This is a genomic window from Ligilactobacillus hayakitensis DSM 18933 = JCM 14209 (genome assembly GCF_000615845.1).
Lineage (GTDB): Bacteria > Bacillota > Bacilli > Lactobacillales > Lactobacillaceae > Ligilactobacillus > Ligilactobacillus hayakitensis.
Genome location: NZ_BAML01000002.1, coordinates 1 through 107,828, shown reverse-complemented (window position 1 = coordinate 107,828; position 107,828 = coordinate 1). Strand labels below are relative to the sequence as shown.

Genomic DNA, 107,828 nt, shown 5'->3' with positions numbered 1-107,828 from the left:
ACTTGCCGACACCACTAGTTAAAGTTGGAACTTTAGCATTCAATTGACCTAAACCGCCTGCTAATTGGGCTGCCCCACTATTTAAAGCTCCTGAGTTAGCAACAATTTGGCTACTTCCACTTGCTAACTGTCCGACACCACTAGTTAAAGTTGGAACTTTAGAATTCATGATATTTAATCCATTGGCTAATTGATTTGAACCAGCTAATAAAGTATTGTTATTAGCTGCTAATTGGTTAGCACCGCTTGTTAATTGACCAACACCATTCATCATGCCTGGAAGTTGATTTTGTAATTCTCGACTTCCATTAGCAAGGCTATTAGCCCCTTGATTTAAGGCAGCATTATTAGCAGTTAATTTTTGAATCCCATCACTAGCTTGCTTAACGCCATCAGTATACTTAACTACTGAACTATTTAATGTTTTTGAAGCTGTTGCTAATTGGCTTGAGACTGCTTGTAATTGTTCTAAATCTGCTACAACCTTTGTTAATTGGCTAGTTGCAGCATTAACATTATTTGAATTAACATTAATGCTGTTAAGAGTATTCATTGCTCCTTGAATTTGACTCATCGCTGCTTGAATTTTTCCAACACCATTAGCAACATTATCTAGACTAGCTAATTGACTATTCAAGTTTGTAATTGCTCCTTTAGCGGCAGTCGCTTCACTAGCTGCGGCTTTGCTATCATTAATCGCATTTTGCAATGCAGCTTTTTGATCAGCAGTCAATTTATCTGATCCCATTACGCTTTGAATTGCACCAGCAGCTGCACTCGCTTTTGAACTTGCAGCATCTAAGTGTCCTGAAACGCCAGCACCAGCATTTTTAACAGCTGAAACTTGGCTATTGATTCCACCTAAACTAGCTTGTAATCCACTAATACTTGGACCAACAGCTTGTAAGCTTTGTTTCAATGCTGCGGCTTGTTGCATTCCAGTAACTAGCGCTTGTGCATTTCCTTGAGCAGCTTTTAATTGGTTAATATTAATTTGGTTAGCAGCCGCTGAGAGTTGTTGATTATACTGAGCTAATTGACCTGCTCCATTTTTCAAAGCTTCTGAATTAGAGTCTAACTGAACTAGTCCAGCTTGTAGTTTATCTACACCACTAGTATAACGGTTTACACCTTGGTTCAAACTAGCAGTTCCATCAACTAATTTTTTCGTCCCACTTGGCATTTGTTGTAAAAGACTACTATTTAATTGGTTTAATCCTGAAGATAATTGACTAACCCCATTGGTATAAGTGGTTAAGCCGTTGTTTAATTTATTACCTCCAGTTGCTAACTGATTCATTCCAGATCCTAATTGACCCACACTACCATTTAGCGTTTGAATTCCACCATTTAACTTCGCAATAGCTCCAGTATATTGGCCAATGCCACCGGCTAAAGTATTAGCTCCAGTTGATAACTGATTCATTCCAGATCCTAATTGACCCACACTACCATTTAGCGTTTGAATTCCACCATTTAACTTCGCAATGGCTCCAGTATATTGTCCAATTCCTCCAGCTAATGTATTAGCTCCAGTTGATAATTGTGATACTCCTGAACTTAAGGGGCCCACCCCTGCTTGAAGTTGCATCACTCCATCATTAACTTTAGAAACGCCTGCTGTATATGTTTGAAGTCCATCTGATAAAGTATAGGCACCATCTGAAAGTTTAACAGCACCATCAGCTGCTTTATTAAAGCCTTTGCCTACTTTTTTTACTAAAGCAAACATTGTTTGGGCATATGATTTTGAAACCGTATCACGTACTGAATTTTCAAGTGTTTTAGCCCCTTGTTCAGAAATAACTTTCCCAATATAATTCAAGGAATCATTGGTATTATAAGTTAATTCCATCTTTTTAGGATTTTTATCTAAAACTGTCGTGGCATTTTTAGAAAAATTCTTGGGAATTGTAATGACCATATAATACTTTTTATGACCCAATCCATATTTTGCTTCTTTAGCATTGACAAAATGCCAATCTAAACTATCATTTTTTCGTAATTTTTCTTCAAGTTGTTCACCAACTTTTAGCGTTTTTCCATGAAATTTTACCGCTTTGTCATTGTTAACAACTGCCACTGGAAGGTACTTCGTATTCCCATAAGGATCCCAGACTGACTTTAAGAAAAATAAAGAGTATAAAAATGGAATCAAAAGCACCGCACAAATTGTTGCAAATAAAATTTTACGGTCTTTAATATGCTTAAATTCCGCTTTAATCATATTCATCTTATCTCTTCCTTTCACAATTATTTGTCTCCCTTTAATTGTGACACATCTTTTTTTAAAAAAAAGAGATAAAATTGGCAATTTGTTTCATTTTATCGAAATATGTATATAAAAAAAGAACTGGAAAAAAATTTCCAATTCTTTTTAATCTTTTACAAACTCATCATGTTTCAATGGTAATTGCATGATAAAGCTTGTTAAATCTTGATTTGACTCAACTTTAATTGTTCCATGATGCAATTCGATAATGCTTTGCGCAATCGCTAAGCCTAAACCAGTTCCTCCAGTTTCTTTTGATCTTGAACTTTCAACGCGGTAAAAACGATTGAATACCTGATTAAGAGATTTTTCTGGAATTGGTTCCCCATCATTTGCAATCACGATTTTGACACTTTGATTATTTTGATTTTCAACAGAAAGGTAGATATTTTTTCCGCCTTTTCCGTATTTCAAGGCATTCGTCACTAAGTTATTGAAAACCCGGGCCAATTTTTCTGGATCAGCTTCAATCATCAACGATTCATCGGGAATCTTGACGCTAATTTCCATTTGCTTTTTTTGTCCTTCCAATTCAAAGGAGGCACCGATTTGTTCAAGCATTGCTCCAATATTTAATTGCTGCAATTTAAGTGGCGTATCGGTTTGACGTACTTTGGTATATTCAAATAAATCATCAACTAACGATTTCATTTGTTTAGATTTTAAATATGCTATGTGAGTATACTTTAAAACATCTTCTTTATTTTGATATTGATGGTCTTCAATTAACCCCAAATAACCAATAATTGAAGTTAAAGGTGTGCGAATATCATGACTAACATTAGTAATCAATTCGTCCTTTGACTTTTCAATTCGGCGTTCATCTTCCATCGCTTTGATTGTACTATCAACCAAAGAATTAATTGACAAGATAACTCGTTGCATTTCTCCTTTAACCGAAAAAGGAATCCGATGACTAAAGTGTCCATCAGCAATATAATGCAATTCAGTAATAATATGTCTTAACTGCATTTGACGATAACGTCTTGTTAGCCGCCATTGAATGACAATAATATCTATGATTGCCATTATCGCAATGAAAATCCAGCCCCAACGCCACATGCGAATATAGCGTTGGCCCAAATACATCGACATCTTAATCTGTAAAAATCCCGTTGCGATGCCTGGATTTAAACGTATCAATTGATTCACAATCACATATAATGACATGTTTAACAGGACTAATAAAACAAAGGTTAGGATCCCTTCCCCTAGGAGTTCACTTTTCTCGCGTCCTGTAAGACGAAACTTCATGGTTTATCCCCCTTGAATTTGGCGAAATCACACCTTAACTTTAAGGTGCTTTTTTCCCACAGCTTGGTTATCTTGATTCAATCTTGTAGCCCACACCCCAAACTGTTTGGATGACTTGTTCACCATTAGTTGCTTCTTCAATTTTATCACGTAAATGACTAACGTGAACCATAACTGTTTTAGCTGAAACAACAGATTCTTGTTGCCATACACGTTCAAAAACTTCATCGGCTGAAAAAACACGATTTGGATGACTTGCTAACAAGTGTAAAATTCCAAATTCTAGTGCGGTTAACTTAATATCTTTACCATCAATGGTCTTAACTTCATGTGAGTCTTTTTTAATAATTAATGGTCCGATTTCGATTTTATCGGGTTCTGTTTTTTGAACAGTTTGTTCGGAACGACGTAATAATGATTTTACACGAGCCATAACTTCAAGTGGATTAAATGGCTTGGTTACATAATCATCCGCTCCTTGAACTAAACCTTGAATTTTATCTAAGTCATCTGTTTTAGCTGAAAGCATCAAAACGGGAATTTGAGAATCGCGTCTGATTTCACGGACAACTTCCATTCCGTCCATATTTGGCATCATGATATCTAAGATCATTAATGCAATATCTGGATTCGTATTAAGTTTTGAAATTGCTTCTTTACCGTTATAGGCTTTTTCAACTTCATAACCTTCATTTTTGATATAAATACTTAATAATTCAACAATATCCTTGTCATCATCTACTACTAAAATTTTCATATTTTTCTCCTTAACGTATATCTAGTTGTTTATTCAATCTCTCATCTCTTTAATTATAACTTGTAATGTTAATTACAACAAAAATATTACTGAATATACTTAAAGAAATTCATAAATTCAATCCGGTCATTTCTAAATTTTTTATTAATTATTTCTTAAGGCTGAGAATTTTAGGTAACTTGGCCCAAATTAAAAGGCAAGAGCCCCATGTCTTGCCTTTTAATTTATGCAGCGATTCTTTCAAATAATCTAATAAATAAATTATCTGATTCAACTTTTTGGGCCGCTTGAACTTTCACATCTAAATGAGTATTGCCATTCAAGTATCCTTGATGATCGGTTGTTCGCATGTGTGCTGTCCCTAATTTTTCATTAACCTTAATCAGTGGTTTAACTGGTTTACCATCTTTGGTAATAAGTTCCGTTTCAACCTTATCATTTTTACCTACATATAATGTCATTGGTTCACTGGCTTTAATTTTAACGTTTTTCTTCGTTCCATTTTGAACCTTGACTTGTTTCATCACCGGAATTATTTGTCCTTTTTTAATGTCATAGATGTTATGATTTTGGTATGTTTCTTCCATTAGTTGTTGCGTAATTGCAAACCGACTTGCATCCGTTTGAGCTCCAATAACAACTGTGATAATGCGGTGACCATCCTTGTTGGCCGTTCCCACAAAGCATTTACCCGCAGCATCTGAAGTTCCAGTCTTTAAACCGTCGACCTTTAAATCTTGGTTTTGTAATAAAGTGTCAGTATTATTCACCATTGTTTTTTTACCTTGATCATTAAAATTTAAACTCTTTAAACTGGTTGTTTTTAATACTTCTGGGTGTTGTTTAATCAAAGCTTTGGCAATTATAGCCATATCTCTGGCAGAAAATTTATTTTCGGCATCTTTATCAGCATTTTTATCTCTTTCATTTTCTAACATTCCATTAGGTAAGCCATTTGCATTATGAATTTCTTCATCATAAATTCCTAATTTTTCTGATTTTTGTTTCATTAATTTAATGAAGTCTTCTTGATTTCCGGCCACTGCTTTAGCAATTACCATCGCACTGGCGTTAGCAGATCCAACTAGTAAAGCTTGGTATAGCTGATAGATTGTATATTGATGATTTTCTTCAAGTGGAACATTCGTCAAGCCACTTTCATGACTCAATTTAACTTGAGTTGACGTTGGAACTACTTTTGTATCCCAACTAATTTTTTTAGCTTTAATTTGATCCAGCAAAACCAATGCTGTCAATAATTTTGTCATTGAAGCAACTGGATATTTTTGTTCGCTATTTTTTTGATACAAGATTTGCCCCTCATTAGCATCAACTACAATCGCTGCTTTTATATTCTGATTAATTTCATCTGCTTGAATTGAATACGTTACTGCCACTAAATTCATCGCAATTGTCCCAACCATCATTATAAAAATCTGGATTTTTCTTAGCATTTATATAGCTCCTTTAAATAGTTTATACAGTACATTATTTTAATCAAATATTTAAGAAGTTCAACTTCATTGACAGCATTTCACTATAAGAATATACTAAATTTAGATAGAGTGACAACTCGTCACCGAGTAAAAGAGGTGAGTTATATGCCCAAAGATACATTTTTTAATATTCCATCAAAAAAGCAAACTTTAATCCTAGATGCTTTACTTGAAGAATTTTCAAAAGTTAAGCTTAGTGAAGCTAAAGTTTCAAATATCATTAAGAAAACAGGAATTGCGCGTGGAACATTTTATAAATATTTTGAGGATATCAACGATGCATATCGTTATCTTTTCAAAAAAGCGATGATTGACATTCATCAAAATATTGTCCGCCAACCACAAGAAAAACAAGATGCTAACTTTTTTGTTAAAGAAACTGCAGATTTTTTAAACGAAGTCTTGAATCATCGTTATTATAATTTCATTAAAATGGATATGCTTTATAATCATATTACTGATAATCAGGCTCATCCCCCTAATTTCGATCCAATTACATGGAGTGTTGCCGAATTATGTCATAGTACGATTAAAAATAGTTTGAAAAATCCTACAAATCAAAAACAATATTTAGATAATCTCAAAGTTGTCTTAGAAAAGTTACTCAATTAGAAAGGATCTGATTTTATGTTTCTCGCTCTTAAAGAAATTAAGCATGAAAAACTCAGATATAGCATGATTATTGCGATGATCGTACTTATTAGTTATTTAATTTTCATTTTAACCAGTTTAGCTCTTGGTTTAGCCCATGAAAATACCGCCGCCATCGAATCTTGGAACGCTAAAAGTGCGCTTTTAAATAAATCATCTGACTTAAACTTACGACAATCACTTTTAACACAAGCTCAAGTTGATAAATTTACTAATAACAAAAACAATGCGGTTATTGCGGAAACAACAGTTGTGACGACCGCTAAAAATGCGAAAAAAACTTCCGCAACTTTAGTTGGAATTAATAAAAATGAGTTTATCGCTCAAAATATGAAGTTAAGTGCCGGTAAAAAAGCAACTAATAATGATGAAATTGTTTTAGACGATTCCTTTAAAAATAACGGTTATAAACTTAACCAAAAAATTCGCCTCAATGATTCTGATAAGAAATATCGCATTGTTGGCTTTACTAAAAATGCTAAATTAAATATCTCTCCGATTGTTTATACATCAGTTGATAATTGGAGAACTTTTAGAGGGATGGCTCAAAGTTTTGGTGGCAGTGCAATTGTTTCAAAAGCTTCTAGCATTAAAAATAACGATAAAACCCTTAAATCCTATCCAATAAGTCAAATTATTGAAAAACTTCCCGGTTACTCCGCTCAAAACTCAACTTTTGTTTTTATGATTGGATTTTTAATGATTATTTCTTTAATCATCATTGGCGTTTTCCTTTATATCATCACAATCCAAAAACTTGGTAATTATGCCGTTTTACGGGCCCAAGGAATTTCTGCCAATGTCTTAGTTAAAGCAACTATTAGTGAATCATTTATCCTTACAGTTAGCGGTTTACTTATCGGAATTATTTTAACTGCTCTTACTGCTTTAGCGCTCCCTGCTGCCGTTCCGATGACCTTTGATATTCCATTAATGAGTGCTGTTTCCGTTGGATTACTTGTTATGTCAATGTTAGGTTCTCTTATTCCAACCCGAGTTGTTTTAAAGGTTGACCCCGTTTCAGTAATTGGAGGTTAGGTGTTATGGAAACAATTAAACTTACTAATATTAATAAATTTTTTGGTGAAGATATTGCACGTGTTCATGTTCTTCGTGATTTGAATTTCACTGCTAACCCTGGTGAACTCATCTTAATTTTAGGGCCTTCAGGTTCCGGTAAAAGTACTTTTCTTACAATTGCTGGTGGACTTCAAACACCTTCTTCTGGTTCAGTAATGATCAACAATCAAGAAATCATGAATTTATCGCAAAAACAAAAAGATAAGTTTCGTTTGAATGAAATCGGCTTTGTGCTTCAAGCTTATAATCTTGTGCCATATTTGACGGTCAAAGAACAATTTCAATTAGTTGATCGCGTTAAAAAAACTGGCAACCTCAGTGAAGAAAAGCTAAATGAAATGTTACAAACGCTTGAAATCTCTAATTTAAAAGATAAATATCCTGACCAACTATCAGGTGGACAAAAACAACGGGTCGCAATCGCCCGTGCTCTATATACCAATCCAAGTATTGTCTTGGCCGATGAACCAACGGCAGCTTTAGACAGTGCTAGAGTTAAAGAAGTTGGGAACTTATTATCCAATCTTTCCCATCAACAAAATAAGACAATTATTGTTGTTACACACGATATTCGCCTTGAAGAATTCGCTGATCATATCTATCACTTAGATGATGGATTCCTCAAAAAAACAAAATAAAATATAGGACCAATCAAAATATTTCTGCAAAATGGAAAAATTAATTGATTGGTCCTTTCTTTATTTCATTGAATTTACTGATATTCTTCGTTATTATAATAATATAATTTAAATGGAGGAAAATATATATGCGTACTTGTCTTAAAGGCCATCCGATGCAAGAAAATCAACAATTCTGTGCCGAATGTGGATCACCAATGCTTCAAGAAAATAATTATACCCTTCCCCAAAAAAAGAGAAGTTACACTCTTCCCATTGTTTTAACAATTCTTGGGCTTGCGGTTATCTTAACGGGAGGGTTCTTTGCTTTTCGTCAGTACTTTACAAGCTCAAATGATGTTGTGATCGAAGAAAAATCAGCATCATCATCTAATCAGGCAGCTACACAAAGCTCCGATACTGATAAAGATAAGACTGATGAAAGTGAAGCTTCAACTGCTTCAAGTTCTAAAAAAGTCAGCGGTCCACAGTTGGATGCTGCTAACCTAACACCTAAACAAAATGCTGCTTCGATTTTGGTTTATGGTGCTGAAAAATTACAAGACTCCCTTTGGAAAGGTAATCTTGATTCCTCTAAAAAAAATAGCGCTCTTGATGTATCATTGTCAGATATTTCAGAGGATTCCAATAGTATTAGTAAGCCAGGGATGGGCACTTACTACAGTTTAGCCCCAGGTGAAGTTGACTCTTCAATTGGTTATACTTTAGAAACGAATCAAACAGTTAATTTCTATAAACAAGGTCCAAGTATGTCATCACCATATATCCTATTAGGATCTGTTCCAATTGAAGACATTGTTGACTGGGTTAATAATAACAACCAAGTTACAACTGTTAACAATATTGCTTCCGCAACTAAAATCTACGGATAATTAAAAAAGCTTGATAAACCAGAGTTTTAACTCTGATTATCAAGCTTTTTTCTATAGCATTTCATATAATGTTGGATCAATGCGACTCATTAATGGGGTTAATTCTTTGGCTGCGAAAATGTTCAAGCGGTGCATTGCCCGTGAACAAATCGTATAAACTAATTGACGTTCATTTTCATCGTGATAATTATCTCGATTAGCGTTCCACATAATCACTGCATCAAATTCTAACCCTTTAGCTAAATAAGCTGGAACCACAATTGTTCCTGGAACCAAACGTTGATTTTCAGTCTTAATTAATGTGACTTGCATCCCGTTTTGCTTCAAAGCTTCTGTTAATGCTTCACATTCTTTGAGTGATTTTCCAATAATCGCCGTAGTTAATTTTTCTGCATCGTTGCGATGTAGCTGCATCATCACATCTTTTAATAACCGGCTTTCATCGGCATCAACCGTAATTGTTGGAAGTTCGCCATTTCTTTGGAATGAAGTAACAGCTTCACCACCAATTAAAACTTCTTTGGTAAAGTCAGTAATTTGTTTCGTTGAACGATATGATTTGGTTAGTTGGACAACATTCGTTTTCTCGCTATCAAACATCGTTGAAAGTTCATCTAATAATGTCCGACTATTTTCTTTGGTAAAGATTGCTTGGTTCAAATCACCTAGCATCGTGAATTTAGCTCTTGGAAAACCAAACTTCAAATAAGCCAATTGATATGGGGAATAGTCTTGAATTTCATCAATAAAGACATGACGAATTTCAGTTTCCCCTCTTTTACCTGTAATTAAATCATAGAGATATAAGTAAATCGTCACATCAGCCATTGATAATTTATGATTTTTCAAACGATTAATGGTATCTTGAGCGGCGTTTGACCAATTTTCATCAGTTAAATCATATTTTTTAAGATCAACTAAGGCAGGTACATTCTTGATGAAATGTACAAATTGCTTATTGATACTTAAAAATTGGTTCTTCATAATTTTTCTTTGAATTGGACGCAATTGATTCATTACATATCTACGCGCTAAGAATTTCATTTCTTTATCCGCATTGCCAAATTCACGTGGTTGGCCATCATATAATGCCATTAATTCTTCGCGACTAAGATTTTGAATGGCTTCTTGCACTTCATCAGTTTTAGCGATGACATCAATCTTTGAATTTAACATCTTAATCAAGCGTTCTTTAGTTGCATCAAGGCGGTTACGCAAATTATAGTTCGCATTAAAACTATAATAAATTGCTTTAATTTTCTTTTTACTAAAGAAAACTTCACCATTAAACTTAATATCTCTAAAGCGCATATGAGATTGATTTAAAATATCACCATATTGTTGCGTCGCCTTAAAGAGCGCTAAACTACTTTTTAAAGCATTTAGCTTGCGTTGAAGGGGATGATTATCTTCTTCAAAGCGTTCTTGTAGCGTTTCAACATGAATTTTAGGAACACGGCGTTGAGCATATTGATAGTATGTCATTTGGACCATGTTTTGTTCCCCTAATTCAGGCAACACTTGATCGATATAATCATTAAATAATTGGTTCGGTGAAAATAGCACAACTTGACTTGAGCTTAAATTTCCTCGATAGCGGTATAATAGGTAAGCTACCCGTTGAAGTACTGCTGAAGTTTTACCAGAACCCGCAGCTCCTTGAACAAATAATAATTCTGAATCAGTATCACGAATAATCTTATTTTGTTCTCTTTGAATTGTTGTGACAATACTCTTCATTTTCGTATCTGAAGATTCATCTAGGACTTCTAACAACATTTGATCGCCCACAGTTTCATCAGTATCAAATAAAGTTACGATAACCCCATCTTCAACCATAAATTGGCGCTTCAACGTCAAATCAACCGTTTGCTCACCTTCAGGAGTTTGATAATTTACTTCCCCTAAATTGCCATCATAATAAATACTTGAAATTGGAGCCCGCCAATCATACACCAAAAAATGATCTGGTGAGTCCGCAAATGAACCTAGTCCAATATAAACTGATTCTTTTTCACCGTTTCCTTTTTCAGTAAAATCAATCCGCGCAAAATATGGTTTCTTTTCTAATTTTTCTAAAACTTCTAAACGTTGCGTTGCATTCTTCCAACTATTTTCACGTTCTTGAAGTAATTGTTGTTGCTGACGCACAGTTAGTCCAGTTTCCATCATCCCCGCATATGTATCAGTTTTGATGCGGACGTTGTTTTTAAAATCGTCCATAATTTCTTCACGATCAGCTTCAACTTTTTTAATTTCTGCTTTATTCTTTTTTTGTGCAAGACGAATCTGTTCAACCACAGAATTCATGCGTTCTTGTTCAATTTGTTTTTGTGATAAGGTCACTTACAAAGCGCCCCCTTATAATTTTTTTGTCATTCTATTGTACCATTTTTTTACTAATTCTAAAAATCAAACTCCTCTCTAGTATTCATCTTTACTAAAGACTACAATGAAAGTATCAAAGAATAAAAGAAGGTGATTTATGTGATATCTCAAATCGTTTTTTTCATCACGCATCTTAATGAATTTTTACAAGCCATAATTAATACCATGGGCCCTTGGTCATATGTCATTTTATTTCTAATCGTTTTTGCAGAAACGGGATTAGTCATTTTTCCATTTTTACCTGGTGAATCACTCATCTTCTTTACTAGCGCCATTGCAGGAGCAACAAAATCCAATCTGAATGTTTTTATTTTGTTTTTGGTTTATTTTTTTGCAGCTCTTTTTGGTGATACGGTCAATTATGCGATTGGAAAAAATCTTCACCGGTGGTCATTTTTCAAACGACACGTCCCGCAAGAAAAATTCAAAATCGCCCATCAATTTTTTGTTAAGCACGGAGGAAAAACCGTTATTTTTGGACGCTTTGTCCCATTGATTAGAACCTTTGTGCCCCTTATTTCTGGAAGTGCCCTGATGGATTATCAACGCTTTACTATTTATAATTTTTTGGGCGTACTTCTTTGGGTAGGCTTGGGTACATTTTTGGGTTATTTCTTTGGACAAATTTCATTTGTTCAAAATCACTTTGGAGAAATATTTATCACAATTGCTTGTTGCGCCCTTATTCCAAGCATTTCCGTTAGCATTGGCCGCTATTTACGCCGCAAATAGCAAAAAATATCACGCTAAATATATTTACTATATTTTTTTATATCTTCATGTTATTATTTAACAGTACAAATTAATATTTATATGAATCGAGGTAATTACAATGAATCTGTCGCTATCAATTGTAGCATTAGCAGCTTTCATTACCCCAATGATTTTGGCGCGTTTTAAGATTTCATTTCTTCCGACTTCTGTCGCCGAAATTATCATTGGTGTTATTATTGGTAAAAGTTGTTTTGACTTAGTTACACCAAGTTCAATCCTTAGTTCACTGTCAACATTTGGGGTTTTACTTTTAATGTTTTTAAGTGGGATGGAAATTGACTTTAGTCTTTTCCAACGTAATTCTCAAACCCTTTCTCCGCTTGAAGAAAAAATAAAAGCTAACCAACCAAAGTATTCACCTGTGATTGTTGCTTCTATAGCTTATGGTTTATCAATCTTAGCTTCATTTATCCTTGCTTTGATTTTTAAATTCACTGGTCTTTTCAGTGATATTAGTTTAGCAACAATTTTATTTGCAACGGTTTCATTGGGGATTATGACTTCATTATTAAAAGAAAATCAACTGCTTTCTCGTCCTTACGGGCAAACAGTCCTTTTATTTTCTGTTTTAGCCGAAGTTATCCCAATGTTAGCTCTAACAGCTTATGCTTCAGTCGTTGCAAGTAAAGGTGGCAGTATTTGGTTAATTGGAATTCTATTTATTGCCGCTGCAGTCTTATTCAATCGCTTCCGCTACTTCTTTTCATTTTTCGATCGTATTAACAAAGCCACAACTCAAATCGACATGCGCCTTGCATTCTTTGTGATTGTTGTTTTAGTTTTCATCGCCGAAAAAGTAGGAGCAGAAAATATCCTGGGAGCCTTTGTTGCTGGGATTGTTTTAAAATTACTTGAACCAGCTGAAGAAACAGAGCAAAAACTCGATGCTATTGGATATGGTTTCTTTATCCCCTTTTTCTTTATTATGACAGGGGTGAAACTTGATATTCCATCGCTTTTACATTCACCAAAAACGTTGATTTTAATTCCATTATTTTTCGTAGCTTTTATACTTGCAAAACTACCAGGATATTTCGGATTTAGATTACGTTTTTCAAAGAAAAATTCTTTAGCCGCTTCTGTTGTCACAAGTACAACTATTACACTTGTTGTTGCAACTTTAGAAGTTGCTGAAAGTCTCCATGCAATCAGCGAACAGCAAGCAGGCGCCTTTCTTTTGGCTGGAATTTTAACATGTATTGCTGGTCCAATAATTTTTAACAGATTATATCAAAATGATCCTCAAGAAAATAAAAATACCCAAGTATCAATCATTGGGGTTAACTTAATTTCGGTATCAGCTGCCAATGAGCTCGATAGTGATCTTTTCAATGTTACTTTATATACTAATATTAAAAAGAATTATGAAACTTATAAATCAAGAGCGAACGCTAAATTTGTAGATTCTCTTGATGCTGATTACTTAATTGAAAATCATATTTTTGATACTGATATTTTAATTCTTAGTTATTCTGACCCTAATATTAACCATAAATTAGCGTTAGCTGCTAAGAAATATGGCGTTCAACGAGTTATTGCTCGTTTCGAAGATATGAATCCGTTAAGTAATAAAGTTAACGAACTTGAAGAAGCCGGAATTGAATACTTCAGTTTATTTGAATTAAATGTCGGCGTCATGCGTTCAATGGTTGAAAGTCCTTCATTATTAGAAGCCTTCACCAACTCAGATGCACGTCTTTATGAAGCAGTCGTTAATAACGCTTCTTTTGTCGGCGTTGAAATTAAAGATATTCCATATATTAAATCAATTACAATTAGTCGAATTTATCGCGCCCATCGCCCAATTTCACCGCACGGATCAACCCAATTACAACTTGGAGATCATGTCGTATTTTCCGGAAATCCTGACGAAAGTGCCTATCTAAGAAGAATGTTACAATTGAAGAATTATTAAAAAAGCTGGGAATTTCCCCAGCTTTTTTAATCGATTTGAAACTGCTTTAATTTTGCAGCAAGAATTGGATTAACTTCGACTTCTAATTTTGTTCCTTCTGCTAGATATTCTGTCCTTAAAATATTAGCTTCTTGATTAAGTACTTCAAGATATCTACCTTCACTAAATGGTAACAGATAAGTATGAGTTTGATAATCATCGAATAATTTTTCTTTAATCACATTGATCAATAATTCTAACGATTTTTGATCTCTAGCGCTATATGTTAATTGATCACCTTCCATAATTGGATATGGAATTTGTGCCAAATCTGCTTTATTATAAGCATAAATCATTGGAATATCAGTTACCCCTATTTCTTTTAACGTTGAAGTTGTTGTTTCAATCATTTCTTTAGCGTGTTCATCTGCGCCATCAATTACTTGAATTAATAAATCTGCTTTTGAAGCCTCATATAAAGTAGTTCTAAATGCCTTAACTAATTGATGCGGTAATTTAGATACAAATCCAACTGTATCTGATAAAAGAATTTCCTTGTTATCATTGAACTTTAACTTTCTAACTGAAGTATCTAGAGTTGCAAATAACATGTCTTTTTCAAAAACTTCTTTTTCTGGATCTTGTCCTAACATTTTTAACAAACCATTCATCGTTGTTGATTTACCGGCATTCGTATATCCAACCAACGCCACTGTCTTAATCCCTGATTTATCTCTTAACTTACTTTGAGTTTCTTGATTGGCTTCAATTTCTTTAAGTTCTTTTGAAAGATTATTAATCCGCTTTTCAATCACACGACGGTTTAATTCCATCTTTGTTTCCCCAGAACCACGGTTAGTATATCCTCCTCCAGCGTTGCCCGCTGTTTGTTGGTCCATCTTATTGATACTTGAAGTTCTTAATCGTGGTAATTGATATTGGAGTTTAGCTATTTGAACTTGCAACTTAGCTTCTTTAGTATGTGCTCTAGATGCAAAAATTTCTAAAATTAAAGCAGTTCGATCAACGACGCGCATTTCTGTTATATCTTCTAAATTTCGAAGTTGAGTTGGAGTCAATTCATCATTAACAATTAAAGTCTCAACTTCATGTAATTCTCCTTCATGGAAAATTTCCTCTGCTTTCCCTTTACCAAAATACGTTGCTGCTACAGGATGTTCAAGCTTTTGGCTAATTTGTTGAACAACTTCCATGTCATTTGCCTCACATAAAGCAGATAATTCAGACATTGTATATTCAAAATTTTCATTTTCAGTTTCTAAACCTGAAATAATTACTGGAACCGTCATTTCTTATTCCCCTTAATTTTATATTCAATTTATTTTACCACGAATCAAAAGCGGAGATGAGTACTTTGTCTTCTCATCTCCGCTTTTATGATTATTTTGAATCAGCTTCAAATAGCATAATTCCATTTTCAGACATATCATGAAAACCCGCATTTTTAACAATTAAAACTTCATCGTTCACTCCTATATTTTGAGTGAGAATAATTTTAGGAACCGCTTGATAATATTCTTTCAATCGTTTAAGTAAATACGTTGCGATTTCAGCTTTATCATAATGTGCGTCAATTGTTAATTCCTTAACGTATACAATCGTTGTATTATCACTAATCGCACTGATAAATCCAATTAGTTTATCATCAATATATGCTCCCAAAACATAGGCCTTTTTGAGTCCCTTTTTAAAAAGGCTATAGTCGTAATCAAATTTTCCAATCGAAGCATAGATTCTGCGAAGCTCCGTTTTATTTATTTTAGGATTTTCTTTTAATTCCATTACTACACCTCATATTATTAAAATAAAATTAGAAAATTATGATAATTCTTTTTTATTGTAACTAAAATTTTAATTTTTATCAATATTTTTTAAATTTTTCCAATAAAAAGCCTACTTAATTCAAAAACAAAAAATTTTGTTTTTGAATTAAGTAGGCTTTTATAAGTATTTAGTATATAATACTTATAAAATAGTTCTAAATTTTGATAACTACTTAAAAATTTAAGAAAGAAGGTATCTATATGCCGGAGAAAAAAAGGGGCATTGGTTTACAGCGCTCATTAGGTCTTTACTCAGCACTTTCACTTGTCGTTGGTACAATTATTGGATCTGGAATCTTCTTTAAGCAAGCTTCCATTTTGAGTAATGCCCACTCCACAACCAACGCGATTTGGGCTTGGATTATTGGTGGAATTATCACTTTAACTGGTGGTTTGACAATCGCTGAAGTTGGATCAATGTATCCTGAAACTGGTGGACTTTATGTCTATATTGAAAAAATGTACGGCAAATTTTGGGGATTCCTTGCCGGATGGGTGCAAATTGCGGTTTATGGACCGGCTTTAATTGCATCCCTCGGAGCCTACTTGGCAATTTTACTAGTTGCATTCTTTGGTCTTCCTCAAACGTGGACAGTGCCAATTGCGATTCTGTCATTATTTTTAATCTCAGTCTTTAACCTTCTATCTAACCGCTTTGGTGCTAGTTTACAAATTTTCACAACCATATGTAAGATGGTTCCAATCTTTTTAATCATCATCTTTGGTTTGTTATTTGGAAATGAACATGCTTTTGGACAAGTTATTAGTGGAGCAACGACAAGTTCAATCGGCGGTTTTGGGATGGCAGTTTTAGCAACATTATTTGCCTACGATGGCTGGATTTTAATCGCTAATCTTGGGGGAGAAATTAAAAATCCGCAAAAAATATTGCCAACTGCAATTATCTTAGGAACATCGCTTGTTTTAATTATCTACGTATTATTAACCATGGGAATTTTTAGCGCAATGTCTGCTAACCAAATTACCAAGTTAGGCGAACAAGCTGCTCCTCATTTTGCGATTATGATGTTTGGACCCATCGGTGGGAAGATTTTGAATCTTGGAATTATCATTTCAATCATCGGAACAATTAATGGGAAAATTATGAGTTTCCCCCGCATTATGTTTGCAATGGCGCAAGCAAATGAATTACCATTTTCTAAACAACTTTCATGGCTTCATCCAAAGATGCATTCACCGATGGTTGCGACTTTTACAATGTTTGTTTTTTCATCAATCTTAATATTATTTGCTGATGCAGATCGCTTATCAGAAATTTGTATTTTTTCAATTTATTGTTTTTACTTAATCGCTTTTATTGGGGTATTCAAGCTTCGTCGCTTATACCCTGATATCAACCGTCCATTTAAGACCCCACTTTATCCCTTAACTCCAATTATTGCTGTTTTGGGCGCGGTCTTTGTGATGGCTAGTGAAATCCAAGCTGATTTAATCGGAGTTATTATTTCATTAGTATTCGTTTTAATTGGCGCTCCCATTTATTTTTATAAAGTTAATAAATAATAAAAAAAGATGCTGAAAAATTCAGCATCTTTTTTGTTACCATCGATTTTTAGTTCGTCGACTCATCCGACTTGTTGTCTGCCCATCATTTTGGTCATCATTTATTTGAATTTCATTTTTTTCACGGCGGCTTGCTAAACTATTTACGCTTCGACTAGCAGCTTGAAGAGATGTTTTATTTGATTCACCACGATTACGATATGCAATTTTGGCATCAATTCCAAATAAGCCTCTTCTTCAATTAACGTTGAACGCCCTGCCGTACTAAATGGTCCGCCTGTAAGCACAACTGTCGCTAAGTAAACATGATACTTATTAATTGCTTCTTTGGCTGGAAGTAAACCGATTGTTTTAATATTAGCTAAACTCTTTCGCTGCATTTGGTTGACGCCACCAAAAATTTCAAGGTTATCCTCAGTTTTTACCATTTCAAAATATGGCAATGATTGTGGAGTTTCTCCTAAAGCATAGCGCGCCTTGCCATCTTCTTTAATTTCCAAGAGAAGTGCATTTTTACTTTTACCGTCATAATCTAGATGAAGATAATCAATCTGTTTTAAATTTTCCGCTACTACCTGGATATTTTCTTCTTGTTGCTTTGTAATTTCTAATTCAACTGGTAAAAAATCTTGATTTTCATCAAAAATCCCATTAGTTTGAACAAAGCCACTTTGACGCAATTTGGCTACTTTTTTGCGGGCTTCTTCTTCTGGATCTTTTGGGGTAATCCCAAGAGCTTTTTCGATTTGGGGTGAGATATCATACTTGGCTTTTTTATCGGTGAACCAATACATCACATTAATGTACGTGAAATACAATAGAGCAATAAAGGCTAAGATAAATAAAAATCCACGAACAAAAAATCCATTAATAAAAAAGCGAGTCGCTACATAAAGAAGATAAAAATTCCCAACGCCTCCTACAATCGTATAGACTCGGTTTTTTATTTTTACATTCATATTAATGTAACCAATCCAAGTATTGATAAGACCTAACATACTGAACATTTTTTGTCACCTCCTATTGATTGTTTGTCCCAGTTCCTTGGGTATTTGTTGTGGTTTGTCCCGTTGTGGCCTGCGTATCAGTATTTTCTTTAGTTGATTGGGCCGGTTGCGTACTTTCTGTTTTTTGCGTCGTATTTGCTGATGTTTGTTGACGATATCCTTCATTAGATTGAGTCGTAGTATCAGTTGTTGTTTTCCCAGTTGTTGGTGAAGTTGTTACTTGTTGATCAGTATTATCATCATCACTTTGACTTTCACTTGATTCTTTTTTGTGATCATCATCTTTTTTACTAGATGAATCACTGCTTGATTCTTCAAATAATGAACTACTTGATGAAGTAGTAACACTTGAAACACTTTCAACTTTTGGCTTTCCTTCAGTCGTTCCCGTTGCTTTATTAACAGCCACGTTAGTAGCGCCTAAAGCTAAAACGGCTGATAAAATCGCAAACGGGGTAATGATTGGCGGAGTACGATATGCCATATTTTTCACTTTCCTTTCAATTTACCTTTTCTTAATTTTAACACAGGTATTCTATTTAGATTTTTTAATTTTAGTTAATTTTTTCTTTGGCTAAACATTCACTACATGTCCCATATACCTCAAAACGGTGCCCATCGACTTGATATCCAGGTAAATTTTGCATAATTTCATTTTCAAACGAGCAATCGGGAATTTCAGTTACGTTGCCACATTTTTTGCAGATAAAATGATGATGATGGATATGACCAAAATCACATTGGTACTTCACACAAGCCCCCGTTGCTCTTTGTTGCATTTCAATAATTCCCACTCGTTTGAAGTCACGAATATTGCGATAAATCGTATTATGACTCAAGCCTGGGAAAATTTCACGCATGTAATCATCAACTTGGGTAATATCGACATAGCTATGTTGAAAATTACTCAAATATTTTAATAATTCAGTTCTTTGCTTAGTTATTTTTAATTTATTTTCTTTTAAAATCTGGATTGCCTCATCTATCATATTATCACCCTTAAATAGTAATTGTTACATTTTTATTCTAACAGTTTATCGTAATAATTTCATAAAAAATAAATCTTCGTGCTCCTTTTTTCATTAATTGACCTCTATATAATTCCTTGTTATTATTAAAATAATATTTTTTACAATTAAATAAGGAGGATTTTCTCTCATGGGAATCAAAGATCGTATTTTCAAAAAAGAAAGTCTATCTCGTTATATTGATTCTGATCAGAATCTTGAGCGTGTCATCGGATTTAAAGACTTGATTGCGATGGGAATTGGGGTTGTAATCGGGACTGGAATCTTTATCTTACCCGGAACTGTCGCTGCAACTCACAGTGGACCGGCAATTACCCTTTCATTTGTGTTAGCCGCTATTGTATGTTCGCTTTCTGCCCTTTGCTACGCTGAATTTGCTTCGGCCATGCCAGTTGCTGGAAGTGCGTATTCATTTGGGAATGTTATTTTCGGTGAATTAATTGGATGGATATTAGGATGGGCATTGGTGCTTGAATATATGCTTGCAGTTGCCGCAGTCGCAACTGGCTGGTCCGCTTACTTCAATTCGTTTATTTCCGGATTCGGATTACATATCCCTAAAGTTATTAGCGGTCCTTTTGATCCAGCTCACGGCACTTACTTTAATCTTGTGGCGATTTTAATTGTGTTATTCATCGCATTTTTATTATCACGCGGCGTTAAAGATTCCGTTAAGTTAAACAATATTATGGTTTACGTTAAAATTGCAATTATTATAACTTTTATTGTTGTTGGCGCATTTTTTGTTAAACCTGCTAACTGGAATCCATACTTACCATTTGGTTGGACAGGTGTTTATACTGGTGCGGCCACCGTATTTTTTGCTTATTTAGGCTTTGACGTCATTGCATCATCTGCCGCTGAAGTAAAAAATCCTAAGCGTACCATGCCAGCAGGTATTTTAGGGACTTTATTAATCACCACGGTGTTATATACTGGTGTTTCAGCTGTTCTAACTGGAATGGTTAAATATACGAAGTTAGACGTTGCTAATCCTGTTTCATATGCAATGCAAGTTGCAAATCAAAACTGGTTTGCAGGCTTAATTGCTGTGGGGGCTTTGGTGGGGATGTTTACCATGATTTTATCAACAACCTTTTCATCTTCTCGTCTGATTTATTCAATTGGACGTGATGGACTTTTACCAAGTGCTTTAGGCAAACTCGATGAAAAAACACATACTCCACTTAACGCTTTATATGTTGTTACTTTTGTCATTGTTTTAGCCAGTGGCTTTTTATCTCTTGATCAATTAGCTAACTTGGTTAATATCGGAACACTAATTGCCTTTTTCTTCGTTTCACTTGGAGTTATCCCATTGAGAAAACGTCAAGATATTAAAAATGAAGGTGGTTTCAAAGTTCCATTTTACCCGGTTCTTCCAATAATTTCCGCTGCTTTATGTTTCTTCATGTTAACCCAACTTTCTATTGAAACATGGGAAGCTTCAGCAGTTTGGTTTATTGTCGGTCTTGTAATTTATTTTTCTTACGGAATGAAGCACAGTAAACTTGCAGAAAAGAATGACTAACGTATTTTAAGGAGGCCTGAAATAATTTCAGGTCTCTTTTTGTGTAAAAAATTGCTACTTATTAACAATTTTTACACACTTTTTCCACAAAAATTGTTAATAAGTATAGATTTTCCGTTGCCATCCCCATTTGATACACATTAATTCACAGTTTTCCACATAGTTATCCACTATTTTTGTGAATAACTGTAAAAAAGAGACAGGATTTAAAATTATCCTGTCTCTTTTATTTTATGCTTCTTTTGGTAATGCTTCTAAAGTTTTCTTGAGCATTAATGGGGCTAAAATTGTTGTTAAGATAATAACAATAATTACGCCTGAATAGTATCTTGAAGTTAATAAATGTGCTTGGTACCCTACTTGAGCGATAATCAAAGCCATTTCCCCACGAGAAACCATTCCTGATCCAATGACACTTCCTGATTTCCAAGACATTCCTAGTAATCTTGCACCTAAGCCACCACCAAGCCACTTAGTAAGTAACGCTAATACTAATAATCCAACAATAAACGCCCAATCAGTCAACAAGCCTTTAAATGTCATACTCAAACCGATTGAAACGAAAAACATTGGGATAAATACCGCATAACCAATTGGTTCAACGTGCGAATCAACAATTTCTTTATATGGTGTTTGGGCAACTGCAACCCCTGCAAAAAATGCCCCAACTACTGCTGATAATCCAACAAAGTCTGCCATGTATGCCATTGCTAAACAAATCACAAATGACATTAACATTTCACTTGAGGCAATTGGCAATTTGCTTCCTAACCGCATCAAAATTGGCGCAATCCAATTATAAACAATGAAGATTCCGACAAAATAAATAACTTGAATCAAGAATCCTAACCATAAATTAGATTGAGTTGATGCTCCTTCAGCTTTAGCAACATCGCTAAACACACTGACAAGAATACTTAAAATTAAGACTGCTAAAATATCATCAATTACTGCCGCCCCTAAAATTGTCGTTCCTTCTTTTGAATCTAATTTCTTAAGTTCCTTTAAAACTTCAACTGAAATTGAGACTGAGGTTGCTGCAAACGTAACCCCTAAAAAGATTGCTTGTTCATTTGTAAAACCAAAAACTTTTCCGAATAAATATACCAATACAATCGGAAAAATAACTCCCATAAAAGCAACTGAAGTCGCTGGTTTTAAATACTTTTTAAGTAAATCTAAATCACTTTCTAATCCAGCCATGAACATTAAAATGATTACTCCGATTTCAGAAAAATAATGCATGAAATGATCATTTGTTACCCAGCCTAACATCGCAGGTCCTAAAACTACCCCCACCAGTAATTGACCAATTACTGCAGGCATTCCTGCTTTGCGACTTAAACTTCCAGCAAGTGCTGTTGAAATAAGAACTAAACAAAGAGTCCCTAGAAACTCCATCAAATCTTCCTTTCTTTTTGGAAAAAACTAAAAAATATATACACATTTATTTTATCGAATTCTTCCAATTTTTTCAAAACCTACATTCCATGGAAATCCGCCTTAAAACAAACTATAATAAGAATAAATATCTTATGAAAGGTTGATTACTATGAAATTTAACCAATTTGCTTTCGTTGATGTTCCTTACGAACAAAAAGTAACCGAACTCAAACGGATTTCATTTTTACATATGTCTGATGAGTCTTTATTTATCAATAATTTATATGAATTATTTTTACGTCGTGCTTTATGTGATGCAATTAGTCATGATGCTCAAACTAACAAGTTAAAAGGGCTTTTAGCTAGCAAAAACGCTAATGCTTACACATACATCCACTCAAGTAAAATCAACGCCAAAACATTTTATGTCATTGGGCTTCAACTTCTTGGATTTGAAGTTGATCTTGATTTTACAGTCGATGACCCTTTTAAAGCTATGGATGAATATCAACTTCCTTATATACATTCAATTCAAACAGTTGAAGATTTAATTTCTGCTTGGTATGACCTTTTATGTACACCTTCTAAAAACGGACGTACGCTTTTAGATCACCTTGCTAATAAGGGTTATTTCACAGATTTTTACGGTAACGTCAATGAACCCGTATTTTTTAACGGTAAAGCTCAACCCGTTTTTGATACTCGAAAATTGATTACTGAAGTTATCTATGTTGAATCGGATTTAGATACTGATAATGATGGCCAACGTGATGTCTTAAAAGTGATTATTACACGTCCAAGCGAAACCAATCACGGCCTTAAAGTTCCAACACTTTTCACTGCTAGTCCTTATTATTTAGGTACCAATGACGAAACTGCCGCCAAAATGATGCATGAGGTTAAAGTTCCGTTAACTCATAAAGAGCCTAACGAACTAACTTACCAAGATATTGAATATCACCAACCAAAAACACCCCTTCCACCTAAGCGGACTTACACAGTAGAAACTAAAAAAGCCGAAGAAACTGCTGAACATTTGTTTACAGTTACTTTAAATGACTACATGCTTGCACGTGGATTTGCCGTTGCTTATTCAGGGGGTGTGGGTTCTCTTGGATCAGATGGTTTTAAAACTACTGGTGATTATGCCGAAACAATTTCGGCCAAAAATGTCGTTGAATGGTTAACTAATCAACGCCCTGGTTTTACAACTAAAGATGGCAACAAGGCCATTAATGCTTGGTGGTCTAATAACAAAGTGGCTATGACGGGTAAATCATATCTTGGGACCCTTGCAACTGCCACTGCAACAACTGGGGTTGAAGGCTTAGAAACGATTATCTCTGAAGCCGCAATTTCGAATTGGTACGATTATTATCGTGAAGGTGGTTTAGTGATTGCTCCTGGTGGTTTTCCCGGTGAAGATTGCGACATTTTAGCAGCTGAATGCTTTAGTCGCCAAAAAGAAGCTGGAGATTACCTTAATGTAAAAGATGAATTCGCAGCTTACTTAAAACAAATGGCAAAAGACCAAGATCGAACAAGCGGTAATTACAATACCTTCTTTGATGCTCGTAATTATCTCAAAGATGTGGAAAATATTAAATGCGATATTGTTATGGTGCACGGCTTAAACGACTGGAACGTTAAAATCAAAAACGTCTTTAACTTATTTAATCGTCTTAAAGATACTGATGTAACGAAAAAATTGTTCTTACACCAAGGACAACACATCTATATGAATAATTTCCAATCAATTGACTTTACCGACATGATGAATCTTTGGTTAAGTCATAAATTGTATGACGTTGATAATCATGCTAAAGAACAAATTCCTGATATTGTTGTTCAAGATAATGCTAGTGAAAGTACTTGGCACACTTATAAAGATTGGCAAGTTGATGAATTAACCCCTGCATATCTTTCAGATGGAGCAATTACAAACGAACCTGAAAATATCGCCCTTAAATTTAAAGATGATCTCCCTCAAGAGGATTTCCTTGCTTATACAGCTAATGTAGCAACTTGGAAACAAGATCTCTTAAAAAATGATATCAACAACAAATTACATTCTAATCGTCTCGTATTCAAATCTAAACCACTTACAAAAGACCAACTTTTAAAAGGTCAAGCTAAACTTCATCTTCGTCTTAAGAGTGGTTTAGATCATGGTTTGATTTCCGTTAAACTTGTGGATTATGGTTTAGATAAGCGTTTAGGTGAAGTTCCAACTATCCTTGAACGTCGGGGCTTAGATCATGGTTTTCATTTCAAAGAAGATGATTTAGTTGAATTTAAACTCCAAACTAATACTGAATTTAAGATGATTACTCAATCACACTTAAATCTTCAAAATCGAACTAATGATTATAAAAATGATGACCTCAAAGCTGATACCTTTTATGATATTACTTTAGTTACCCAACCAATGTTTTATCATCTAAAAGCCGGTCACCAACTTGGATTAGTAGTTTATGCTTCTGATTACGAAATGACGGTACATGCAAACGAAGAAAATACTTATACTCTTGATTTAAGTCAATCTAAAATTGAATTACCCCTAACAGCATTTAACGATTAGCAAAAAAGTGCTATAATCAAAAGTATATTTTCATAGAAAAGGATTGATTCTAATGAAACAAGGAACAACTATTATTACGTTAGACAACGGATACCATCTATGGACTAATACACAAGGAACAGGAACTATTCACTTGTTAGCCCTTCACGGTGGCCCCGGTGGCAACCATGAATATTGGGAAGATACAGCTGACCAATTAAAGAAACAAGGACTTGATGTCCAAGTTCATATGTATGATCAACTTGGTTCACTTTATTCAGATCAACCGGACTATGACGATCCTAAAATCGCCGAAAAATATTTAACTTATGATTACTTCTTAGATGAAGTTGAAGAAGTACGTCAAAAATTAGGAATTGATAACTTTTACCTCATTGGTCAAAGTTGGGGTGGCGCATTAGTTCAAATGTACGCTCACAAATATGGCCAACACTTAAAAGGTGCAATCATTTCTTCAATGGTTGATGAAATCGATGAATATGTTGATAATATCAATCGTCTTCGCGAAGAAACTCTTCCAAAAGAAGCCGTTGATTTCATGAAAGAATGCGAAACAAACAATGATTATTCAAATCCTAAATATCAAGAATACGTTCAAATTATGAACGAAAACTTCATTGATCGTAAGCAACCTTCTAAGCTTTACCATGTTAAAAATCTTGGTGGCACAAAAGTTTATAATACTTTCCAAGGTGATAACGAATTTGTAATTACTGGTAAGTTAGATCAATGGCACTTTAGAGATAAACTTAAAGATATTACAACACCAACTTTACTAACTTTTGGTGAACACGAATCAATGCCAATTCCTACCGCTAAAACAATGAACAAGTTACTTCCTAACTCACGTTTAGTAACCACTCCAAATGGCGGTCACCATCACATGATTGATAATGCTGATGTTTATTACAAGCATCTTGCTGATTTTATTAAAGATGTGGAAAATGGCACTTTTAAAAACGAAGACTAATCAAAAAAGCTGGACTAACATCCAGCTTTTTTAGTTACTGCTAAAATATTGTGGTAACGGCGCTTCAATGACTAAGTGCTCGTTAGTAAAAGGTATCACTAGCCTTTGTTTAGCTCCATGCAATAACATTTGTTCATTATCATCATGGTTATATAACGGGTCTCCAATAATCGGCGTCCCCATTCCTTGAAGGTGTACGCGCAATTGATGGGTCCGACCTGTTCTTAATTGTAAAGCTACCAAACTTGTTTTGTCATCAAACTCAAGGACTTCATAATATGTTAAGGCACTTTTAGCCTGTGGTCCATCAATTTTTCTCTTGCGTTTATCAGTTGGATCTTTGCCAATTGCAAAATCAATTTTGCCTTTTGACTTGGGTAAATGACCACTTACTTTAGCTAAATATTCGCGTTTAATAATTCCCTGACTAATTAACAAGTCCAAGATAGGGACAACCACAGGATTTTTAGCGATAATCATCGCTCCACTTGTTTGCATATCCAACCGGTGAACCATGTATGGTTGCGCATCTTTATCTTTAAGGTATGCAGCAACATAATTCATTAAGGTCCCTTTTTCTAAAGGTTGGTTGGGATGGCTCTTAATTCCAGCCGGTTTATTTACTACTAACAAATCATCATTTTCATACAAAACATCAATCTTATATCCATCATCAATCAAATAATTTGAAGTTTGAGTCCGAAATTCTTGGCCTTCAAACTTCATTACAACCACTTCACCCGCATGAACTTTTTCATTCATATTCCGATATTTTCCATTGAATGTAATATTTTTATTTATCCGTAAAAAATGGATAAATTTTCGTGGCAACAACCACCCTTTAGCGAGTAATTCTCGTACTGTCATGCCAGAAAATTCAGCATTTACCTGCTTTTTTAACACCCACTGCATATCAATAATCCTTTCAATTTATTTCATTACAAGAATAACAAAAAAGAGAGTCTAATAAAACCTAGACTCTCTTATATTTAACACTAATTATTTAGCAGCTGCTTCTTGAGCTAATAAGAAGCAACCTGTAATTCCGGCATCATCACCTAAATCTACATGAACGATGTAATCATCCAAATCAGGTGTTGGAACGTAGCCTTTCATTTGTTCTTTAAATGATTCACGAATCATTGGGAATAATTGTTCTTGTTTTGAAACTCCACCACCAAAAACAATCTTTTCTGGTGATAAAATTAATGTAAGATCCATGCAAGCTTGAGCTAAGTAGTAAGCTAAAATTTCCCATGCTTTGTCATCTTTAGGAATATCATAAGCTTTAACTCCACCTTGACGCGCTTCAACAGCTGGTCCACAAGCTAAACCTTCCAAACAATCTTTATGGAATGGGCAATGACCTTCATAATGATCTTCTGGGTGACGACGCATTGTAATGTGTCCTACTTCTGGGTGACCAAATCCTTCAATAACTTTGCCACCAACAACAACGCCAGCACCAACACCAGTTCCAACAGTTAAGTAAACACAACTGTCTTTTCCTTTAGCGGCACCACGTTTTAATTCACCATAGGCAGCCCCATTAACGTCTGTTGTCCATGCATAAGGAACATCAAAACGCTTTTTCATTTCACCAAGGAAGTTGTAATCCTTCCAGCCTGGCTTAGGTGTGTTTGTAATGTAGCCATATGTATCTGATTTGCGGTTTACATCAATTGGTCCAAATGAAGCAATCCCGATTGATTCTACTTCATATTTTTCAAAAAATGCAAAAACATCTGTCATTGTTTCTTCAGGAACAGTTGTTGGAATTGAAACTCTTTCAACTACGTTTAAGTCTTCATCTGCAACTGCGCAAACAAACTTTGTTCCGCCGGCTTCGATCGCACCATATAATTTAGTCATTTCATTACCTCCATCAAAAAAATAAAACGTTTTCTTAATTATTAATTATTATTTTATAATATCAGATTTGAATAGTAAAGCAAAAATATGTTAATCGTTTAACATATTTTTAATTCCCTTATTTCATCGTATTTTACGGCTTCAATCATATTTTGTGTTATCATAGAAGACGAAAATAATTTTTGGAGGATAACCAATGAAAATTAAACGTCTTGATCATGTCGTATTAACGGTTTCTAACTTACCTAAAGCTGAGCGTTTCTATCACGAAGTTTTTGATATGCCTGTGATTGAAGAGCAGTCAAATGATGAAGTTATCACCTTACGTTTCGGCCATCAACTATTACGTTTACGCCAACAAGAAAGTAACGAAACTTTACAAGCTGCTAACCCAAGTTTAGGGGCAGCTGATTTTTCAATTGTTGCGGGCGATAAACTCGAAGATATTCAAAATCACCTTAAGAGCTACTTCATCCCTGTTGTAGCGGGTCCTATTGAAAAGATGGGGGCTGAAGGCAAGATGACTTCAATTTTTATCCACGACTTAGATAAAAATTTAATCGAAATCAGTGTTTATTAATCATCACATCCACTGTCTTTATTCAATTAAAAAGAGGTTACTGTAAATCAGTAGCCTCTTTTTTAGTCTAATAATCCACCGGCTTCTTCATCAACAATTACGGTAACGTTGGGATGTTTTTGTAAAATACTTGCCGGAACATCTGGGGTAACTTCTCCATCAATCATAGCTTTGACAGCTTGTGCTTTCTTTTTACCAAAAGCTTCTAATAAAATCGCATCCGCATTCATAATTGACCCAATTCCCATTGAATATGCATACTTAGGGACTTCATTTTCATCTTCAAAGAAACGCGCATTAGCTTCAATCGTTGATGGAGTTAATGCCACCCGATGCGTTTTTTCGTTTATATCGGTGCCTGGTTCATTAAATCCAATATGGCCGTTTCTTCCAATTCCCAATAATTGAAGTCCAACGTGATTATCTTCAAGAATTTGGTTGTATCGTTGGCATTCTAAACTTGAATCTTTTGCCATCCCATTAGGTAAATATGAGTGCTTAAAAGGTTTGTGCTTGAAAAGATGTTCATGCATATAATAAGCATAACTTTGAGGATTGTCTTTACTTAAGCCGACATATTCGTCTAAGTTCACTGAGATATCATTGCTAAAATCCAAATCACTTTTAACTAATTGTTCATAGGTTGTGACAGGAGTTGATCCGGTAGCAAGTCCAAAAACTCTTACACCGTTATTTTTAGCCTCACTAAAAATCTCAAGTGCCTTTTTACCACCTTCAACTTGATCTTTTACTTTAATTACTTTAATCATGTTTAACTCCTCCTCAACTTTGGTCTATACCAATAATATACAACGTTTTATCTTTTTTGTAAACCCTTGCATCCTTGAAATATTAATATTATCATTAACTATAAAAGTGAAGTCTACTCCACAAATCTGCTTAAAGGAGACGTTGCACATATGAGTACTGTTTTAAAACACGCAACAATCTATACTGGACATGAAAAAATTACCGATGGATACTTACGTTTCGACAAACAAATTCAAGCTGTGGGTAAAATGTCCGATTATCAAGCTCAAAGTAACGATGAAATCTTTGATCTTGAAGGTAAAATCATCGTCCCTGGTTTCATTGACGTTCATAGCCATGGCGGCTATTCTTTTGATGCCATGGATGCCAGCGCTGATGAAATCGACGAAATGGTCAAAGATATGATTAAAGAAGGAATTACTTCATATTTTCCTACGACTATGACCCAATCCCATGAAAATATCGCCCACGCGATGGTTGAAATCAAAAAAGCCGCCAAACGTAATCCAGTAATTCAAGGAATTCACCTTGAAGGACCTTTTGTTGCCAAAGAATTCAAAGGGGCCCAACCTCAAAAATATATTGAAGATCCTGATATTGAAACTTTCAATCATTGGAATGAATTATCTGGTGGTTTAATCAAGCTAGTTACATACGCGCCAGAACATGAAAATACGCATGAATTTGAGTTATACTGTCTTGAACATGGTATTGTTCCTTCAGTTGGTCACAGTAACGCAACCCGTGAGCAAATGAAGCATTCCTTGGCTAGCCATGTAACTCACCTTTATAATGCGCAACGTGAATTTAAGCATCGCGAACCTGGTGTAACTGGTCATGCTTTATTAGAAGATAATATCTATACCGAAATTATTGCAGATGGGTTCCATGTTGTTGGTGACATGATTAAGTTAGCCTATAAATTAAAAGGTCCTGATAAAATTGAACTAGTCACTGATTCAATGAGATCTAAAGGGATGCCGGAAGGAGTTTCTGAGTTGGGCGGACAAAAGGTTATCGTTAAAGATAAACAAGCCCGTTTAGAAACGGGAAATCTTGCTGGTTCAGTTCTTAGATATCAAGATGCCTTCGTTAATATTATGAAATTTACCGGTTGTTCAATTGAAGATGCAGTAAAAATGTCATCTGGAAATCAAGCTAAAGAATTTAAGCTTACCCAAAAAGGATTCCTTGAAATTGGCAAAGATGCTGATTTAAACATTTTTGATAGTGATTTAAATCTATTAAACACTTATAGCTACGGTAAAAAATACTAAAATAAAAAAGGTTTGAAATAACACTAAAATCGTTATTTCAAACCTTTTTTATTTTACTTCTTTAATTACTTCTGCAAATAATTCATATGAATGATGTTGCTTAGCTTCATCATAAATATATGAATTGCACATAATTTCATCAAATTCAACAATGCTTTGAAGCTTTTGTAATTGCTGTTTAACAGTTTCTTTGCTTCCAATTAATGAAATGGCTGACATGTTTTTTACCATTGCTTTTTCATTTTGGAATAACTCATCAATATCAAACTTAACCGGGCCAAAGTGTGGTACTTGACGGACACTAATTAAGTTTTCATAAATTTGACGTTCATCTTCAACTGGGGGCATTAAACCACGTTGTTGTCCAGTCACAATGTTTAAAAATGATTGGGTTTGCGTTGTCGCTAAGAATTTTGCTTCTTCATCGGTATCCGCAACAATCGCATTCGCTCCTAAAATTACATATGGTTGCACTAAATCATCTGAAGGTTGGAAATTTCTTCTATAAGTATTAATTGCTTCAACCATCATTGCTGGCGCAAAATGAGCTGCAAATGAGTATGGTAGCCCTAATTTAGCTGCTAAATAGGCACTTTGAATACTTGAACCTAAAATGTAAAAAGGAACGTCTAAGCCTTTAGCTGGGTAAGCATTAATGCCTTCAGTGCCCTTAAAATAGCCTTGTAGTTCTTCAACTTCTTCTGGAAAATCCATTGTGCGATCATCATCACGTCGCAAAGCTTGCGCTGTTTGCATATCAGTTCCAGGTGCTCTACCTAAACCTAAATCTACTCGATTAGGATATAGCGTTTCTAGCATCCCAAATTCTTCTGCAATCAAATATGGACTATGGTTCGGTAACATTATCCCCCCAGATCCAACTCTTAAAGTTGATGTATTAGCTAAGGTATGTTGGATTAATTGTTTAGTTGCAGAACTCGCCACGCTTTTCATGTTATGATGCTCTGCTAACCAATAGCGTTCATAGCCTAATTCTTCAGCTTTTTTGGCTAAACGAACCATACTATCAATCGCTTCTTTAAAGGTTTGACCGTCACGTAATGGGACTAAATTTAAAATTGAATATTTCATTTTTTTCTCCCTTTTTTCTTAAATAACTTACCGCAGTTTAACTTATCGCTTAATTTACTGTCAAACATATTGCTCAACAAAAAAAGACTAAGAAAAAATCCTAGTCTTTAGTGCTTATTTTTCTGTCCATCCACCATCAATGGTTAAAACAGTTCCGTGAACATAATCTGCTCGGGGGCTTGCAAGATAAAGGGTCATTTGTGCGACTTCGCTTGGATTTGCCCAACGCTTAGCAGGCGTTAACTCTGCGACTTCTTTAGCCATCGCACCCCCATTTTCAAAATCTTTTGCATTCATCGGAGTATTAATTGCTCCTGGTGCGATACAATTAGCACGAATTCCTTTAGCAGCGTAATCATAATCTAATTGCTTCGTATATCCGATAATTCCATGCTTGGCTGCAGTATAAGCAGCACCGCCACCACCAGCGACCATCCCTGCAATCGAAGCCATATTAACAATCACGCCATGTTTTTGCGCTAACATTTGGGGTAAAATTTGATTGGTTAATAAAAACATACTTTTCAAATTTGTATTAAAAATATTATCCCAATCATCTTCGCTTGTTTCTAACGTTGGGGCATAGTCATCAAGAATACCAGCAGTATTTAATAAAATATCAACTTTAACTTGTTTTAAAATCATTTTTGCCCAATTCTTTATTTCATTTTTTCTTCGTACATCAACTTGCTGATAATTAAAGTTGGCGTATTCTTGCAATTTAGGAACCGCATTTTTCAAATCAGCTCCAAAAACTCGGGCTCCATTTTCTAAAAATGCTTTAGCTTGCTCAAAGCCAATTCCCGATGCAACCCCCGTGATGACAACAACTTTCCCCTCATATTCTGGATATAAATTCGTCATTAGTCTACAATTTCCCAATCATCTGCCAAAACATCACAAGAAGTTGGCATAAATTGTGATAAAGCAGGTTCTTCTTTTGTTCTAATCATTAAGTATGGATTAATTTTTTCACCATCTAATGTATCATTATTCACAACAAAAATATATTCTTCAGATCCGCCCCAACCTTCTGTACGGACTGCTTTTTTACCTGCTTTTAATTGTGGTAAGACTTCTTCAAAGGTCATTGTTAATCCTCCTATTTTGTTAAATCAATTCTTTTACTTACAAGGTATACAATAATTGCTCCGATAACCATAGATACTAATTCACCCGCACCTACACTTAAGTACGAAGCCCAAAATGGTAATTTAGAAATTAACATTAATTCTAAAGCCACTGTCCAAGACATCAAAGTACATACAGCAACACATACTCCAAGCTTAACCGATGTCTTCTTAATATAACGACTTAACCAATATGAAATTGAAGTCATTAATAATGTTCCAAGAGTTCCAAAAATTACATCTGGCATACCGAGGGGTGAATTTAAATTAGCAATTGCGCATCCAATTGTTACCGCCCAAATATAACGTTTGTTAAAGACTGATAAATTATTAAATAATTCAGACAAACGGAATTGAACTGGACCATACGCAAACGGTGCGACTGTTAAAGTAATTACAACATATAAAGCTGCAACAAGACCAACTTTAACTAACCCGACTAATTTGTTATCTCCAATTGTATTTTTCATTTAAAATACCTCTTTCTAGTTTTTTTAACTGGGATTTTTCGAACCAGTATCATTTAGTATAACAAAGTTTTCTATATAACAAAAGATGACCACAGACTTTTAATTGCTGTGATCATCTTTTAGTGTGGGTTAATTTTATTTTTCGCATTTTATTTTCCTTATGCATTTAATTGTGCTTCAGCTTCTTCAACTGAACTGGCTTTAACGATTTCATTAACGACTTTTCCATCTTTAATTGTTTCAACTAAGTACCATTTCATAATCCATCCCTCCTTTATTTAAATTTAGCTCATCTAATAAGATAGATATCAGTATTTTTTGATACCGTTTCCATCTGTGATAGAATACGCTTTTTACCATGTGTGATTACTATACTCTGTTTGCTTCATCAAATCAAGTTTTTCGCTCAATCTTTAACAAAAATAAAAAAACTAGAGCAAAACTCTAGTTTTTTAGTCTTTATTCGAAAATTTCATTTACAGCCACAGCAATTCCTTTACTTCCAAGAAAAATTGCCAATGATAATGGAATTTCAACCACTTTAATCGTCGCATCAGTAAAATCTGCGTTTAAATGCATCTCATATTCTTGATACTTTTTGTTGTTTAAAATCCCCATTAAAGTTATCTGTGTTTTCTTGCCAAACTTTTCATACATTGGCATAATCGCTGCTTTTAGTTCATCATAACTAGACTTTTCACGATAATGCGTTTTATACATCGATAACTTTCCTTGATTGGTAAATCTCATCAAAGTTTTAGGTTTCAAGAAACGATTTGAAACTGAATTATGGCCATTTGACATGTATCCCGTTTTCGTTAATTGGTTAACGCCATAACTCAATAAAAACGTTGCACTATTATCCCGTAAGGCTTTTAAATGATCAATAATCGCAGCGACATCAGCCCCTTCAGCTGCTTTTTTAGCGGCTAATTTTACTAAATACCCTTGATTGGCCCCACTAGCATATGAATCAAAAACGTGAATCTTTAAATCACTCGTTTTCGCATAATTTTCAAGCACTTTTGGAAAACTACTAATCCCATTTGCAAGCGTAATAAATATATAATCGGTATATTCTTGGGTTTTCAAATCAGAAAAAAAACTATCTAATTCATTATCAGAAACTGACTCAATTACTGGTGTACTTGTATTTTCTAGTAACATCTCTCTTTTCATTTCTTGAGTCATTCCTTGTTTTTCAAGATAACGACCGCCTTCAAAACCAATATTGAATTCAAGGATATGAATATTAAATTTTTCAACATCATTCTCATCAATTACAGCTGATGAATCCGTTAAAATTGCAATTTTCATAAAACTGTCTTCACGGCCTTTCTTTGTGTCATAATTCTTATTTTAACATAAATTTATCTATCTGCCGAAATTTCCTAAAACCATTCCTAAATAAGCAGCAATTAAGCCACAAAGATAAGTCATAAGTACGTAACTTGCTAAATGAACGCACCTTTTTTCATCGAATAAACTCACTGATTCCACCTGAAAAGTTGAAAAAGTAGTAAAGCCTCCTAAAAATCCCGTTGCCAATAATAAATCAGCTTCGCTTGGAATATTTTTAGCCTTGAGATACCCTAAGAAAAAAGCGCCCATGATATTGATAACCAAAGTAGCTACGGGAAAATTGCCCCGGATTTTCCGCTTAATTAAACTAGTCATTAAATAGCGCATTATTGCCCCTAAACCTGCGCCGACGCCAACTTGTACCATCTTAATCCTTCCTTTTAACCATTAATTTAGCCAACAGCATTCCAAAATATGCACAAAGAAATCCTCCAAGTGCGCTTAAGACTAAATATATCAATGCACTTTTGGGATCCGGTTGATGATAAAAATCCATTGTAAAAGTCGAAAATGTTGTAAAGGAGCCAATAAATCCGGTTCCTAAGCCAACATTTAGCCATTCAGGGAAAATTGCAGCTTGAATAATGCTATAAGTTAAAAAGGCCAATCCAAAACTTCCAAGTAGATTAACTAGGAGCGTGCCTTGATAATTTAATAGCGTCGCAAAGAAATATCGTGTCATTCCTCCTAAAGCGCCAAAAATCCCGACACTTAAGTATAATCCATATTTTTTCACGACATTACCCTTCAATCTTAGAATCTAGATATGCTTCCATTTCTTTAGCGGGATGATAACCAGTTACTTTTTCTTTCGGTACACCATCTTTAAATAAAATCATGGCGGGAATATTCATAATATTATATTCTTCTGCTAATGCTTGATATTTTTCAACGTCAACTTTAGCAAATTTAATTTGACCTTCATATTTTTGTGCTAATTTTTCCATTACTGGTTCCATTACCTTACATGGAGTACACCAATCCGCCCAAAAATCAACAAACGTAAGCCCTTGGCTTGTCTTTTCTTTAATATTTTTTGGGGTTAAATTTTGCATAAAAAAAGCTCCTTTGTAATTACATATTCCTTATATTATAACTACAAAAAAGCTTAAATAGCAAAATTTAACTTTCAATAAAGCGTTGCACTACTTCTTGTAATGCATCATGATTATTATCGTTTTGGCAAATATAATCCGCAATCTTTAATACTTGAGCATGCGCATTTTTAACCGCAACCCCCACACCGGCTGCTTTAATCATGGACAAATCATTACCATTGTCGCCAACCGCAATTGTTTCTTCTGGTTTAATTCCTAATTTTTCTGCCAAATACAACATCGCATTGCCTTTGGTGGCACTAGCACTATTGTATTCCAAATATCTACCAGATGAATGCGTAACCGTCATTTTTTCGGGGATATTTTCTTTAACGACTTGTTCAAATGCTTTTCTTTCATCTTCACTCAAAATATTGATGATAACTTTTGTAATTGGAGTATCTTGAAGAAAATCAATATTATCATTTTCTAAATCAACCCACTTAACTCCTCGTGGTTCAAGATAATTCCGATCAACATCAGTCATATGGTAAACATATAAGGTATCAACCGTGTAAATATGAATTGAATTTTGCGGATAATTAACTCTCATAAGATTAAATAAGCGTTTAGCAACATCAAATTCCAAGCCATCTACATGAATTACTTTATTCTTTTCATTTTCAATGATAGCTGCACCATTATAACTAATAACATATTGCCCGGCTTTTCCTTTTAAATCCAACGTTTCCAAATCATCTTGCAAAGAAGCATATCCACGCCCGGAATTTAAGACTACTTTAACTCCAGCTCTTGAAGCTGCTTTTAAACCTTCAGCATTCCCCGTTGTAATTTGGGCTTGATCATTTAATAAGGTTTCATCCATATCAATAGAAATTAATTTGTACATAAAATCATTCCCTTCTGTAAACAACTTCAATTTTAATGTATCCGTTTTCAAAAAACAAGTTCCAATCTTAAAACCTTCTTATAATAAAAAAAGTTCAGATTGCTCTGAACTTTTTGGTTAGTTTTTAATTTTGTGATATACAAATGTACCGGCAATTGAACCAAGAACAATTAATCCAAAAATTGCGTTTGGAATTTCAATATCAATCATTGGAATTGTTAAGAATAACTTAATAGCAATCAATCCGATTAAGCCATAAGCAGTTGTTTCTAATTCAGGCACAATTTCCATTAATTTCATAATAACTTCAGCAATTCCACGCATCGCAAGAATTCCTACCATTCCCCCGATTAACACAATTACTGGATTAGGTGAAACGGCTAATGAAGCTAACACTGAGTCAATTGAAAAGACGATATCCATCATTTCAATTGAAACAACGACTGACCAAAATAGTGGTAAAATTGGCTTGCGTTCTTTTTTCTTCTTGTTTGCTTTTTGCTTTGGATTTTTCATACGATAGAAGTGATTAATTGCAAGGTAAGCTAAGTAAAGAGCTCCTAATACCTTGATTTCCCAAATATGAATTAAATAAGCTCCAATTCCTACAAAAATAAAGCGGAAAAGATATGCTCCCCACAAACCATAAAATAAAGATTTTTCTTGTTGCTTTTTATCTGGTAATTTTTGTGTTTGGGCAGCAAGAACAATCGCATTATCTACGGATAATATACACTCGATTAATACAAGTGATAAAATAATCATCCAATCTTCCCCTGATGTAACAACTGTCTTCCAGTTATTTAAATCAAAAAAGGGACCATACAATTGTTGTAATATGTCCATTTAAACATCGACATCCTTTCAAAATTCTCTATAAAGTACATTATATCAATTTTTCTAAAAATTTGATAAATTTAAGTCAACTTTTACATAACATTTACAATGGTAAAACGATATCTTCATCTATTCCTACATTGGTTGTTTCTTGTTTAGCTAATTTTCTTCCGCGCATATAAGCTTTTATCATCCCATAAACTTCTTGTCTTTCACTTACTGTTAGTTCTTCACCATTAAATAACAACGGCTTATTACTAATGAAAAGATCGTTTAAGTCTTCTGTTTGGTTAGCCTCTCCAATTAAAAAATTAGGAGTTACATTAAAGTATAAGCATAATTTTTTAATTTCAAGATATGACGGAATATTAACCCCACGCTCCCAACTTCCGATTTGAGGTCCGGTGTTAGGCTTAGTAAGGTTTTTCATTGCTTCTAATTCATTCAATTCTTTGGCTAAACCAGCTAACGAAAGCCCGCGTCCAAGCCGTAAAGCTCTCAATTTTTCTGGAAACATTTTATCCCTTCTTTCAGTATCTAAACTATATGTTACTTATTATTATAAGCTATTATTTCCTAAAAAATAAAATATATATCAATTTTTACAAAAAAAATCCGTTAGGAAGAACTAAATCTTGCCTAACGGAAAATCAATATATAAAACATAGCCGGTCAAGGTCTAAAACATACAATGTCAGGATATGCAGTATGCCGTTAACTTACTATGATTTTATATACCAATGGAAACAAAATGTGGTAAACAAAAGAAAAGTATATGCGAAAAAACATTACTTCTTCCTGACAGTTATTAAGTATACCACCTACTTCACATTGTGTAAACGATTAGTAAAAAAATTACTGTATTTACCATCAAAAAAACACTATAAAGTGATAATATAACTATCTTAACATACAATTCAAACCACAATATGTGTAATTTATAAATAATACCGTGCTGGATCAGTCACATTTATCAATTCAAAGGTTGCAGTTTTGGTATCATATTCAATTTCATTAACGGCACAATTAGGAACTCCACGTTGTGAGCGAATTAACGCCATCGTATCTGGTGCAATTTCATTTAAGAAACTTGCGATTGCAGCTCCGTGAGATACCACTAAAACATTTTGATTATCTTCGCTTTGCATAATTTCCAACAAAGCATTTTTAATTCTATTTTGAACATCACGTAAATCTTCTCCGCCATATACTACAAAGGCATCGGGTTGATTGATAAACCAATTCTTTGGTTGTAAGTATTCATCGCCACCTTCAAAATTTCCAAAACTCATTTCTCGCAAATCTTTGCGACGTTCATATGGCATTTGGCGAATTAATTCTAAGGTATCATTGGTTCTTTCTGAAGTTGATGCATATGCAGCATCAAAAGATTTATTTTTTAAAAATGCTCCAGCTGCCTTAGCTTGACGTCTACCTAATTCCGTTAATGGTGAATCGCACCATCCTTGCGTTTTATGCAAGCGATTAAATAATGTTTGTCCATGTCTAACTAAATATAATTTCTTTTTCATAAATTCCCCTCATTTCTATGAAAGCGTATACATATATTATAACATGGATTTAACTACAAAAAATAATCCGAAGATAAATTTTGTTAACCAATCATTATCTTCGGATTATTTAATTTATTTCATAAAATTTCTTATTTTGAATAGTTAGGTGCTTCTTTAGTAATTTGAACATCATGAGGGTGAGATTCTACTAAGCCGGCACCTGTGATTTTAACAAATTGAGCATCTTCTGTAAGGGTATGTAAATCTTTGGCTCCACAATATCCCATACCTGCACGAAGACCACCATCAATTTGATAAATAATATCAGCAACAGCACCTTTATATGCAACTTGTCCTTCGATTCCTTCAGGAACTAACTTATTAGCTTCGTTAACGCCACTTTGGAAGTAACGATCTGATGAACCATGAGTTGAGTCCATTGCGCCTAAGCTACCCATACCACGGTATGTCTTAAAGCGACGACCTTGGTAAATTACTGTTTCACCTGGTGCTTCATCAGTTCCGGCTAACATTGAACCTAACATAACGGCATTTCCACCAGCTGCAATCGCTTTGACAACATCTCCTGAATACTTAATTCCACCATCAGCGATAATCTTCTTGCCATATTCACGGGCAACGCTTGCAGCATCGTAAATTGCAGTAATTTGCGGCACCCCAACCCCAGCAACTACCCGCGTTGTACAGATTGAACCAGGTCCGATTCCGACTTTTACTACATCAACGCCAGCTTCATATAAAGCACGTGTTCCTTCAGCGGTTGCAACATTTCCTGCAATTAAAGTTGCATCTGGGAAATGATCTCTGATTTCTTTAATCTTACGTAAAACCCCGGCTGAATGCCCATGAGCTGTATCGATAACTAAAGCATCAACTCCGGCATCTAATAAGGCTTGGGCACGTTCAAAGGTATCACTTGTTACCCCAACTGCTGCTGCTACTAATAAACGTCCATGCTTATCTTTGGCAGCATCTGGAAATTCGACTACTTTTTCAATATCTTTAATCGTAATCAAACCTGTAAGCTTCCCTGCTTCATCAACCATTGGAAGTTTTTCAATCTTATGTTCTTGTAAGATTGCCTCAGCTTTTTTGAGTGAAGTTCCGACAGGAGCAGTTATTAGATTTTCTTTTGTCATTACAGTATCAATAGCAACTCCATGATCAGTTACAAAACGCAAATCACGATTAGTAATAATTCCAACTAATTTGCGATTTTCGTTATTATCTACAATTGGAACCCCACTAATTCGATATTTATGCATTAGTGCTTCCGCTTCATTGACACTATTTTCTGGTGTAAGGAAGAACGGATCAATAATAACCCCTGATTCTGAACGTTTAACTTTACGAACTTCATCGGCTTGACGTTCAATTGTCATATTTTTATGAATAACACCCAATCCACCTTGACGCGCCATTGCAATGGCCATTGCTGATTCTGTAACAGTATCCATACCGGCACTAATGATTGGGATATTTAATTTAAGATTATCAGCGAGCTGCACCCCAAGATTAACCTCATTTGGTAAGACGTGACTTTCCGCTGGAATTAATAATACATCATCAAATGTATAACCTTTTTTAGTAAATTTAGTATCCCAATTAGACATGAAATAAGACTCCTTTGCTTCTGTAAATTAATTATATTGTTAATCAGAATACAAAAAAATCTTTAAAATTGCAAGTTATTCTTCGTAATTTTTTTATTTTTAATCTATTTATAATTTTATTATTTGTTTTTTTAATCTAAAAACAATACTTGTCGCATTTCTGCAGATAATGGAGTAGTTAGTTTCAAGTCCATTCCGACCGTTTTTTTATTAGCTAAAATTTCTTCGGCTACACTTGTTCCATCAATTTTTGCTTGACCAAGGTAATAGAATTCTTTTCCGTATGCATCACTTCGCTTAACAAAAACATGGATCTTCATTTTTTGCTTTCCCTCATCAACTCCAGCTAAGAGCCGTTTTACTTCATCAGATTCTAAACTTCGCGGGCTTCTAGTGTACCAACGAAGCGAAGTGCCATTGTGCAAATCATTTTGATAAAGCGCATTGCGCTTTTTATCATCATCTTTTTGATAAGTAATAAAAATCGGACATTCATCTTTATCAACACGATACCCATACATTGGTGCACTGACGTCTTTAGGCCAATTCAATAAGCGACAAACATCTTTTCTGCTATAGCGCTGATATAAAGTAAATTGGGTCTGATTATCATAATTTCGATTTAATCTTTTCCCCACTTGAAGAACATCTTTAAATAATTTGGCAAAATCCTCATTCTCTTTTAAAGCTGCTTTAATCCGTGAATTTAAGCGATATTCCAATAGATTATCTTCAACAAGAGCTACTTGGCCATATTGTATTGCTTTTGTCGTTTTGCCCGCTTTAACATCAAAAAAGCTCAAGTCTAAAATCCCCTGACTTGATTGAATAACCGCATCATTAACAACAGCATTATGGATTTCTAATTGTTTCATCCACTCTTCTTTTGAAACAATTTCTTTTTGACAAAGCATCTCTAATAAGAGTAATTCATGAATCCGCATCCCATTTGCTAATTCTTTGGTAAGAAAGTGCAAAATAGCTTGTTCATAGTCACTTAATTTAATCTCAACTCCCATTTTCTGTAGGAAATCACCATAATGTTTTAGATTATTATTCTTTATAAAAACTTCTGAATTAGTCGAATTATATTTTAGAAAATCTAGCAATAAAGGGGGACGTCCGATTTTTTGAGATAGTTCCTTATAACTCCGCTTAAGTTCTAGCATCGAATCTAATTTGGTCTGTTCAAGCGAAGTTAAGATTTTCTTTGTCGCAATCTCAGTAAAATTAATAGTTGAAACATCAATTTCTTTAGCTAATAATAATTGATTTTTCACTTGATCTTTATCGCGACTGTTATCGCCAGATAAGGCAATCGGAATGAGATAATTATTCTGGTAATTGCCAATAAAATCAATCACGGTTAAAAATTCTTTACCTTTAAATTTACGTAATCCTCGCCCTAATTGTTGGGTAAAGATAATGCTAGATTGAGTATTGCGTAAAAGAATAACTTGATTCACGCATGGAATATCAATCCCTTCGTTAAATAAATCCACGGTAATAATATAATTCAGTTCGCCTTTTTCAAAAGCAGCTACCGTTTTTTGGCGATAACTTTGGGAATCTTCATTTGTCAAAGCTTGAGCTAAATAGCCTTGCTGATTAAATTCTTGAGCTAACTTTTTAGCTTCATCTTGACGGCTACAAAAAACCAAGCCGGATGCGTGACTTCCGGAATAGCCATAATAATCTAATTGCTTCAAAATGTACTCAACTCGTGTTTTAGATGTTAAATACCTTAAATTCGTTGTTTCATCAATCACGATTCCGTCTTCTTCATAATCCTGGACGCCAATATAATGAAACGGACTCAACATTTGATTTTCTAAGGCTTCTTTTAAGCGAATTTCATACGCTAAATTATAGTCAAAAATCTGATAAACATCTTGTTCATCCGTTCTTTCAGGAGTCGCAGTTAAACCAAGGTAAAACTTTGGCGTTAAATACCCCATCACTTTTTGATAGCTCTTAGCGGCACTCCGGTGGGCCTCATCAATAATAATATAGTCAAAGGCATCAGCTTGATATTTTTGCAACACGTCATCTTGACTTAAAGTTTGAATGGTGGCAAAAGTATATTTCGCTTCAAAATTCTTTTGGGTCCCACTTAATAATTGATAATCACTACGGTTACCACCTAAAACACGATAAAAACTTTCTAAGGCTGCTTTAGCAATTTGTTGTCTATGAACAACAAATAAAAAGCGTTGCGGCGCATAATTTTTTACCGCAAAAGCTCCTAGATAAGTTTTCCCAGTTCCTGTTGCGGATACAATTAAAGCTTTTTTAGCGTTGTTTTTCACTAAATAATCTAATTCTTTGAGGGCGGCTTTTTGCATTTGATTAGGTTTAATTTCAGTTTGCTTATAATTACTTTTGGCTTTTGGGGCTTGCCATGTTTTAGCGTATGCTTCAATCCATTCCTGATTCAAAGGTTCGCTTTTAGCTATTAATTCATCAAAGATTAATTTCGTCTCATTTACTAATGCCCCCGCATTCAGAGACGATACTCGCAAAAGGAGTTCTTGATTTTTAAGTAAAGCGTTGCGGGTTAAATTTGCACTTCCTACAAATAAAGTTTGATAATCTTCATGATCAAACCAAAAGCCTTTCGCATGAAAACCATCTTCTTGAGTTAAATAAACCTCCAGATTAGGAATTTTCATTAATTCGCGATACACTTGTGGTGAGTTAAATCCAAGGTAAGTTCCTGTAATCAAAGTTCCTTTAATGTTTTTCTTCTCTAAATCCGCCAAAACAACTTTAATCGGCGTTAACATATCCACCGTAATAAACGCCACTGCCCAGAAAAAATTCGTACATTCTCGTAATTCATTACGCAAATTATTCCAAACATTATCTTTTCTTTGATTCGTAATTAATTTTGGACTAAGAGCTTGGTTTGCTTCATAAGTTTGATTAACTAAACTATTTAATACGGCGTTTTGCAACGTCATTTCCATCTTCATACCTCACATATATTTTTCTTAAACTTCTAAGCTTACTTGGAGTTAAATGATAATATTCTTCTAAAAACTGTTCCATTGATCCACTTATTAATTCACAAGCTTGCTTTAAGAACCGTAAATCTTCTCCTAAAACTGCGACTTTTTGGTTCAACTCTTTGGAAACTTTATCTTTAGATTCACTTATCAACATGTGATTAATTGCTGTTGCCGAATAATCACTAAAATATAAATTGGTTAATAAATAATCTTCCAAAATTGCTTCAAAATCAACTTCTAACGCACTCAAAATCAAAAAGGCGGCAATTCCAGTGCGATCTTTTCCAGCTGTGCAGTGAAATACCACCGCTTCATTTTCATTTGTATTTTGTAATAATACATTAAACATTCGTTGATACGCAGCTCTTGAATGCGGGTCTAATAGCATTTGGAGATAGACTTGTTGATTATAAGCAAGCGTGGTTGCCTTTAATTTTAAGTTATTCACAATCCCTAAATTAGCTAACAACTCTTTTGAAAAAGGATAAACGGATGTGGATAAATATTTCATTTTAGGGGATAACTTATCCGGTGAATATGTACTTTCTTCAGTGGTTCTTAAATCGACAACATATCGCAATCCATATTGTTCTAAGCTATCCACATCCTTTGTGCTTAATTGTGCTAAACTTCCGCTTCTTAAAAGTTTATGCCATTTAACTTTACCATTTGTTTTTGTTGGATATCCGCCTAATTCACGAAAATTAATTCCACCGTCTAAAAGAAGCATTCTATTTTTCATTTTTCCACCTTCTAAAAAAGAGGTTAGGATATTCCCCAACCTCTTAATTTTATTCATCAGATTCTTCTTGCTCATCATCAGGAGCATTTTGAATCGTTGCTATTTTTTCAGCTACACTGGTAATAATTTGCATTGTAAACTGGGCAGGATTGCTGAGAAAATCTGTAACATTTCCCAATGTATCAATTCGTAATCCTGAAGCATTTAACTTTGAATGAGCTACAACTAAATTAACCACTACTGGTACTTCTTGCGTTAATTCACTGTAGAAGTTATCCACCTTACTAATATTGCTAAAAGGCAAATTAATAATTCCAGATTCTAACGTGATAAAGATTGGTTCTTTTAATCCGTCTAAGACAAGTTGCACCTGTGCAAGCGTTTCTTGTCTTAAGATATCAGCAAAAGTGCTCACAACCGGATCAATGATTTCTGCGATTCCTAATTGATCAACATCATTCATTGTCCCCGTAATAATTTTAGTTGTATATTCTTCGCTTTCAATAGCATTAATAAATGATTCTACTGCGATTTGCAATGCAATCACATCCTTCAAAAATTCTTACCTAATTAAATCTACTATAAAGTGATAAAATTTCCAATCATTTTCCTTAATTTTTCTCTTTTTTTAAAGATTAGCATCCATATTGAAAGTTAATTTAGATAATTTTAGACCTTCAACAAAGTAATGATCAATCATCTTCATTGCCTTATCACGCATGACTTTAACCATTTCATCATTAGCATTTGTTAATGCTTCTGTTAGTTTTTTACCATCTAAAGCTGCCACTTGGTTATCAACCGCTTCAATCATTGTTCGTTGTAATTGACGACATTCTTTTAAATAATCAATATCATCTTGAATAAATTGGACATGGTGTGATTCCACTAACATAGATAAGGCCCGATACATCCAATAATCACTGTTCATATCGAATTCTAGCGGAGTATTCGCCCAACTTGCAGGAATATCATCAGCATTGGCATAAAACGGAACGTATGGTGTAAATGAAGGGACACCAAAACACATCCACATTAAAGCATTATGCTTTTTAGAAACCGTATTTCTTAATTGAAGTACGTGTGAATTTTGCGTGCGGTTCAACGAAATTGGACGGAAAAGTTTCTTTTCTTCCTCTGTTCCATTACCCAAAGGATCATATTTAGTTTCATTATAGTGTGAACTTAAAACATATTGTAAATCTTCCACACTTAAAAGCCGATTAGCACGGCAAATAAATGGCAATTCACTTGAAGTTGGTTCTTGCTTAACTTCTGGTGTAAAGTATCGTTGACCAAACCACACTCTTGGCGTATTGTAGTGACGGTCTTTTTTCGTATCCGTTCCAAAAATTTTACGGAAATTAAAGCTGTTCTTATCTGGGTTAAGATGATGTTTGGCAACAAATTCTTGGAGTCCATTTGACCACATAAAATTATTAGGATCATCAAAATTGATTTCTTGTTGGGCCACTTGGTTAGCCGCAATGACATACGCATCATCAGGGATACGCGTTGCCGCATAATGGTGTCCGGTAACAATTTCCATATACCAAGCTTCATCTTTATCCGCAAATAAAACGCCATTTCCTTCTGGAGAACCGTATTTTTCAATCAATTCACCTAAATAACGTACCCCGTCGCGCTGAATCAATATAAGGCGCCACAATATTTTGAATTGAATCTTCGGCAATTCCATTTTCAACCCATGGATCATACGCTAAAGCTCTTTCATTACCATAAACTGATTCTGTTGCAGACATCGCAACGTTTTTTTCATTAATTGACGTTTCCCCAAACACCCCATTATGTTCAACATCAACATTAGGAGTAAAGCTTGTTTTATAACCATTTTTAGGTAAAGTCATTTTAAATCCATTCAGATTTGATTCCCAAATTCGTTCTTCATTTTGATATGCTGCTTGCATAATAAATTTTTGGGGCGTGATTGGCAAAAAGGTATCGTCATTTCTCGCAATCATCACTGAGCCATCAAGGCTGGCATTTTTTCCTACTAAAATAGATGTACATGCTTGTTCCATCATCTTTATCGTCTTCTTTCAAATATGTATAAATTAATCTTCTTCATTGTACACCTTGATTTTAAATTAAAAAAGCGGTTGGAAAAATTTCGTTTTCCAACCGCTTTTTTACTAGTCTTTATTAGCTTTTTCTTTTTTATTCAATTTCGTCCACTAAAACTTTACGTGGTCCTAGTATTTTTAAAACTTGATATAAATCAATTATTATATTTCTATGCTCGGTTATACTGAATATAATAAAGGAGGTCGAAATTATGCAAAAATTGTTATCACGTTATCGAAATTGGTTAACAGCAATAACTGGTGTTCTTATTATACTTGCTTTTTCATCCAAATGGTTCTTTAGTAGTGAGCAGAGCTCAACTTATCTACTGTTTGTAGCTTCATTAGTTGGTGGTTTACCAATTTTTGTTCAAGCCTATCAAGCTCTTAGAGTTAAGGTAATTAGCATCGATCTCTTAGTAACTCTTGCTATTTTAGGGGCATTTGTTATTAAAGAGTTTGAAGAATCAGCTATTGTAGCTTTTCTCTTCTTATTTGGCGCATACTTAGAACAAAGAACATTAGCCAAGACACGTTCTGCGATTAAGAATCTCGTGGAGATGGTACCAGAGACTACTTTTCGTAAACTACACAATGGTGACTTTGAAGAGGTGTCAGTTGAAGAAGTTAATGAAGAAGATATTCTTTTAGTAAAAACTGGTGGAAAGATCCCAGTTGACGGTGAAGTGATATTTGGCTCTGGTACTGCAAATGAAGCAAGTATTACGGGCGAATCTATCCCAGTCTCTAAAGATTTAAGCGATAAAGTTTTTGCTGGTACCATTCTTGAAAATGGCACTATACAAATACGTACTGAGAAGATTGGGGAAGATACAACTTTTGGGAAAATTATTGAATTAGTAGAAGAAGCACAGGACAGCAAGTCAAAAGCTGAGAGGTTTATTGACCAATTTTCAAAATACTATACTCCTTCAGTTTTAGTGTTAGCGATTATTGTTTGGCTTATTAGCCGCAATATTGAGTTAGCCGTTACTATTTTGGTTCTTGGATGTCCCGGTGCACTGGTTATTGGCGTACCAGTTTCAAATGTGTCAGGGATTGGAAACGGCGCACGACATGGCATTTTATTTAAAGGTAGTGATGTCATTACAAACTTTAGTAAAGTTGATACAATGTTATTTGATAAAACAGGAACATTAACTTATGGTAACCCTCAGGTTGCACAGACAATCTATTATAGCAGTGATAGGAGCCTTGCTGAGAGCTTACTGGCTAGTGTTGAGAGAGAATCAGATCATCCGCTCGCGAAAGCAATTCTGAACTATTACTCAGATTCTGTAGTAAGGGTAATTGACTCAACAGAGGTCATTCAAGGTGGTGGCATTGTTGCTCGTATTCAAAATCACCAAGTTCTCGTTGGGAACTCTTACTTGATGAATCAATATAATATTCCATTCACTAACCAGATGAAGAGCGACATAGCAGGAATGGAAGCAAAAGGAAATTCAATTGTCCTAACTGCTATTGATGGCCAAATAGCTCTTGTTGTAGGAATTCGCGACCAAATTAGACAAGGAGTCAAAGAGGATTTAGAGACGCTTAAAAATATGGGAGTAAAAAATCTCATTTTATTATCTGGAGATAATCAAGGCACAGTTGATTTAGTTGCTAATCAGTTAGGCTTAACCGAGGCTTATGGTCATCTACTACCAGAAGACAAGGCAGAATTTGTGAGAAAACGTCAGGCAAGTGGAGAAATAGTAGCATTTGTCGGAGATGGTATTAATGATAGCCCATCATTGGCCTTAGCAGATATTGGAATTGCCATGGGAAACGGTACAGATGTTGCCATTGAAACTTCAAATGTTGTTTTGATGAATTCGGATTTTCACAGAATCCCTCATGCGATTGGGTTGGCTAAAGCTACACGACGTAATATGATTGAAAATATCTTCATTGCATTGTTAGTTGTAGTAGTTCTTCTTATCAGTATCCTCTCAAGTTCGTGGATGAATATGGCAATTGGTATGTTTGTTCATGAAGGTAGCATTCTCGTAGTTATTTTGAATGCTATGAGGCTTTTAAAGTATAAAAGAAAATAGAGATTCTTGATAGAAATCAATTTTTTATTCTAAATATCGCACTATACTAAAGACATAATAAGGAAAGGAAGTAAAAATGATGAAAAAAGCTATACTACAGCTTGAAACACTGGCTTGTCCAACATGTATGCAAAAAATTGAGGGAGCCATTAAAAGTGTAACAGGTGTCGATAAGGAAAGTGTCAAAGTTCTATTCAATGCCAGTAAGGCAAAAGTAAATTTTGACGCTAGTGTGACAAACGTTAATGAAATTGTGAAGGCAGTGCAAGCAATTGGCTATGATGTCCTAAAAGTATCAGAAAAATAATAGGAGGTAGTACAATGTTAAAACAATTTTTTGAAGCAAATGATGAGATGCTTGATCTATATACAAATGCTATTACAAAAGCTCATGGGAAAAATCATCCAGAAGTCTTTGATGTTCGCAAAGTTTATGAAACAATTCAACATAAAATTAAGGATAATAATTTGGACCTATCAAATGAATTTTCAGAACTAAGAGCTCTTACAAAAGATTATACAATTCCAGATGATGCTTGTGAGACACTTACTAAAACTTATCAGCTATTAAAACAATTTGATGAATTATCTCAAGAATAGGTTTTATTAATTAGAAGGAGGCTATACATGGTTCAACATATTTGTGTAACACTTGTACCATTATTTAATCATCTGTCAGAAGATGAACAGATTAAAATTAATAGATTGGCACAACATAAACAATTTAAAAAAAATGAAATTGTTTTTAGACCAGGAGATGAAAATCTGGACATCGTGGCTTTCGGAAGTATGAAAGTATTCCAACTGTCTACAAATGGTGATGAACAGCTTTTACGGGTTGTTGAACCAGGTGGCTATGAGGGTGAGAATCAGTTGTTCGGTATTAAAAATGAATCTCTTTTTGGTAAAACTCTTGAAACAACTGAAATTTGTAGATTAAGTAAACAAGATTTTGATCAAATAATGCTTAGAAATCCACAAATAGCTCTTAAATTATTTGAATTAAGTGCGCAAAAGATGATTCAAGTAGAAAAGCAGGCCCATATTTTATCTATGGAGCGTGTTGAGCAACGTTTAGCGAACTACCTCTTGGATCTGTCAAAAGTAGCGAACGATTATCGGTTCAGTTTACCTATGAAGATGATTGATATCGCGCGATATATAGGAACTACCCCTGAAACTCTTTCTAGAAAATTTAGATTTCTTGAGGATAATAAATTGATAAAACGTTCAGGTAGAAGAATAATTATTATTGACGAAGATGGCTTAATTGATTTATGAGGTGAAAAATGTCGTTTGATAAATTAAAGGAATATCTACCCTATCAAGGAGAAAAATATATTAAGCCGGAAAAGGCCGGTAATTATCGCCAGTATATGATGGATTTAAGGGACCTCGCTCGACAGGCCCGGGATGAATTCAGTTTAATCAGTAAATCTTTTGAAGACAGGGTAAAACCATTTAAAGCAGAGCGTGTTAGTCAATGGATGAATCAATCTCAGATATGTCGTCCCCATTTTTGGTGTTACTTCCGGTTACCTTCCGATGATTTGGATAATTCGGCATTGGCTATTCGTCTTTATGGGGAATCTGATAATTTTGGAATTTCCGTTGAGGTTAGTTTTGTAGAAAGAAGGATGTCTGAAAACAGTTTAGAGAAACAAAATAAAGTTTTGAAGCTTCTTCCTTTTGGAGACATGTATTATTTTGTACAAAAAAATGGTATAAGTTTCAAAATGGATGCAACAGAAGAAAATCGAAAGAGTTTACTAAAACAGGTCAAATCAGGTGAAGTTCGTAAGGTCTTGGTTAAACAGGATATTCCAATTGAGCCTGACCAATCATTAGAACGGTTAATTGATGGTCTATTAAAAAGTTTTGATGAATTACTGCCATTTTATGAGGAAACAAAAAAATAAACTAAAGGATAGGTAGCAGTAACACCTATCCTTTAGTTTTTTTAAATTATAGAACGTCAAATTTATTCCAAAAAGAACGAAATAGTATAATTTTTTTCCTACTAAAATAGATGTACATGCTTGTTCCATCATCTTTATCGTCTTCTTTCAAATATGTATATTGGACACCTTGCTTTAAAATTAAAAAAGAGGCTGAAAAAAATTTATTTTTCAACCTCTTTTTTACTAGTCTTTATCCGCTTTTTCTTTTTTATCTTTAAAGTTATCCGGAATTACATCCTTACCTTTAATCGTTACTTTAGTTCCTGCAGGTAGATTCTCATAAATCCACTTAGCATCTGGCTCAGTTAATAAAATTGAACCATATGCGCGAACATTATGCTTTCGTGTTATGTTAGTTTTCCCTAATCTTTCAGCTAACTTTTGATCTACCTTCCCGTTTTTATCCATTGGCACGCTTTGGAAGTGATATGGACCCTTGTAAGAAGTCCAATACTTACCCCCAATTTTACGTGATTCATCATAAAATTCTTGCCCACGGGCTTGATCTAACTTATACTTTCCAACAGGCGTAACATGTTGAATTGGTAAGTGTTTTTCGTAATTCTTCCCGACAGAAGCATACATCGTATATAAAATATATGGTCCACTCATCACATATACACGTTGTTTTTTAGTTGAAACAACTAAGCGTACCTTGTCTTTTTTCTTTACATTTTTATATGCATCCATGTCAGGATATGGGATGGTCATTGATGGCTTATTCCATTCAACTTTTTTAGCCATCCCACGAGTTTGTTGCTTCTTGATTTTCTTTTGCTTCGTTGAAATACTTGAACTCATGCTCATCTTTTTACTAACAACGACGGCATTCTTACTTTCAAGTTGATGCATGTGCACTCCACTATAAATCGCGATAATTACTAATACACCAGCAACAATCCAATAAATTAGATTACTATTTTTCTTCATCTAGGCTATCCTTTCAACAACTATTCTTCCATTTATTTTAACATATCTTTTTTAATTAATTGGCTTATTTTTGAATTCGCACTGATTCCACATCAAAGATTTTATCCACCCAACCTTGGTAAAAATCTGGTTCGTGTGTTACTAATAAGACGTTACCTGGGAAAGTTTGTAATGCCTTTTTTAAAGCATTTTTAGTTTCATCATCTAAGTGATTAGTAGGCTCATCCATAATTAAAAAGTTACTAGGCTTTAATTCAAGCAAACATAACTTCACTTTGGTTTGTTCGCCCCCACTTAAAAGATGCATTGGTTTAACCGCATTTTCCGCGTTGATGCCCGCTCTGGCAAGACGTTGTCGAATAGTTTTAGGTTCAAGCTTAGGGTATTCATCTTGGATGGTTTGTAGCGGTGTTTTTTCCTTATCATCCCAATCTAAATCTTGGTTAAAATAATTTACGATGGCATTATCAACAAATTTCGCACTCCCACCAAAATTAGGAATTATCCCTAAAACCGATTTAATTAAGGTTGACTTTCCTACCCCATTAAATCCTTTTAAAACAACCTTTTGCCCGTGTGACATTGAAAAGGTTACCGGCTCTAACAGTGGAGTTTTATACCCAACAGATAAATCTTTAACTGTTAGCGTTGAAGCTGATAGTAATTCAATATATGGGAACTTAAAGTGCGATTGTAAAGCATCACTTGGTGGATCTAATCTTTCCATTTTATCCAAGCGTTTTTGACGTGATTTAGCCATATTTGAACGTGAACCGGCCTTATTCTTGCGAATATAAGCTTCATCTTTTTCGATTTGGCGGCGTTGTTTTTCATAAGCCTTTTGTTGCATTTCTTTTTTAGCTTCTTTTTGTTTTAAAGCTTGGCGGAAACTACCAGTATATTTCGTAATTTTACCAAAGGCAACATCGACAATCGTATTTGTGATGTTTTCTAAGAAATTAAAGTCATGCGAGATAACCATAAAGCATCCCCGAAAACTATTTAAATATTCAGTTAACCATTCAATATGTTCGACATCCAAATAGTTTGTCGGTTCATCTAATAATAAGACATCTGGATCTTCTAAAAGTAATTTAGCCAAAATAATCTTAGACCGTTGTCCCCCGGAGCATTCACTAACTTGACGATCTTTACCTAATGCATCAATCCCTAAACCAACCATCACTTGATTGATTTTAGTATCAATATCATAAAAATCATGCGCTTCGAGATTTTCTTGAATCTTACCTGCCTTTTCTAAAAGTTCATCATCAAAATTCAAGGCATAATCTTCATAATATTTAGCTTGCAGGGTTGCTTGATCAAATAACTCTTGAAAGGCACTTTTCAAAAATTGTTCAATCGTTAAATCATGGGCAGATTCAGCATATTGGTCGAGATAGCCAATTTTTGTTCCGTTTTGCCATTTAATCTTTCCTTCATCAGGTAATTCTTGGCCTGTAATAATCTTAATTAAAGTTGATTTACCAGCCCCATTTTGACCAATAATTCCCATATGATCTTCTTTATTTAAGCGAAAACTTGCATCACTATAAAGTTGCTTATCCGCAAATGACATCGTTAAATTTTCAACTTCTAATATACTCATGTCGTTCCTCTTATTTTTCTTTTTTATTCAAGTTCAATTGATATTGCGCTAATATTTCAGCCGTTAATCCCCAGATTCCGTTTTCTTGATATTCAAGATAGCGCGTGGTAAAACTGGGAGCATATTTTTGGATTTGTTGTTTCAAATCATCGTTTAATCCATCCAAATCTTTTTGATTGCGATAATTTAAAATTTTGATGTCAGCTTTTTTTAAATTAGCAATCGGTAACGTAAAGATTTTTGCAATCTCATTTTTGTCATAGGACAAATCAAAATATTTCTCCTGGGTCGAAAAGTGAAATCCATAAATCTCGTACTTTGGATGCGAGAAATTTTGTTTTAATTCCTCGATAAAATTTAACTGTGCTTTTTTTAGGCCTAATTCTTCTTCAATCTCACGATATATCGCATTTAAAGGCGATTCTTGTGCTTCAATTTTTCCTCCGGGAAAACTAACTTCTCCTCCTTGAGAAATTTGAGCAGACCTTTTCGTTAGGATAATCGCATCGTCACTTTCAATAATTGCAATTGCGGCTTGTTTTTTCATCTTGCACCTCATCATAAAATTAAAGCTGGAAAAGTCGCCGTACTAAGATTATCTTCTAATCTTCAATTAGTGTACTAAACTTATCCAGCAAAAAAAATCCACATGTTTCCTTGGAAGTTCAACATGTGGAATATATCATCATTTAATTGTGAGATATCTAAATCCAAGGAAATCATTAATTACTTGCTTTCCTTGTCAGCTTCTTCGCGGCTCTTTAAGAAAGAAACAACTGATTGGTGTTGTGCGCGACGCTTCTTAACATTCTTTGAGTTAACAGGACGACGATCGTTTGCTACGCCGATGTGTGTATTTTGTGACATGCGATTTCCCTCCTTTGCGAATTTCATACTTAAATATTTTATCGTAATTTCCCAAATTTTTCAAGTTTTCTTTTGAGATTTTACTACGACTTTAAAAACAATATATTTTCCGCTATACTTAAGTCTATGTTCATTCAAATCGTTATTACAATAACGGACTGGTTCTTAAACTTCCCAGAATAAAAAACTAAGAATCTCTCAAGGAGGTAGGAAATAATGAACGAGAAAACTAAAGTTATCATTGACTGTGACCCTGGCATTGATGATAGTTTAGCAATTCTTTTAGCGCTAAACTCTCCTGAACTCGATGTCATTGGTATTACGACAGTTAGTGGTAATGTCCCTTCTGATTTAGGCGCTAAAAATGCCCTTAAAATCTTGCAACACGCTAATCGCTTAGATATTCCAGTTTATCAAGGAGCTAGCTTACCACTTAAACGTGATTATGTGAGCGCCCAAGATACTCATGGAGATGATGGCTTGGGTGACTCACATCTGCCTGAAGTGACTGATGTAAAAATTCATCAAAACGCTCCTGAATTTATCAGTCAAGCATTATCTGAAAATCCAGGGCTAATGATCATCGCAATCGGTCCGATGACAAATATCGCATTATCAATGCAAGCTAACCCTAAAAATTGGGAAAATTGTGGCCGCTTCATTTCAATGGGTGGTAATTTCAAGAGCTTTGGGAATTGTTCACCAGTAGCTGAATATAACTACTGGTGTGATCCTGATGCGAGTGCATTTGTCTATGAAAATTCTCCCATTAAGATTGAAATGATTGGTCTTGATGTTACGCGTAAGATTGTTTTTACGCCTAATATTCTTGAATTTATTCGGCAAAACAATCCCAAAGAGGCTGAATTTTTCGCTAAAATCACCCGCTTTTATTTCGATTTTCATTGGGAATACGAAAAAGTTATCGGTTGTGTGATTAATGATCCCCTCGCTGTTGCATACAGCATTTTTCCTGAATTATGTCACGGATTTGACAGTTATACTGCCGTTGAAACTAAAGGGCTTAGTATCGGTCAAACATTAGTTGATGAAAAGAATTTCTGGAAAAAAGATGTTAATTCACACATTTTAACAAAAGTCGATAGCTTAGAATTCATGAAAATCTTTTTAAATCGGACTTGCAATATCGATATGAGCTTGCTTGAGCAAGTCTTACCACAAATTACAAAATAAAATCAGAAGGAACTATTAAAAATGAAAAAAATCAATACTAAAGTAATCGCAATTCTTGCGCTTTGTTTAGCGCTTAACGTTTTAGGAAGTAAAATCGCTTTACTTTTAAAACTTCCAATTTATCTTGATACTATCGGAACTTTATTTGCTAGCGCAACTACCGGTCCAATTGGCGGCTTGATTGTTGGAGGCTTGACTTCTATTTTAGCTGGATTAGCCGGCGACGTATTTTCATATTACTTTATGCCAGTTCAGCTTATTGTCGCTCTTGCAGCTGGGATTGCTTACAAAAAAGTTGCTCCCGATAACTTCAAGAATATTTGGTGGTTAGCTTTTGTGATTTCAATTTTTGGAACTATCGTAAGTACAACAATTACTATTATTCTTTTCCACGGAATCACAAGTTCTGGTTCTTCAATTATCGTTCAACTTTTATATGGAGCTGGACTTCCAAAAGTATGGGCCGTATTTATCGTCCAAATCTTAACCGATTACCTTGATCGTTTAGTTGGTGTTTACGTAGTTGCCCTTGCTTATCATGCATTAAAGAATCGTTTAAATCTTAATAAAGTACAATACTAATTATTACTTTTAATTAAAAAATATAAGCGTATAATATAAGTAAAATAAAGTGATTATAAGATGATTATTGTTAGGGGTGACGTCTCATGATTAAAAGATTTTGGACTTTTATGTTGAATGGCGGATTCATTAGAGGAAATAAAAGATATATAGTTTTTCCGCCTTACATTGCTGTAGTACTTACACTTACTTTTTGGCTCTTGAATCAACCCATTTCTTTGCTTAATTATCTAAAAGAACCTAAAACTCTTATTTTTATTGTAATTTGTCTTGTATTTGGTGGACCATTCATTTACTTTTTAGATAAGGTTTTTGGTAAAATTACTAATAACAAATAAAATTTTTTATACAAAAAAAACCGTTAAGTAGCTTGTTTAACACTCTACTTAACGGTTCTTTTAGATAGTCTATTTTAACTAATTTTTATTTAAAAATACTATCTTGATTTGCAGTATACTTTTGCACTTTAGTTAATTCACCTTGGACAATCACGCGGTTTACTTCGCCTTCTGTTCCTGAAGCACAAGTTACTAAAGTTACTAATTTTTGCCCGGGAACATCATCTACCCATTTAACTTCATGTTCATCAACAACTACTTTTCTAGTTACTTTATAAACATACACATTTTTTTCATCAGTTAAATAAATATCTTTGCCAACTTTTACCTTACTTAAAGGTCCAAATAAAATATTTGGATCTTCCATATGGTGACCAGCAATGGCGTAGTTATTTTCACCACCCATTGTTTGATTACTCTTCATGGTACCGGCACCACGCATAAGATTATTGTTATCTAACCCGTAAAAAATTGGTAATTTCAATCCGATACTTGGAATTGCAATTTTTCCAATTGCGCCTGTATTATCTTGCGTTGCGCTGCTACGCCTTTAATATCTACAGCTTTTACGCTTTGGAAATCAAAATTGCCTTTACTCTTTTTCTTTGAAACCGGCTGACTAATAGCTGATTGGCTCATATTATGAACCACATATGATTTAATTTGTTCATTAAAAATTAATGCCAAACCAACCACTAAAAGTACTACTACTAGTACCCATCTTAAAATTGGTAATAATTTTTTCATTTTTCTTCTTCCTTTGAAAATTAACATATATTACTTTTATTTTACCATATATTTTACTTTAAACTTCAATTGAACGACCTAAATCAAGTGAATATATAATTTTCTTAATAACTTTCTTATTTAAAATATCTTCTAGCGCCATCGCATATAAGTTTAATTGACCCCGATAATTTTCAAGTAATTTTTCTTCACTCGTGAAGTTATCAGTCTTGTAGTCAAATAAGATAATGCCATCTTCTTGTTTAAGGTATCCATCAATAATCCCGTGGACAAGAACAGGTTCTTGGGTGTCATTTTTAATATCTTTAAACAATGATCCGACTGGCATAATCATTGAAAACGGTTCTTCTCGATGGACTTTAGCGTTCGATTCTAAAAGTAAATTCCCTAAATCACTTTCATAAAACTCTAAAATCTTATTTAAATCAACTTTTCCAGCCACCTCAGGCGTTATTAATTGATTTTCAACCATGGTCATCAATAATTCATTTAATTCTTCTAATGATAACTTTTTGTCTAATGGTATTTTTTGTAATAATAAGTGCGTTGCTACCCCAATTTCAGCCGGCGTTACTAGCGTTTCTTTTGCCATAAAGTTGGGCATCCCGAATTCTTTTTGCACATACCGATTGATCCCTTGAGGATTTTTTTCATCCATTGTTAATTCAAGACTTTGCATTGATAACACATCAGGATCATCAAAAAGTCGCTTCAAATCCGATACTGCTTGGTAAGCAGTTGTTTTAGTCAAACCAAGATCCCCGTAATTATCAGCTAAGACGGTATCTATCATTTTCTTCGCTTGCGTTGAGACTATTTCAGTCACAAAGTTTTTTTGTTGTGATAACCATTCTTGCGCATTATCACTAGCTTCTTCTTGGAAATTTCCTAGTTGTTGGTTGTTGTAAAAACTAATTGAACATTTAAAAGGTAATTCTTTAATATATTTAGGTTCATTCGTACTCAAATCAACGCCTAAGTCCGCACTTACTTTACTACTTCGGATTAAACACATCCCAATCCAATCCATAAAATTCTTGGTAACTGCTCTAACTCCAGAATTTAACACCAAATCAGTACTGCTTGCCGCTTTACGCCACTTCGTAATAGCCTCGTCCTTATCCTTATAAGCCCCAACTAAATACAGTTGTTGTTCTGCTCGGGTTAAAGCTACATATAAAAGGCGCATTTGTTCTGCGGCTTGCTTTTTACTTTCATTTTCTAGTGATAACACCCGCATCAAAGTATCAGATTTGATTCTACTTTCCATATCCATGTATGAAATTCCGATTCCATTTTTAGCACTTAAAATATATGGCTTTCTTAATGCATCCTGATTAAATTGATGTGTTGCATCTAACAAGAAGACAACGGGAAATTCAAGCCCTTTACTACCGTGAATCGTCATTACCGTAACTGCATTATCAAGCGCTTGGCTTGGCGCTTCACCTAAATCCTTATCCTTAGCTTGCATTTTATTAATAAAGCGCACAAATTGAAAAAGCCCTTTAAAACTTGAATTTTCATATTCGGCTGCCCGATCATATAAAGCATGCAAGTTAGCTTGGCGTTGCGCTCCTCCAGGCATTGCTCCAACATAATCAAGAAAACCTGTTTCATTATAAATTTTCCAAATTAAACTCGCCAATTCATTTTGGTGGGCCATTTCCCTAAACATTTCTAATTGGTCGAGGAAACGTGAAATTTTGTAATATAATTTTTGTTCAAAATCAGTTGTATCACTTTTTACGGTATAAGCATGATAAAAGTTGAGTACCGCTTGATAATAATCAGCTTGCTTGTCATTAATTCTAAGATAAGCCAATTCATTTTCTTTTAAACCAACAATCGGTGACCGCAAAACCGCAACCAACGGAATATCTTGATAAGGATTATCAATAATTTGTAGTAATGACATCATGATTTTCAATTCAGTTGTTTGAAAATAATTTTGTGAATCTTGAACGTATAAAGGTACCCCCATCTTTTTAAAAGTATCCGTCAAGATTAAATTGTGATTTCTCGTTGGCGCTAAAATAGCAATATCACTGTATTTTACCGGACGTACTTCTTGGGTTTGCCGGTCATAAATCGGCTCTTTTTGTTCAACCATGGTTTTGATTTTTTTAGCCGTTAAGACAACTTGCCCTTGTGCCTTACCATCAATTGAAAAATCATCATTTACCGGTTCATTGGCATCATCATTTTCTAAGCTTTCTTGTTCACTTTCATAAATCAACAATTCGGCTTTGGGCTCCATTTTAGGATAATACTTGGCCCCAAAAACTAAGCGCGCATCCTTGTCATATGCCATTTCACCAACTTTTTTATCCATTAATTGCGCAAAAATCATATTCGTAAATAATGTAACGTTTTCCATTGAACGGAAATTCTCTGCTAGGATAATTCTTTGATCATCATTATCTGCTTTAGCAAAACGTTCATATTTTTCTAAAAATAATCTTGGCTCTGCAAGCCGGAACCCATAGATGGATTGCTTTACATCGCCCACCATAAACATATTTCCTGGATTCTTTTGCGCAATCGTTGTTAAAATGGTTTCTTGAAGTTGGTTTGTATCTTGGTACTCATCGACCATAATTTCTTTAAACTGAGCCTGTAATCCTTGGCGTACCCGCATTCCATCTTCAGTTTGACTGTTTAAGATTTCCAAAGTTAAATGTTCTAAATCATTGAAATCCAATACATGCCGCCTTCTTTTTTCTTTTGCAAAACGGCGACTGAATTGCGCAACGACTTCTCCCAATTTTTCCACTAGATGCAAAGCTTTTTTCGTTGTTTCGAGTACTTCTTTTTCATCGGCAATAAAATATTGTATGGCAAAATTTTGAATTCGTTTTGCAGTTTCATCCCGAAATCCCTTTTTGATTTCATCTCTAACTTTCTTTTCACTTGGCTCTAAGCCCCGCACTGCTTTGGCTCTTTTGAATTTAAAATTCATTAAGCTTGCACGAATTTCATCCCATTCATTACTTCCAGTTAAGAAGTCAATTAAATCTTCAAGTTGCTCCAAATCTTCTTTGAAAGTTTCATACAATACTTCAAAGCCGGATTCTGCAGCTGCATCCATTCCTTGCGTAAGATTATCATGGCATAATTCCAGCATTTCAATTACATTGGGTTTGATTTTCTTTTGATAAAAATCACTTTCACCTAACTTATTATCGCCCAACCGATATTCATCCGCTAAATGCTCAAGCCATTGAGTTGGATTAGGATTAGCACTAGCAAATTGGAATGTTTTCATTACTAAATCCGTGAAGCCATCATCACTGCGATCAGTTGAAAAATTCATGACCAACTCTTCGAAAATCGAATCGTTTTTACCATACCATTCTTCTCTTAAATCATCCCAAACACTTTCTTTTAAAAGCATCGCTTCAGTTTCATCGGTTAACATTCGAAAGATTGGATCGAGATTAATCACATAGTAATAGCGTTTAAGTAATTGCAAGCAAAAGGCGTGGAGGGTTGAAATATTTGCAACATTTAACTTTGAAAGTTGTGTTAAATAACGTCTTTTTTCATCTTCACTCGTCGTATCAGCAATTTCTTTTCTTAAAGCAACTTGAATTCGTTCTTTCATTTCTTTAGCGGCAGCTTCTGTAAAGGTTACAACTAAAAGTTCATCAATCCCAATTCCCGCTTTAATCTTGTTGATAACTCTTTGAACTAAGACACGAGTTTTTCCTGAACCTGCAGATGCGGCCACTAAAATATTATGACCTTCATCATCAATTGCTTGTTGCTGTGCAGGGGTAAAATTAAATGCCATCAATTTGTCCTCCTTTTTGTTCTTTTGCAATTAAATCCATAATTTCTTGATTTGTATGTTTAGAAATACGGTGATATCGATTTCCTAATAATTCATCAAATTGCATGATTGCTTTATATGGAGAATATTGCAACGCCGTTCTTTTATCAGGCCACATGACCGGATTCATTGCGACATCTCCTTGATAAATTAACTTCGCCGCGTCCGTAATTAACTTTTTATTGTGCTGCATTAATAACCGCAAATCATCAAACGTTATAATATCGCCGCTATAAGATCCATCTTTTTTTCTACGAATAGGATAAATACTTGAAAATGCACTGCCGTCCAGTGTGAGATCAAGATTATCCAAAAGCTCAGTTTCATTCAAAATCAAGCCTTGATACTTATACTCTTTTAACATCGCATCATCAATATCTTTATTGATAATATCTTTTTTCTTAAGGACCGGATTCTTCAAATGCATATACACTGCACCTGCCGGCTTAGGTTCACTTACTAGACTTTGTTCATCTAATAATAAATCAGCATTTTCCATCAAGGCATTCAAGTAAGTTAACATTTGCATGGCTAAACCATAATATGCGTCTTGATAGTCAAAGTTATGTCTACTTGATTTATAATCGACGATTCCGAGATATGTTTGATTATCAATAATCATTTGATCAATCCGGTCAATTTTTCCACGGACATTAACTTTATGAATTTGATCAATTGGGTAACTTAAGGCCTTTAATCCTTTATCTGCACCGACATGGCCAAATAAGACTTCAGTTCCTAAAGTTTGCATTTTAGTTCTTTTGCCTTTATTTCTAAGGCCCCAACCGATTTGGTGAACGGTTTGTTTTAATTGTTTCAATAAAAATTCCATTCGATTAGAGCTATGCAAAATTTGGAATTGTGGTTCTAACGAAATTGTATCTAAAATTCCGGCCATATAACGATTGAACAATTCTTTGTCTAAATCCGCAATTTTAACATTGTCCGCTTTTAATTGCTTCATCAACATATCTAAAGCAGTATGGAAAAACTCACCTGTATTAGCAGCTGATAATTCAAAGACATCGCGTTCATTTAACTTTAAGCCATACTTTAAGAAATATTCATAATGGTTAGCAAAGAAATCTTCAAATTTTGAAATTGAAGTTGAAAGCGTCTTTCCGTATAGCTGTTCCACATAATCTACTTTAAGTTGTTCTGGTTGATTACTGTAAGAAATCCCCGACATTAACAATGCAGTTAAATCACGATAATTGCCGTCTTCACGTAGCCTTTGATAAATATATCCCCAATATGGTGGTAAAATTTCGCCTTCATCTTTAGCGACACGCGCAACTTTAATCAAATTACTTAAAGTTGTTCGTTTATTGGCGACATAATCGACTAATTTTTGTTCAAGTAAGTTTGGTGAACTGTTTACTTCATGCACTTTTAACTTAAAGTGTTTAATAATTCGTTCTAAATAAGGTGAGATTCTCAAGCCCTCTTCACTTGCACCGGCCGTTGGATACATTAAATATAATTGTTCTATAGGAGTCATGAACGCCAAATAATTTAAATAAGGTTCTTGAGCCATCATATTTTCTGCCGTATCCATTAAATATTGCTCGTCATTTAGTTGCGGAATAATTTCTTTGCGATCATTATCATTTAACAAGGATTCTTTTTGGATGCGATCGGGCATCACCATATCCGTTGACCCAAACATAAACGTTATTTTACGGTCGTTACTTTGGACCATCCCCGATTCTGAAACAATTACTTGATCAATATATGACGGCACTTGACTATAACTTGCCCCTTCAAATCCGGTTCCTAAAAGATTTATGAAATCATCTTCATCAAATTCCGTATCTCCAAGAGTTTGGACATATTCATCCATTAAAACGCAAAAAAGATTCCAAACTTGTTCTGGTTTATCGGCATTGATAGTATCACCAATTTCAAGCGCTTGGTTACGCCATTGCGTTAATTGTTCGGCAACCCCATTTTCAAGTAAAAATTCCATTAAATATTGGGCCGCTTGCATTCCATTTTCCGCACTATCTAAACGTTTGAAAAATGGTGGCAAAATTTCTTTAATAAAATGCCGTAAAATATTAACTTCTTTTGTTCGTTGATCTTCTTGATCAGTTCGCGTTCCAAAATCCGTCATCCCCATGCGATAATATACCCAATCTTTTTTTCGAATCCAAGAACTACCTTCGTAGCCGAATTTTAAAACCAGATTTTCTGTTAAATCAAGATATTCTCTAAATTTTGGCTTTATCATGTATTCCCCATTAATTTTAGGGATTAATAGTTCTGTTTTTAACAACCGCATCATATCTTGGTAACGATAGTGTCTTTTTTTGACCGCAAATAAAGCATTTAATAACTCTACTAGCGGATGATTAGTCATTGTTTTTTGTAAATCCAAGAAAAGGGGAATTTCAAATTCTTCAAATACCGGTTCCAAAATATTTTTATACTTATCTAAATGCCGGGTTAATAACAAGAAATCTGAATAATGGTACCCTTTAAGGGTTACTGCTTGTTTAATGCGGGCTGCAATTGTGCGCACTTCTGTCATTCTCGTATCAGCTTTAATAACTTTAATATCGTTAATTGAGCGCGTATTAGGAGTAATTTTGCCTAAATCAGTTGATTCTTGCCAATACTTAGCTAAATCACGAAGATCTGGCGATTGAATTCTATTTTCACTGGCATATTGATCGATAACAACGGGAATATTATTCTTTCTTGCTTGTTGATATAACTGATAATATAGGCGTTCAGAACGTGAAAAAAGCGTTTGCGCATCGCTTAAGTCTTCTTTAGCAGTTACCTTGTGATCCAAAACTAAACCTACACGGACTTCTTTTGCCCGCTTTAAAAGCACTGATAAGACTTGTTGTTCTTGAGAAGTAAATTGCGAGAAACTTTCAATCAAAAAGTAACTATTCGATAAATCCTCTGCCTGCAAATACTGGGCTAATTCCGGCAAAATATCCGTATTCTTCAAGTATTTTCCTTGTGTTTTTTGTATAAAGTCATGATAAATAATTTGTAAATCATGAAGCTTAGCACTTACTTCTTGCGATTTTTTTGTTTGATTCAAGGTATCTTCTAAATTTTTTAAATCTTCTTGTGAAATACATGCCGTCTGTAATTCAATTAATTGACTTACTAATTGGCTAATAAACCCTGGTTGAGTCTCTTCACCTTTAAAAATCGTCAATTCATCGCTGTGATCTTTTAATAAGCGATATACCAACATGTTTAATCCTGCCGCTGAAATTCTTGGAGTTTGGTAAATTGCCGTATCTTTCATAAAATACCAAGCTAACCGTGTAAATGAAAAAATTTGCACATTATTAGCGGCATAAAGTCCTTTTTCTTCTCCTTGCTTTCTTAAATAATCAAGTAACGTAATTTCTGTACCAAATTTAATATGATTAGGAACAAGATAAAAGAATTTTCCTTGCGGATTTTCTTGCTTCCATTTTTCTAGTTGTTGCATCAATGTTAAACGGTGATTTTTAGTCGCATCTCCTAAGACAAATCCTAAACTCATTATTTCGTTCCTTTCTTATTAATTTCAGTTTTCATTTTAACATATATCTTCATTCATATATCTTCATTTTAATTGCTTGATAAAAAAGAAAGAAGTTGAAAAATACGTTCAGATTAATGAATACCAAATTGTTGATTTCATTAACAATACATTACTTTTCAACTTCTCAAGAGAGATATATAATAAATTAGTGTTATTATAACATGTAATTTATTTATATTTCATCTCTTTTTTTATCAAATTTATTAAATTTTAATTTAAAAGTTATTATAAATTACACCGTACAATAAATTTTCATTAAATTCATGATTTCGGAGGTCATTTTATGCAAAATAAGCAACGTTTTATTCAACCTAAAAATGTTAAAGAAGCTATGAATATTATTCAAAATCTCTTTAATTCATATCGTCATTATCCCCTTTCAAGCGAGTTAATTACTTATCATACTCAACTAACCAAGCGTTTACAGACAGATATTTATGTTGAAGCAATTAAAGAAAATAATCCAACACAACTTAAAATGCTTGAAAATATGGTTTCAGCAATGAATACTTGGTTGCAAATTCGGGCATCCAATAAACCCTTTAATGGAAAAATGAAAAACTTTAAGCTCACTAGTGGAAACACACCTAAATTTAAAACTAGAAATCACAAAATCAAGGGAAATCATAATTACCACGCTTCTCGCCACTAAAAAAGAAGTTAGCAAAACTAACTTCTTTTTTTAGCTATATTTAATTGTTGTTGTTGTTGATATCTAAATCTAAATCAATTTTCTTAGTAAATTGGAATGGTGAGAAAATTTGAACCTTACCTAAAATATCCGCAAATTCTGTTGGTGATTCTGGTTCATCTTTTCCTAACCAAATCGCGAAAGTATTCATAATAACAGCTGAATAAAGCGAACGTGCATAATCAGCAGGAATAACATTCCCAAATGTACTATGCATGATTTCAAATCGTCTTACAACTTCATCATCCATAATTTGTTGTAAACTTGCAGTAAATTTTGAATCTCCATTTTTGGAAAATAATGCTCGTAAAATTTTACGGTTTTCATTGCTATACTTAATTAAGTTATAAAATGCTTCTTGTGCAAAGATATACATCATTTCAGAACTTGGACGTCCTTCCATTGCTAATAATGCTTCACTATCTTTTTCTGCAGCTTGCTTAATTCCTAAAAGTAATTCTCTTTCGATACTATCTAAGAAATCATACTTATCTGAATAGTGCATGTAAAAAGTACGACGACTTGTACCTGATGCTTCAGATAACTCATTAATTGTAATTTGATTGAAAGGTGTTTCTTGAATTAATTTAACAAGACCTTCTACTAATCTTACTTTTGCTTTTTTCATATATATTCTCCCCAATTCATTAAGTTTCTGCGGATAAACTCAATAAATATCCATCCTTTACACAGTGCACAATTATTGCATGTTTTTTCTCTTCAAACACTCTAATTACACAGTTTCCTATATTAACACAAAATATAATACCATATTTATAGGCAACTTTCTATATCTCCGCCTTTAAATTTTTAATTATTCACAATATTTCTCCTCATAAATTCACACTGCGTTTCTAGAATAATAGAATATTTGTGAATTTATTATAAAAAAAAGATGAAATAGCAAAACTATTTCATCTTTTAGTTAGCCTACAATTTTTTGGTAACGTTCGCTCGTTTCATCCCCCGCAAATACGCGTTGGTATCCGATATATTCTTCCATCTTATCTACATCATCAAGGGCTTCTTTAATTTTTCCAATCATCATATCCACTTGATCTTCAGCATAAGTGTTTTCTGGAGCAATGAACTTCTTATCATGTTGCATGGTATCAAAACCAAGAATTAACATGTTATTTTCAAAGGCTCCTCGAATTGCATCCAAGATTTCGTTTGCGCGGTTAATATCTAGATAAATGTCAGAATTTTCAACAAGTCTTCTTGTATCCTTAGTTTCAATATTTGGATATAAAGAAACGTTTTTATAACGCCCAAAGTTCATTAACTTATCTGACATTTCTGTAATCGCCCCAATATTAAATTGGACCTCTGGTAAGGCTTCGACAATTTCTTTTAAGTGAACAATTTGGTCAGAATTTGTTAAAATTAAGGCTTCTTTTCTCATATTATTCATTCTTGGGTGAATGTAAATATTTCCAAGATATTCAAGCATATTTAACTTATCTTTAGGCCATAAAACTTTAGCATTTGCATAGGCTACCTTGCTTTGCATGACAATCTTTCCAGTATTACTGCGATTTTCGTTAAGAATTATATTCATATTTCCTGGAATGTTGCCATTAATTGGTTCTTGCCAAAATAAAACATTTCCATTCTTTTCTTTTTGGTTTAATTTTAAAGTAATAAAGAATGGTGTAGATAATGAATTATAGAAAATTCGATCGAGGTTGTATCCACGCTCATAAATATAATTAATTGTAAAATCTTGTAAATTAGAAAAGTTCTTAATCTTTGTTCCTTCATATAAAGTAATATCACCTGTGACAAAGTTTTCAATAATTTTTTCTTTGCCTTCAATATCAAAATAAGTCTTAATTACGCTTTTGCCATCTGCATTTACGATAGTTTCAGCAAATTTACGGCCATAATCATTATAATGGTCAATACTTCTGATTCTGCCTTTAAGATCAAGCCACTTAACGTTTTTTACAATTCGGCGATGCTTTGGTGCAAAATACTCTACATCAGCAGTTTTTCTATCTTCATCATAAATTTCTGCTGAGCGATTATTCCCTTTAATTTCACTGTAATGGGGCACAACAATCTCGTTAAAATAACGACCGCGCTTACGTCCTTTATCTTTACCTAAATAATAACTAAAGGGTGATTCAATGTCATCACGCGTAGTTCCATCATATTCTAATAAAACAGTCGGATTCTTATATCCAGCAGTATTTAACGAATTAAGTAAATCGTAGGTTTCAATATCTAATTTTTGGAAAATATTAATCAACTTTTAGTTCCTCCAGTAATGTTCGCCATTTATTTTCAATTTCGCTTGTAAGATATCCTTTACCAATTTCAAATGATTTCTTTTTCATTTGATTGAGGTTGCTTTCATTGAATAACTTCACAATCGCATCAGCCATTGAGTCAATTGTCTTACTTAAATCTTGACTCCGCTTATATGGAAGTAAGAAGCCATTTTCTTTATCTGAAATAAATGTTTGGTTTCCATAAGGAACATCTAATCCAATCATTGGTAATCCTGATCCAATTGCTTCCATCAATGTTAAACCAAAACCTTCACTCGTTGAAGCGGCAATATATGCTGAATAATGACGGTATACATTCGTTAAATCTTGATGTCCTTTAAGTTGAATATAATCTTGTGCATTATTATCATTAATAATTTTTTCAATTGTTTTTCTTGTTGAACCTGAACCATAAATATCAAATGTTAATTCAGGAACTTGCTTTTTAGCCTTAACAACGGCTTCAGCAATCCAATCAATGTGCTTTTCACTTGCTAAACGTGAAGCAGTTATTAAGCTATATGGCTTTCTCTTCTTACTATCACGTAACTTATCCAAACTTCCAACAGGGATTGTTACTACCTTTGGAACATAACCATTGTAGTGCTTAAATTGCTTTTCTAAAGTACGTTTTTGTGCGTCTGTAGCGCAAATGAAGAAGTCAACATCGCGCCCGTTTACGAATTGATATTCATAATAGTTATTCCATAAAATATAATCATCGTCTGTTGAACCTTCACTATAATGTTCAGCATGAACAACAATTCCTAGCTTAGCAGGTTTAACGTGCTTGAAAAATGTTCCACCACCATCAGTTGAACGGTCTAAAATTAAAGCATCTGTTTCTTTAAGCTTGAGAGATTCTAAGAAATAAGCTAAAAACTCTGCACGGCTATAAAGAATTTTATCAGGGAAACGATACATTGGTTCGTTATCTCCATCTACAATTTCTTCATAAGCAACAGATCCATCTTCATTATAAAAACGGCGTAAGTAAACGTAAGCTTTGTTATCACGTGGAGTATAATATTCAGTTAAATATTTCGCATATGAATAATAATCTTTTTTAATTAATAATCCATGTGATACGAACTCAGCACGATCAACGATATTTTTCTTGTTTTTATTCATATAACATGTGATAAAACTATCTTCATTTGGGAAGCGTAAACGGACAATATTACCGTCTTTTTCTACAGTATATTCTCGCTTGTCAGCATCTACACTTGCTTTTAGCATATCTAATGTATATGAAGATGGTGCAATTTTCATATCAGTAAAATGTTGATATAACCAAATTATCTCTTCATCTTTAAATCCAATGTTGCTTGTTAAACTTTGAATATTTTCATTTAAAATTAATTCAGTAAAAATAAATTTTGCTGGTTGTTTGATTGCACGTAAAACTTCTGCACGATATGCTTGAGCATATTCAACACCACTTGATGCCCAACCAATTCCAATATTTACATTATAAACAGTCACTTTTTTTCCCCTTTTATATACTCTTTTCTAATAATATTAATACAATTTATAGTAATTCACCATAACGTTTTTTAATTGTAATAATATTTATATAATCATCAATCTGTAAAACCATTGTTGTCATCATTAAAAGCGTTCCGGGTAATAGGAAAATTTGAGAATACTTCGGATAAATAATCCCCAAATACACTGGTAACCCTGCAATAATTACTGTATATATCGCACCTATAATTCCTAAAACACTAATATAATGAGTTAAAAACTTTTGTGTTTGCTTTCCTGGACGACGATCATAAAGATAATCCCCGGATTCGCGTAAATCTTTAATATTTTTTGATGGCGAAATATTAATAAAACTAAACGCATACGCTAACACAAATAAGATTACAATATATACGGTGATTCCAAATGGCTTGGTTAACCCCATATTTTCAACTAACCATTGCGTTGTCGTGCTATGGTATCTTGATTGATTCAATAAACTAAATCCAAATGTTGGAAGAATATTTAATGATAAAGCAAACATAATTGCCATCATCCCCCCTGGATTCAATTTAATTGGAAAATATGTTCGTTCCTTTAAAGAACTTTCTAACATCAAACGTGTTAATGGTATTCTAAATTCGGAACGATCAAACTTAACCGACATATAAATTACGATTAACCCTATTAGGATCATCATAAGTATTATCAACCAAAAATTTCGCTTATTTTCATTTAAAAACATATTAATTTGGCTAGAAGCATTAGTTAGCATATTAATTACAACTAACATTACTGAAGCCCCGATTCCTTTTTCGGTATTCATACTTCCTAACCAAACTAAGTAAAATGCTCCTGCTATCATAATAATTAGTACGACTAATTTATGATATAAATCATCACTAACTAATTTAAAACCAACAATCAGTCCTACCCCTTGTAACAAGGCTACGGCTAGTGTAAGCAAGTGTTGATAAAACTGACTTCTTTTTTGTGGAATCTTATCTAATTTAAATGCTTTTATACTACTTAATAATTGCCAAACAATTAAACTAGACATCCAAGGTCCTAACCCTAAACTAAATAATGTCATCTTAGCATAATTAGCCCCAGTTGAATTTCCAACAAATAATAGTGAATGATTTTCACTAAGTTTTTCTAGCATTTTTTGATCAATAAAAGGAAGATAAATATGATTTCCTATACTAAATACCGTTAATATTAGCATAGTATATAAGGTTCTTCGTAAAATAATATTCGAACTTAGCTTATATCTGATATTTTTCATTTTAAATAATCCTTCCACTAATTCATGATCACATTCAGAGTTTGTATAATCATCCCTAAAACAATTACCATCATTACAATTACTAAGACGATTTTCCCATAATCTCTTGGATCTTTTTTCTTGCGGTATTCATGTTTCGCTTCTTGTAAACGATTTTCAATACTTTGAGCTAGTAAGTCTTTATTTTCTTTTGTCATTCATCTCACTTCCTTAATTAGGCAAAGTATATTTCAACCTTACCTTTTTTCCAACTTACATCACTTTGTAATAAATATTTGATTGCTGATTTTTTGATATTTACGCGCATTCGATCAAATGATTTTTTAGCTTCTTTATGATATTCATAAGTTGGTTTCCATTGCGCTTGGGCACGGCTTATTACTGCTTGTTTTAGTTGTTGTAAAACATCAACTTCTTCAACCCATTGCGTATCAATTGCCTTTAGGATTGCAACCCTAATAAAATCTTGCATTTGATGTTTGTTTACGAGAATTTCTTGTTTGCGTGTTAGCTCTTTAGAAGCAATTTCCAATAATATTTTTTTAATGTTCTTATTGGTTAATTCAAAATTATTTGGTAACCCTTCATAATTGTAATTAAAATTATCTAAAATATAGCGTAATACGTCGTTTTTATCCGTAAACTTATGGGTTGCCAAGTGATTATCAATTCCTTCTTCGATAATCTTCATCGCATCAATATCTTCTTTAGCATAAATTAATTTATCCCGTTGCGCATATAAGATATCACGTTGAATTTTAATACTTTCATCATATTCAACCGTTTGTTGGCGAGCCTGTTGCTCGCTACTTTCGTTATAACTTTGCGCCATTTTTACTAAAGATTTAATATAAGGATTTTTAATTTCTCTTGGATTACGTAAATCCCCTTTATCAGCATGATTACGATGGTAACGGTGCAGTGTTTCAATTCCACGGCGAATAATTAATTTATCTTCCAATGATAAATAGAATTGACTAAAACCAGGATCTCCTTGACGCCCAGCTCTTCCTCGAATTTGCATATCAATTCTTCGGTTTGGCATTAATTCAACCCCAATAACCGCAAGACCACCAAGTTCAGCGACCCCTTTTCCTAACTTGATATCAGTACCACGGCCCGCTAAAGTGGTTGCCACAGTGACCGCATTTTTTTGCCCTGCTTCTTTAATAATCGCAGCTTCTTTAACGGTACTGTACGCATTTAAGACATTATGGGCAATCCCTTGTTGTAATAATAGTTCAGAATAAATTTCTGAAACTTCAACCGAACCAGTAACAATTAGTACCGGTTGTCCTTTTTCATGAAGTTTCAAAATATGTTGTAAAGAAGCGCCAAGTTTTTCAGCTAATGAAGTATAAATTTTGTTGGGATAATCCTTACGAATAACCGGTTTATTTGTTGGAATTTGAACAACTTTTAAATGATAAGACTCAATCATTTCGTCTTCTACCGTTTTAGCTGTCCCCGTCATTCCACTAAGCTTCTCAAATTTAGCAAATAAACTTTGATAAGTAATCGTTGCCATTGAACGCGTATTATCGGAAAGTTCGACATGTTCTTTTTGTTCAACCGCTTGATGTTGTCCTGCCTGTAATTTCATTCCGGCTAAGACCCGACCATTATTATCATCTAACAAATTAATTTCATCATTTTGCACTACATAATCACGATTTTTTTCGTATGTTTTATGTGCTCTTAAAGCTAGATTTAAATGGCGTAATAATTCATCATGCTTATTATCAAAAATATTTTCGATTCTAAAGAATTTTTCAGCAAAATCCCAGCCTTCATCAGTTATCCAGGCTTTATTTTCTTCTTCATCATATTCATAATGCTGGTCTTTTTTTAGCATTGTAATAAACTGATCTGACATTGCATATAAATTGGACTTAACCCGTGGTGCCCCTGAGATAATCAATGGCGTTTGCGCAATATCCAAGAGCACTTCATCAGCTTCATCGACAATTGCATAATAAAAATCACGCATATATTTTTTATCTTTACTATCAGCAAGATTATCAATTAAATAATCAAAGCCAAGCCCACCATTAGTTGTATAAATGATATCAGAACCATAAATTACCCGTTTTTCTTCAGGTTTATATTGGGGTTCTTTTCCTTTACTTTCATCATAAGCATTGACTCCAATTGTTAGCCCCATCCAACGATAAACCTTTCCCATCTCGGTAGCATCTCGATAAGCAAGGTAATTATTAGTCGTGACTAACATTGCCCCTTTTTTAGTTAATCCGTTTAAATACAATGGTAAGGTTGCTGTTAAAGTTTTTCCTTCGCCGGTTTTCATTTCTGCAATGTATCCCCGATGCAAGGCAATTCCACCTAACACTTGGACATCATACGGAAAAAGTCCTAAAACACGCTTATCAGCTTCTCGAATTGCCGCAAAGGCTTCAGGTAACAAGCTATCTAGCTTTTCTCCTTTGTTAAGGCGCTTTCGAAATTCTTGCGTTTTATTTTTTAAATCACTATCACTCAACTTTGCGTATTCATCTTTTAAAGCGTTAATTGCTTTTAAATCTTTTTTTAGATGGCGCAGTTCTAAGTTGTTCATTGAAATTTTTTTAATCTTCCTCACCTACTTTCAAAAAAGGTAGTTCCTGTAAAACATCTTGATAATCAAAATAATCTGCCATCATTGCTAAATCAACATCAATTTGATTATCAGGTGCATATTCAAAAACATTTACAAGATTATTTGCTTTTTCATGCGCAACATACCCCTTTACCTTGGGGAACTTTTGGGCATAAGCTTTAACTGCTTTGTTGGAAATTTTTCCAATCCCAATTAAGTTCACTTGGTCAAATTTCTTAAGATAGTCATTGATTAAATTTTGAATCTCATGATATTCAAAATTTTCCTTTGTTCTTCTAAAGGTACTAATTGTGACTACGTTACCAACTTGTTTAAATCTTTTTTGCCACTTCGTACTTAAGTAAGCAACTTCATTATATTGCGGTTCTAAGAAGATAAAATTTAAATTTGTTGCTTCATCAACCAAATTTTCAATGACATCATAACCATCATTTTCTAACAAATTATCTTTATCATCTGTTATTTGCATCCAGTTAAAACTAAATTTTTTACAACCACCATTAATCATTTCAATACTATATGTTTCGGCAGTTTTAGGATAGACAAAATCACCTTTTATCCCCCGAATAACTTTAGTGGAAATTTCTTCATTAAAACCATCATAAAAATTAATTTTAAACATGATTCCTAAGAAATCATCGACCTGCATATTTGCTTTTAAGTAATATTTTTTTCCAACTTGAAGTGTTGGTAAGGCTGGCGGATGAGGATCAGCTTGGAAATTTTTTTTCATCTTCCAACTTGTAAAGGCAATTCCTGGTGACATTAGAGGGTTTTCAAAATCTATTTGTGAATTTTCTTTTTTAGTAAGCTGACTTCCAAATAAAAAATCAGAGTCTTTAATATCTTTCCATTGAATGATACTATTCATCTTTATCCCCCCTATTAAAGTCATTTTCATTAATATAATTAAATTGCTTCAAAAACCAAGGGATCAATTCTTGACTACCATCTGTATGTAATCCATGCGCCCCTTTTCCGATAATAAGTGCACCTTTTTGGTTAAGGACTTCTAACATTTGATTGTATGTTTCGTTATCATAATCGTCTTCAAACATATGGCCAAAAATAAACTTAGTATCACTATAATCAGCGGCTTTAAAAGCATTCCAAAAATGCTGATTAATATGTTCCAGCAATTTTTCACTTAAACCACCTTCGTTTAATTTAACCACATCGAAAATTGTATTAAAATTATTCGGACGATCAATGTGTCCATTTCGGGCGATATTACCTAAATTTACAATCGGCTTAACCCCTAAAACAGCATGCGGCAAAATCTTAGAACTGTAATAAAGCGAACCAAAAGTTCCCATTGAAAAACCAGCCATATTGATTTGTTTATTTGTAAATCCAAGATAATCTTTAGCGTTATTGATTACCTCAAGCAATTTAGATTCGTATTCTTCATCACCTAAATAAAATCCGCCCCCTTCAAACCTTGGATCAGCGATTAACATGAATGGAGTTCCCATTTTTTTCATCATGAAAAATCCTTCGAAACCTTCCAATGAACGATATCCAGAAAAATAAATATTTAAAGGTGGTTTCATATCGCCAGGATTGAAGTAGTAGAAAAATTCTTCTCGTTTTTTGGTAGCATATCTTTGCCCCCCAATAATCATGTTGCCAAAGCCAAATCTACTCCAACGAAAATGAAGATGGCCCACTTTAATTTTTCCTTTTCCTTTGACCTCTATTCCGACATTTGAAAAAGTATTATCGCCAAATTTTTCAAGTAAAACTGGAACTTGCATTTGTTCTTCAGTAAAGATATGAATGTTTTTATTATAATCAATGGACCCCATTTCGGATGCTCTTGCCACCATCCGAACTTCTACGCTTTCGTCTTTGATATATTCTAACCATAGTTCAATCGTTTTCCCTGGATCGGAATAAATTGAAGAATTCCAGACGGCAATTGTTGTAAATTCATCAGGAGAATCGACTACAACTTCTGCATATCTTGTTCCTTCATACTTAACATTATCAGTCGTAAAAGTTGCTTTGGTAGGCTCAAAACTAGCTCCTGATTGCTTTGGGAAAAAGCCACGCCGCACTGAATCAACCGCCAATTGCGGATTGGATAAATCCTTTGGCCAAGCTAAGCGTTTCTTCAAAAAACTTTCTATTTCATTGTTTAATCCACCGGTTAATTTTGGATCATATATTAAAGTATAATAATCGGCATACTTTTCTAGATACCTAAGATCTTTTATTCCGGTTACGTCTTGTAAAATGACTGCATCAAATCCTGAAAATTTACGTGGTGGAAATTTTTTAGCTTTTTTAGCCGCTTTAATTGCTAAATTGCTCTTTTCAATTCTTTCATTAAAAGTTTTATCTAATTCGTTTGGTTTACAAAACTCCCAATCGATTTCAGGATTAATTTCAAATTGTTCTTGCCAATTTTGTAATCCAATTTGTAAAATACTAACTTTCTTTTTCATATCTTAATTCTCACCCACCAACTCTTTGAATTGTGCAATAATGCTTTCACTTGAATATTTTGAAATTTCATTAACTGCATACATCATAGCTTGGTTCCAGTTATTCAAACCTTCTAGATAATAATCTAAAGCATCATATAACTCATCATACGAGTTTATTTGAATCCCATTCTTTTTATTTTGAACATAAATATTAGCACTTGCATTAATTTGAGGTATCCCCGCACTAATCGCTGCAATCGTGAGATATGTATCAGGAATCGCGTTTAAGTCGATAATTAAACGGGTCGTATCTAACTCATTAATTAAATCCCTTTGTGAGCTAATCTTAAAGACATTAATTGCACGTTTTTCAATAACTGTCATATTCCCATCGGCGATATCTTCATTGAATTCAATGTTGGCTTCTTTTTGTTCGTTCATCCGAAAGACTAGTTCTTCTTCGTCGCCATATTCTTCAATTAGCGCTGGCACCAGTCTGTTCAAGCGTTCATCAACACTACCATCACTAGCGTTATATGTTCCTAACGTTAATTCAATTCCACGATTTTCCATCATTTTTTTAATAATCCGTTTTAATGCCATCGATAATTCTTCATCACTTAAACCGTCAATATTTAAATAAACCTTCATCATTCTGATTTGTTGACTGTGACCCAATCTTAATCTTGAATCGAATGGTGGAATAAATTTAACAACAACATGGTTAAGCATTTCTTCTAAAGCTGCCTTTTTTTCACTCGTATCCACCACAACAAAAGCCGCTTGGTTTAAGGTTTCGATATTTTCTGATGTTAATGAATCAATAGCTTGGCGATTGCCGAAAAATGAATAGACTCTCTTTGCTTCACTTGAAACCCGTGTCATAATATCAAAATTATTTTGATGAGCTCCAATCACAAGAACATCATCACTTGATAAAGTCGTTAATTTTTCAGTTAATTTTTCTTCTATCAACTCATCGATATTTTCGTAAATTAACTTTTGAAACTTATTTTCAAACAGCGGATTAACATGAATTTGATGACTTTCTTGATTTTCTTTAATTACCCATTTTCCTTTTAGATTTAAATACTTAATTTCAAAGGTACTATGATCATAGTAATTTGAAAGAAAGCCGCGCATATCAAAGACATATTCTTTTATTAAGACTTCATTTTCATCGTATATTTCAAGTTTACTTATTCGTCCCAAGCTATCATATTCCATGATTGCATATTTCTTGTTACCACGCATAACATACGTTCTAAATGAATTATGATAAAAGCTAACATCTTTGGGCCATTTTAAATTACGGTAATCAATTGGAGTGCGTTCAAAATCATTAGGGATTTCTTGAATCACATCAAAAATACTTGTTTGTTTTACCTGATTTAAAGCTTCTGTTAGTTTTAATTTTTGTAAATTGGGATTAAAATTTAAAGTTATCACTTCAAATTCTTCTTTTTCTTTGCTAAACATTTGAATTTGGCTAATTGTATCGTCAAATTCAACTTCTTGTCTATTTCTATACCATGGTGTAATGTCGCCGCTAAAACGCCGTGTGTCACTCTCATACCATGCTGGGATAAAGTAAAACATTTTGCACCTTCCTTTTTTTAATTTCTTACATATAACATTTTTCGTTTCTTATACAATTTTAACATTTTTATTATTGATTAATTATAAAAAAACCTATCAAATCAGAATTTGTAATACCGACTTAATAGGACACCTATCTAATCTTTCTTTTTTTATTATACATTATAAAATATAATATCGCACAACAAAAAAGGCTAGAAATCCTTGATTCTAGCCTTTTTTTATTAAATTTCGTGTTTTTGGAATAATGTATCAACTGATTTATTGTGATAAATCAATGATAATGCCTTTGCAAACGTAGGCGCTGCAGAAAGTACCTTTAATTGAGAGAATTGTTTTTCTTCTGGAATGGCAATTGTATCTGTTACAACCACTTCTTTATATTCACTAGCTGCTAAGTCTTGAGCGGCATTGCCAGAGAAAATCGCATGAGTTGCACAAGCATAAATATCGTTAGCACCAGCGGCTTTTAATGCTTTTGCCGCGTCTACCATCTTACCACCAGTATCAATCATATCGTCAAAGACAATACAATCTTTTCCTTTAACATCCCCAATAACATGAGAATCTGTAATATCTGTTAAACGTTGTGAATCTCGCTTATCCACAATTGCAATTGGTGCTTTTAATAATTGTGCCAAATTACGCGCTTGTTTAACCCCATTGTGATCTGATGATACGACCACAACATCTTTTAAGTTCAAACTCTTGAAATAATCTGCTTGGAAAAAGATAGCTAATAAATGATCAACTGGAATGTTAAAGAATCCTTGTAATTGTCCGGCGTGTAAATCCATTGAAATAACACGGTCTGCTCCAGCTAATTGAATCAAATTGGCAATTAATTTAGCAGTAATTGGTTCACGTGAACGCGCTTTACGGTCTGATCTCGCATATCCATAATATGGAATAACAACATTAACTGTTCCTGCACTCGCACGGCGAAGCGCATCAATCATAACCATAATTTCCATAAAGTTTTCATTTACGGGATCTGAAATTGATTGAATAACAAACACATCGTTTCCACGGATACTTTCATCAATATTAATTTGGATTTCTCCATCACTAAAGTGTTTTACAGATGCTTCGCTCAATTCCACACCCATTTTAGCAGCAATTTTTTCTGCTAACTCTGGATTAGAGTTTAAAGCAAATAATTTAATGCCTTTATTATCTTGCATTTTTTAATTTCCTCCATAAAGGTACATTTCACCTTAATAATACTTTCATTATACGGTATTTATGATTAAATTTCTATCTCATTCCAAAATTGAAAGCGTTATACTAACGAATTTTATTTATATAATTCAACCGGAACTTCAACATAACTTTCATCACCCTTATCGATTGTCACTTGCCCGTTCATTAAATCAACAATAGAAGCAATAAATTCTTCAACATCTGGTGTATCCACAGATGTTACTGCAGTAACATCGGCTGCAAATTGGGTATCTACAAGATGGATCTTTTCAGTTTCTAAATAATTTTGCAGTTTTCCCCATTGTGAATAACTAACCGTTAGATTTACTTGGGTTTGAACAACTTTTTTCACAACCCCAATTTCTTCAATGGCATGAGAAGTCGCATTACTATATGCCCGAATCAAGCCTCCCGCACCTAATTTGATTCCCCCAAAGTAACGGGTAACAACCGCGGTGACATTATGTAATTCTAGATTTTTTAAAACTTCCAAAATCGGCACACCCGCTGTCCCTGAAGGCTCGCCGTTATCGCTTGCTCGTTGAATTTCATCGTTTAATCCACACATATAGGCATAGCAATTATGGGTTGCTTTTCTATGCTTTGTTGAAATTTTTTCCACAAACTCGCGTGCTTGTTCTTCGGTTTCTGTTCGTGCCACGGCACAAATAAACTGTGATTTTTTAATAATAATCTCAGCTTCACCATCTTCTTTCAAAGTTAAATACGGCTTCATTTCCTCCACGTTTATTCACTTCCTTTTTTTCGTTTTTCATATTTTTATTATACTACATCTCATTAAAAAAAGAGGATAAGCGCTTTGCTCATCCTCTTTTGATTGGCTACTAATTATTTTGCAGCAGGTAAAACTCCACCATCGAATTCTTTTTTAATCCAATTTTGAGTTTCTTTTGATTGTAATGCCTTCATTAATTTCTTAACAGCAGGCTTGTTTTGGTCGCCTTTACGAACAGCTACCATATTTGCGTATGGAGAATTTTTCTTTTCGATTGCGATTGAATCTTTAGCTGGATTTAAACCTGATTGTACTGCGTAGTTAGCATTAATTACATACGCTGCATCTTTACCTTCTTTGTATAAGCGAGGTAATAATTTAGCTTCATATGAGTGCTTGAATTTTAAGTTCTTTTTGTTTGTTGCAATATCGTTAAATGTTGCAGTTTGAATATTTGTTCCCTTCTTCAAAGTGATTAAACCGGCATCTTTGAAGATTGTTAAGATACGACCGTAGTCAGCCACGTTTGAAGACACAATCACTGTTGATCCCTTTGGAAGATCTTTTAGACTCTTATATTTCTTTGAATATACGGCAATTGGTTCTAAGTGAACGTTACCAGCTGAAACTAATGAGCCATTGTTCTTTTTGTTCCAGTTGTTTAAAAATGGAATGTGTTGGAAGTAGTTTGCATCCAATTCTTTATTTGCCAAAGCTTTATTAGGCATAATGTAATCATCGTATTTTTTGATTTCTAGGTTAACGCCTTCTTTTTTCAATTGTGGCTTAACGTGTTCTAGAATTTTTGCGTGAGGTGTTGGTGAAGCACCAACAGTAAGTGTTGTGTCTGCACTAGCAGTACTTGTTGCTAAAAATGCTGCAGCTGCAAATGATGCAACTAAACCAAAAATTGTTCTTTTTTTCATAAAATTATTCCTCCAAAATAGATATTTTTTAATTAATTATTAATTAACGTTTATCAATTCGTTTTACTGCAAAATCACCTATCCATTGGAAGGTAAATACAATTAAAACGATAATTACAGTTGCGACTAGTGTAATCGCATTGTTATATGATTGGAACCCATCAGTATAGGCTAATTGTCCTAAACCACCGGCACCAATTGCCCCAGCCATTGCTGTGTATCCAATCAATGAAATTGCAGTTACTGTAATTCCAGATACTAAAGCTGGAAGTGCTTCTGGCACTAATACTTTTGTAATAACTTGCCACTTTGTTGAACCCATTGCTTCAGCAGCTTCAATTACGCCTTGATCAACTTCGTGAAAAGCAATTTCAACTAAACGCGCATAAAATGGTGCGGCAGATACCACCAATGAAGGTACGGCTGCCTTGGCCCCTGTAATTGATCCCACAAGAACTTGCGTTACCGGCAAGAGTAAAACAATTAAAATGATAAATGGAATTGAACGGAAAATATTAACAAAAATTGATACAAGCCAATTCAATACTTTAATTACCGGATTAGCTTTGCCTGAAGTTTCAAATAGAAGCAACCCTAGTAATAATCCTAAAATTGCAACAATTAAAACTGATACTACTGTAATCCAAATCGTTTCCCATGTTGCAGATCCCATATCATTCCAATTTACATTACTAAATTGAAAGTATGATGCTAAACCTTGGTTATCCATTTGTAATCACCTTCGCTTCCACTTTATTTTCTTCAAAGAATGCTAATGCTCCTTTAATATCTTCATCATCGCCGACAAGTTGAATGAACAAGTTTCCAATTGTCCCTTTCTTATCTGAAATTTGATGAATTGATCCTTCTAAAATACTTAATTCTAAATTAGGATATTTGCGAAGCATCGTTGATACAACTGGTAATTTAACACGATCACCATGAAAGCGTAATGAAACTAACTTACCTTCTGGATATTTTTCAAGTAATTGTTCAACGACTTCATGAACATCTGGCGTATTATTAGTATCAACTTCAGCGTTAACAAAGCGTTTAGTTAAGTCTTCTTTTGGATTAGTAAAGACTTCTGAAACCGGCCCTTTTTCAATCACTTTTCCGTATTCCATAACTGCTACTGTATCAGCTAAGCGACGGATAACATGCATTTCATGCGTGATAATTACAATTGTTAGGTTTAATTTCTTATTGATTTCTTCCATTAAATCTAACACTTCATCTGTTGTTTGCGGATCCAAAGCACTTGTAGCTTCATCAGAAATTAAGATTTCTGGGTCATTAGCTAACGCCCGTGCAATTCCCACACGTTGCTTTTGTCCACCAGATAATTGTGATGGATAAGCATGAATTCTTTCACCCAAACCTACAAGACTAGCTAATTCTTTGGCTTTTTTTATTCTTTGTTCCTTAGGAACTTTAGCTAATTCTAAAGGATACATAATGTTTTCAAGGACTGTTCGTGACCAAAGTAAGTTAAAATGTTGGAAGATGATTCCGATTTTTTTACGTTGCTCGCGTAAATCCTTGCCTTTTAAATTGTCAATTCGTGTGCCATTAACAATTACTTCACCTTCAGTCGGTGTTTCTAAACCATTCAACATTCTAACTAATGTACTTTTACCGGCACCAGAGAAACCGACAATCCCAAAAACTTCTCCTTTGTTAATTGTCAGGTTCACATCCTTAACCGCATGGACATTTCCATCAGCTGTATTGAAGGTTTTAGAAATATTCTTAAATTCAATCATTTCAATCCCTCATTTCTCTAAATAAAAAACGCGATTTTCATCACAAAGGACGAAAACCGCGTTACCACCTTAATTCGTTACTGATTCACATCAGCAACCTCAATTGCTTAATTAAGCTCAATTATATCGTAATTAACGGAATAACAGCCTTCCATCATTAATTAATGACTCGACCATTACTCGACTCCGAGGCCATTCTCACCGACTCCATATGCTTCCTTTCACCTTACGAAGCTCTCTTTTGATACTTTATCGGATCTCTTCTCATCAACGTCTTATATATTTGATTATCTATGATTTTATACACTATTAAATAATTTGTCAATTAAAAAATGAGAATTTTTTTAATCTTTTTTTAAATTATTCGGATTTTATAGAACAAATCCCTTAGCGTGGGTCTTACCATTAATTTTTTCAAGGTATACCCCTTGGATTTCCGGATCAAAACCTGGGAATAAATCAATGGCTCCCATTAAAATCTTAAAATAATCAACATCAATTTTTTGCCAACGTTCACCTGGAGCTACGATAAATACTCCTGGTGGATAAGGAAGGGCTCCTTCAAGAGCAATTCGACCTTCAATCTCCTCTAAATCTACTAATTCTCCATGATTTTTCATGAATAATTTATCCGCTTTAGCAGGCGTATATTCAAAATCACTCATATTGTCTTTTAAAAATAATGCTTGTTGCACTTTAAAAGTATCATGTAATTTGTAATATTCATGCATTTCTTGGCAAAGTTGGCGAATGGTATATCCTTCATAGCGTGCTTGATTTTGTCGATATAACCGTGGCAAGACTTCTTGAAGTGGTGCATCCCGTAAGTAGAATTCTTCAAATTCTAAAAAGCTTGTTAATAATGCATCTAAGTCTTCATCTTTTTCTCCTGGGGTTAATAAGAATAAAGTTGAATATAAATCTGACTTACAATCTATTACCCGTTTTTCTGTTAGATATGCGCCAACGACTACGCCCGGAATCCCTGTTTTTTCATAGCGACCATTTTTTAAATCAATCCCTGGAGAAACTACGGTTAATTTTAATGGACTGATAATCGCTTCGTTTTGATCAATTCCTTTAAAACCATGCCAACTATCATCTGAACTCATCTTCCAATAATCAAGATTATTTGCTAGCGTTTGATTTGGCAATTCTTCCCATTTTCCATCTTCAATTTCATGAGGATTCAACGTTTTAAACAAGGTTGATTTTTGCGCTAATTCTTTGCGGAATTTAATTCCTTTAAGCATCGCTTCTTGCCACCAAATTTTAGGCGCATTCCCACTCGCTAAGGCTGTATTTACCGTCAATGATGCATAAATTGGGTATGAATAACTAGTTGTCACATACTTCAAATATGAATTATTAAAATGTTTATGATCAACATAGCGTTTTTGACCTTTGATATGGGCATCTTTTTTTAATATCTGTGAAGTTTGCGCTAAACCTGCTTGTTGTTTATGAATTGATTGTGTGACCAAAATGCCTGGGTCATCTGGTCCATATGTATATTGAAGGGGTGAAAGTTCTTTCATAACATCAACAAACTGTTCATACCCACCCCAAGCACAATCAAATAAGATGTAATCGCAAAGATGTCCGATTTTTTCTAGGAACCATTTAGCGTTATAAAATACCCCATCAAATGTTTCCAGTTGTAAAACTGATAATCTAAACGGACGTTTTTGCTTTGCTTTTTTTGGATCCACCTTAGCGATTTCTTGTCTAATATTTACTTCAGAAATATCGCCTAAAACTGGACCAATCAACTAAGGGATTACGACTTGTTTTAAGATAAACTGGTTTTGCTCCAGTCATCACTAATGCACTATTATAGAGTGATTTATGATTATTGCGATCAAATAAAACTAAATCATCCTCATCTAAAAGCGCATTCGCACAAATTGTATTTGAACTTGTAGTTCCGTTAGTAACGTAATATACCTTGTCTGCATTAAAAGATTTAGCTGCTTGTTGTTGCGAATCGAGTGGTGTTCCTCCATGAGTTAGCGTATCACCCAGTTCGGCTACCGTATCAGAAACATCGGCTTTCAAAAAGTTATCTCCGAAAAACTCCTTAAAAACCACCCCGGCTGGATGCTTTTCATAAAATTGACCATTATGATGTCCCGGAGTTGTATAACTAACTGGATTTTCATCCGCAAAATTAATTAAATCTCGTAAAAATCCAGGAACCACTTGACTTTCATATTCACGCGCCAACTGATCAACTTGCTTTTGAATTTCACTTCGACTATTACCTTTACTTGGATCAATTAATATTACCGGAACATCCAAGCCTGAATTCATGGTTAAGTCTTGGACTCGCATCGCGGCTTTTTCATCTACTTTTGGAATCACAAATGCGGCCACTTTTGCTGCTGTAATCTCTTGATAGATATCTATTGATTGCCAAGGAAGACTGACATATTCTTCAGTTGTTTTTGTAGTTCCTATTTTTAATATCTTAGTTTGCATCAAGCTATCCTTTCTTTTGCGTAAATTTTTATCATGACCATTATAGCACGCAATGCTTTTATTTTTGCATACAAAAAGCTAGCTTACGTTTCAATAAAATAAGCTAGCTTTGATTAATTATTTTTTATTATTATCATTTGTTTGGCGCGCTAAATCAGCTGGATTTGGAATATCCAAACGTTTTTTAACATAAATACGCACTGCAAAAGCGATAATTGCTAAGGTTGCATAAGCTACAGGTGGTAGCACAACATTTACAGATGGCGGAATAATTCCGACAAGGCCAAACACCGCCATCCAAGCAGCCACTAAAATAATCACGTTTAAAATCACACGACCCCAGTTACGTTGCTTTTGTTGTCCTAACATTTGACGATAGAAATAACCTAATCCGATTCCGGCAACAACTGATGTTGCGATTAAAGTAATGATACCCGCATTTGTTTGGTTACTATTCTTAGAGAACACACCAAAAATTGCATACATCGCACAGAATAAAGCAAACATCATTAAGCCGTTATCTAATGCCATTTCCCATAAAGTTGGAATTTTAGCTGGCTTCTTTGGTCCGGCAATGATTTCATCTGCTTTTTTTGTTACAGGGCCATAAAGCTTAGTTGCGACAATCCCTGTTTTTTGCTTCTCTAATAATTCAGCATGCACCTTAGATAGTGCTTCATTTTTTTGCGCATACTTACGTTGATCAAGTTCTTTGTCCAAATGGAACATGTAGTCTTGATTTTTCTTTGTTAAATCTGTGAAATCAACTACGGCTGGTTTAACATCTGCTTGTTGTTTTGCCGCTTCGTTTTTTTCACGTGCAGTTTTTTCTTCTGCCATTTTTAATCCTCCAATAACGATTAAACGTTAAATCTAAATTCGATAATGTCGCCATCTTGAACTACATATTCTTTACCTTCAAGACGTAAACGACCGGCTTCTTTAACAGCTTGCATACTACCGTATTTGTCTAAATCTTCAAATGATGCAACTTCGGCACGGATAAATCCACGTTCAAAATCTGAGTGAATTACCCCCGCAACTTGAGGAGCCTTCATACCTGCTTTAAATGTCCAAGCACGAGTTTCCTTACCACCAGCAGTGAAGAATGTAGCCAAGCCTAATAACTTGTATGAAGCACGAATTAATCGGTCTAAACCTGATTCAGTTACTCCTTCAGCTTCTAAGAATTCTTGTTTTTCATCATCTGGTAATTCAGCAATTTCTTCTTCTGTTCGTGCTGAAACGGCTAACGCTTGTGAACCTTCATCTTCAGCAAACTTCTTGATTTGTTGGTAGTATTCACTTGCTTCTGGATCTGCCATATCATCTTCAGCGATATTAGCAACATATAATACTGGTTTTGAAGTTAATAAAAAGAAACTCTTAACTAATTTCTTTTCTTCATCGTTAAATTCAATGCTTCTAACAGCCTTTCCTTCTTCAAGCACTGGTTTAATCTTTTGAAGTAATGCAAATTCTGCTAATGCATCCTTGTCTTTTGTACGCGCAATTTTTTCCACACGTGCATAACGTTTATTAACTGAATCTAAGTCAGCTAAAACTAATTCCATGTTGATTGTGTCAATATCATCTAATGGGTCAACCTTGTTAGAAACGTGAGTGATATTTTCATCATCAAATGCACGTACAACATGTACAATTGCATCTACTTGGCGAATGTTTTCCAAGAATTTGTTTCCTAAACCTTCACCTTTGCTAGCACCCTTAACAATCCCAGCAATATCAGTAAATTCAAAAGTTGTGTGAACAATCTTTTTCGCAGGGATAATTTCATCAATCCGTGCTAAACGACTATCTGGAACTTCAACCATCCCGACATTAGGATCAATTGTCGCAAATGGATAGTTTGCCATTTCTGCTCCTGCTTTTGTAATTGCGTTAAAAAGTGTTGATTTCCCAACGTTAGGTAAACCAACGATACCTGCAGTTAATGCCATAATTTATTCCTCTTTTCTGATAATTAATCTTCATTAGAAGATTTTTCTAAAACTTTTTTCATTCTTTTTTCAAAATCGCGCCGAGTCATCATTAATAAACGTTGACACTCTGTACATTTAATCTTGATGTCTGCTCCCATACGTACGATTTCCCAGCGATTAGCTCCACATGGATGTGGCTTTTTCATTTCAACAATATCATGTAAGTCATACATTGTTTTTTCCTCACTAATCTAAGTTAATATTTAAAATTTCAAGAATTCGATTAAAATCTTCAATGTTGCTATAATCGATTTCAATCTTACCTTTGCCTTGTTTGGCGCCTTCTTTAACGATAACTTTAGTACCAAATTTTGCTTGAAGCAAGTCTTCTGTTTGCTTATAAAATGGAGAAAATTCAGATTGTTTTTCCTTTTTTTCTACTTTTGGTTCTGCATGATTAAGTTTTGCGACTAATTGTTCTAACTGCCGCACCGTTAAGTTTTCCGCAATGGTCTTTTTAGCGACATCAACGACCTTATCTTTATCTTTTAAGGCTAATAATGTTCTAGCTTGTCCCATTGATAATTCACCATTTTGCAACATTTGCTTAACTTCATTTGGTAAACCTAATAAACGCAAATAATTAGCGATATATGGACGTGATTTTCCTAAGCGTTCTGAAACTTGCACCTGCGTTAAATTGAGGCGTTCCATCAATGTACTGTAAGCTTGTGCTTCTTCAAGGGGCGTTAAGTCTTCACGTTGTAAGTTTTCTAAAACTGCAATTTCCATCATTTGTTCTTCGTTAAATTCTTTCACAATTGCGGGAATGGTTTCTTTTTTAGCTAACTTAGAAGCCCTAAAACGACGTTCACCGGCAATAATTTCATAACCTAAAACACTTGATTTCCGTACAATAATTGGTTGAAAAACCCCCGACTTTTGGATTGAATCTGCAAGTTCTTGTAAGGCTTGTTCATCAAATACTTTTCGTGGTTGATATGGATTAGGACGAATTTCATCTAAACGAATTTCCGTTACCTTGCTTGGATCATCTTGTACTTCTTGCGCGAAATCTTGAAATAAAGCATCGATTCCTCGTCCAAGACCTTTAGTTCCTTTATTCATGAGCTCTTAATACCTCCTTAGTTAAGGATTGATATTCTTGAGCACCGCGAGATTTAGGATCATAGTCAATAATTGACAATCCATGACTTGGTGCCTCTGATAAGCGAACGTTTCTAGGAATAACCGTTGTGTAAACTTTATCTTTAAAGAATTTCTTCACTTCAGCCACAACTTGTTGTCCTAAGTTGGTTCTTGCATCTAACATTGTCATTAAGACTCCTTCAATTTGAAGGTTAGGATTGAAGTGTTTTTGAACCAAATGAATCGTATTCATCAATTGGCTCAACCCTTCCAAAGCATAATATTCGCTTTGAACCGGAATTAAAATTGAATCACTTGCTGTAAAAGCATTGATTGTTAATAAGCCTAATGAAGGTGGACAATCAATGATAATAAAATCATACTCTGCTTTAACTTCTTGTAAGGCAGCATATAATTTCTTTTCGCGTGCCATTTGAGCTGTTAATTCAATTTCTGCCCCCGCTAACTGAATTGTTGCAGGGACAACATCTAGATTTTCTTTTTCTGATTTCATGATTGCTTGACGAATTGGTAATTCGTTGACAATAACATCATATACATCATTTTGAATTGCGCTTTTACGAATTCCAATCCCACTGGTTGCGTTTCCTTGCGCATCAGTATCAACAAGTAAGACTTTTTTTCCAAAATCAGCTAAACATGCCCCCAAGTTTACACTGGTTGTTGTTTTTCCAACGCCACCTTTTTGGTTAGCAATGGCAATCACTGTTCCCATAATTAATCCCCCTTCTTAATTATTCAACTGGCTGTTTATTAGGTGTTCCCGGTTTTCTTGGATATTTCTTTGGTGTGTCATCAATTTTTGCAATAACTACAATATGACGTTCGTCATCTCCAACTGGAAGATTAACTTGGGTATCAGAGATTAATTCTCCCCCCATCACTTTAATTGCTTTATTAGCGACTTCAAGTTCGTCTTGCGTTTTTTGAGCTTTTAACGCAATAAAACGACCCCCGACTTTTGCTAAAGGCAAGCACAATTCAGTCAATACCGACATTCTAGCCACCGCTCTCGCAGTTACCACGTCATATTTTTGGCGATGAACACTTTTTTTACCGCCAAATTCTTCGGCACGAGCATGATGGAAATGAACTTTTTTTAAGCCTAATTTTCCAACTAATTCTTGTAAAAATTTAATTCGTTTATTTAATGAATCCACAATCGATACTTCTAATTGTGGAAAAACAATTTTAACGGGAAGACTAGGAAAACCTGCTCCTGCCCCCACATCACATAAGGTTAATTCTTCTGTTTGTAAATCTTTAACAGTTAATGCAAGTAATAATGAATCATAGAAATGCTTTAAATACACTTCTTTTTCATCAGTAATTGCAGTTAAATTTAAATTCTTATTAGTTTCAACAAGAAATTCATAATAAGTCGCAAATTGTTGCATTTGTTCATCACTTAACTCAATTCCTTGCTTAGCTAATGCTTGACGAAATTCTTCTGGCGTCATAGAATCCTCCTTAACATTCGTGAAACATACGTGTTTCACATATCATTTTTAGTTTACGTGATTTAAAGATAAAATACAAGAACTACGAAAGAAAAAGCTGGAAAATCTTCCCAGCTTTTTTCATCATTATTCTTTTATATTTATATTAGTTTACAAGAAAAACAAGCTATTTATTGTGGCGAATTCTTAGTCAACTTAAAACTAACCACAAATTCGATTTGCTCATTTGTATTATTCCCTGAAATTTTTCCTTGGAAAATACGCACCACTTCATTAGCCATTGATAATCCGATTCCGTAGCCACTTTTTTCAACACTATGTGATTGATCATCACGATAAAATCGCTCAAAGAAGCGTGACACATTGATTTTCTCACTATTTTTATGCGTATTAGCTACCTTCAAAATTGCGTTTTGACCTAATTTACCTTTAAGAAGACTCACTGTAATCTTTCCGTTATCATCACAATATTTCACAGCGTTATCAATTAAAATATTGACCATTTCTTGTAAGGTGTTTGCTTCTGCTTGGATGAATAAATTAGGGGTAACGTTAAGTTCAAACGTTTTATTTTCAACTTGCGCAATGGTTTGGAAATTTTTAGCTGCCTCCAAGACAATTTTTGAATAATCAATCGGGTGCATTTCAATGCTTTTATTTTCTTCAAATCTAGCAAGAGTCACTAGGCGGCTAATTAAATTATTTAACCGGACAATCTGTTCTTTATTACTCTTTGTCCACTCGGATTCATCACCCATTAATTCTTGCATCTCTGTATTAGCTGAAATTACAGCCAGTGGCGTCTTTAACTCGTGACTGGCATTGGTAATGAATTCTTTTTGTTTTTGATAAGCTCGAATTGTCGGTTTAATCGCTTGTTTTGAAAAGGCACTAATAATTAGCGTAAATACAATCATACTAATAATCCCTAAATATAACCCCAACCGGGTGACCGCCCGCGCATTTTCTAAAATATTACTTTCATCTAATAAAACTAAGATTTTTCCTTCCGGCGTATCTTTTAAACGATATGCAAATCCCGTACGATTATAAATAATATCTCCTGTAACTTCTTTATCAACAATTATTTTCTTAGTTATCTTTTTAATTTCATCTTGCGATAAGGTATTGATATGACGTTTATCAACGGCGATAATTTCACTATTTTTATCTAAAAAAACACTAAAATAGCGATATTGATAAATGCTTTCTGGCGTATATTTGGGTCCTAATCTTTTTTTAGCTTCTTTTCCCGGTAACATTCCGCGGTTTTCTGTTAAAATATCTAGCACATTACTAATTTCATTACGGGCATTAATATAAGTTACTGACACCATGCCCCCAATTACAGTAATTAAGACTAATAATAATGAAAAAGCAGCCATTAAAATAAATTTTTTTCTTAGCCTTTGTATCATTTTAAATCCCTACTTTATTTTTTTGTTAGACAAAATTCCCCATCTTTTTTACCAACAATCTGAATATCGGCATTAATTGCGGCAAGTTTTCCTCTTAAATATGAGATGTAAATCCATACAATCTCGTCATTTTCTTCATCTCCCCAAATTTTTTGCCGAATTTCATGGGTTGATAGTTGCTTATCAGCATTTAACATGAATAACTTCATCAATTCCGTTTCTTTACTTGGGAGGCGAATTGAATTATGACTCACCAATTCTTGTTGATCAGTATCTAGTTTAACACTTCCATATTCTACCAACTTGTGATTATAATCATCTTCTCTACGCTCTTTAGAACGTAAACGTGCTAGAAGTTCTTTTAGTGAAAAGGGCTTTGTCATATAATCATCGGCCCCCGCATCTAGTCCAGTTACTTTATCATCAATTTCTGACATCGCGGTTAGGATAATTACATGCGTACTATCGCCGGTTTTTCGAATTTCTTTCATAGCCTCAATTCCAGTCATTTCAGGCATCATCACATCAAAAATCATCACGTCATAAATATTTTCTTTCGCGGCTTTAACGGCACTTTTGCCATTATTCACAGCATCTACTTGATAACCCACACTCTGCATTGCTTTTTTTAAAACGTGTTGGAGTTGCGGTTCGTCTTCTGCTAATAAGATTTTCATTTTTATCACCTATTTTCTTCAATTAGATTGCGGATAGTTTGCATACTAATATCACATGAGGCTAATTCATCTGCCGTTCGTTTTAGTTCTTTTGTAATTTGTTCTGGATTTTTTATGTCATGCTTGTACTTCATTCGATGCTCCAAGCTAGCCCACGAATCCATCGCAATCGTTCGTAACTGAATTTCAACAAAATACTGTCCGGGATTATTGCCATCAATATCTTCAAAGGGCACTTTAACTTTTAAAATTAAGTGGTACGAACGATATCCATTAGGCTTAGCGTTTTTGATATAGTCTTTTTCATTAACTATCTCACTCCAAGAAGCTTGTTTAATTAAATCAACAAAAGTATAGATATCATCGATAAAGCCGCAAACTACCCTAATCCCAATTGCATCCTTACATTCTTTTAATGCACTTTTTGTTGTTACAGCATAACCTTTACGTTGACACTTTTCTTCCATGCTTTCAGGTGTTTTTACTCGCGCAATCAGGTGTTCATATAACTTATCATGATGTTTTTCTTTATAGGTTTCATTAATTTGCTTCAGGTAATCCGTTACCTCATTTAAAATTTCCGGTAACACATCCCCATACTTTTCATAGATATTCATATGTATTTCCCCTTTGCTTTTTGTAGATTATACCAACTTATTCTTTAGTTTTTATTAATTTTAAGAAAACATTACTGTTATTTAATAAAATTTTCCCTTTATTGCTTAGCTAATCCGCTGTAAAATGAAAAGAAATCTAATCACAATTAAGAAAGTTGGTATGTTCATGGAAAATAAAATCGAAGCAATCATCTTATTTGCAAAACAAAAATTAGCCGCTGATAAAACTGGACACAATATGGATCATCTTACCCGCGTGGCTAACATGAGTCAAAAACTTTCTTCTCACTATCATGTCAACGAATTCATCACCATTAGTGCTGCATACTTACATGATGTCATTGACGATAAACTTGTTAGTGATCCCAAAGAGGCTTTAGCTGATATCAATAATTTTTTAATTCAACTCGAAATTGACAAAAATACAATTAATCAAATCATTGAAATCATCACCCACATGTCATATTCCAGTACATTAGAACATGATTATCCTCTCAGTTTAGAAGGTCAAATCGTTCAAGATGCTGATTGGCTTGATGCTATTGGCGCAGTTGGAATTATGCGTGCCATTTATTTTGGCGGTCATCATGGAATTACGATTTATGATCCAACAATCAATCCTCGAACTAATATGACTAAAAAAGATATTCGTGATTTTAGTCGCGAAACGGTCATTAATCACTTCTATGAAAAACTACTCTTAATTAAAGACAAGCTTAATACTAAGGAAGCCAAAAAAATCGCCGCTCATCGTCAAGAAATAATGCTACAGTTTCTTAATGATTTCAAATCTGAATGGGACGCACAATCTTAAAAAATATTTTTAATTTTTTTAAATAGTAATCTAAAAAAATACTTCTTTGCTAATTCAGCATTTCCTTTTTTCTAAATCGTAATAATAACTATATACCCTCCCAAAGCCTTGTTGACAAGGCTTTTTTTATCCCTTATTATTTAAAAAGTAATCATTACTATATAAAAAGGTGGAATAAATCTACATGAATTTAAAAAATAAAGTTCTATTAACATTCGTAGCTATGGGAGCTAGCTTAGCTTTAGGTTCTCCTGCAGCTTTTGCTAAAGACATTAATGTTGTAACTTCAACAGACTTTTATGGTGAAGTTGCCCAAGCGGTTTTAGGCAAACATGGTAAGGTAACATCAATTATTTCAAGTCCAAATGTTGATCCGCACGATTACGAACCCACAACTAAAACAGCTAAGACCGTTTCTAAAGCCGATATTGTACTTTATAACGGTTTAGGATACGATACTTGGATTGAAAAATTAGGTGGTAAAAAGCAAATTGATATCGCTAGTGACGTGATGCACGCTAAAGATGGTGATAATGAACACCTTTGGTACAATTCAAAGACAATGGCTAAAACTGCAACTTACTTAGCAAATCAATACGGTAAAATTGATCCTAAAAACAAAGCTGAGTTCAAGAAAAATGCTGCTAATTATGAAAAAAAATTAACAAAATTAAGCACAACACTTGCTCAAATCAAGAAAAATAGCGATAATAAAAAGGTTGCTGTAAGTGAACCAGTTTTCGAATATGCTTTAGATGACATGGGGTATTCAATTGCTAATGATCATTTTGCCAAGGCAATCGAAGATGGCGGCGATCCTTCATTTAGCGACATTAAAAAGCTCCAAGATGATATTAAGAAAAAGAAGATCGTCTTTTTTGTTAATAACACTCAAGCTGACAGCAAGGTTATCAAAAATTTAGTTGATCTTTGCAAGAAAAATAACGTTCCTGTCGTTAATGTAACAGAAACTCTTCCTGCAAAACAAAACTACATCTCTTGGATGCAATCAGAATATAATCAAGTATTAAAAATTCAAGAAAATTAGGAAGTAATTATGGAAAATATTATCTCAGTTAACGGCCTAGATATTGATTTACCTGACCGTCGTTTATTTGAGAATTTAGCCTTTGATATTCCTAAGGGTGCTTTGACCGTTATTACCGGCGAAAATGGTGTCGGTAAAACAACATTGGTCAAGCACCTTTTGCGTGATTTAAAGACAAATTCCCACAGACATTTTATTAACTTTTCAATTAAACGTGACGAAGCATTTTATATGCCTCAAATTCGCAATATTGATGACGATTATCCTTTGGCTATCAAGGATTTTGTGGCCTTAGGATTTAAACATCGTATTCTTCCATGGAATAGTAAAAAAATGAATACAACTTTAGAACAAACTCTCATGGAAACTCGTTTAATTGGACTAAAAAATAATCCTCTTGGAAAAGCATCTGGTGGCGAAAAGCAACGTGCTTATCTCGCACAAGCTTTATGTTTTGATCCTAAGTTATTAATTTTAGATGAAGCTACGGCTAATTTAGATATCTCATCTAAACATGAATTGCTTCAACTTTTAAAGAAGTTGATGAAAAAGCATGATATCACAGTTCTTTTTATTACTCATGATAATGAATTAATTGAAGAATATGCTGATTACGAGCTTCATTTGGCAAACCGGTCAGGAAAATTAATAAAAAAGGAGGCTAAATTCCATGTTTAGTTACGATTTTATGCGCTACGCCTTTATCGCCGGCATATTCATTGCTTTAATCTGCAGTGTCATGGGAGTTTTTGTCGTTGCGCGTCAAACTTCATTTTTTACACACACTCTCTCTGAAATTGGATTTTCAGGGGCTGCTTTTGGGGTTTTCGCTGGAATTGCGCCGTTAACTGGAATGTTAATTTTTACCTTTCTTTCTGCTATTTTTATTGGAATTTCAGGTGAAAGAGTTGGCCGAAGAGAAGCTTCAATTTCTGTTTTCTCTGGTTTATTTTTAGGATTAGGAATCTTATTTCTATCACTTTCAGATAAACAAGCTAGCTATGCCACTAGCATTTTATTTGGAAGCATCGTTGGAATTAACGCGCAAAATCTTTTAGAATTAATTATTTTAAGTGTGATTTTACTTGTTATTTCAACAATTCTTTTCCGCAAGCTCGCATATAACTCATTTGATTCTCAAGGAGCTGATTATAATCAACGTTTTAATCAACTCTATTCCATTATTTTCTTAGTTTTATTAGCATTAACAATTAGTATTACGGCTCAGATTATCGGCTCATTGTTAATCTTTGTTCTCCTAACAATTCCGGCTTCAGCTGCGAAATACTTTGGTAGAACTATCGGGAAAATGATTGGCATTACCTTTTTCTTCGTTTTAAGTGGTATTTGGATTGGTTTGTACTTTAGTTATTTAACTAATCTACCTGTTAGTTTTTTCATTACCATTATCGAAGGAATTTATTACGCGGCTGCGTTAATTAAAGATCATCATTCAAATTCAAAATTATAAAAAAAAGCAAGAAAAGATTAAGTAATAATCTTTTCTTGCTTCTTTATTTTATGTTATAGTATTTGCGTTAGGGGTAGGATTTTTTACGTTAATGACCAACGGAACGGAATGTGAACGCTGGTAGAAAGAGTAATCTGCGTTTTAAATCCGCATTCACCAAAAAATTATTCTTTATGGTGCTTGCTTTCCTTTCAAATTTTTTAAGGAGATTCAAGGATTATGACATTTTTAACTTGGAAAAGCCCAAAGCTTACTATTCGTGTAATTACTTTGGCAGCACTGCTAATTTCATTAAATGTAGTGCTAGATAAAATTTCAGTAGGTTCAGATAATCTAGTCAAACTTTCATTAGGATTTATTGGAACTGCTTTAATTGGTTATTTTTTAGGCCCATGGCTTGGTGGAATTGCAATGGTAGTTACTGATTTAATTAGTAATACTATTTTAGCAACTTCGGGCAACTTCTTTTTAGGTTTTACTTTTTCAGCCTTTATTTCCGGAGTTATTGCCGGATCAATTTTATATGAGCAAAAACTTTCTTTAGGGCGCGCATTTGTTTATGAATTTATTCAAATTCTTATCACCAATGCAATTTTCACTACTTTATGGATCAATCTACTTTATCATACACCTTTTGATAAATTACTACTTGTCCGTATGCCTAAAGAGTTAATCTCATGGCCAATCGAATCTATTGTTGTTTTCTTGGTTTTAACTGCAGTTAAGAAAACGAACTTAAAGCTAACCAATACTAATCGATATTAATAACTATAACAAAAAACAACCCGTGATAATCTTCGGTTTACAATCGCTGAATTATCACGGGTATTTATTTAAATTGAATTTTTATTTCATTAATCTTTTAACTTCGCTTTGTAATTTTGGAACTACATCCTTTTCAAACCAGGGATTTTTTTTAAGCCAGATTTGATTTCTTGGTGACGGATGAACTAATGGAAAATATCGTGGCAAGTATTCCTGGTAATTTTTAACGACATCGGTTAATTTATCCTTAGTTTTTAAATTTAAATATTCTCTAACGGCATAACTTCCCACTAAAATTATCAATTCAACTTGCGGCATTAATTCTAATAAGCGTGGATGCCATTTTGCAGCGAATTTTTTTCTTGGTGGTAAATCCCCTGATTTCCCTTTTCCCGGAAAATAAAAATCCATCGGCATAATTGCAATCTTCTTGGAATGATAAAATTCCTCATCGCTAACTCCCATCCACTTTCTTAAGCGTTGACCACTCGGATCATTCCAAACAATTCTCGTATCTTGCGCCTTTTTTCCCGGTGCTTGGCCAATAATCAAAATTTTAGCCTCTTTGCTTGCATAATACAGCGGATCAATTCCAGCGTTTGTATAGTCAATATTTTGCACATCTGATTTTATTTGCCGAAAGATTTCTTCAAATTGATTTTCCATTCCTCACACCCACTTTTCTCACTAAATTAATAAAGTTTTACCCTCATTTTAACACTTAACAAAAGATATCCAAAAAAGATTGTGCACTTGACTACTCCATGATATTTTTGTAATATTGATGTAACTTTAAAACTAGTAATACTAGGCTTAGTGAATATTTTTACATCAATCAGCCTTGATGTTATCACATTTAATTTTTTATAATTAAATTTTTCTTAATTTTCGGATTATGTTACAAAAAAAGGTGATTTGTAACATTTTCTCTAACTTTTTGAAACATAAAAAATGTACAATAAGGTTAGTCAATTATTAGATTTTAAACGTTATTTTATAGTTCATTAATAAAGGAGTGACTTACTTGAAACAAACAGCACAGAAGTTGTTAGTTGGTACAGTGGGTGCTGCAGGGGTTCTTTTTGCATCAAGTACTGCCGCTAATGCTGACTCTACAACACACAAAGTCAAACAAAACGAAACTGTCGACTCAATCGCTAAAAAATATGGTGTCTCAGTTGACGCTATCGAAAGCGCAAATAACATCGACAAAAACTCACACTTAATTTATGTAGATCAAACTTTAAACATCCCTTCAGCAAGTAAAACTGCTAGCTCAAAGGGCTCTGAAAAAGTTTATGTAGTTAAAGCCGGTGATTCTTTATCAAAAATTGCTGAAGAAAATAACATGACTTTAGCTGAATTACTTCAACTTAACAATTTAAGTGAAGAAAGTGTAATTTTAGTTGGTCAAGAATTAAAATTATCTGCTGATGCAGTCGTTACTAACCCTGTTTCTGATAACACTCAAAGTAACTACACTGTACAATCAGGTGACTCTCTTTACACAATTTCACAACAATTTGATGTTCCAGTTGAACAAATTCGTGATAACAACAATGTAGCTACTTCAGTTACACCAGGTCAAGATTTAGTAATCAATCAACCTGCTGCTCAAGTTAGTGAAAGTACACCTGCTCAAACACAAGCAGTTGCTCCTCAAGCAACTACTGATGCTACACAAGTGCAAACACAAACTTCAGTTGCAACTCCATCAGCAACTCCTGCTCAAACAGAAGTTCAAGTTCAACCAGAAGCTCAACCAACTGTAACAGTTGATACAACTGCAGCTACACAAAGCTACCAAGTTCCAGCTCAAGAAACTGCTGAAACTACTGCAGCAGCTACATCTGTTGAACAATCAGCTTACGTTGCTCCTACTACTCAAAGTACACAACAAGTTGAAACTCAAACTGCTGCTCCTCAAGTTGAACAAACAACATATTCAGCACCTCAACAAAGTGCTCCTGTTCAACAAGAAACTCAAGCACAAACACAACAAGCTGAAACTCAAACTGAACAACAAACTACACAAAACGTTGAAACAACTCAACAACAAACTACACAAAACGTTGAAGCAACTCAACAACAAACTACTACAAACAACCAAAACAACGGTTCTGTTACAGGTAGCCAAATTGTTGCAACCGCTCAACAATACATTGGGGTTCCTTATGTATGGGGTGGATCAACTCCTGCTGGATTTGACTGCTCAGGTTTAGTTCAATATGTATACGCCCAAAACGGTATCGACTTACCACGTGTTACATATACTCAAGAAAATGCTGGTACAGTTATTCCTGTATCTCAAGCACAAGCTGGGGACTTATACTTCTGGGGTGCTAAAGGTTCAACTTACCACGTAGCTATCGCAACAGATAGTAACGGTAACTACATCCAAGCTCCAGAACCAGGTCAAAGTGTTAAGACTAGTAACGTTTCTTGGTACGCACCATCATTTGCAATGCAAGTACCAGGCGTTAATGGTTAATAAAATTCCAAAAACGATAGGAAATTTCCTGTCGTTTTTTTATTTATCTTTATATCAAAAAAATAAATTGAATAGTTCGATTCTTCTTGATAATATGTTAGAGGTAACTATAATAACAGTAGGAAATAACATTAGTGAGAGAAGAGATAAACAATGGAATTTAAAAATAAAGTCCGCCTTTGTATTGGAATTGGCATTTGCGCACTCTTAGTGGGGGCATTTTCGCTTTACTATCAACGGACTCATTTTAATCCTCATACAAGCATCAATGGAATTAACGTTGGCGGATTAACAAATAAAGAAGCTTTAGTTAGGCTACAAAAGGCATCTGTTGATAAAAAAATATACTATCACAACCAATTAATTTTTGAAAAAGACAATGTTAACATGGGAATTACCCAAGCCGATCAAGCTGAAATTGATGCAATTTTAAAAAGACAGTTTAAAATTTTTAACGTTAATGCGACCCAGAACTTTACCCTTTCTCCTAAAAATCCAACGATTGATAAAAAAGAAATGGATAATGTCATTTTTGAATTTGTTAAAAAAGAAAATTTAACTAAGACTCAGCCTAAAAATGCTTATGCGCTTTTGAAAGATGGCAAAGTTTCTGTAGTTCCAGCCAAACAAGGTACTGCTTTAGATGAAAACAAAATGGTTAACCAAGTTAATTTAGCAGCTGGTATCCCCATTGTTAAATTAAAAGCTATTAAAGCCGTCCCTCTTTTAGCAAATTCAAAAGCGGTTGCGCTTCAAAAAGCTAAGCTAAAAGCATTAAACAATCGTTTGCTTACATATAAAGTTCAAAATACAACTTACCACTTTAGCGCTAAGCAAATAATTAAAGAAGCTACGTTTATTGATAATAAGTATCAGATTGATGCTAGTAAAATAGATGATAAGCTTGATCAAATTAATCATCAAAAAGCTACACTTGATAAATCATATTCTTTTAGAACTCCTGATAATAAAATGATTACTGTCACAAATGAATCCTATGGGTGGCTCTAGATAAAAATAAAGTTCATCAAACTTTGACTAATGCTTTAATCGATAATAAAAAAGAAGTATCCGCCAAAAATAATTTAACTGGTAAAGGATATAGTCAAGATGGAACTGGGTATGATTTTCATGTTCATCACGGTTTAGGGAAAAATTATATCGCTGTCTCGATTAAAAACCAAAGAGCCTGGGTTTATCGTAATAATAAGATCGTCAAAGTCGCAGACGTTGTTACTGGAACTCATAGTACTAACAGTGATACTCCTAAAGGGGTTTTTTATATTATGTATAAACAACAACACGTTACGCTTCGGGGAAAAAGAACTAACGGGCAAGAATATGCCAGCCCTGTTGATTACTGGGCCCCATTCACGGTTGATGGTTGTGGCTTTCATGATGCTAGCTGGCGTACAAAATGGGACAAAAAACAATATCTTACTAGCGGATCTTTAGGGTGTGTTAATCTCCAACCTAAAGACGCCGGTGACATTTATAATAATATTGATCAACATGAACCAGTTGTTATCTTCTAATAAAAAGGCCGACTCAATCGAGTCGACCTTTTTTATATTAGGCTTCCATAATTACAAACCCATATTGGGTTAATTCAGAAGTCTCATCCTTAATATTTTGTCCAATAATTAATTTTGCGTGATTTGGCAAGACAAATTTAATGCTTGCATAGCCAAAATTAAATAAAGCAAATACCTTACGCTTATCATCTTTTCGAATAAAGCTCAAATATGAATAAGTATCACTTACTTGCCCCCAATTAAAACTTCCTTCACTAAGAAGTTTAGCATTTTGTAAACGGAAATTATTTAAGACACGAATAAAACGCATCATCTTTTCATCTTCAACATCTTCATCAAAAAACATGGTTCCTCGATTTTCAGGAACTTCATGCCCTAGCATGCCAATTTCAGTTCCATATGTAAGTAAAGGCATCCCTTTTTGCAAATACATAAACGCAATCACAGCACGAACTAGCGCCTTATCTTGCCGGCAACGGGTTAAAATTCGGGGTGAATCTAAATCATCCATACTATTTAACATCGTCATCCATTGTTGATCTGTATAATATAGTAATTGCTGGCTAAATTGTTGTTTAAATTCATTTACCTTGATTTCTTGATCTTGAGTAAATTGTAGAAGTAATTCGCGTAAAGCATGGTTAAACTTTCCATCCGCAACTTCATAAGTTTCTTTTTCTAGACTTACTTTTGAATCTTGTCCTACTAAATAGAAATCTGGATTTAGTTGATGAACTTCTTTTTGGAGTAATTGAACAAATTCTTTTTCTAATTCTGCGAAATTTTCTAACTTAATCGCATCAATTTTAAAATGCTTTACCCAATATTTCACTACATCTAAGAAGTAATTTTGAACTTCTTTATTTTTTAGATTTAACGTTGGAAAATGAGGATTATTCAAGCTAAATTTATAATTTGCATGTAGCGTTTGAGTAGTGTCAGTATATCTGGGCGGAAAACCTTTAATCATAAACCAATCTTTATATTGAGATTCTTCCCCATTTTCAAGAACATCGCGCCATTGTCTAGAAACATCACTTAAAAAAGCAAAGTTCATTTCCAACATAATTCTCATTCCACGTTGATGCATATTATCAACTAAATATTTAAACGTATCTTTATTTCCAAAGTTATGCGCTAAACTATAATAATCATTAACGGGATTCTTAAAAGCTCCTTGCCCTTCAAAAATTGAAGATAACACTAAGCCATTTGTTCCAATTCCTTGAAGGTAATCTAATTTTCCAAGAATTCCTTGTAAATCTCCTCCAAAAGTTGATTGTTCATTAAATTCTTTTTCGTTCCACTCTTTGGTATCAGGTAAATTCAAATACTTATCGCCATCAAAGAAACGATCAACTTGAATTTGATACCAAATAGTTTTGTTTGCCCAACTAGGAACATATTGAACATAGCGCTTATTACGCGTTGGAATTAAAAATCCATGGGGATAATTAATATTGTTTTCGCTTGCTGGGAGTATTCTTTGTGTATCATAAAAAATAACTTCGCCGTGTAGATCTGTAACTTTAAAAATATATTGGGCAGCGTTATCGCCTAATTTCAAATCCATTGTCCAATAATCATGAAATTTCGTTACAAATGAACGTTCTAACATAATTTCTTGATGTGGCCATGGAGTATTATCACTTGCATGACGTAATGGACCAATTAAGACAGTTACATCTACTAAATCATTTCGCTTCGCACGAAAACGGAGGTGAAGCAAATCTTTCTTTTTGTAAAAAGCCATCTCGCTTGTTGCGCGATGTAATAATGCAGCTTTATCCATTTTTGATTCCGTCCTTTAATTTATTCTTATCTTTATTATAGTTAATACACATAAAAAAAATAGTATTAGATACAAAATATCTAACACTATTTTTTCACAAATTATTTTAGAATTCTATTTTTCTTCAGCTGGCTTAAATTGAACGCCAATTGCGTCTTCACCATGCTTAACTGTTCCGTCAACAAGACGTTGAACATCTTTTTGCATCATTGTATTTGTTACAATAACCATTACTGTATCATCGTAACCGGCTTTTTGAATTGCATCCATATCTGCAGTTCCTAATTTATCGCCTTTTTTAACCTTATCTCCTGCTTTTACGAAAGATTCAAAACCTTTACCTTCCATTTGAACAGTATCAATACCGATGTGAATTAACACTTCTGTTCCATCTTCAGCAACAAGACCATAAGCATGTTTTGTTGGATATGCAACTGTTAATTCCCCGTCAACTGGTGAGTAAATTGTGTTATCACTTGGCTTAATAGCAATTCCTTTACCCATTGCTTCAGTTGAAAATACAGGATCATTTACACTTGTTAATGCAACTGCTTGACCATCAACTGGTGCTACTACGATACTATCTGCATCTTGAACATTCATGTCAGCTTCAAAAGCAGGTTGTACTGGTGTTGCTGTTTGTGTTGTTTCTTGAGCAACTACTTCTTGTGGCATGTGACCTTTACCGTAAACATATGTGATTGCAAATGTAACAGCAAAACTGATTAATTCAGCTACAAGGTACATTGGAATTGATTTAGGATAAATTGATAAGAATCCTAAGAAACCAGCTGAACCCATTGAAGCAGCGATTACTTTTGTTAAACCGGCAAATGCTGCAGCAACCCCTGATCCAACTAAAGCACAGAAGAATGGGAATTTGTATTTCAAGTTAACCCCAAACAATGCTGGCTCAGTAATTCCAAGTAAAGCTGAAACCCCAGCTGAAGATGAAAGACCCTTCATCTTCTTATCTTTAGTTAAGAAGTAAATAGCAAATGTTGCTGCCCCTTGAGCAACGTTAGCCATTGATGCAGTAACAAAGATAAAGTCCCCTGCACCATGTCCTTGGCTAAATGCTGTAACTAATTGAGTTTCAATAGCAGGGAAACTTTGGTGTAAACCAGTCATAACAATTGCTGAATATGTTAACCCAAAGACACCCATGCCGACAAAGCTTGTTGTGTCATATAACCAAACAATTCCGTTTGTAATTGCATCTGAGACAAACTTCAAAACAGGACCAATAACTGTAAATGTTAAAAATCCAGTAATCATTACTGAAAGTAATGGTGTAAATGTGAAGTCAACTGCTGATGGTAGCCATTTGTGGAATCTCTTTTCCAAAAAGGCTAAAACATAAATTGCAGCTAAAACTGGAATAACTTGGTATGTGTAACTGGTTTGAGATACGTGGAAACCAAAGATATCCCAATACTTAGTAGCACCACCTAAATCTGGGGTTGTCATAATCATCCCGATTGCAGCTCCCAAGAATTGGTTAGCCCCAAAACGCTTAGCAGCTGAAATAGCAACTAAAATTGGCATAAACATAAATGGTGCTGCGGACATCAATTGAATCATGTCAGATAAACCTTTAATTACAGGTGACATTGAAACAATTGACTTAGGTCCAAACAATCCTGGTTGTGTAAAGAAATTGTTTAAAGCCATTAACAAACCACCAGCAACTAAAGCTGGAATAATTGGAACAAAAATATCAGATAATAGCTTAATAAATGCCATCACTGGGTTGGTCTTTTGACCTTTAGCAGCGATTTCTTTAAGGTCTTCTGTAGAAACTTCAGATAACCCTGTAGCTTTAATCAATTCATCATAAACAAAATTAACATCCCCAGGTCCAATAATAACTTGATATTGACCATTTTGTTTAAATGTCCCCTTTACACCCTCATTGGAATCAAGAGCAGCTTGATCAACTTTGTTATCATCTTTTAGTACTAAACGTAAACGTGTAGCACAGTGAGCGGCAGCGACTAGATTATCGCGTCCGACAGCTTCGATAACTTCACTTGCGACTTTCTTGTAATCCATGAATATTCACTTCCTTTTTCACTTAATCGTTTTGAAAACGTTTTATCTATATATATAATATCGTATTTACATAATATGTCAATCGTTTATCATAAAAATATACGATATTTTTCAATTTCATTTTTGAAAACGCCTATTCTGAAATTTACCGGATTTTTCATATTTTTCTACCGGCCAAACCCCATTATATCCGCTATTTAATAACATTTACTCATATGGCATTCGATTGACACGTCTAACTTTATTCGCTAAAATAATAGATTATAAGAATACGTTTACATTAAGGAGGTTCATCTTTATGGAATGGACAACTGAAAAAAGATATAAAAAATATTCTGAATGGACAGCAGAAGAATTACTTGATTTACAAGCACAAGCTACTAAATCAGATTATCAATTAAGTTATCACGTACGCCCACAATCAGGTTTACTTAACGATCCTAATGGATTTTCATATTTTAACGGCGAATATAATCTTTTCTATCAAGCATTTCCTTTTGGAGCTGCGCATGGATTAAAATCATGGTTCCACCTTACTTCAAAAGATTTAGTTCACTGGAAAAATATGGGTCTTGCCGTTAAGCCAGATACAAAATTCGATAGTCATGGAGCCTACTCTGGTTCTGCTCACGTAATTGGCGATGAACTTTTCCTCATGTATACCGGTAACCACCGTGATGAAAACTGGGAACGTCATACATATCAAATCGGCGCTAAAATGGACAAAAACTACAATATCACTAAACTTGAAAAACCAATGATTGAAAAACCTGATCACGTGACTGAACATTTCCGTGATCCACAACTTATCAAGTTTAATGACATGTATTACGCTATTATCGGAGCTCAAGATGCTAAAACTAAGACTGGTAAAATTTCATTATTCCGTTCAAAAGACCTAAAAAAATGGCAAGACTTAGGCTATGTTGATTTTTCAAATGATGAAATGGGCTACATGATTGAATGTCCTAATCTTGTTTTTGTTGATGAAATTCCTGTTTTAATTTTCTGCCCTCAAGGATTAGATAAAAATATTACTAACTACCAAAATATTTACCCTAACATGTACATGCTAGGTGAACAAATGCGCTTTAATAAAGCTAAATTTATTACTAACCAAGAAAAACCACTTAATTTAGATGATGGTTTCGATGTTTATGCTACTCAAGCATTCAACGCTCCTAATGGAAAAGCTTATGCAATTTCTTGGGTTGGTTTACCTGATATTAGCTACCCAACTGATGCTGAAAATTGGGCAAATTGCATGAGCCAAGTCAAAGAACTTCATGTTAAAGAAGGTGTCTTGTATCAACAACCGGTTCCTGCAATGGCTTCATTAAGAAAAAACGGAACTCCACTTCGTGTTGAAAAAACTTTAGATACTCATCAAACTTTAATGCAAGATGCTTCACAAAATTATGAACTTAAATTAGATATTGAAGCTAACCAAGAAGGTGAATTATACTTCGCTGCTAATAATAATCTTTCTGCTGGAATTAAGATTAGCTTTTCAACTAAAGATGATGCTTACCTTACTGTTAATCGCTCACAAGCTGGAATTGCTTTTGATCAAGAACATGGTGAAACAAGAACCATTAAGTTAGACGCTAACCAACGTTTATCAATCGATCTTTTTGTTGATCATTCACTTGCTGAAATGTTCATTAACAACGGTAAGAACACAATGACTTTCCGTTATTTTGCACCAAAAGAAAATACTAAGCTTGCCATTGCATCAGATGGTGAATTAAACTTCACAGGTACTCATTGGATTATGGAAAAATAATCTATTAAGGAGAGATTTTATGCGAGCAAAATTAAGTGATGTTGCTAAAAAAGCCGGGGTTTCTCCAACTACTGTTTCTCGTGTAATCAACAATTATGGCTATATCTCTGACAAAACACGAAAAAAAGTTGAAATCGCGATGGATGAACTTAACTATCAACCTAATTCTTTAGCGCGTTCCCTTCACGGAAAAAAGACGAATCTAATTGGTTTAATTTTCCCTGGAGTTTCGAATCCATTTTTTGGAGAATTAGTGGAAAAAATTGAAAATCGTCTTTTTGATGCGGGCTACAAAGTTATTTTGTGCAATGCGGCTTATAATATCGAAAAGGAACGTTCCTACCTTAAAATGTTATTAGCTAATCAAGTTGATGGCATCATCGCCGGCGCTCATAACTTAGGTATTAAAGAATATCAAGATGCTGACCTTCCAATTGTCTCATTTGACCGGAAACAATCAGATAACGTGCCCATTGTTAGTTCTGATAACTATCATGGAGGTGTCCTCGCCACTCAAGCATTATTTGATGCTGGATGCCGCAAAATTTATTTTATTGGAAATCCTGACAAAAATGGAAATCCGACTGATGAACGGTTATTAGGATATCAAGATACTGTTAAAAAATTACAGCTTGAACCTCATATTCACCCTGTCTCATTTTCTGAAACTCCAATGTTAAAGGAAATTACAATTAAACAACTTTTATTGGAACATGATGTTGACGGAATTGTTTGTTCAGATGATTTAACAGCGCTTTTGGTCATGCAAGTTGCTAAAAGTATTAACTTAAAGATTCCGGATGATTTAAAAATAACTGGCTTTGATGGAACAAAATTCATTCAAGAATATCATCCTGAATTATCAACGGTTGTTCAACCGATTGATGATATTTCTATTTTATTAGTTAAACTTCTAGAACAACGTATCAATCATCCAGAAGAACCTTTTAACCCCGAGCCATATATTCTACCAGTCAAATTCCTACGTTCAAAAACAATTGAATAATAAAAAAGCTGAGAAACTTTCTCAGCTTTTTTTATTCCAATCCGAACATACCTTTTAATCTAGTAAGTATATTACTTTCAGATTTTTTAGTTTCGACTTTTTTAATTTCTTTTTGCTCCTCTTTTTTCACTAGAGCCTGCTTAGAAGCAATCACATCAATATCAACTAAATATTCCATCGTTGATTGATCACCATAAATTACAACCATTGTTGCAGTTAATTTTTGTACTTTACTTGTATCCGGATCTATCTTCCATTCAAAAATCGTACTTCCTGGAAGTAATGCCACATTTTTTACCGCTTCTTTAGCAAGAATATTTTTACCTTGTTCAACAATTAATGGCTTAACTTCAACTACATATTGGTCTTTCATTAATCGATTATCAACAAGTATTTTTTCTTGGATATCTTCTTGATCATTAATGTTATCTTGAGCTTTAACATTAACATTAACTTCAACGTTATCAACTGTTTGATCAGCAAATAAAACTTCCACATCAAAAGTTAATTTTTGATTAGCCCGTAACATTGTAGGTAGTGGGGTCAACAACTGCTTTTCAGTGATATAACCTTCTGGAACTAAAACATTGTCCAAAATCATATCTTCTGTAATCGTTTGATCAACTTTAACTTCTAATGTACCTCCAATTGCCTTTTCCCGATTTAATAACGCTTTATATTGAACTACGATGTCTTCATTTGTAAAATCAGGGGTTACTACAATTTCTGGGATACTTGTTGGTGTAACTTCAAATCCTTCAAAATTATTAACTAATAATTCATTAAAGACAACTTCATTGGGTTGCCATTTTCCCCACTCTTGCCAAGTTACTTCTGCTGTCACCAGATTAACTTTAGCTTGACGATATCTTATAAATTCTGCATTTTGTTGCAAAGGTTGCGGTAAATCAAAGAACGTTCTACTATCTGCTTTATACGTAATTCGACGATGCTTTTTAACTACCTGTTTGAAATTAGCTTCATCCATTAATGATTCATCAATCATTGGACTTTCTTCATCATTTTCCCGTAATCGTTCTGCCTTTAAGATTGGTTCAGTAATTGTTTTAATATCTTGATCAACAATAATTTGGAATATTTGCTTCCCAATGTTTTCTTTGAAAGTAATACCATCTTTCCAATTACTTTGCCCTTCAAGATAACGATAACCTAACTTATTTAACTCAATTAACGCTGTATTTAAATTAAACGGTACCTTACGCCCAGCTTTCCCAAAGAAAGAGTATGCCATAATAATACCATTGGTTCTAATATCAATAACCCGGACGGTAACACCATTTTCATCGTCATGATAAATCGCATCCACCGCAATGTCACTATCTTCCACCCTTACTTGTTGGGCGCCAATAATATCTGTTTTAGGTTTCCAATCTTCAAAAACTGGCATCTTATATTCTTCAAAGGTTAATACCTCGGGGGTAAATTCTCCCCAAGGTTCAAACGTCGCAATTCCAGTTACCATATCAACAATTGCCTTGCGATGCTTTTCAAAAACCACTTCTTGTTTTATCGGATCAACATTTGGCACCTGAATATCTGAATTTGATTTCTTTTCAAAACGGTAATTAATAGTTCGATATATTTCTCTTGTTTGTACAAAATTACTTTGTTCGGCAATGTCATCACCTTTCCAAACGGGTGAATGAATATCGTCTGGTTTAACCATATACCCCAACATTTTAGAATCAGCAATTCTTAAAAGCAAATGCTTCATGTTAATGACAACTGCCTGATTTGCTTCTAAAAATTCCATATCTTCCGTATAATTTGTAGCATCGAGGACATAACCTTGTTTTTGATACGCATGTAATATCTTATCAAAATCAATATTCGCTTTTTGTCCTATCATGCCATAATAATTGATTGTTTTTAAAATTTGTGAAGTATTTAAATCAAGTATATTAATACTAATTACACTATTAAATTTATCATACTTAACAGTTTCAATTGTATCGTTGCTATTCCATGCAACTGTTTGGGGAAGAACATAATCACATTCTGGAAGTAGTCCATCAACTTGAGGTACATCAAATCCAGAAAAAACTTTGGGATCTGGCCATACTTTTTGAAGGCTATTCTTAAAATTATCATTATAAAGAGTAAACTGTTTAAATAAGATTGAAGCATCATGCTGTGGTGCCACTTGTGTGCCGTCCATTGCTTCAAAACTTATTATCTGACGTACTTCTTGTTCCATTTTTTTCTTCCTTTCCTTGCATAATTCATATACTATGATACCATTAGTTAGCGTTTTTAGAAATCTCGACCTAAAAAATTATTATTTTATACAAAAAAAGACTAGGAAATCCCTAGTCTTAATAAAAT

At 34.1% G+C, this 107,828-nt stretch carries 94 protein-coding genes, 3 pseudogenes and 3 riboswitches; of the genes and pseudogenes, 31 read left to right on the top strand and 66 right to left on the bottom strand.

Annotation, left to right across the window (positions count from 1 at the left end; genetic code table 11):
• The 4 genes from JCM14209_RS01095 to JCM14209_RS01080 all read right to left on the bottom strand — a co-directional run.
• Nucleotides 1–2,233 (bottom strand): YhgE/Pip domain-containing protein (locus tag JCM14209_RS01095; RefSeq protein ID WP_025021802.1); only part of this gene is annotated, 2,233 nt, incomplete at its 3' end.
• A gap of 144 nt (nt 2,234–2,377) precedes the next feature.
• Complete coding sequence (locus JCM14209_RS01090; RefSeq protein ID WP_025021801.1) at nt 2,378–3,526, bottom strand: sensor histidine kinase; 1,149 nt, start codon at nt 3,524–3,526, stop codon at nt 2,378–2,380.
• Between the two features lie 67 nt (nt 3,527–3,593).
• Entirely contained in the window at nt 3,594–4,283 is a 690-nt protein-coding gene (gene croR, locus JCM14209_RS01085; RefSeq protein ID WP_025021800.1) for a response regulator transcription factor CroR, read from the bottom strand.
• 224 nt (nt 4,284–4,507) lie between these two features.
• Nucleotides 4,508–5,737 carry a serine hydrolase gene (locus tag JCM14209_RS01080; protein WP_025021799.1) on the bottom strand — a complete coding sequence of 410 codons (1,230 nt, stop codon included), beginning with the start codon at nt 5,735–5,737 and terminating at the stop codon, nt 4,508–4,510.
• Nucleotides 5,738–5,884: 147 nt separating this feature from the next.
• Between JCM14209_RS01080 and JCM14209_RS01075 the strand changes: the two genes are divergently transcribed.
• The 4 genes from JCM14209_RS01075 to JCM14209_RS01060 all read left to right on the top strand — a co-directional run bounded on the left by JCM14209_RS01075 (nt 5,885) and on the right by JCM14209_RS01060 (nt 9,020).
• Complete coding sequence (locus tag JCM14209_RS01075) at nt 5,885–6,391, top strand: TetR/AcrR family transcriptional regulator (protein ID WP_025021798.1); 507 nt, start codon at nt 5,885–5,887, stop codon at nt 6,389–6,391.
• A gap of 15 nt (nt 6,392–6,406) precedes the next feature.
• Nucleotides 6,407–7,468, top strand: coding sequence for an ABC transporter permease (locus tag JCM14209_RS01070; protein ID WP_025021797.1), 1,062 nt, complete (start codon nt 6,407–6,409; stop codon nt 7,466–7,468).
• Nucleotides 7,469–7,473: 5 nt separating this feature from the next.
• The gene (locus JCM14209_RS01065) at nt 7,474–8,148 is read left to right on the top strand and encodes an ABC transporter ATP-binding protein (RefSeq protein ID WP_025021796.1); all 675 of its coding nucleotides are present in this window, start codon (nt 7,474–7,476) and stop codon (nt 8,146–8,148) included.
• A 128-nt stretch (nt 8,149–8,276) separates the two neighbouring features.
• The gene (locus tag JCM14209_RS01060; RefSeq protein ID WP_025021795.1) at nt 8,277–9,020 is read left to right on the top strand and encodes a hypothetical protein; all 744 of its coding nucleotides are present in this window, start codon (nt 8,277–8,279) and stop codon (nt 9,018–9,020) included.
• Nucleotides 9,021–9,071: 51 nt separating this feature from the next.
• On the opposite strand, the gene helD is transcribed toward JCM14209_RS01060, so the two are convergent.
• The gene (gene helD / locus JCM14209_RS01055) at nt 9,072–11,366 is read right to left on the bottom strand and encodes an RNA polymerase recycling motor HelD (RefSeq protein ID WP_025021794.1); all 2,295 of its coding nucleotides are present in this window, start codon (nt 11,364–11,366) and stop codon (nt 9,072–9,074) included.
• A 141-nt stretch (nt 11,367–11,507) separates the two neighbouring features.
• Between helD and JCM14209_RS08730 the strand changes: the two genes are divergently transcribed.
• Together JCM14209_RS08730 and JCM14209_RS01045 are read left to right on the top strand one after the other, a co-directional pair.
• On the top strand, nt 11,508–12,140 hold the full coding sequence (locus tag JCM14209_RS08730) for a VTT domain-containing protein (protein WP_035519702.1): 633 nt from the start codon (nt 11,508–11,510) through the stop codon (nt 12,138–12,140).
• Between the two features lie 100 nt (nt 12,141–12,240).
• Entirely contained in the window at nt 12,241–14,097 is a 1,857-nt protein-coding gene (locus tag JCM14209_RS01045) for a monovalent cation:proton antiporter family protein (RefSeq protein WP_025021793.1), read from the top strand.
• 26 nt (nt 14,098–14,123) lie between these two features.
• Here the strand turns inward: JCM14209_RS01045 and hflX are convergent, their stop codons facing one another.
• Nucleotides 14,124–15,386 carry a GTPase HflX gene (gene hflX / locus JCM14209_RS01040; protein WP_025021792.1) on the bottom strand — a complete coding sequence of 421 codons (1,263 nt, stop codon included), beginning with the start codon at nt 15,384–15,386 and terminating at the stop codon, nt 14,124–14,126.
• Nucleotides 15,387–15,477: 91 nt separating this feature from the next.
• Nucleotides 15,478–15,879 carry a GNAT family N-acetyltransferase gene (locus tag JCM14209_RS01035; protein WP_025021791.1) on the bottom strand — a complete coding sequence of 134 codons (402 nt, stop codon included), beginning with the start codon at nt 15,877–15,879 and terminating at the stop codon, nt 15,478–15,480.
• Nucleotides 15,880–16,121: 242 nt separating this feature from the next.
• Between JCM14209_RS01035 and JCM14209_RS01030 the strand changes: the two genes are divergently transcribed.
• Nucleotides 16,122–17,444, top strand: a complete 1,323-nt coding sequence (locus JCM14209_RS01030) for an APC family permease (RefSeq protein ID WP_025021790.1) — start codon at nt 16,122–16,124, stop codon at nt 17,442–17,444.
• Nucleotides 17,445–17,587: 143 nt separating this feature from the next.
• Here JCM14209_RS01030 and JCM14209_RS08725 read toward each other — a convergent pair whose 3' ends face one another.
• The 3 genes from JCM14209_RS08725 to JCM14209_RS01015 form a co-directional block, all read right to left on the bottom strand.
• Entirely contained in the window at nt 17,588–18,451 is an 864-nt protein-coding gene (locus JCM14209_RS08725) for a DUF6681 family protein (RefSeq protein ID WP_225349668.1), read from the bottom strand.
• 13 nt (nt 18,452–18,464) lie between these two features.
• A complete protein-coding gene (locus tag JCM14209_RS01020; RefSeq protein WP_025021789.1) occupies nt 18,465–18,935 on the bottom strand; it encodes a hypothetical protein in 471 nt (156 codons plus the stop codon).
• A gap of 70 nt (nt 18,936–19,005) precedes the next feature.
• Nucleotides 19,006–19,440, bottom strand: a complete 435-nt coding sequence (locus JCM14209_RS01015; protein WP_025021788.1) for a Fur family transcriptional regulator — start codon at nt 19,438–19,440, stop codon at nt 19,006–19,008.
• A gap of 169 nt (nt 19,441–19,609) precedes the next feature.
• Between JCM14209_RS01015 and JCM14209_RS01010 the strand changes: the two genes are divergently transcribed.
• Entirely contained in the window at nt 19,610–21,010 is a 1,401-nt protein-coding gene (locus JCM14209_RS01010; RefSeq protein WP_025021787.1) for an APC family permease, read from the top strand.
• Nucleotides 21,011–21,241: 231 nt separating this feature from the next.
• Here JCM14209_RS01010 and JCM14209_RS01005 read toward each other — a convergent pair whose 3' ends face one another.
• Nucleotides 21,242–22,411, bottom strand: coding sequence for a cation:proton antiporter (locus JCM14209_RS01005; RefSeq protein WP_025021786.1), 1,170 nt, complete (start codon nt 22,409–22,411; stop codon nt 21,242–21,244).
• Between the two features lie 151 nt (nt 22,412–22,562).
• On the opposite strand from JCM14209_RS01005, the gene JCM14209_RS01000 reads away from it, so the two are divergent.
• Both JCM14209_RS01000 and JCM14209_RS00995 read left to right on the top strand, forming a co-directional pair.
• The gene (locus JCM14209_RS01000) at nt 22,563–24,974 is read left to right on the top strand and encodes a Xaa-Pro dipeptidyl-peptidase (protein ID WP_025021785.1); all 2,412 of its coding nucleotides are present in this window, start codon (nt 22,563–22,565) and stop codon (nt 24,972–24,974) included.
• A gap of 52 nt (nt 24,975–25,026) precedes the next feature.
• The gene (locus JCM14209_RS00995; RefSeq protein ID WP_025021784.1) at nt 25,027–25,944 is read left to right on the top strand and encodes a proline-specific peptidase family protein; all 918 of its coding nucleotides are present in this window, start codon (nt 25,027–25,029) and stop codon (nt 25,942–25,944) included.
• Nucleotides 25,945–25,974: 30 nt separating this feature from the next.
• On the opposite strand, the gene JCM14209_RS00990 is transcribed toward JCM14209_RS00995, so the two are convergent.
• On the bottom strand, nt 25,975–26,856 hold the full coding sequence (locus tag JCM14209_RS00990; protein WP_035519699.1) for an RluA family pseudouridine synthase: 882 nt from the start codon (nt 26,854–26,856) through the stop codon (nt 25,975–25,977).
• Between the two features lie 87 nt (nt 26,857–26,943).
• Nucleotides 26,944–27,816, bottom strand: a complete 873-nt coding sequence (locus JCM14209_RS00985; RefSeq protein WP_025021782.1) for an ROK family protein — start codon at nt 27,814–27,816, stop codon at nt 26,944–26,946.
• A 196-nt stretch (nt 27,817–28,012) separates the two neighbouring features.
• Between JCM14209_RS00985 and JCM14209_RS00980 the strand changes: the two genes are divergently transcribed.
• Nucleotides 28,013–28,396, top strand: a complete 384-nt coding sequence (locus JCM14209_RS00980; protein ID WP_025021781.1) for a VOC family protein — start codon at nt 28,013–28,015, stop codon at nt 28,394–28,396.
• Between the two features lie 62 nt (nt 28,397–28,458).
• Here JCM14209_RS00980 and nagB read toward each other — a convergent pair whose 3' ends face one another.
• Nucleotides 28,459–29,163, bottom strand: coding sequence for a glucosamine-6-phosphate deaminase (gene nagB / locus JCM14209_RS00975; protein ID WP_025021780.1), 705 nt, complete (start codon nt 29,161–29,163; stop codon nt 28,459–28,461).
• 153 nt (nt 29,164–29,316) lie between these two features.
• Here nagB and nagA point away from each other — a divergent pair, with 153 nt between their 5' ends.
• On the top strand, nt 29,317–30,444 hold the full coding sequence (nagA, locus tag JCM14209_RS00970; protein WP_025021779.1) for an N-acetylglucosamine-6-phosphate deacetylase: 1,128 nt from the start codon (nt 29,317–29,319) through the stop codon (nt 30,442–30,444).
• A 48-nt stretch (nt 30,445–30,492) separates the two neighbouring features.
• Here nagA and JCM14209_RS00965 read toward each other — a convergent pair whose 3' ends face one another.
• The 17 genes and pseudogenes from JCM14209_RS00965 to JCM14209_RS08720 form a co-directional block, all read right to left on the bottom strand.
• A complete protein-coding gene (locus JCM14209_RS00965) occupies nt 30,493–31,536 on the bottom strand; it encodes an LLM class flavin-dependent oxidoreductase (protein ID WP_025021778.1) in 1,044 nt (347 codons plus the stop codon).
• A 114-nt stretch (nt 31,537–31,650) separates the two neighbouring features.
• A complete protein-coding gene (locus tag JCM14209_RS00960) occupies nt 31,651–32,400 on the bottom strand; it encodes a 3-oxoacyl-ACP reductase (RefSeq protein WP_025021777.1) in 750 nt (249 codons plus the stop codon).
• Nucleotides 32,400–32,627: a DUF2829 domain-containing protein gene (locus JCM14209_RS00955; RefSeq protein ID WP_025021776.1), complete on the bottom strand. Its 228-nt coding sequence runs from the start codon at nt 32,625–32,627 to the stop codon at nt 32,400–32,402. Before JCM14209_RS00955 ends, JCM14209_RS00960 begins: the two co-directional genes overlap by 1 nt.
• 11 nt (nt 32,628–32,638) lie before the next feature.
• Nucleotides 32,639–33,136: a QueT transporter family protein gene (locus JCM14209_RS00950; protein WP_025021775.1), complete on the bottom strand. Its 498-nt coding sequence runs from the start codon at nt 33,134–33,136 to the stop codon at nt 32,639–32,641.
• Nucleotides 33,137–33,145: 9 nt separating this feature from the next.
• Nucleotides 33,146–33,189, bottom strand: a riboswitch (PreQ1 riboswitch).
• A gap of 406 nt (nt 33,190–33,595) precedes the next feature.
• The gene (locus tag JCM14209_RS00940) at nt 33,596–34,453 is read right to left on the bottom strand and encodes a DegV family protein (RefSeq protein WP_025021774.1); all 858 of its coding nucleotides are present in this window, start codon (nt 34,451–34,453) and stop codon (nt 33,596–33,598) included.
• A gap of 57 nt (nt 34,454–34,510) precedes the next feature.
• Nucleotides 34,511–34,864 carry a fluoride efflux transporter CrcB gene (crcB, locus tag JCM14209_RS00935; RefSeq protein ID WP_025021773.1) on the bottom strand — a complete coding sequence of 118 codons (354 nt, stop codon included), beginning with the start codon at nt 34,862–34,864 and terminating at the stop codon, nt 34,511–34,513.
• Nucleotide 34,865: 1 nt separating this feature from the next.
• Nucleotides 34,866–35,234, bottom strand: coding sequence for a fluoride efflux transporter FluC (locus tag JCM14209_RS00930; RefSeq protein ID WP_025021772.1), 369 nt, complete (start codon nt 35,232–35,234; stop codon nt 34,866–34,868).
• 4 nt (nt 35,235–35,238) lie between these two features.
• Nucleotides 35,239–35,553 (bottom strand): thioredoxin, encoded by a 315-nt coding sequence (gene trxA, locus JCM14209_RS00925; RefSeq protein ID WP_025021771.1) that lies wholly within the window; start codon nt 35,551–35,553, stop codon nt 35,239–35,241.
• 67 nt (nt 35,554–35,620) lie between these two features.
• Complete coding sequence (locus tag JCM14209_RS00920) at nt 35,621–36,445, bottom strand: Cof-type HAD-IIB family hydrolase (protein ID WP_025021770.1); 825 nt, start codon at nt 36,443–36,445, stop codon at nt 35,621–35,623.
• A 117-nt stretch (nt 36,446–36,562) separates the two neighbouring features.
• A complete protein-coding gene (locus tag JCM14209_RS00915) occupies nt 36,563–37,291 on the bottom strand; it encodes a TerC family protein (RefSeq protein WP_025021769.1) in 729 nt (242 codons plus the stop codon).
• Between the two features lie 94 nt (nt 37,292–37,385).
• Entirely contained in the window at nt 37,386–37,799 is a 414-nt protein-coding gene (locus JCM14209_RS00910; protein WP_025021768.1) for a helix-turn-helix domain-containing protein, read from the bottom strand.
• A 421-nt stretch (nt 37,800–38,220) separates the two neighbouring features.
• The gene (locus JCM14209_RS00905) at nt 38,221–38,814 is read right to left on the bottom strand and encodes a histidine phosphatase family protein (RefSeq protein WP_025021767.1); all 594 of its coding nucleotides are present in this window, start codon (nt 38,812–38,814) and stop codon (nt 38,221–38,223) included.
• A gap of 131 nt (nt 38,815–38,945) precedes the next feature.
• A complete protein-coding gene (guaB, locus tag JCM14209_RS00900) occupies nt 38,946–40,430 on the bottom strand; it encodes an IMP dehydrogenase (RefSeq protein ID WP_025021766.1) in 1,485 nt (494 codons plus the stop codon).
• Nucleotides 40,431–40,561: 131 nt separating this feature from the next.
• On the bottom strand, nt 40,562–43,399 hold the full coding sequence (locus JCM14209_RS00895) for a DEAD/DEAH box helicase (RefSeq protein ID WP_155830643.1): 2,838 nt from the start codon (nt 43,397–43,399) through the stop codon (nt 40,562–40,564).
• A complete protein-coding gene (locus tag JCM14209_RS00890) occupies nt 43,365–44,183 on the bottom strand; it encodes a tyrosine-protein phosphatase (protein ID WP_025021764.1) in 819 nt (272 codons plus the stop codon). Before JCM14209_RS00890 ends, JCM14209_RS00895 begins: the two co-directional genes overlap by 35 nt.
• A 49-nt stretch (nt 44,184–44,232) precedes the next feature.
• Nucleotides 44,233–44,721, bottom strand: a complete 489-nt coding sequence (locus tag JCM14209_RS00885) for a hypothetical protein (protein WP_025021763.1) — start codon at nt 44,719–44,721, stop codon at nt 44,233–44,235.
• A gap of 90 nt (nt 44,722–44,811) precedes the next feature.
• A pseudogene (locus JCM14209_RS08720) lies at nt 44,812–46,228 on the bottom strand (C69 family dipeptidase).
• Between the two features lie 251 nt (nt 46,229–46,479).
• Here JCM14209_RS08720 and JCM14209_RS00875 point away from each other — a divergent pair.
• From JCM14209_RS00875 to JCM14209_RS00855, 5 genes are all read left to right on the top strand, one after another.
• Nucleotides 46,480–48,330 carry a heavy metal translocating P-type ATPase gene (locus JCM14209_RS00875; RefSeq protein WP_025021762.1) on the top strand — a complete coding sequence of 617 codons (1,851 nt, stop codon included), beginning with the start codon at nt 46,480–46,482 and terminating at the stop codon, nt 48,328–48,330.
• 79 nt (nt 48,331–48,409) lie between these two features.
• Entirely contained in the window at nt 48,410–48,637 is a 228-nt protein-coding gene (locus tag JCM14209_RS00870) for a heavy-metal-associated domain-containing protein (protein ID WP_025021761.1), read from the top strand.
• Between the two features lie 14 nt (nt 48,638–48,651).
• Entirely contained in the window at nt 48,652–48,930 is a 279-nt protein-coding gene (locus JCM14209_RS00865) for a hypothetical protein (RefSeq protein ID WP_025021760.1), read from the top strand.
• A 27-nt stretch (nt 48,931–48,957) separates the two neighbouring features.
• On the top strand, nt 48,958–49,611 hold the full coding sequence (locus JCM14209_RS00860) for a Crp/Fnr family transcriptional regulator (RefSeq protein ID WP_025021759.1): 654 nt from the start codon (nt 48,958–48,960) through the stop codon (nt 49,609–49,611).
• Between the two features lie 8 nt (nt 49,612–49,619).
• Nucleotides 49,620–50,249, top strand: coding sequence for a hypothetical protein (locus tag JCM14209_RS00855; protein WP_025021758.1), 630 nt, complete (start codon nt 49,620–49,622; stop codon nt 50,247–50,249).
• Between the two features lie 225 nt (nt 50,250–50,474).
• Here JCM14209_RS00855 and JCM14209_RS00850 read toward each other — a convergent pair whose 3' ends face one another.
• From JCM14209_RS00850 to JCM14209_RS10170, 4 genes are all read right to left on the bottom strand, one after another.
• Entirely contained in the window at nt 50,475–51,221 is a 747-nt protein-coding gene (locus tag JCM14209_RS00850; RefSeq protein WP_025021757.1) for a L,D-transpeptidase, read from the bottom strand.
• A 64-nt stretch (nt 51,222–51,285) separates the two neighbouring features.
• Nucleotides 51,286–52,830, bottom strand: a complete 1,545-nt coding sequence (locus JCM14209_RS00845; protein WP_025021756.1) for an ABC-F family ATP-binding cassette domain-containing protein — start codon at nt 52,828–52,830, stop codon at nt 51,286–51,288.
• Between the two features lie 10 nt (nt 52,831–52,840).
• Nucleotides 52,841–53,377: an NUDIX hydrolase gene (locus JCM14209_RS00840; RefSeq protein WP_025021755.1), complete on the bottom strand. Its 537-nt coding sequence runs from the start codon at nt 53,375–53,377 to the stop codon at nt 52,841–52,843.
• Nucleotides 53,378–53,556: 179 nt separating this feature from the next.
• The gene (locus tag JCM14209_RS10170; RefSeq protein WP_164476340.1) at nt 53,557–53,697 is read right to left on the bottom strand and encodes a hypothetical protein; all 141 of its coding nucleotides are present in this window, start codon (nt 53,695–53,697) and stop codon (nt 53,557–53,559) included.
• A gap of 152 nt (nt 53,698–53,849) precedes the next feature.
• A riboswitch (PreQ1 riboswitch) is annotated at nt 53,850–53,894 on the top strand.
• 19 nt (nt 53,895–53,913) lie between these two features.
• On the opposite strand from JCM14209_RS10170, the gene JCM14209_RS00830 reads away from it, so the two are divergent.
• The 3 genes from JCM14209_RS00830 (at nt 53,914) to JCM14209_RS00820 (ending at nt 55,811) form a co-directional block, all read left to right on the top strand.
• Nucleotides 53,914–54,891 carry a nucleoside hydrolase gene (locus JCM14209_RS00830; RefSeq protein WP_025021754.1) on the top strand — a complete coding sequence of 326 codons (978 nt, stop codon included), beginning with the start codon at nt 53,914–53,916 and terminating at the stop codon, nt 54,889–54,891.
• A 21-nt stretch (nt 54,892–54,912) separates the two neighbouring features.
• Nucleotides 54,913–55,473 (top strand): ECF transporter S component, encoded by a 561-nt coding sequence (locus tag JCM14209_RS00825; protein WP_025021753.1) that lies wholly within the window; start codon nt 54,913–54,915, stop codon nt 55,471–55,473.
• 86 nt (nt 55,474–55,559) lie between these two features.
• Nucleotides 55,560–55,811, top strand: coding sequence for a DUF5976 family putative bacteriocin (locus JCM14209_RS00820; RefSeq protein WP_025021752.1), 252 nt, complete (start codon nt 55,560–55,562; stop codon nt 55,809–55,811).
• A gap of 85 nt (nt 55,812–55,896) precedes the next feature.
• Here the strand turns inward: JCM14209_RS00820 and JCM14209_RS10560 are convergent.
• The 3 genes and pseudogenes from JCM14209_RS10560 to JCM14209_RS00805 form a co-directional block, all read right to left on the bottom strand.
• A pseudogene (locus JCM14209_RS10560) lies at nt 55,897–56,558 on the bottom strand (class A sortase).
• A 58-nt stretch (nt 56,559–56,616) separates the two neighbouring features.
• Complete coding sequence (gene addA, locus JCM14209_RS00810) at nt 56,617–60,354, bottom strand: helicase-exonuclease AddAB subunit AddA (RefSeq protein ID WP_025021751.1); 3,738 nt, start codon at nt 60,352–60,354, stop codon at nt 56,617–56,619.
• Nucleotides 60,344–63,910, bottom strand: coding sequence for a PD-(D/E)XK nuclease family protein (locus JCM14209_RS00805; RefSeq protein ID WP_025021750.1), 3,567 nt, complete (start codon nt 63,908–63,910; stop codon nt 60,344–60,346). The genes addA and JCM14209_RS00805 overlap by 11 nt, the downstream gene beginning before the upstream one ends.
• A gap of 325 nt (nt 63,911–64,235) precedes the next feature.
• Here JCM14209_RS00805 and JCM14209_RS00800 point away from each other — a divergent pair, with 325 nt between their 5' ends.
• On the top strand, nt 64,236–64,604 hold the full coding sequence (locus JCM14209_RS00800; RefSeq protein WP_025021749.1) for a hypothetical protein: 369 nt from the start codon (nt 64,236–64,238) through the stop codon (nt 64,602–64,604).
• 40 nt (nt 64,605–64,644) lie between these two features.
• On the opposite strand, the gene JCM14209_RS00795 is transcribed toward JCM14209_RS00800, so the two are convergent.
• The 24 genes and pseudogenes from JCM14209_RS00795 to JCM14209_RS00680 all read right to left on the bottom strand — a co-directional run bounded on the left by JCM14209_RS00795 (nt 64,645) and on the right by JCM14209_RS00680 (nt 90,719).
• Nucleotides 64,645–65,271: a TetR/AcrR family transcriptional regulator gene (locus JCM14209_RS00795; protein ID WP_025021748.1), complete on the bottom strand. Its 627-nt coding sequence runs from the start codon at nt 65,269–65,271 to the stop codon at nt 64,645–64,647.
• Nucleotides 65,272–65,568: 297 nt separating this feature from the next.
• On the bottom strand, nt 65,569–66,897 hold the full coding sequence (gtfB, locus tag JCM14209_RS00790; protein WP_025021747.1) for an accessory Sec system glycosylation chaperone GtfB: 1,329 nt from the start codon (nt 66,895–66,897) through the stop codon (nt 65,569–65,571).
• Nucleotides 66,890–68,404: an accessory Sec system glycosyltransferase GtfA gene (gtfA, locus tag JCM14209_RS00785; protein ID WP_025021746.1), complete on the bottom strand. Its 1,515-nt coding sequence runs from the start codon at nt 68,402–68,404 to the stop codon at nt 66,890–66,892. Before gtfA ends, gtfB begins: the two co-directional genes overlap by 8 nt.
• Nucleotides 68,405–68,450: 46 nt before the next feature.
• Nucleotides 68,451–69,674: an accessory Sec system protein translocase subunit SecY2 gene (gene secY2, locus JCM14209_RS00780; protein ID WP_025021745.1), complete on the bottom strand. Its 1,224-nt coding sequence runs from the start codon at nt 69,672–69,674 to the stop codon at nt 68,451–68,453.
• Between the two features lie 17 nt (nt 69,675–69,691).
• Nucleotides 69,692–69,871 (bottom strand): hypothetical protein, encoded by a 180-nt coding sequence (locus tag JCM14209_RS00775; protein WP_025021744.1) that lies wholly within the window; start codon nt 69,869–69,871, stop codon nt 69,692–69,694.
• Between the two features lie 17 nt (nt 69,872–69,888).
• On the bottom strand, nt 69,889–72,249 hold the full coding sequence (secA2, locus tag JCM14209_RS00770) for an accessory Sec system translocase SecA2 (RefSeq protein WP_035519693.1): 2,361 nt from the start codon (nt 72,247–72,249) through the stop codon (nt 69,889–69,891).
• A 10-nt stretch (nt 72,250–72,259) separates the two neighbouring features.
• Complete coding sequence (gene asp3, locus JCM14209_RS00765) at nt 72,260–73,162, bottom strand: accessory Sec system protein Asp3 (RefSeq protein ID WP_025021742.1); 903 nt, start codon at nt 73,160–73,162, stop codon at nt 72,260–72,262.
• Complete coding sequence (gene asp2, locus JCM14209_RS00760; RefSeq protein WP_025021741.1) at nt 73,155–74,741, bottom strand: accessory Sec system protein Asp2; 1,587 nt, start codon at nt 74,739–74,741, stop codon at nt 73,155–73,157. Before asp2 ends, asp3 begins: the two co-directional genes overlap by 8 nt.
• Nucleotides 74,742–74,744: 3 nt before the next feature.
• Nucleotides 74,745–76,322 carry an accessory Sec system protein Asp1 gene (gene asp1, locus JCM14209_RS00755; protein ID WP_025021740.1) on the bottom strand — a complete coding sequence of 526 codons (1,578 nt, stop codon included), beginning with the start codon at nt 76,320–76,322 and terminating at the stop codon, nt 74,745–74,747.
• Between the two features lie 224 nt (nt 76,323–76,546).
• Nucleotides 76,547–77,506 carry a ribose-phosphate diphosphokinase gene (locus JCM14209_RS00750; RefSeq protein WP_025021739.1) on the bottom strand — a complete coding sequence of 320 codons (960 nt, stop codon included), beginning with the start codon at nt 77,504–77,506 and terminating at the stop codon, nt 76,547–76,549.
• Between the two features lie 113 nt (nt 77,507–77,619).
• A complete protein-coding gene (locus JCM14209_RS00745) occupies nt 77,620–78,261 on the bottom strand; it encodes a YigZ family protein (protein ID WP_025021738.1) in 642 nt (213 codons plus the stop codon).
• Nucleotides 78,262–78,374: 113 nt separating this feature from the next.
• Complete coding sequence (locus tag JCM14209_RS00740; RefSeq protein ID WP_025021737.1) at nt 78,375–79,187, bottom strand: MetQ/NlpA family ABC transporter substrate-binding protein; 813 nt, start codon at nt 79,185–79,187, stop codon at nt 78,375–78,377.
• 43 nt (nt 79,188–79,230) lie between these two features.
• Nucleotides 79,231–79,917 carry a methionine ABC transporter permease gene (locus tag JCM14209_RS00735; RefSeq protein WP_025021736.1) on the bottom strand — a complete coding sequence of 229 codons (687 nt, stop codon included), beginning with the start codon at nt 79,915–79,917 and terminating at the stop codon, nt 79,231–79,233.
• Nucleotides 79,910–80,953, bottom strand: coding sequence for a methionine ABC transporter ATP-binding protein (locus tag JCM14209_RS00730; protein WP_025021735.1), 1,044 nt, complete (start codon nt 80,951–80,953; stop codon nt 79,910–79,912). Before JCM14209_RS00730 ends, JCM14209_RS00735 begins: the two co-directional genes overlap by 8 nt.
• Nucleotides 80,954–81,324: 371 nt before the next feature.
• Nucleotides 81,325–83,434 (bottom strand): annotated as a pseudogene (locus tag JCM14209_RS08710) (putative ornithine decarboxylase).
• Between the two features lie 117 nt (nt 83,435–83,551).
• Entirely contained in the window at nt 83,552–84,274 is a 723-nt protein-coding gene (locus JCM14209_RS00720; RefSeq protein ID WP_025021734.1) for a DUF1129 domain-containing protein, read from the bottom strand.
• 20 nt (nt 84,275–84,294) lie between these two features.
• Nucleotides 84,295–85,395 (bottom strand): redox-regulated ATPase YchF, encoded by a 1,101-nt coding sequence (ychF, locus tag JCM14209_RS00715; RefSeq protein WP_025021733.1) that lies wholly within the window; start codon nt 85,393–85,395, stop codon nt 84,295–84,297.
• A 23-nt stretch (nt 85,396–85,418) separates the two neighbouring features.
• Entirely contained in the window at nt 85,419–85,610 is a 192-nt protein-coding gene (locus JCM14209_RS00710) for a DUF951 domain-containing protein (RefSeq protein WP_025021732.1), read from the bottom strand.
• A gap of 13 nt (nt 85,611–85,623) precedes the next feature.
• Nucleotides 85,624–86,505: a ParB/RepB/Spo0J family partition protein gene (locus JCM14209_RS00705; protein WP_025021731.1), complete on the bottom strand. Its 882-nt coding sequence runs from the start codon at nt 86,503–86,505 to the stop codon at nt 85,624–85,626.
• Nucleotides 86,498–87,262 (bottom strand): ParA family protein, encoded by a 765-nt coding sequence (locus JCM14209_RS00700; RefSeq protein ID WP_025021730.1) that lies wholly within the window; start codon nt 87,260–87,262, stop codon nt 86,498–86,500. The genes JCM14209_RS00705 and JCM14209_RS00700 overlap by 8 nt, the downstream gene beginning before the upstream one ends.
• A gap of 19 nt (nt 87,263–87,281) precedes the next feature.
• Entirely contained in the window at nt 87,282–88,007 is a 726-nt protein-coding gene (gene rsmG, locus JCM14209_RS00695) for a 16S rRNA (guanine(527)-N(7))-methyltransferase RsmG (protein ID WP_025021729.1), read from the bottom strand.
• A 170-nt stretch (nt 88,008–88,177) separates the two neighbouring features.
• Nucleotides 88,178–89,425 carry a sensor histidine kinase gene (locus tag JCM14209_RS00690; RefSeq protein ID WP_025021728.1) on the bottom strand — a complete coding sequence of 416 codons (1,248 nt, stop codon included), beginning with the start codon at nt 89,423–89,425 and terminating at the stop codon, nt 88,178–88,180.
• A gap of 14 nt (nt 89,426–89,439) precedes the next feature.
• On the bottom strand, nt 89,440–90,102 hold the full coding sequence (locus JCM14209_RS00685) for a response regulator transcription factor (protein ID WP_025021727.1): 663 nt from the start codon (nt 90,100–90,102) through the stop codon (nt 89,440–89,442).
• A gap of 5 nt (nt 90,103–90,107) precedes the next feature.
• Nucleotides 90,108–90,719, bottom strand: coding sequence for a GTP pyrophosphokinase (locus JCM14209_RS00680; protein ID WP_025021726.1), 612 nt, complete (start codon nt 90,717–90,719; stop codon nt 90,108–90,110).
• Between the two features lie 160 nt (nt 90,720–90,879).
• Here JCM14209_RS00680 and JCM14209_RS00675 point away from each other — a divergent pair, with 160 nt between their 5' ends.
• The 5 genes from JCM14209_RS00675 to JCM14209_RS00655 all read left to right on the top strand — a co-directional run bounded on the left by JCM14209_RS00675 (nt 90,880) and on the right by JCM14209_RS00655 (nt 94,817).
• A complete protein-coding gene (locus JCM14209_RS00675) occupies nt 90,880–91,533 on the top strand; it encodes an HD domain-containing protein (RefSeq protein ID WP_025021725.1) in 654 nt (217 codons plus the stop codon).
• Nucleotides 91,534–91,756: 223 nt separating this feature from the next.
• Complete coding sequence (locus tag JCM14209_RS00670; RefSeq protein ID WP_225349669.1) at nt 91,757–92,581, top strand: metal ABC transporter solute-binding protein, Zn/Mn family; 825 nt, start codon at nt 91,757–91,759, stop codon at nt 92,579–92,581.
• Between the two features lie 9 nt (nt 92,582–92,590).
• A complete protein-coding gene (locus tag JCM14209_RS00665; protein ID WP_025021723.1) occupies nt 92,591–93,259 on the top strand; it encodes an ATP-binding cassette domain-containing protein in 669 nt (222 codons plus the stop codon).
• Nucleotides 93,252–94,052: a metal ABC transporter permease gene (locus JCM14209_RS00660; protein ID WP_025021722.1), complete on the top strand. Its 801-nt coding sequence runs from the start codon at nt 93,252–93,254 to the stop codon at nt 94,050–94,052. Before JCM14209_RS00665 ends, JCM14209_RS00660 begins: the two co-directional genes overlap by 8 nt.
• 67 nt (nt 94,053–94,119) lie before the next feature.
• Nucleotides 94,120–94,213, top strand: a riboswitch (THF riboswitch).
• 58 nt (nt 94,214–94,271) lie between these two features.
• The gene (locus JCM14209_RS00655) at nt 94,272–94,817 is read left to right on the top strand and encodes a folate family ECF transporter S component (protein WP_025021721.1); all 546 of its coding nucleotides are present in this window, start codon (nt 94,272–94,274) and stop codon (nt 94,815–94,817) included.
• Between the two features lie 81 nt (nt 94,818–94,898).
• Here JCM14209_RS00655 and JCM14209_RS00650 read toward each other — a convergent pair whose 3' ends face one another.
• On the bottom strand, nt 94,899–95,483 hold the full coding sequence (locus JCM14209_RS00650) for a uracil-DNA glycosylase family protein (protein ID WP_025021720.1): 585 nt from the start codon (nt 95,481–95,483) through the stop codon (nt 94,899–94,901).
• A gap of 349 nt (nt 95,484–95,832) precedes the next feature.
• Between JCM14209_RS00650 and JCM14209_RS00645 the strand changes: the two genes are divergently transcribed.
• From JCM14209_RS00645 to JCM14209_RS09630, 3 genes are all read left to right on the top strand, one after another.
• Nucleotides 95,833–97,308 carry a C40 family peptidase gene (locus JCM14209_RS00645; protein ID WP_081774029.1) on the top strand — a complete coding sequence of 492 codons (1,476 nt, stop codon included), beginning with the start codon at nt 95,833–95,835 and terminating at the stop codon, nt 97,306–97,308.
• A gap of 153 nt (nt 97,309–97,461) precedes the next feature.
• A complete protein-coding gene (locus JCM14209_RS09635) occupies nt 97,462–98,319 on the top strand; it encodes a peptidoglycan binding domain-containing protein (protein WP_051523328.1) in 858 nt (285 codons plus the stop codon).
• Nucleotides 98,310–98,843 carry a L,D-transpeptidase gene (locus tag JCM14209_RS09630; RefSeq protein WP_051523326.1) on the top strand — a complete coding sequence of 178 codons (534 nt, stop codon included), beginning with the start codon at nt 98,310–98,312 and terminating at the stop codon, nt 98,841–98,843. Before JCM14209_RS09635 ends, JCM14209_RS09630 begins: the two co-directional genes overlap by 10 nt.
• A gap of 37 nt (nt 98,844–98,880) precedes the next feature.
• On the opposite strand, the gene JCM14209_RS00635 is transcribed toward JCM14209_RS09630, so the two are convergent.
• Nucleotides 98,881–100,635 (bottom strand): alpha amylase N-terminal ig-like domain-containing protein, encoded by a 1,755-nt coding sequence (locus JCM14209_RS00635; protein WP_025021718.1) that lies wholly within the window; start codon nt 100,633–100,635, stop codon nt 98,881–98,883.
• A gap of 114 nt (nt 100,636–100,749) precedes the next feature.
• On the bottom strand, nt 100,750–102,690 hold the full coding sequence (locus JCM14209_RS00630; RefSeq protein ID WP_025021717.1) for a sucrose-specific PTS transporter subunit IIBC: 1,941 nt from the start codon (nt 102,688–102,690) through the stop codon (nt 100,750–100,752).
• A gap of 298 nt (nt 102,691–102,988) precedes the next feature.
• Between JCM14209_RS00630 and JCM14209_RS00625 the strand changes: the two genes are divergently transcribed.
• Nucleotides 102,989–104,476 (top strand): sucrose-6-phosphate hydrolase, encoded by a 1,488-nt coding sequence (locus JCM14209_RS00625; RefSeq protein ID WP_025021716.1) that lies wholly within the window; start codon nt 102,989–102,991, stop codon nt 104,474–104,476.
• 19 nt (nt 104,477–104,495) lie between these two features.
• The gene (locus JCM14209_RS00620) at nt 104,496–105,482 is read left to right on the top strand and encodes a LacI family DNA-binding transcriptional regulator (protein WP_025021715.1); all 987 of its coding nucleotides are present in this window, start codon (nt 104,496–104,498) and stop codon (nt 105,480–105,482) included.
• Between the two features lie 31 nt (nt 105,483–105,513).
• Here JCM14209_RS00620 and JCM14209_RS00615 read toward each other — a convergent pair whose 3' ends face one another.
• The gene (locus JCM14209_RS00615) at nt 105,514–107,700 is read right to left on the bottom strand and encodes a mucin-binding protein (RefSeq protein ID WP_025021714.1); all 2,187 of its coding nucleotides are present in this window, start codon (nt 107,698–107,700) and stop codon (nt 105,514–105,516) included.
• Nucleotides 107,701–107,828: the final 128 nt, after the last annotated feature.

Excerpts from the sequence above, each read along its gene's own strand:
- JCM14209_RS01090 (WP_025021801.1), bottom strand. The coding sequence starts at position 3,526 with ATGAAGTTTCGTCTTACAGGACGCGAGAAAAGTGAACTCCTAGGGGAA.
- croR (WP_025021800.1), bottom strand. The coding sequence starts at position 4,283 with ATGAAAATTTTAGTAGTAGATGATGACAAGGATATTGTTGAATTATTA.
- JCM14209_RS01080 (WP_025021799.1), bottom strand. The coding sequence starts at position 5,737 with ATGCTAAGAAAAATCCAGATTTTTATAATGATGGTTGGGACAATTGCG.
- JCM14209_RS01075 (WP_025021798.1), top strand. The coding sequence starts at position 5,885 with ATGCCCAAAGATACATTTTTTAATATTCCATCAAAAAAGCAAACTTTA.
- JCM14209_RS01070 (WP_025021797.1), top strand. The coding sequence starts at position 6,407 with ATGTTTCTCGCTCTTAAAGAAATTAAGCATGAAAAACTCAGATATAGC.
- JCM14209_RS01065 (WP_025021796.1), top strand. The coding sequence starts at position 7,474 with ATGGAAACAATTAAACTTACTAATATTAATAAATTTTTTGGTGAAGAT.
- JCM14209_RS01060 (WP_025021795.1), top strand. The coding sequence starts at position 8,277 with ATGCGTACTTGTCTTAAAGGCCATCCGATGCAAGAAAATCAACAATTC.
- JCM14209_RS01045 (WP_025021793.1), top strand. The coding sequence starts at position 12,241 with ATGAATCTGTCGCTATCAATTGTAGCATTAGCAGCTTTCATTACCCCA.
- hflX (WP_025021792.1), bottom strand. The coding sequence starts at position 15,386 with ATGACGGTTCCAGTAATTATTTCAGGTTTAGAAACTGAAAATGAAAAT.
- JCM14209_RS01035 (WP_025021791.1), bottom strand. The coding sequence starts at position 15,879 with ATGGAATTAAAAGAAAATCCTAAAATAAATAAAACGGAGCTTCGCAGA.
- JCM14209_RS01030 (WP_025021790.1), top strand. The coding sequence starts at position 16,122 with ATGCCGGAGAAAAAAAGGGGCATTGGTTTACAGCGCTCATTAGGTCTT.
- JCM14209_RS08725 (WP_225349668.1), bottom strand. The coding sequence starts at position 18,451 with ATGTTCAGTATGTTAGGTCTTATCAATACTTGGATTGGTTACATTAAT.
- JCM14209_RS01020 (WP_025021789.1), bottom strand. The coding sequence starts at position 18,935 with ATGGCATATCGTACTCCGCCAATCATTACCCCGTTTGCGATTTTATCA.
- JCM14209_RS01015 (WP_025021788.1), bottom strand. The coding sequence starts at position 19,440 with ATGATAGATGAGGCAATCCAGATTTTAAAAGAAAATAAATTAAAAATA.
- JCM14209_RS01010 (WP_025021787.1), top strand. The coding sequence starts at position 19,610 with ATGGGAATCAAAGATCGTATTTTCAAAAAAGAAAGTCTATCTCGTTAT.
- JCM14209_RS01005 (WP_025021786.1), bottom strand. The coding sequence starts at position 22,411 with ATGGAGTTTCTAGGGACTCTTTGTTTAGTTCTTATTTCAACAGCACTT.
- JCM14209_RS01000 (WP_025021785.1), top strand. The coding sequence starts at position 22,563 with ATGAAATTTAACCAATTTGCTTTCGTTGATGTTCCTTACGAACAAAAA.
- JCM14209_RS00995 (WP_025021784.1), top strand. The coding sequence starts at position 25,027 with ATGAAACAAGGAACAACTATTATTACGTTAGACAACGGATACCATCTA.
- JCM14209_RS00990 (WP_035519699.1), bottom strand. The coding sequence starts at position 26,856 with ATGCAGTGGGTGTTAAAAAAGCAGGTAAATGCTGAATTTTCTGGCATG.
- JCM14209_RS00985 (WP_025021782.1), bottom strand. The coding sequence starts at position 27,816 with ATGACTAAATTATATGGTGCGATCGAAGCCGGCGGAACAAAGTTTGTT.
- JCM14209_RS00980 (WP_025021781.1), top strand. The coding sequence starts at position 28,013 with ATGAAAATTAAACGTCTTGATCATGTCGTATTAACGGTTTCTAACTTA.
- nagA (WP_025021779.1), top strand. The coding sequence starts at position 29,317 with ATGAGTACTGTTTTAAAACACGCAACAATCTATACTGGACATGAAAAA.
- JCM14209_RS00965 (WP_025021778.1), bottom strand. The coding sequence starts at position 31,536 with ATGAAATATTCAATTTTAAATTTAGTCCCATTACGTGACGGTCAAACC.
- JCM14209_RS00960 (WP_025021777.1), bottom strand. The coding sequence starts at position 32,400 with ATGACGAATTTATATCCAGAATATGAGGGGAAAGTTGTTGTCATCACG.
- JCM14209_RS00955 (WP_025021776.1), bottom strand. The coding sequence starts at position 32,627 with ATGACCTTTGAAGAAGTCTTACCACAATTAAAAGCAGGTAAAAAAGCA.
- JCM14209_RS00950 (WP_025021775.1), bottom strand. The coding sequence starts at position 33,136 with ATGAAAAATACAATTGGAGATAACAAATTAGTCGGGTTAGTTAAAGTT.
- JCM14209_RS00940 (WP_025021774.1), bottom strand. The coding sequence starts at position 34,453 with ATGAAAATTGCAATTTTAACGGATTCATCAGCTGTAATTGATGAGAAT.
- crcB (WP_025021773.1), bottom strand. The coding sequence starts at position 34,864 with ATGGTACAAGTTGGCGTCGGCGCAGGTTTAGGGGCAATAATGCGCTAT.
- trxA (WP_025021771.1), bottom strand. The coding sequence starts at position 35,553 with ATGCAAAATTTAACCCCAAAAAATATTAAAGAAAAGACAAGCCAAGGG.
- JCM14209_RS00920 (WP_025021770.1), bottom strand. The coding sequence starts at position 36,445 with ATGTACAAATTAATTTCTATTGATATGGATGAAACCTTATTAAATGAT.
- JCM14209_RS00915 (WP_025021769.1), bottom strand. The coding sequence starts at position 37,291 with ATGGACATATTACAACAATTGTATGGTCCCTTTTTTGATTTAAATAAC.
- JCM14209_RS00910 (WP_025021768.1), bottom strand. The coding sequence starts at position 37,799 with ATGTTTCCAGAAAAATTGAGAGCTTTACGGCTTGGACGCGGGCTTTCG.
- JCM14209_RS00905 (WP_025021767.1), bottom strand. The coding sequence starts at position 38,814 with ATGAAAAAGAAATTATATTTAGTTAGACATGGACAAACATTATTTAAT.
- guaB (WP_025021766.1), bottom strand. The coding sequence starts at position 40,430 with ATGTCTAATTGGGATACTAAATTTACTAAAAAAGGTTATACATTTGAT.
- JCM14209_RS00895 (WP_155830643.1), bottom strand. The coding sequence starts at position 43,399 with ATGGAAATGACGTTGCAAAACGCCGTATTAAATAGTTTAGTTAATCAA.
- JCM14209_RS00890 (WP_025021764.1), bottom strand. The coding sequence starts at position 44,183 with ATGAAAAATAGAATGCTTCTTTTAGACGGTGGAATTAATTTTCGTGAA.
- JCM14209_RS00875 (WP_025021762.1), top strand. The coding sequence starts at position 46,480 with ATGCAAAAATTGTTATCACGTTATCGAAATTGGTTAACAGCAATAACT.
- JCM14209_RS00870 (WP_025021761.1), top strand. The coding sequence starts at position 48,410 with ATGAAAAAAGCTATACTACAGCTTGAAACACTGGCTTGTCCAACATGT.
- JCM14209_RS00865 (WP_025021760.1), top strand. The coding sequence starts at position 48,652 with ATGTTAAAACAATTTTTTGAAGCAAATGATGAGATGCTTGATCTATAT.
- JCM14209_RS00860 (WP_025021759.1), top strand. The coding sequence starts at position 48,958 with ATGGTTCAACATATTTGTGTAACACTTGTACCATTATTTAATCATCTG.
- JCM14209_RS00855 (WP_025021758.1), top strand. The coding sequence starts at position 49,620 with ATGTCGTTTGATAAATTAAAGGAATATCTACCCTATCAAGGAGAAAAA.
- JCM14209_RS00850 (WP_025021757.1), bottom strand. The coding sequence starts at position 51,221 with ATGAAGAAAAATAGTAATCTAATTTATTGGATTGTTGCTGGTGTATTA.
- JCM14209_RS00845 (WP_025021756.1), bottom strand. The coding sequence starts at position 52,830 with ATGAGTATATTAGAAGTTGAAAATTTAACGATGTCATTTGCGGATAAG.
- JCM14209_RS00840 (WP_025021755.1), bottom strand. The coding sequence starts at position 53,377 with ATGAAAAAACAAGCCGCAATTGCAATTATTGAAAGTGACGATGCGATT.
- JCM14209_RS10170 (WP_164476340.1), bottom strand. The coding sequence starts at position 53,697 with ATGTCACAAAATACACACATCGGCGTAGCAAACGATCGTCGTCCTGTT.
- JCM14209_RS00830 (WP_025021754.1), top strand. The coding sequence starts at position 53,914 with ATGAACGAGAAAACTAAAGTTATCATTGACTGTGACCCTGGCATTGAT.
- JCM14209_RS00825 (WP_025021753.1), top strand. The coding sequence starts at position 54,913 with ATGAAAAAAATCAATACTAAAGTAATCGCAATTCTTGCGCTTTGTTTA.
- JCM14209_RS00820 (WP_025021752.1), top strand. The coding sequence starts at position 55,560 with ATGATTAAAAGATTTTGGACTTTTATGTTGAATGGCGGATTCATTAGA.
- addA (WP_025021751.1), bottom strand. The coding sequence starts at position 60,354 with ATGGCATTTAATTTTACCCCTGCACAGCAACAAGCAATTGATGATGAA.
- JCM14209_RS00805 (WP_025021750.1), bottom strand. The coding sequence starts at position 63,910 with ATGAGTTTAGGATTTGTCTTAGGAGATGCGACTAAAAATCACCGTTTA.
- JCM14209_RS00800 (WP_025021749.1), top strand. The coding sequence starts at position 64,236 with ATGCAAAATAAGCAACGTTTTATTCAACCTAAAAATGTTAAAGAAGCT.
- JCM14209_RS00795 (WP_025021748.1), bottom strand. The coding sequence starts at position 65,271 with ATGAAAAAAGCAAAAGTAAGATTAGTAGAAGGTCTTGTTAAATTAATT.
- secY2 (WP_025021745.1), bottom strand. The coding sequence starts at position 69,674 with ATGAAAAATATCAGATATAAGCTAAGTTCGAATATTATTTTACGAAGA.
- JCM14209_RS00775 (WP_025021744.1), bottom strand. The coding sequence starts at position 69,871 with ATGACAAAAGAAAATAAAGACTTACTAGCTCAAAGTATTGAAAATCGT.
- secA2 (WP_035519693.1), bottom strand. The coding sequence starts at position 72,249 with ATGAACAACTTAGAACTGCGCCATCTAAAAAAAGATTTAAAAGCAATT.
- asp3 (WP_025021742.1), bottom strand. The coding sequence starts at position 73,162 with ATGAATAGTATCATTCAATGGAAAGATATTAAAGACTCTGATTTTTTA.
- asp2 (WP_025021741.1), bottom strand. The coding sequence starts at position 74,741 with ATGAAAAAGAAAGTTAGTATTTTACAAATTGGATTACAAAATTGGCAA.
- asp1 (WP_025021740.1), bottom strand. The coding sequence starts at position 76,322 with ATGTTTTACTTTATCCCAGCATGGTATGAGAGTGACACACGGCGTTTT.
- JCM14209_RS00750 (WP_025021739.1), bottom strand. The coding sequence starts at position 77,506 with ATGCAAGATAATAAAGGCATTAAATTATTTGCTTTAAACTCTAATCCA.
- JCM14209_RS00745 (WP_025021738.1), bottom strand. The coding sequence starts at position 78,261 with ATGAAGCCGTATTTAACTTTGAAAGAAGATGGTGAAGCTGAGATTATT.
- JCM14209_RS00740 (WP_025021737.1), bottom strand. The coding sequence starts at position 79,187 with ATGAAAAAAAGAACAATTTTTGGTTTAGTTGCATCATTTGCAGCTGCA.
- JCM14209_RS00735 (WP_025021736.1), bottom strand. The coding sequence starts at position 79,917 with ATGGATAACCAAGGTTTAGCATCATACTTTCAATTTAGTAATGTAAAT.
- JCM14209_RS00730 (WP_025021735.1), bottom strand. The coding sequence starts at position 80,953 with ATGATTGAATTTAAGAATATTTCTAAAACCTTCAATACAGCTGATGGA.
- JCM14209_RS00720 (WP_025021734.1), bottom strand. The coding sequence starts at position 84,274 with ATGGCAGAAGAAAAAACTGCACGTGAAAAAAACGAAGCGGCAAAACAA.
- ychF (WP_025021733.1), bottom strand. The coding sequence starts at position 85,395 with ATGGCATTAACTGCAGGTATCGTTGGTTTACCTAACGTTGGGAAATCA.
- JCM14209_RS00710 (WP_025021732.1), bottom strand. The coding sequence starts at position 85,610 with ATGTATGACTTACATGATATTGTTGAAATGAAAAAGCCACATCCATGT.
- JCM14209_RS00705 (WP_025021731.1), bottom strand. The coding sequence starts at position 86,505 with ATGAATAAAGGAACTAAAGGTCTTGGACGAGGAATCGATGCTTTATTT.
- JCM14209_RS00700 (WP_025021730.1), bottom strand. The coding sequence starts at position 87,262 with ATGGGAACAGTGATTGCCATTGCTAACCAAAAAGGTGGCGTTGGAAAA.
- rsmG (WP_025021729.1), bottom strand. The coding sequence starts at position 88,007 with ATGACGCCAGAAGAATTTCGTCAAGCATTAGCTAAGCAAGGAATTGAG.
- JCM14209_RS00690 (WP_025021728.1), bottom strand. The coding sequence starts at position 89,425 with ATGATACAAAGGCTAAGAAAAAAATTTATTTTAATGGCTGCTTTTTCA.
- JCM14209_RS00685 (WP_025021727.1), bottom strand. The coding sequence starts at position 90,102 with ATGAAAATCTTATTAGCAGAAGACGAACCGCAACTCCAACACGTTTTA.
- JCM14209_RS00680 (WP_025021726.1), bottom strand. The coding sequence starts at position 90,719 with ATGAATATCTATGAAAAGTATGGGGATGTGTTACCGGAAATTTTAAAT.
- JCM14209_RS00675 (WP_025021725.1), top strand. The coding sequence starts at position 90,880 with ATGTTCATGGAAAATAAAATCGAAGCAATCATCTTATTTGCAAAACAA.
- JCM14209_RS00670 (WP_225349669.1), top strand. The coding sequence starts at position 91,757 with ATGGGAGCTAGCTTAGCTTTAGGTTCTCCTGCAGCTTTTGCTAAAGAC.
- JCM14209_RS00665 (WP_025021723.1), top strand. The coding sequence starts at position 92,591 with ATGGAAAATATTATCTCAGTTAACGGCCTAGATATTGATTTACCTGAC.
- JCM14209_RS00660 (WP_025021722.1), top strand. The coding sequence starts at position 93,252 with ATGTTTAGTTACGATTTTATGCGCTACGCCTTTATCGCCGGCATATTC.
- JCM14209_RS00655 (WP_025021721.1), top strand. The coding sequence starts at position 94,272 with ATGACATTTTTAACTTGGAAAAGCCCAAAGCTTACTATTCGTGTAATT.
- JCM14209_RS00650 (WP_025021720.1), bottom strand. The coding sequence starts at position 95,483 with ATGGAAAATCAATTTGAAGAAATCTTTCGGCAAATAAAATCAGATGTG.
- JCM14209_RS09635 (WP_051523328.1), top strand. The coding sequence starts at position 97,462 with ATGGAATTTAAAAATAAAGTCCGCCTTTGTATTGGAATTGGCATTTGC.
- JCM14209_RS00635 (WP_025021718.1), bottom strand. The coding sequence starts at position 100,635 with ATGGATAAAGCTGCATTATTACATCGCGCAACAAGCGAGATGGCTTTT.
- JCM14209_RS00630 (WP_025021717.1), bottom strand. The coding sequence starts at position 102,690 with ATGGATTACAAGAAAGTCGCAAGTGAAGTTATCGAAGCTGTCGGACGC.
- JCM14209_RS00625 (WP_025021716.1), top strand. The coding sequence starts at position 102,989 with ATGGAATGGACAACTGAAAAAAGATATAAAAAATATTCTGAATGGACA.
- JCM14209_RS00620 (WP_025021715.1), top strand. The coding sequence starts at position 104,496 with ATGCGAGCAAAATTAAGTGATGTTGCTAAAAAAGCCGGGGTTTCTCCA.
- JCM14209_RS00615 (WP_025021714.1), bottom strand. The coding sequence starts at position 107,700 with ATGGAACAAGAAGTACGTCAGATAATAAGTTTTGAAGCAATGGACGGC.